The 86,165-nt window shown below is 71.6% G+C and carries 71 protein-coding genes, 1 tRNA gene and 1 rRNA gene; 35 read left to right on the top strand and 38 right to left on the bottom strand.

The window, feature by feature from the left end; genetic code table 11:
* The 4 genes from rrf to EDF50_RS14195 form a co-directional block, all read left to right on the top strand.
* Positions 1 to 86 (top strand): 5S ribosomal RNA (gene rrf / locus EDF50_RS14210); the annotation flags it as partial.
* Positions 87 to 184: 98 nt separating this feature from the next.
* Positions 185 to 1,675, top strand: a complete 1,491-nt coding sequence (gene gltX / locus EDF50_RS14205) for a glutamate--tRNA ligase (protein WP_123520157.1) — start codon at positions 185 to 187, stop codon at positions 1,673 to 1,675.
* The gene (locus EDF50_RS14200) at positions 1,672 to 2,607 is read left to right on the top strand and encodes an NAD(P)/FAD-dependent oxidoreductase (RefSeq protein WP_123520156.1); all 936 of its coding nucleotides are present in this window, start codon (positions 1,672 to 1,674) and stop codon (positions 2,605 to 2,607) included. The genes gltX and EDF50_RS14200 overlap by 4 nt, the downstream gene beginning before the upstream one ends.
* 54 nt (positions 2,608 to 2,661) lie before the next feature.
* A tRNA-Gln gene (locus EDF50_RS14195) sits at positions 2,662 to 2,733 on the top strand.
* A 444-nt stretch (positions 2,734 to 3,177) separates the two neighbouring features.
* On the opposite strand, the gene purL is transcribed toward EDF50_RS14195, so the two are convergent.
* The 4 genes from purL to EDF50_RS14175 all read right to left on the bottom strand — a co-directional run bounded on the left by purL (position 3,178) and on the right by EDF50_RS14175 (position 8,119).
* Complete coding sequence (purL, locus tag EDF50_RS14190; RefSeq protein WP_123520181.1) at positions 3,178 to 5,493, bottom strand: phosphoribosylformylglycinamidine synthase subunit PurL; 2,316 nt, start codon at positions 5,491 to 5,493, stop codon at positions 3,178 to 3,180.
* Between the two features lie 35 nt (positions 5,494 to 5,528).
* Positions 5,529 to 6,224 (bottom strand): phosphoribosylformylglycinamidine synthase subunit PurQ, encoded by a 696-nt coding sequence (purQ, locus tag EDF50_RS14185; protein WP_123520155.1) that lies wholly within the window; start codon positions 6,222 to 6,224, stop codon positions 5,529 to 5,531.
* On the bottom strand, positions 6,224 to 6,487 hold the full coding sequence (purS, locus tag EDF50_RS14180) for a phosphoribosylformylglycinamidine synthase subunit PurS (RefSeq protein WP_123520154.1): 264 nt from the start codon (positions 6,485 to 6,487) through the stop codon (positions 6,224 to 6,226). The genes purQ and purS overlap by 1 nt, the downstream gene beginning before the upstream one ends.
* Before the next feature lie 282 nt (positions 6,488 to 6,769).
* Positions 6,770 to 8,119, bottom strand: a complete 1,350-nt coding sequence (locus tag EDF50_RS14175; RefSeq protein ID WP_123520153.1) for an acyltransferase — start codon at positions 8,117 to 8,119, stop codon at positions 6,770 to 6,772.
* 129 nt (positions 8,120 to 8,248) lie between these two features.
* Here EDF50_RS14175 and EDF50_RS14170 point away from each other — a divergent pair, with 129 nt between their 5' ends.
* Both EDF50_RS14170 and EDF50_RS14165 read left to right on the top strand, forming a co-directional pair.
* The gene (locus tag EDF50_RS14170; RefSeq protein ID WP_123520152.1) at positions 8,249 to 8,749 is read left to right on the top strand and encodes a Fur family transcriptional regulator; all 501 of its coding nucleotides are present in this window, start codon (positions 8,249 to 8,251) and stop codon (positions 8,747 to 8,749) included.
* A 55-nt stretch (positions 8,750 to 8,804) separates the two neighbouring features.
* A complete protein-coding gene (locus tag EDF50_RS14165) occupies positions 8,805 to 10,307 on the top strand; it encodes a catalase (protein ID WP_123520151.1) in 1,503 nt (500 codons plus the stop codon).
* 76 nt (positions 10,308 to 10,383) lie between these two features.
* Here the strand turns inward: EDF50_RS14165 and EDF50_RS14160 are convergent, their stop codons facing one another.
* The 4 genes from EDF50_RS14160 to purD all read right to left on the bottom strand — a co-directional run bounded on the left by EDF50_RS14160 (position 10,384) and on the right by purD (position 14,385).
* Positions 10,384 to 10,953: a GNAT family N-acetyltransferase gene (locus EDF50_RS14160; protein WP_123520150.1), complete on the bottom strand. Its 570-nt coding sequence runs from the start codon at positions 10,951 to 10,953 to the stop codon at positions 10,384 to 10,386.
* Positions 10,954 to 10,978: 25 nt separating this feature from the next.
* Positions 10,979 to 11,818 carry a VOC family protein gene (locus EDF50_RS14155; RefSeq protein ID WP_123520180.1) on the bottom strand — a complete coding sequence of 280 codons (840 nt, stop codon included), beginning with the start codon at positions 11,816 to 11,818 and terminating at the stop codon, positions 10,979 to 10,981.
* A 318-nt stretch (positions 11,819 to 12,136) separates the two neighbouring features.
* Complete coding sequence (locus EDF50_RS14150; RefSeq protein WP_123520149.1) at positions 12,137 to 13,120, bottom strand: phosphoribosylaminoimidazolesuccinocarboxamide synthase; 984 nt, start codon at positions 13,118 to 13,120, stop codon at positions 12,137 to 12,139.
* Complete coding sequence (gene purD / locus EDF50_RS14145) at positions 13,117 to 14,385, bottom strand: phosphoribosylamine--glycine ligase (RefSeq protein WP_123520179.1); 1,269 nt, start codon at positions 14,383 to 14,385, stop codon at positions 13,117 to 13,119. The genes EDF50_RS14150 and purD overlap by 4 nt, the downstream gene beginning before the upstream one ends.
* An 81-nt stretch (positions 14,386 to 14,466) precedes the next feature.
* Between purD and EDF50_RS14140 the strand changes: the two genes are divergently transcribed.
* The gene (locus tag EDF50_RS14140; RefSeq protein WP_123520148.1) at positions 14,467 to 14,847 is read left to right on the top strand and encodes a sterol carrier family protein; all 381 of its coding nucleotides are present in this window, start codon (positions 14,467 to 14,469) and stop codon (positions 14,845 to 14,847) included.
* A 197-nt stretch (positions 14,848 to 15,044) separates the two neighbouring features.
* Entirely contained in the window at positions 15,045 to 15,461 is a 417-nt protein-coding gene (locus EDF50_RS14135; protein ID WP_123520147.1) for a hypothetical protein, read from the top strand.
* 30 nt (positions 15,462 to 15,491) lie between these two features.
* Here EDF50_RS14135 and EDF50_RS14130 read toward each other — a convergent pair whose 3' ends face one another.
* The 3 genes from EDF50_RS14130 to purF all read right to left on the bottom strand — a co-directional run bounded on the left by EDF50_RS14130 (position 15,492) and on the right by purF (position 19,400).
* Positions 15,492 to 17,066: a transporter gene (locus tag EDF50_RS14130; protein WP_123520146.1), complete on the bottom strand. Its 1,575-nt coding sequence runs from the start codon at positions 17,064 to 17,066 to the stop codon at positions 15,492 to 15,494.
* Entirely contained in the window at positions 17,048 to 17,833 is a 786-nt protein-coding gene (locus tag EDF50_RS14125) for an ATP-binding cassette domain-containing protein (RefSeq protein WP_123520178.1), read from the bottom strand. The genes EDF50_RS14130 and EDF50_RS14125 overlap by 19 nt, the downstream gene beginning before the upstream one ends.
* Positions 17,834 to 17,939: 106 nt before the next feature.
* A complete protein-coding gene (gene purF / locus EDF50_RS14120) occupies positions 17,940 to 19,400 on the bottom strand; it encodes an amidophosphoribosyltransferase (protein ID WP_123520145.1) in 1,461 nt (486 codons plus the stop codon).
* A gap of 71 nt (positions 19,401 to 19,471) precedes the next feature.
* On the opposite strand from purF, the gene purM reads away from it, so the two are divergent.
* Positions 19,472 to 20,596 carry a phosphoribosylformylglycinamidine cyclo-ligase gene (gene purM, locus EDF50_RS14115; RefSeq protein ID WP_123520144.1) on the top strand — a complete coding sequence of 375 codons (1,125 nt, stop codon included), beginning with the start codon at positions 19,472 to 19,474 and terminating at the stop codon, positions 20,594 to 20,596.
* Positions 20,597 to 20,707: 111 nt separating this feature from the next.
* Entirely contained in the window at positions 20,708 to 20,929 is a 222-nt protein-coding gene (locus EDF50_RS14110; RefSeq protein WP_148076846.1) for a hypothetical protein, read from the top strand.
* A 117-nt stretch (positions 20,930 to 21,046) separates the two neighbouring features.
* Here the strand turns inward: EDF50_RS14110 and EDF50_RS14105 are convergent, their stop codons facing one another.
* Positions 21,047 to 21,433 carry a VOC family protein gene (locus EDF50_RS14105; protein ID WP_123520142.1) on the bottom strand — a complete coding sequence of 129 codons (387 nt, stop codon included), beginning with the start codon at positions 21,431 to 21,433 and terminating at the stop codon, positions 21,047 to 21,049.
* A gap of 13 nt (positions 21,434 to 21,446) precedes the next feature.
* A complete protein-coding gene (locus EDF50_RS14100) occupies positions 21,447 to 21,644 on the bottom strand; it encodes a DUF3073 domain-containing protein (RefSeq protein WP_056227242.1) in 198 nt (65 codons plus the stop codon).
* Positions 21,645 to 21,784: 140 nt separating this feature from the next.
* Between EDF50_RS14100 and EDF50_RS14095 the strand changes: the two genes are divergently transcribed.
* On the top strand, positions 21,785 to 22,987 hold the full coding sequence (locus EDF50_RS14095) for an NAD(P)-binding domain-containing protein (RefSeq protein ID WP_123520141.1): 1,203 nt from the start codon (positions 21,785 to 21,787) through the stop codon (positions 22,985 to 22,987).
* 106 nt (positions 22,988 to 23,093) lie between these two features.
* On the opposite strand, the gene EDF50_RS14090 is transcribed toward EDF50_RS14095, so the two are convergent.
* Entirely contained in the window at positions 23,094 to 25,370 is a 2,277-nt protein-coding gene (locus EDF50_RS14090) for an APC family permease (protein WP_233570651.1), read from the bottom strand.
* A gap of 135 nt (positions 25,371 to 25,505) precedes the next feature.
* Complete coding sequence (locus EDF50_RS14085; protein WP_123520140.1) at positions 25,506 to 26,132, bottom strand: YitT family protein; 627 nt, start codon at positions 26,130 to 26,132, stop codon at positions 25,506 to 25,508.
* 62 nt (positions 26,133 to 26,194) lie between these two features.
* Between EDF50_RS14085 and EDF50_RS14080 the strand changes: the two genes are divergently transcribed.
* The 3 genes from EDF50_RS14080 to EDF50_RS14070 all read left to right on the top strand — a co-directional run bounded on the left by EDF50_RS14080 (position 26,195) and on the right by EDF50_RS14070 (position 33,481).
* Complete coding sequence (locus tag EDF50_RS14080; protein WP_123520139.1) at positions 26,195 to 27,634, top strand: PLP-dependent aminotransferase family protein; 1,440 nt, start codon at positions 26,195 to 26,197, stop codon at positions 27,632 to 27,634.
* Positions 27,635 to 27,817: 183 nt separating this feature from the next.
* Positions 27,818 to 30,976, top strand: coding sequence for an efflux RND transporter permease subunit (locus EDF50_RS14075; protein WP_123520138.1), 3,159 nt, complete (start codon positions 27,818 to 27,820; stop codon positions 30,974 to 30,976).
* 417 nt (positions 30,977 to 31,393) lie between these two features.
* Positions 31,394 to 33,481, top strand: a complete 2,088-nt coding sequence (locus EDF50_RS14070; protein WP_123520137.1) for a DEAD/DEAH box helicase — start codon at positions 31,394 to 31,396, stop codon at positions 33,479 to 33,481.
* A gap of 159 nt (positions 33,482 to 33,640) precedes the next feature.
* Here the strand turns inward: EDF50_RS14070 and EDF50_RS14065 are convergent, their stop codons facing one another.
* The 5 genes from EDF50_RS14065 to EDF50_RS14045 form a co-directional block, all read right to left on the bottom strand.
* Complete coding sequence (locus EDF50_RS14065; RefSeq protein ID WP_123520136.1) at positions 33,641 to 34,147, bottom strand: DinB family protein; 507 nt, start codon at positions 34,145 to 34,147, stop codon at positions 33,641 to 33,643.
* A 77-nt stretch (positions 34,148 to 34,224) separates the two neighbouring features.
* The gene (locus EDF50_RS14060) at positions 34,225 to 34,725 is read right to left on the bottom strand and encodes a MarR family winged helix-turn-helix transcriptional regulator (protein WP_123520135.1); all 501 of its coding nucleotides are present in this window, start codon (positions 34,723 to 34,725) and stop codon (positions 34,225 to 34,227) included.
* A 376-nt stretch (positions 34,726 to 35,101) separates the two neighbouring features.
* Positions 35,102 to 37,465, bottom strand: coding sequence for a GNAT family N-acetyltransferase (locus tag EDF50_RS14055; RefSeq protein ID WP_123520134.1), 2,364 nt, complete (start codon positions 37,463 to 37,465; stop codon positions 35,102 to 35,104).
* Positions 37,462 to 38,898 carry a lysine N(6)-hydroxylase/L-ornithine N(5)-oxygenase family protein gene (locus EDF50_RS14050; RefSeq protein WP_123520133.1) on the bottom strand — a complete coding sequence of 479 codons (1,437 nt, stop codon included), beginning with the start codon at positions 38,896 to 38,898 and terminating at the stop codon, positions 37,462 to 37,464. Before EDF50_RS14050 ends, EDF50_RS14055 begins: the two co-directional genes overlap by 4 nt.
* Positions 38,895 to 40,457: a pyridoxal-dependent decarboxylase gene (locus EDF50_RS14045; protein WP_233570650.1), complete on the bottom strand. Its 1,563-nt coding sequence runs from the start codon at positions 40,455 to 40,457 to the stop codon at positions 38,895 to 38,897. Before EDF50_RS14045 ends, EDF50_RS14050 begins: the two co-directional genes overlap by 4 nt.
* Positions 40,458 to 40,618: 161 nt before the next feature.
* Here EDF50_RS14045 and EDF50_RS14040 point away from each other — a divergent pair, with 161 nt between their 5' ends.
* A complete protein-coding gene (locus tag EDF50_RS14040; protein ID WP_199738805.1) occupies positions 40,619 to 41,563 on the top strand; it encodes a siderophore-interacting protein in 945 nt (314 codons plus the stop codon).
* Between the two features lie 135 nt (positions 41,564 to 41,698).
* Here the strand turns inward: EDF50_RS14040 and EDF50_RS14035 are convergent, their stop codons facing one another.
* The 3 genes from EDF50_RS14035 to EDF50_RS14025 form a co-directional block, all read right to left on the bottom strand.
* On the bottom strand, positions 41,699 to 42,367 hold the full coding sequence (locus EDF50_RS14035) for a hypothetical protein (RefSeq protein WP_123520131.1): 669 nt from the start codon (positions 42,365 to 42,367) through the stop codon (positions 41,699 to 41,701).
* Positions 42,368 to 42,526: 159 nt separating this feature from the next.
* Entirely contained in the window at positions 42,527 to 44,248 is a 1,722-nt protein-coding gene (locus tag EDF50_RS14030; protein WP_123520130.1) for an alpha-glucosidase, read from the bottom strand.
* Entirely contained in the window at positions 44,245 to 45,081 is an 837-nt protein-coding gene (locus EDF50_RS14025; RefSeq protein WP_123520129.1) for a FadR/GntR family transcriptional regulator, read from the bottom strand. Before EDF50_RS14025 ends, EDF50_RS14030 begins: the two co-directional genes overlap by 4 nt.
* 127 nt (positions 45,082 to 45,208) lie before the next feature.
* Between EDF50_RS14025 and EDF50_RS14020 the strand changes: the two genes are divergently transcribed.
* The 6 genes from EDF50_RS14020 to EDF50_RS13995 all read left to right on the top strand — a co-directional run bounded on the left by EDF50_RS14020 (position 45,209) and on the right by EDF50_RS13995 (position 52,507).
* On the top strand, positions 45,209 to 46,135 hold the full coding sequence (locus tag EDF50_RS14020; protein WP_233570649.1) for a proline iminopeptidase-family hydrolase: 927 nt from the start codon (positions 45,209 to 45,211) through the stop codon (positions 46,133 to 46,135).
* Between the two features lie 45 nt (positions 46,136 to 46,180).
* The gene (locus tag EDF50_RS14015; protein WP_123520127.1) at positions 46,181 to 47,635 is read left to right on the top strand and encodes an APC family permease; all 1,455 of its coding nucleotides are present in this window, start codon (positions 46,181 to 46,183) and stop codon (positions 47,633 to 47,635) included.
* Positions 47,632 to 48,570 (top strand): acetamidase/formamidase family protein, encoded by a 939-nt coding sequence (locus tag EDF50_RS14010; protein WP_233570648.1) that lies wholly within the window; start codon positions 47,632 to 47,634, stop codon positions 48,568 to 48,570. The genes EDF50_RS14015 and EDF50_RS14010 overlap by 4 nt, the downstream gene beginning before the upstream one ends.
* A 171-nt stretch (positions 48,571 to 48,741) precedes the next feature.
* On the top strand, positions 48,742 to 50,409 hold the full coding sequence (locus tag EDF50_RS14005; RefSeq protein WP_123520126.1) for an MmgE/PrpD family protein: 1,668 nt from the start codon (positions 48,742 to 48,744) through the stop codon (positions 50,407 to 50,409).
* Positions 50,409 to 51,308, top strand: a complete 900-nt coding sequence (prpB, locus tag EDF50_RS14000; protein WP_123520125.1) for a methylisocitrate lyase — start codon at positions 50,409 to 50,411, stop codon at positions 51,306 to 51,308. The genes EDF50_RS14005 and prpB overlap by 1 nt, the downstream gene beginning before the upstream one ends.
* A gap of 179 nt (positions 51,309 to 51,487) precedes the next feature.
* Positions 51,488 to 52,507 (top strand): hypothetical protein, encoded by a 1,020-nt coding sequence (locus EDF50_RS13995; protein WP_123520124.1) that lies wholly within the window; start codon positions 51,488 to 51,490, stop codon positions 52,505 to 52,507.
* A 140-nt stretch (positions 52,508 to 52,647) separates the two neighbouring features.
* On the opposite strand, the gene EDF50_RS13990 is transcribed toward EDF50_RS13995, so the two are convergent.
* Positions 52,648 to 53,859 carry a M20/M25/M40 family metallo-hydrolase gene (locus EDF50_RS13990; RefSeq protein WP_199738804.1) on the bottom strand — a complete coding sequence of 404 codons (1,212 nt, stop codon included), beginning with the start codon at positions 53,857 to 53,859 and terminating at the stop codon, positions 52,648 to 52,650.
* A 195-nt stretch (positions 53,860 to 54,054) separates the two neighbouring features.
* Here EDF50_RS13990 and EDF50_RS13985 point away from each other — a divergent pair, with 195 nt between their 5' ends.
* The 3 genes from EDF50_RS13985 to phoA all read left to right on the top strand — a co-directional run bounded on the left by EDF50_RS13985 (position 54,055) and on the right by phoA (position 60,398).
* Positions 54,055 to 55,242 carry an exonuclease SbcCD subunit D gene (locus EDF50_RS13985; protein ID WP_123520123.1) on the top strand — a complete coding sequence of 396 codons (1,188 nt, stop codon included), beginning with the start codon at positions 54,055 to 54,057 and terminating at the stop codon, positions 55,240 to 55,242.
* The gene (locus EDF50_RS13980; RefSeq protein ID WP_123520122.1) at positions 55,239 to 58,241 is read left to right on the top strand and encodes an AAA family ATPase; all 3,003 of its coding nucleotides are present in this window, start codon (positions 55,239 to 55,241) and stop codon (positions 58,239 to 58,241) included. The genes EDF50_RS13985 and EDF50_RS13980 overlap by 4 nt, the downstream gene beginning before the upstream one ends.
* Positions 58,242 to 58,463: 222 nt before the next feature.
* Positions 58,464 to 60,398, top strand: coding sequence for an alkaline phosphatase (gene phoA / locus EDF50_RS13975; protein WP_233570647.1), 1,935 nt, complete (start codon positions 58,464 to 58,466; stop codon positions 60,396 to 60,398).
* 84 nt (positions 60,399 to 60,482) lie between these two features.
* On the opposite strand, the gene EDF50_RS13970 is transcribed toward phoA, so the two are convergent.
* Positions 60,483 to 60,737: a DUF6458 family protein gene (locus EDF50_RS13970; RefSeq protein ID WP_123520121.1), complete on the bottom strand. Its 255-nt coding sequence runs from the start codon at positions 60,735 to 60,737 to the stop codon at positions 60,483 to 60,485.
* Positions 60,738 to 60,894: 157 nt separating this feature from the next.
* On the opposite strand from EDF50_RS13970, the gene EDF50_RS13965 reads away from it, so the two are divergent.
* On the top strand, positions 60,895 to 61,365 hold the full coding sequence (locus EDF50_RS13965; RefSeq protein ID WP_158612734.1) for a DUF805 domain-containing protein: 471 nt from the start codon (positions 60,895 to 60,897) through the stop codon (positions 61,363 to 61,365).
* 66 nt (positions 61,366 to 61,431) lie between these two features.
* On the opposite strand, the gene EDF50_RS13960 is transcribed toward EDF50_RS13965, so the two are convergent.
* From EDF50_RS13960 to EDF50_RS13950, 3 genes are all read right to left on the bottom strand, one after another.
* The gene (locus tag EDF50_RS13960) at positions 61,432 to 61,659 is read right to left on the bottom strand and encodes a PLD nuclease N-terminal domain-containing protein (protein ID WP_123520119.1); all 228 of its coding nucleotides are present in this window, start codon (positions 61,657 to 61,659) and stop codon (positions 61,432 to 61,434) included.
* A gap of 198 nt (positions 61,660 to 61,857) precedes the next feature.
* On the bottom strand, positions 61,858 to 62,697 hold the full coding sequence (aroD, locus tag EDF50_RS13955) for a type I 3-dehydroquinate dehydratase (protein ID WP_123520118.1): 840 nt from the start codon (positions 62,695 to 62,697) through the stop codon (positions 61,858 to 61,860).
* Between the two features lie 2 nt (positions 62,698 to 62,699).
* Entirely contained in the window at positions 62,700 to 63,575 is an 876-nt protein-coding gene (locus EDF50_RS13950; RefSeq protein WP_123520117.1) for a shikimate dehydrogenase, read from the bottom strand.
* Positions 63,576 to 63,702: 127 nt separating this feature from the next.
* Here EDF50_RS13950 and EDF50_RS13945 point away from each other — a divergent pair, with 127 nt between their 5' ends.
* From EDF50_RS13945 to recQ, 4 genes are all read left to right on the top strand, one after another.
* A complete protein-coding gene (locus tag EDF50_RS13945) occupies positions 63,703 to 64,122 on the top strand; it encodes a GNAT family acetyltransferase (protein WP_123520172.1) in 420 nt (139 codons plus the stop codon).
* 164 nt (positions 64,123 to 64,286) lie between these two features.
* On the top strand, positions 64,287 to 66,590 hold the full coding sequence (locus tag EDF50_RS13940; protein WP_158612733.1) for a bifunctional UDP-sugar hydrolase/5'-nucleotidase: 2,304 nt from the start codon (positions 64,287 to 64,289) through the stop codon (positions 66,588 to 66,590).
* Positions 66,591 to 66,719: 129 nt separating this feature from the next.
* Positions 66,720 to 67,682: a CPBP family intramembrane glutamic endopeptidase gene (locus tag EDF50_RS13935; protein ID WP_123520115.1), complete on the top strand. Its 963-nt coding sequence runs from the start codon at positions 66,720 to 66,722 to the stop codon at positions 67,680 to 67,682.
* Between the two features lie 31 nt (positions 67,683 to 67,713).
* Positions 67,714 to 69,858 carry a DNA helicase RecQ gene (gene recQ / locus EDF50_RS13930; RefSeq protein ID WP_123520114.1) on the top strand — a complete coding sequence of 715 codons (2,145 nt, stop codon included), beginning with the start codon at positions 67,714 to 67,716 and terminating at the stop codon, positions 69,856 to 69,858.
* Here recQ and EDF50_RS13925 read toward each other — a convergent pair.
* Positions 69,819 to 70,292, bottom strand: coding sequence for a hypothetical protein (locus EDF50_RS13925; protein ID WP_123520113.1), 474 nt, complete (start codon positions 70,290 to 70,292; stop codon positions 69,819 to 69,821). The two genes, recQ and EDF50_RS13925, sit on opposite strands and share 40 nt — an antisense overlap.
* 284 nt (positions 70,293 to 70,576) lie before the next feature.
* Between EDF50_RS13925 and EDF50_RS13920 the strand changes: the two genes are divergently transcribed.
* Both EDF50_RS13920 and EDF50_RS13915 read left to right on the top strand, forming a co-directional pair.
* Positions 70,577 to 71,326 carry a 1-acyl-sn-glycerol-3-phosphate acyltransferase gene (locus EDF50_RS13920; protein ID WP_123520112.1) on the top strand — a complete coding sequence of 250 codons (750 nt, stop codon included), beginning with the start codon at positions 70,577 to 70,579 and terminating at the stop codon, positions 71,324 to 71,326.
* Between the two features lie 47 nt (positions 71,327 to 71,373).
* Positions 71,374 to 71,934: an NAD(P)-dependent oxidoreductase gene (locus EDF50_RS13915; protein WP_255410095.1), complete on the top strand. Its 561-nt coding sequence runs from the start codon at positions 71,374 to 71,376 to the stop codon at positions 71,932 to 71,934.
* Between the two features lie 337 nt (positions 71,935 to 72,271).
* Here the strand turns inward: EDF50_RS13915 and EDF50_RS13910 are convergent, their stop codons facing one another.
* Positions 72,272 to 72,538 carry a hypothetical protein gene (locus EDF50_RS13910; RefSeq protein ID WP_123520110.1) on the bottom strand — a complete coding sequence of 89 codons (267 nt, stop codon included), beginning with the start codon at positions 72,536 to 72,538 and terminating at the stop codon, positions 72,272 to 72,274.
* An 8-nt stretch (positions 72,539 to 72,546) separates the two neighbouring features.
* Positions 72,547 to 73,566, bottom strand: coding sequence for a DUF2599 domain-containing protein (locus tag EDF50_RS13905; protein WP_123520109.1), 1,020 nt, complete (start codon positions 73,564 to 73,566; stop codon positions 72,547 to 72,549).
* Between the two features lie 410 nt (positions 73,567 to 73,976).
* Here EDF50_RS13905 and EDF50_RS13900 point away from each other — a divergent pair, with 410 nt between their 5' ends.
* The 4 genes from EDF50_RS13900 to EDF50_RS13885 all read left to right on the top strand — a co-directional run bounded on the left by EDF50_RS13900 (position 73,977) and on the right by EDF50_RS13885 (position 77,723).
* Positions 73,977 to 75,062: an alkene reductase gene (locus tag EDF50_RS13900; RefSeq protein WP_123520108.1), complete on the top strand. Its 1,086-nt coding sequence runs from the start codon at positions 73,977 to 73,979 to the stop codon at positions 75,060 to 75,062.
* A gap of 178 nt (positions 75,063 to 75,240) precedes the next feature.
* Positions 75,241 to 75,675 carry a DNA methylase gene (locus tag EDF50_RS13895; protein ID WP_123520107.1) on the top strand — a complete coding sequence of 145 codons (435 nt, stop codon included), beginning with the start codon at positions 75,241 to 75,243 and terminating at the stop codon, positions 75,673 to 75,675.
* A 131-nt stretch (positions 75,676 to 75,806) separates the two neighbouring features.
* A complete protein-coding gene (locus EDF50_RS13890) occupies positions 75,807 to 76,433 on the top strand; it encodes a CDP-alcohol phosphatidyltransferase family protein (RefSeq protein ID WP_158612731.1) in 627 nt (208 codons plus the stop codon).
* A 291-nt stretch (positions 76,434 to 76,724) separates the two neighbouring features.
* Complete coding sequence (locus tag EDF50_RS13885; RefSeq protein WP_123520105.1) at positions 76,725 to 77,723, top strand: SDR family NAD(P)-dependent oxidoreductase; 999 nt, start codon at positions 76,725 to 76,727, stop codon at positions 77,721 to 77,723.
* Between the two features lie 153 nt (positions 77,724 to 77,876).
* Here EDF50_RS13885 and EDF50_RS13880 read toward each other — a convergent pair whose 3' ends face one another.
* From EDF50_RS13880 to EDF50_RS13850, 7 genes are all read right to left on the bottom strand, one after another.
* Complete coding sequence (locus EDF50_RS13880) at positions 77,877 to 78,908, bottom strand: LacI family DNA-binding transcriptional regulator (RefSeq protein WP_123520104.1); 1,032 nt, start codon at positions 78,906 to 78,908, stop codon at positions 77,877 to 77,879.
* 52 nt (positions 78,909 to 78,960) lie between these two features.
* A complete protein-coding gene (locus EDF50_RS13875) occupies positions 78,961 to 80,211 on the bottom strand; it encodes a Gfo/Idh/MocA family protein (RefSeq protein ID WP_123520103.1) in 1,251 nt (416 codons plus the stop codon).
* 265 nt (positions 80,212 to 80,476) lie between these two features.
* The gene (locus tag EDF50_RS13870; RefSeq protein ID WP_233570645.1) at positions 80,477 to 83,191 is read right to left on the bottom strand and encodes a phosphoenolpyruvate carboxylase; all 2,715 of its coding nucleotides are present in this window, start codon (positions 83,189 to 83,191) and stop codon (positions 80,477 to 80,479) included.
* 100 nt (positions 83,192 to 83,291) lie between these two features.
* Positions 83,292 to 84,341 carry a pentapeptide repeat-containing protein gene (locus EDF50_RS13865; protein WP_123520101.1) on the bottom strand — a complete coding sequence of 350 codons (1,050 nt, stop codon included), beginning with the start codon at positions 84,339 to 84,341 and terminating at the stop codon, positions 83,292 to 83,294.
* Positions 84,342 to 84,388: 47 nt separating this feature from the next.
* Entirely contained in the window at positions 84,389 to 84,988 is a 600-nt protein-coding gene (locus EDF50_RS13860; RefSeq protein ID WP_199738803.1) for a Fic family protein, read from the bottom strand.
* A complete protein-coding gene (locus EDF50_RS13855; RefSeq protein WP_123520099.1) occupies positions 84,981 to 85,175 on the bottom strand; it encodes an antitoxin VbhA family protein in 195 nt (64 codons plus the stop codon). Before EDF50_RS13855 ends, EDF50_RS13860 begins: the two co-directional genes overlap by 8 nt.
* Positions 85,176 to 85,234: 59 nt before the next feature.
* Positions 85,235 to 85,975, bottom strand: coding sequence for an aminoglycoside 3'-phosphotransferase (locus EDF50_RS13850; RefSeq protein WP_123520098.1), 741 nt, complete (start codon positions 85,973 to 85,975; stop codon positions 85,235 to 85,237).
* Positions 85,976 to 86,165 lie beyond the last annotated feature (190 nt).

The raw sequence follows: 86,165 nt of genomic DNA, 5'->3' as shown, positions 1-86,165 counted from the left end.
GTCACATTCCGAACCCGGAAGCTAAGACTCTCAGCGCCGATGGTACTGCAAGGGGGACCTTGTGGGAGAGTAGGACACCGCCGGACTCCTTTTAGGTAACACCAGAAAGGCCCCTTCTTCGGAAGGGGCCTTTCTGCGTTTAACGCTGATCACGCGGGGTCGCCCCCCGGTAAGATCGACATCGATGTCAGCTCCCTTCTCGACCGCCACCGGCACTGATGTGCGCGTGCGGTTCTGCCCCTCGCCCACCGGAACGCCGCACGTCGGCCTCATCCGCACCGCCCTGTTCAACTGGGCTTATGCCCGGCACACGGGCGGCAAACTCGTGTTCCGCATCGAAGACACCGATGCGGCCCGAGACAGCGAAGAAAGCTACGAGCAGATCCTCGACGGACTGCGGTGGCTCAAGATCGACTGGGACGAGGGCGTCGATGCCGGGGGGCCTCACGGGCCCTATCGGCAGTCGCAGCGCCACGACATCTACCGCGAGGTCATCGACCGGCTCCTCGAGCGTGGTCTGCTCTACGAGAGCTTCGCCACGGGTGACGAGATCGAGGCTCGCAACATCGCTAACGGTCGAGACCCGAAGCAGGGCTACGACAACTTCGAGCGTGACCTCAGCGACGAGCAGCGTGCCGCGTTCCGGGCCGAGGGTCGCCAGCCGGCTCTCCGGTTGCGCGTGCCCGACCGTGACCTCAGCTTCGACGATCTCGTACGGGGTGAAATCACCTTCCCCGCCGGTTCGTTCAGCGACTTCGTCGTCGTCCGGCCCAACGGCGTCCCGCTCTACACGTTCGTCAACCCGCTCGACGACGCCCTGATGGGCATCACACACGTGCTGCGCGGTGAAGACCTGCTGTCGTCGACGCCCCGGCAGATCGCGCTGTACGAAGCACTCGTCGAGCTCGGGGTCACGACGTTCGTCCCGCGGTTCGGCCACCTCCCGTACGTCATGGGGGACGGCAACAAGAAGCTGTCGAAGCGCGACCCCGAATCGAACCTGTTCCACCACCGTGACCGCGGGTTCATCCCCGAGGGTCTCGTCAACTACCTCGCCCTCCTCGGCTGGTCCCTGACGCACGATCGGGACGTGTTCTCCATCGACGAGATGGTCGCCGCCTTCGACGTCGTCGACGTGAACCCGAACCCGGCTCGCTTCGACGTGAAGAAGGCCGAGTCGATCAACGGCGACCACATCCGCCTGCTCCCGGTCGACGATTTCACCCAGCGTCTGCTGCCCTACCTCGAGGGCGTGGTCAGTGCGCCGCCGACCGAGGCAGAACAGACGGTGCTGGCCCAGGCCGCCCCTCTGGTCCAAGAGCGCATGACGCTCCTGGCCGAGGCTCGGGGCATGCTCGCGTTCCTGTTCGTCGCCGACGACGAGCTGGTCTACGAGGACGACGCGCTGGCGTCACTGGGTGAGCGGTCCGGTGAGGTGCTGCGCGCCTCCTCGGCTGCCCTCGAGGGCGTGACCGAGTGGACGCACGAGCCGATCCAGGCCGCCCTGAAGACGGCTCTGGTGGACGAGCTCGGGCTCAAGCCCCGCGTGGCCTACGGGCCCTTGCGGGTCGCGCTCTCGGGTCGCCGAGTGAGTCCGCCGCTGTTCGAGTCGATGGAGATCCTCGGTCGCGAGTCGACCCTCGCCCGGCTCGCCTCCCTCGCCGATCGCTCATGACCGAGTTCTACGACGTCGCCGTCATCGGAGGTGGTCCGGCGGGGCTGAGCGCCGCGCTGAACCTGGTCCGCGCGCGCCGACGCGTGCTGCTCATCGACAGCAACAGGCCGCGCAACTCCGCCACGCTCCTCTCGCACGGGTACCTCACGCGCGACGGCATCTCGCCGCTCGAGCTGCGCAGGCTCGGACGCGACGAGTTCTTGGCCTATGAGGGGGCAGAACATCGCCAGACACTGGCCACGAAGGTGGCCGAGGTCGACGGTGGTTTCGAGATCTCGTGCGAGTTCCGCGGGCAGCAGTCGTCCGCCGTCGCGGGAGTCGTCCTGGTGACGACGGGGCTGACCGAGACCCTGCCCGAGATCGCCCAGTTGAGGGCGTTCTACGGCACCTTCATCCACAGCTGCATCGAATGCGACGGGTACGACAAGCGCGATCAGCCGCTCGCCTTGATCGGAGAGCACCCCGACCTCACCGAACGTGCCCTGCTCCTCTCGCAGTGGTCGGACGACCTCATCGTGTTCACGCACGGTTCGGACGCCGTGAGCCCCGCGGACGAGGCGATGCTGTCGGGCCGTGGCATCGCGGTAGAACGTCGCCGGGTCGCGAGCATCGACGGAGATCGAGACGGCATGCGCGGCATCGTCCTCGAGGACGGCTCCGTCGTACGCCGCGCCGGCGGCTTCGTGAGGCCCGAGTGGTCAGGTGCGTTGGACTACGTCGCGCCCACAGGAGCCGATCTCGACGGCGACGGACTGCTCGTCGTCGACGCGCACGGTCGCACCTCCGTGCCCGGGCTCTACGCCGCCGGCGAGAGCACTGCCCCCGGTCCCCAGCAACTCATCGTCGCCGCCGGTGACGGTGCCCGTGTTGCGGCCGTCATCAACCGCGACCTCATCGGTGGCCTCGAACACCTGGCGGATGCTGTACAGTAGACGTCGGTCCAGGTGATGGGCCGACAGTGATGTAAACCTCACGGTTGTCATCATTGGGGTATGGTGTAATTGGCAACACGACTGATTCTGGTTCAGTTGTTCTTGGTTCGAGTCCAGGTACCCCAGCAATGCATGCCCCTTGACCTGACGGTCCGGGGGCATTGCCGTTCGTGCTGGTGGGGCCCCCTCCGGCGCTCTGTTCGGCTTCGCCGAACGCGGGCGGACGGCCGGGGTTCAGGGGCCAGCGACGTGCCCGTCCGTCGGCGCCGCGTTCGTGTGCAATTCGCGACCATGCAGAGGCGACACGCCGCCTTCAGGTCGCGGCTGGCGCCTCCTGCGATGTGTTCTGTCGCGATTTGCACGGGCAGGGTTGTTCGGCAGGTCGGGTTCGGCGCAGCTTGGGTGTGCGGCAGGTCGGGTTTGGCCGTGCGGGTTCGTTGAGGCCGGAGGTGACATCGGGCGGCAGCACGGGGCGTGTCGGAACAGCGAAGCGGGCGAGTGCGCCGGAACGGGTCGACTGGTGTCGACCGGTTCCGACGGACTCGCCCGGTTCGGGGGAGGGCGGGGCTGCTACTCGCCGATCGTGGCTCCGAAGCGGGCCGGGAGCGTGCCGCGGTGGGTGCTGCGCAGCTCGTCGATCGACACCGTGAAGACGTCCTGCACCTCGAGCGAACCCGACTCGGCGTCGGTCACACCGATGCGGGCCACGGGGTAGCCACGGCCCTCGCACAGGCCGCGGAATCGGACGTCGTCCTCGCGGGGCACCGAGACGATGACGCGACCGGTGGACTCGCTGAAGAGCGCCGTGGCGACGTCGATGCCGTCACGCTCGAGCACCTCGCCCAGCCACACGCGTGCGCCGACGCCGAAACGCAGCACGGCCTCGGCGAGCGCCTGCGCCAGGCCGCCGTCACTCAGGTCGTGGGCCGCGGCGATCAGCGACTGGTCGCCCCCGGCGTGCAGCAGGTGCGCGAGTCGTGCCTCGGCCGCGAGATCGACGGCCGGCGGACGGCCACCGAGGTGGTCGTGCACGACACCGGCCCAGGCCGACCCGTCGAGCTCGAGCGCCGTGGTGCCGAGCAGGTAGATGTTGTCGCCCTCGTCCTGCCAGCCCGACGGGATGCGCTTGGCGACGTCGTCGATGACTCCGAGGACGCCGACCACGGGCGTGGGGTGGATCGGGCGCGTGCCGGTCTGGTTGTAGAACGACACGTTGCCCCCGGTGACCGGGATCTCGAGCTCGAGGCACCCGTCGGCAAGCCCCTCGACGGCCTGCGAGAACTGCCACATGACCTCGGGGTCTTCCGGGCTGCCGAAGTTCAGGCAGTCGGTGACCGCGGCCGGCACGGCTCCGGTCACGGCGACGTTGCGGTACGCCTCGGCCAGCGCCAGACGTGCACCCTGCTTGGGGTCGAGCTGGCAGTAGCGCCCGTTCGCGTCGGTCGCGATGGCGAAGCCGAGACCGGTCTCTTCGTCGACGCGGATCATGCCGCCGTCGTCGGGGAAGCTCAGCGCCGTGTTGCCCAGCACGTAGGTGTCGTACTGGTTGGTGACCCAGCTCTTGTCGGCCAGGTTGGGTGAGCCGAGCAGCTCGATGAACTGCTCTCGGAGCACCGCGTTGCCCGTGGGGCGGGGCAGCGACGACGCGCTGTCGGCCTGCAGGGCGTCGATCCAGCTCGGGTAGGCGACGGGGCGCTCGTAGACCGGACCGTCGACGGCGACCGTGCGGGGCTCGACGTTGACGATCTCTTCGCCGTGCCAGTTGATGACGAGGCGGCCGGTGTCGGTGACCTCGCCGAGGACGCTGGTCTCGACGTCCCACTTCGCCACGACGGCGAGGAACGCGTCCAGTTTCTCGGGACGCACGACGGCCATCATGCGCTCCTGGCTCTCGCTCATCAGGATCTCTTCGGCCGTCAGCGACGGGTCGCGCAGCAGGACGTTGTCGAGCTCGATGAACATGCCGCCGTCGCCGTTCGAGGCGAGCTCGGACGTGGCGCAACTGATGCCGGCCGCACCGAGGTCTTGGATGCCCTCGACCAGTTCGTCGCGGAACAGCTCGAGGCAGCACTCGATGAGCACCTTCTCGGCGAACGGGTCGCCGACCTGCACGGCGGGACGCTTGGTGGGCCCGCCGGAGGAGAACGTGTCGGAGGCGAGGATCGACGCCCCGCCGATGCCGTCGCCGCCGGTGCGGGCACCGAAGAGGACCACCTTGTTGCCGACGCCTCGAGCGTTGGCGAGGTGGAGGTCTTCGTGGCGCAGGACGCCCACGGCCAACGCGTTGACCAAGGGGTTGCCCTGGTAGACCGCGTCGAAGTAGGTCTCGCCACCGATGTTGGGCAGGCCGAGGCAGTTCGCGTAGAAGCTGATGCCGCCGACGACGCCGTCGACCACGCGGGCCGTGTCGGCGGCGTCGATGTCGCCGAAGCGCAACTGGTCCATGACGGCGACCGGACGGGCGCCCATCGAGATGATGTCGCGGACGATGCCGCCGACGCCGGTGGCGGCACCCTGGAACGGTTCGATGTAGCTGGGGTGGTTGTGCGACTCGACCTTGAAGGTGACGGCCCAGCCGCCCCCGACGTCGACCACCCCGGCGTTCTCACCCATGCCGACCATGAGGTTCTTCTTCATGGCGGGTGAGACCTTCTGGCCGAACTGGCGGAGGTAGATCTTGCTCGACTTGTACGAGCAGTGCTCGCTCCACATGACCGAGTACATGGCGAGCTCGCCGCTGGTGGGTCGACGGCCGAGGATCTCGCGGATCGAGGCGTACTCGTCGGCCTTGAGGCCGAGGGCGCCGTAGGGCTGCTCTTTGTCGGGCGTCGCCGCGGCGTTCGCCACGGTGTCGGGCACGTGGCCCTCGGGGCGGACGTCGATCATCTCGGCGTCGTGCGTGGCGCGGTCGGTCTGGTCGGTCACTTGGCGAGGGCCCTCTCGAGAGCGGACGTGAAGAAGGTCAGGCCGTCGATGCCGCTGGACATCGCGGCGGGGGTGTCGGGGCCGAAGCCCTCTTCGACGGCGTGCTCGGGGTGCGGCATGAGGCCGACGACGTTGCCCCGGGCGTTGGTGACGCCGGCGATGTCGTCCATCGACCCGTTCGGGTTCACGCCGACGTAACGGAAGGCGACCTGCCCCTCGCCCTCGATGCGTTTGATCGTGTCGGCGTCGGCGATGAAGCGACCGTCGGCGTTCTTGAGGGGGATGGTGATCTCTTGCCCCTCGGTGAAGCCGTTCGTCCAGTCGGTGCGAGCGTTCTCGACGACGAGGCGCTGGTCTCGCCGGATGAACTGCTGGTGCGCGTTGCGGGTGTGCGCACCCGGGATCAGGCGGGCCTCGGCGAGCATCTGGAATCCGTTGCAGATGCCGAGCACGGGCATGCCCGCGTTCGCGGCGTCGACCACGTCGGCCATGATCGGCGAGAAGGAGGCGATCGCACCGGCGCGCAGGTAGTCGCCGTAGCTGAACCCGCCGGGCAGGATGATCGCCTCGACGCCCTTCAGATCGTGGTCGCCGTGCCAGAGGGCGACGGGCTCGCCGCCCGCGAGCCGGACCGCACGCTGCGCGTCACGGTCGTCGAGGGAGCCGGGGAAGGTGACGACGCCGACGCGCATCAGAGCGTGACGGGAGCGTCGGCGACGGTGATCGAGACGACGTCCTCGATGACCGAGTTCGAGAACATGTCGTCGGCGAGCTCGCGGACGTCGGCGAGGACCGCGTCGGTCACCTCGCCCTCGACCGTGACCTCGAAACGTTTGCCGATGCGGACGTCGGTGAACGCGCCCTTGCCGAGACGGGAGAGGGCGCCGGCGACGGCCTTGCCCTGGGGGTCGAGCAGTTCAGCCTTGGGCATGACCTCGACGACGATTGTGGGCACTGGTTTACTCCTGCAGAGGCGTCAACGGGTGGACGCGACGAGTCTACGGCAGCCACGCGCGCCTCCTGGTGGTGGTGTCACGTGCTCGCGACGGGCCGACGGCGATGGTCAGCAGAATGCGAGGCTCTTGTCAGCCGGATCATGGACTCGAGCCGCAGAGTGTTCTCAGCGGACAGAGCGCAGGCCTCGTGATCGGGCCTTCTGTCCGGCTTCCGGTCGACGGGTTCCTGATCCGCCCCGAGACCGCCGGACGCCCGGCCGAACCCCCCGTCGGTCGGGCGTCTACCCCTCTCGCGCCTCGTCGGCCGTCGCGAGGCCGCCCGCCGGGGCCGTCTCGGCCGGCTGAGAGCTCGCGTGCACCGGTCGCGATCGGCCGAGCAGCCAGACGGCCAGGGGCAGGCAGATCGCCCCCGCGACCGCGTTGCGCAGGTCGAGGCCCTCGTGCATCACGTCGAACGGCGGGCCGATCGCGAGCACGGCTGCCGCACCGATCAGCCACCAGGAGGCGCGGCGCCGGCCCTCGGGCAGCGCTCGCGGTGGCAGTTCGAACCGTGCCGTCGCGAGCGACACGAGACAGGTCAGCCCGATGACGAGGGCCCAGATCGGCAGGCGAGTCCACCACCAGACGGCCGTCGAGGGCTGGGGGAGCGGTCCGCCCACGATCAGCAGAACCCCGAACAGGGCGATCAGCAGCGGCAGGTGCCACAGGTAGATGGTCATGCCCCTGCTGCCGATCGCGAACACGACAGCGCGGGCGGCGGGCGTGGTCATGAGGCGGGACAGGGCGGGGTGCAGGAGCGAGAGCAGGCAGATCTGGGCCACCCCGAGCACCATGAGCGGCACGGTCGGCGGGTTGAGATTGCTCAGCATGTCGTCGGACCACGGCCCGACCGTCGTCAGCGGGACCAGGGCCGCGTAGGCCACGACGGCGACGACGAGCAGCACGACCCGCGGGGTCCGACGGAACAGCCCGTCGGCGTACGCGAAGCCGAGCTGTTGCACGAACAACCACACGAAGGCCAGGTTGAGGAGGCCGACCGCCGTGACGCCGGTGCCGTACCGCACCGCGTCGACCAGGACGGCCGCGACGACCAGGACCACGAGGGTCGCCCAGGGACGGGTCGCGTGCAGCCGGGCCATGACCGGCACGAGCACCTGCGTGATGCCGTACGCGGCGAGGAACCAGAACGGCGAGCCCACGCCGGTCGCCACGACGTCGCGCAGCTCGGGATCGACGCCGAGCAGGGTCGCCACGGCGAGGGCGATCGCGAGGACGGCGAAGACCGCGCTCGCCGGGCGTGCGAGCCTCAGCAGTCGGCCGCGGACGAAGTCGCCGGCGTCGGCGCCGCGGCGGCGCGCGCCGGCCCAGGCCGTGGCGCTGGCGAACCCGCCGACCACGAAGAAGAGCGGCATGATCTGGCCGGCCCACGTCGAGAGGGCGAACCAGGGCTGCTCTTGGAGGGGACGGTTCACCACGACGGCGCCCGTCGCGTCGACGGCGACGCCGACCATCATCACGTGGATCGCCACGACCAGCAGGACGCAGAAGACGCGGGCGAGGTCGACCACGAGGTCTCGCCCCGGGGGGACGACGGGGGTGGCTGACGACGGTGTCGTGGCGGTGGTGCTCATGTCGACGACGCTAGCGATCCCCTGGCGTCCCGGGGTGGTTGTCCACAGGCCGGGTGGCCGAAGCCGAGAAGAGCCTCCGAGCAGCCCTCAATTGTTTTGATCCGATCAAAAGAGTGGTTCACTGGTCACATGACCGATCCGATCGACGATCCCCGTGAAGCCCTGCGCTCCGCCGGGCTGCGCGTGACCGAGCCCCGGCTCGCCGTGTTGCGCGCCCTCGAGCCGGCACCGCACGCGGCCGCCGAGCAGGTCTTCGCGCGGGTGGCCCTCGAGCTGCCCGGGACGTCGGTCCAGGCGGTGTACGGCGTGCTGAACGCGCTGACCGGAGCGGGACTGGTGCGCCGCATCGAGCCCGCGGGCTCGGCCGCCCTGTACGAGCTGCGGACGGGCGACAACCACCACCACGTGGTCTGCGGGGTGTGCGGCTCGGTCGCCGACGTCGACTGCGTCGTCGGTCACGCCCCCTGCCTCACCCCGTCGCACGACTCGGGGTACCTCGTGCAGACCGCCGAGGTGACCTTCTGGGGCCTCTGCCCGGCCTGTCGGGCGGCCGAGGCCCTGGCGGCGGCGGGCGACGAGCCGGTCCGCGCCTCCTCGTCCGACGCCCCCGCGGCGGTGGCCGCTCCCTGAGCGGGCCTCGCACCCTGATCTCACACGACGACGAACCACGAACGAAAGAGGACACATGACCGACGCGAAGAAGATCACCACCACCGACAACGGCGCCCCCGCCGCCAGCGACGAGCACTCGCAGTCGGTCGGCGCCGACGGCCCGATCGTCCTGCACGACCACAAGCTGGTCGAGAAGCTCGCCAACTTCAACCGCGAGAAGGTGCCCGAGCGCATCGTCCACGCCAAGGGCGGCGGCGCCTTCGGCACGTTCGTCACGACGGGTGACGTCTCGCAGTACACCCGCGCGGCGCTCTTCCAGCCCGGCGTCGAGACCGAGATGCTCGCCCGCTTCTCGACCGTCGCCGGTGAGCAGGGCAGCCCCGACACCTGGCGCGACCCCCGCGGGTTCTCGCTGAAGTTCTACACGACCGAGGGCAACTACGACCTCGTCGGCAACAACACCCCCGTCTTCTTCATCCGCGACGGCATCAAGTTCCCCGACTTCATCCACTCGCAGAAGCGCCTGCCCGGTTCGCACCTGCGTGACCACGACATGCAGTGGGACTTCTGGACGCTGTCGCCCGAGTCGGCCCACCAGGTCACCTGGCTGATGGGCGACCGTGGCCTGCCCGCCTCGTGGCGCACGATGGACGGCTTCGGCTCGCACACCTACCAGTGGATCAACGCCGAGGGTCAGCGCTCCTGGGTGAAGTACCACTTCAAGAGCGACCAGGGCAACGAGATCCTGACCCAGGAGGACGCCGACCGCATCGCGGGCGAGGACGCCGACTTCCACATCCGCGACCTGTCCGAGGCGATCGAACGCGAAGACTTCCCGACCTGGACCCTGTCGGTCCAGGTGATGCCGTACGAGGACGCCGCCGGCTACCGGTTCAACCCGTTCGACCTCACCAAGGTGTGGCCGCACAGCGACTACCCGCTCATCGAGGTCGGCACCATGACGCTGAACCGCAACCCCGAGAACTACTTCGCCCAGATCGAGCAGGCCGCGTTCGCCCCGTCGAACTTCGTGCCCGGCATCGCCGCGAGCCCCGACAAGATGCTGCTCGCCCGCATCTTCAGCTACGCCGACGCGCATCGCTACCGCGTGGGCGTCAACCACCAGCAGCTGCCGGTCAACATGCCCAAGACCGAGGTGCACTCGTACTCGAAGGACGGCGCCGCTCGGTACCACTTCAGCGAGGCCACGGCGCCGGTCTACGCGCCGAACTCGGTGGGCGGCCCTGCTGCCGACCCGCAGGCCGCGGGTGACACCGGTGGGTGGGAGTCCGACGGCGAACTCGTGCGCTCGGCGGCGACCCTGCACGCCGAGGACGACGACTTCGGCCAGGCCGGGACGCTCGTCCGCGAGGTCATGGACGACGGTCAGCGTGACCGTCTCGTGCAGAACATCGTCGGCCACGTCTCGAAGGTGACCCAGCCGGCGCTGCGCGAACGGGTCTATCAGTACTGGACGAACGTCGACGCGACCCTCGGCCAGCGCGTCCGCGCGGGCGTCGAGCCGTCGGCTCCCGGGTCGAACGAGGACCCGGCCGAGGTCGGCGTCCCGGCGTAGCCGACAGCCGCGTCAGACCGCAGGAGGCGCGGTGACCGTTCGTCGGTCACCGCGCCTCCTCGGCGTCCAGGGGGTCTCAGACCATCTGGCCGTTCCAGTGCAACTCGCCCGCGGGCCAGTCCGCCAGGGTGAGCGTCCCCTCGTGGAGCAGCCAGCCGTGGTCCTGCGTCACGAGGACACCGGCGCCGTCGGCGCTGAACGCGGTGTAGTGCGCGGTGAGGTCGTCGAGCGGCAGCCAGCCGGCGTGGCGGTAGAACCCCTGCACGTCGTCGCCGGTCTCGAGTAGTCCGAAGCCGCTGTCGAGCGAGCTCAGCGCCGCATCGACCTGGCGCAGCAGCTCACCGCCGACGCCGGTGCCCTGGGACGACGGCGAGACGGCGACCATGCCGACCGCGGTGACGAGCAGATCGGTGTCGCCGACGGTCACGAACTGGCGACGCAGGCCGGCGTGCGCGACCACGACGTCGCCCTGACGCGCGACGACCCTCAGCTCGGGTTGCATGCCCGCCCAGCTCCGGGCCCCCGCGTACCAGTGGTCATAGCTCGGGAACGCCCGGGCGAGCATGGCTGCGATCGCCTCGTGGTCGTCGAGCGTCAGGTCGCCCTCGCGGGTCGTGCTGAACAGGGGGGAGTCGGCTGCAGACATGCCTCGACGTTAGCGGTGCCGGTGGTCAGCTCGGGCGGACGGTCACCTGGATCCGGTTGTTCCAGGGATCGTCGAACCCGAGCACACGTCCGTCGTCGCGGATGGCGACACCGTGGTGGCCGAGGCGCTCGCCGAGGGCACCCAGGTCGTCGGTGGTCGGCACCTCGATGCGCACCAGGCCGAGGCCCAGGGCGAGCCCGCGTCGCACGGCCCCGGCGCTGGTCCAGGTGTTCATGGCCATGTGGTGGTGGTAGCCGCCGGCGCTGACGAACAGCGCCTGGGGCCCGAACCGGGTCGTCGTCTCGAATCCCAGCTGCTCGACGTAGAACCGGTGGGCCGACTCGACGTCGCCCACGCTCAGGTGCACGTGGCCGACCGAGGCGGGACGGGATGCCGCACCGGCCAGCGCCTCCTCGCTGACGTTCTGCTGCACGAACGCGTTCGGGTCGAGGGCGAGGGTCGCCATGTCCACCTGCCCGTGGGTCCACGACCACTCGCTGCGGCGGCGGTCCCAGTAGAGCTCGATGCCGTTGCCCTCGGGGTCGGTGAAGTAGAAGGCCTTGCTGACGAGGTGGTCGGCGCTGCCGGTGAAGGTGCCGGCGTGACGGGTGGCGACGCTGTAGACGGCGGCGGCGAGGTCGGCCTCGGTCTCGAACAGGATCGCGGTGTGGAAGAGGCCGGCCTCGCGCGGCCCGGCGTGCCTCAGCTCGGGCGCGTGCTCGAGGATGACGATCGGGGTGGCGCCACGTCCGAGCACGACGCGACCCGCCGCGGGCTCGGCGGTCAGCACCGTCAGGGTGACGGCGTCGCGGTAGTACGCGGTCATCGCGTCGAGGTCGGCGACCCGCAGCGTGACGGCTCCCATGCCGGTGTCGGCGGCGAGCAGGTCGGTGGTGCCGACGCCCTGCGCCCGCGGGCCGCGTTCGGGGGACGAGGAGGCGCGGGTGTCGTCGGTCGCGGAGGTGTCGGTCATGGCTGCCCTCGGTCTGGTCTGGTCGGGTCGGGTCGGGTCGGGTCGTCAACCGATCGGTGACGTGTCATCGACGTGAACCGGGCGAGGTCGGCGGGCATTCCCGATCGGCACGGGCGCCGCACCCCCGACCGCGAAGAACCCCGTTTCGGACGATGAACCCCGGAGAAACGGGGTGCATCGTCCGAAACGGGGTTCGAGGTGAGGTGCGGTTCAGCGGGCGGTGAGGCGCTCGATCAGGTCGCGGTACCGCTGCGCCGTGCGGGCGACGATGTCGTCGGGCAGGGCCGGCGCCTCGTCCATGCCGTCCCAGTGCGCCGAGAGCCAGTCGCGGACGATCTGCTTGTCGAAGCTCTGGGTGCGGTTGCCCGAGGCATGGGCCGCGGCGTCCCAGAAGCGGCTGCTGTCGCTCGTGAGCACCTCGTCGCCCAAGGTGATCTCACCCGTGACCCGGTCGGCGCCGAACTCGAACTTCGTGTCGGCGAGGATGACCCCCCGGGCCTCGGCGACGTCCGACGCGAGCCGGTAGATCTCGAGGGACCGGTCGCGCAACGCCGTCGCCGTCTCGGCGCCGACCAACTCGACCGTGCGCTCGAACGAGATGTTCTCGTCGTGCTCGCCGAGCGGCGCCTTGTACGCCGGGGTGTAGATCGGCTCGGGCAGACGATCGCCGTTCGAGAGCCCGGCCGGCAGAGCGATGCCGCAGACGGTACCGTGCTCGCGGTACTCGGCCCACCCGCTGCCGACCAGGTAACCGCGGACGACGCACTCGACCGGGAACATGTCGAGCGGCTTCACGAGCATCGCGCGGTCGCGCACCTGCCCGGGCAGCGACACGGAGGCGGTGGTCGGGTCGACGAGGTGGTTGGGTACGCCGACCAACTGGGCGAACCACCAGAGGCTGAGCTGCGTCAGCAGGGCGCCCTTGCCGGGGATGCCGGGCTCGAGGACCTGGTCGAAGGCGCTGACCCGATCGCTCGCGACGACCAGCACGTACTCGGTGTCGGCGAGGGTCGCCGCGTCGCCCACCGAGCCGGCCACCGGCGCGGGGACGTAGAGGTCGCGGACCTTGCCCGAGTAGACGGGCGTCCAGCCCTCGAGGTGGCGGGGGGTGCCCGGCGTGACGCGCGCGGCCTGGCGAGTCGCGCCTCCTGCGGTGACGTCGGACGGAGCCGTCGTGCCGTCGGGGGCGGTCATCGGGCGACCCGTTCGGCGATGTCGTGACGGTACTGCCCGCCCTCGAGCTCGATGCGGGAGAGGGCTTCGTAGACGCGACCCCGGGCCTCGGCGAAGTCCGAGCCCTGGGCCACGACGCTGAGCACCCGACCACCGGTGGCGATGAGTCGGTCGTCGAGACGTGCCGTGGCGGCGTGGGCGAGGTGGACCCCGGCGACGGCGGTCGCGTCGTCGAGCCCGCGGACCGGGCGACCGCTGACGGCCCCCTCGGGGTACCCCTCGCTCGCGAGGACCACCGTCACGGCGACGTCGGACGAGAAGCGCGGCGACTCGTGATTGCCGAGGGACCCGGTCGCCGCGGCGAGGAGCAGCCCGCTGAGCGGGGTGACCAGACGGGGCAGCACCACCTGCGTCTCGGGATCGCCGAAGCGGGCGTTGAACTCGATGACGCGGACCCCCTGCTCGGTGAGGATCAGACCGGCGTACAGGAGACCGATGAACGGCGTGCCCTCGGACTCGAGCTGCCGCACCGTCGGGGTGGCGATGGTGTCGAGCACCTCGTCGACGAAGTCCTTCTCGCTGCCGAAGCGGTCGGCGAGCCAGGGCAGCGGCGAATAGGCGCCCATGCCGCCGGTGTTGGGGCCGGCGTCGCCGTCGAGCAGACGCTTGTAGTCCTGCGCGGGACTGAGCGGCACGACCGTGTGACCGTCGCTGAGGAAGAACAGGGAGACCTCGGGGCCCTCGAGGAACTCCTCGACGAGGACCGGCCCGTGCTGCAGCCAGTAGGTGGAGTGCTCGACCGCGGCGTCGCGGTCGTCGGTGACGAGCACCCCCTTGCCCGCCGCGAGTCCGTCGGCCTTGACGACGTAGGGCGAGCCGAAGTCGTCGAGCACGGCGACGGCCTCGTCGAGGGTGCCCACTCGCGTGGCCCGCCCGGTCGGCACGCCGGCTTCGTCCATGACGCGCTTCGCGAAGGTCTTGCTGCCCTCGAGCGACGCGGCCTTCTTGCCGGGGCCGAAGACCGGGATGCCCCGGGTGCGCAGAGCGTCGGCGACACCCGCGACCAGCGGGGCCTCGGGACCGACGACGACCAGCTGGACGTCGTTCTCGAGGGCGTACTCGGTGACGACGGCGCCGTTCGACGGGTCGAGGTGCACGATGTCGACCTGCTGGGCGATGCCCGCGTTGCCGGGCGCCGCCACGATCTCGTGGCCCGCGTCTTCGCGCAGCAGGGCGGTGATGATGGCGTGCTCGCGAGCACCGGAACCGAGGACGAGGATTCGCACGCGCACAGCCTACCGAGGGTCCGCCGCGCTGCCGAGTCCGTCGCGCGGTGCGGGACGCGGAGGCACGGGTAGCGTGGACGAATGGCCAGGGCACGGATCGACGACACGGCGGGATCGGCCGCCGTGGGCGAGGTGCGGGCGGCGCTCGCCGCCGACGAGACCGCGCCGCGGCCGGTGACCGCCATGGCCGTCCGTTGGCTGCTGCAGGTGCTCGCCGACGGCGAACCCGGGGCCACGGTCGAGGTCCGCGTGCCACCGTTCGGCGCCGTGCAGTTCCGCGAGGGGCTCAGCCACACCCGCGGCACGCCGCCCAACGTCGTCGAGACCGACGCCGCCACCTTCGTGCGACTCGCCACCGGCGACCTCAGCTGGCAGGAGGCGCGGGCCGGGGCGCTCGTGTCGGCCTCCGGCAGCAGGGCGGACCTGACCGGCTACGTGCCGATCGCCTGGCAGCGGGGCTGACCCGCGCCTCCTCGGTGTCCGGGCTGGAGCGCGGCTGCGCCGCCGACGAGTGGGCAGAAGGTGCGCCTCGGCGCGACGCCACGAGCACCTTCTGCCCATTCGACGGTTTTCGATGCGGACGACAGGGGGCGGCGGGGCCATGCTCGACGTCGAGACGGGCGTCGGCGGTGGGCGGTCGCCTCTGGGATGATGGGCGGGTGACGAACGCACCCGACGACCAGCAGCGACCCGAGCCCGTCGTCGAGCCCGCGGCCGCGCCCGCGCCCGTCGCCGAGTCGATCGTCGAACGCGACGAGGTCACGGTGCGTCGGGCGCCCAAGGTGCCCGTCTTCTTGATCATGGGCGCGGCGCTCGGTGTGGTCGTGTCGCTCGTCGTCACCTCGCTCTTCCCGTTCGACTCGGGCGAGGGCGTCGCGCAGACCTACGGGTACATCTCTCTCTGGGGGCTCACCATCGGCGGGGCCGTCGGCTGCGTCGCGGCGATCGTCGCCGAACGGGTCACCAGCCGGGGCGCGAAGCGCGTCCAGGTCGAACGCGAACGGCTCGAGGTGCCCGTCGACGAGGCCGAGCCCGCGCCTCGTCAGGTGACCGACGGCGACTCCGACCGCGGCTGACACCAGCGCCGGGCGGCGTCAAGGGCCGGATCAGGCTCCGCGCGCCCGCCGCAGTCGCGTGAGCAGTTCGGGCCCCCGGGCGTCGAGCAGACGCCCGCCCCGCCGGATGCCGACGATCATCAGCACGACCCCGAGGGCCACGCCGACGACGAGTGTCAGCGACCCCAGCAGCACCGACCCCTGCACCAGTGCCACGACGCCGAGCACCAGTTCGGGCAGCGACAGCACGAACACGATCGCCCACGAGGCGTAGAGGCCGAGGGTCGAGGTGACGTTGGCCCCGGGCGGCGACTTGAACGGGCTCTCGCCGGCGGCCGGGACGGGCATGAGGTAGAGCGCGGAGGCCACGCTCGACACGCCGAACCCGGTGAGCAGCAGCCCCAGGCCGACACCGAGCAGCGCGGGGGCCGTGTCGAATCGGCCCACCACCGCGAGGGGCACGAGCGTGGCGAGCACGACCGAGGGGACCGCGAACAGGGCGAGCGTGAGGACGCGTCCGGCGCGGTCGGCCGAACCCGCCAACCCGGTGGACAGGTGTGCGGCGAAGGCCGTGCCGTCGTAGGAGACGTCGGCGGCCAGGGTGACGGCGAGCAACGCCGCCACGGCCGGGCCGATGGCGTACAGCGGCCAGGTCGTGTCGAGGGAGAACGACAGGAAGATCGCCAGGACGGGCATCAGGGGGACGACGATCAGCGAACCGCCGTAGCGCGGGTCGCGCAGCCAGTACACGGCCGTTCGGGCGGCGACGGCGCCCGTCGGCGTCGCGGGGAATCGTGCGAACAGACCGAGGCCCTTCGACGCCGCAGTGGCGGTGACGGCCGGGGGAGCCACGAGGGCGGTCACCAGCCCTCGTCGCCAGAGCAGCGACAGCACGCCCAGGGTGGCCAGGGCGATGAGGGCCTTGAGGGCCGCCTCGCCGGGGCGCCCCAGGGCGACGTCGCCGGGGATCGACCAGGCGGCGCCGAGGGGGCTCCACGACAGGGCGTGGGCCACGCGGGGCAGGTCGTCGCCGATCGAGCTGAGCCCCTGGCCGACCAGGCCGATCAGAGGCCCGGCCAGGATGAGGGGCACGAAGATCGCGACGCTCATCAGCTCGCGGTAACGACGCTTGGCCCCGAGGGCGCTGGTCGCGGTCTCGACGGCCCGCGACGCCGCCACGCAGACGAACACGCCGAGCAGCCCGCAGAAGGGAGCGAGCGCGGCCGAGAGGGGGTGCTGCACCCAGCTGAAGGTCGTCGCGAGGGCGGCCACCAGCGTGACGATGCCCGGGATGCCCAACAGCCCGGTGACGAACAGGGCGACGAGGAGCCGGTCGGCCGGCAAGGGGAACTGGCGCAGCTTGGAGACGCTGAGGGTCTGGTCGTAACCCCGGGCGATGAACGGCACGACGACCCAGCCGACGACGGCGAGCGAGCCCCCGAGGACCGCGGCCGTCCAGGCCCAGCGTTCGGGGGCGAACGAGAGGGCGACGAGACCGGCGACGACCGCGGCGAGCACGCCGAGCCCGTAGAGCCCGCCGAGGACCGCCGCGACGAGCTGCCAGGTGCTGCGTCTGAAGCCGTTCAGCAGCACCCGCCAGCGCAGGCTCAGGAGGTGCGCAACCACGACGGCCCCTCGTTGTGCTGCCGACCGCCGACGAGTTCGACGAACCGGTCTTCGAGGGTGGAGCCGGCGCGCACGTCGTCGGTCGTGCCGGCGGCGAGCACCCGACCGGAGGCGATGACGGCGACGTGGTCGCACATGCGCTGCACGAGGTCCATCGAGTGGCTCGACACGATGACCGTGCCGCCGTTCTGCGTGTAGCCGTGCAGGATGTCGCGGATGTTCGCGGCCGAGATCGGGTCGACCGACTCGAACGGTTCGTCGAGGACGAGGAGGCGCGGTGCGTGGACCAGCGCGCAGGCGAGCGCGACCTTCTTGGTCATGCCCGCGGAGTAATCGACGACGAGCGTGCCGCCGGCCGATCGCAGGTCGAGCAGGTCGAGCAGGTCGCCGACCCGCTGCGCCGTCGTCTCGCGGCTCATGCCGTTGAGGAGGCCGTGGTAGGTGACGAGCTGCTCGCCGGTGAGGCGGTCGAAGAGCGAGATGCCGTCGCTGAGGACGCCGACGAGCGACTTGGCGTGCGTCGGGTCGGACCAGACGTCGACGCCGAGCACCGCGATGCTGCCCGCGTCGGGACGGAGCAGCCCGGTCGCCATCGAGAGCGTGGTCGTCTTGCCGGCGCCGTTCGGGCCGACGAGGCCGAAGAAGGAGCCCGTCGGCACGGTCAGGTCGATGCCGTCGACGGCGACCTTGTCGCCGAACGCCTTGCGCAGACCGGCGATCTGCACGGCGGACGCCGGGGGCGTCGCGGTCGGTTCAGGGCGGGGCATGCCGACGTCGCTCATGGCCCCCAGCCTAGGGACGCACACCGACACCGCGCCTCCCCCGACGGGTGGAAGCGGGGGCGAGGCGCGGGTGGTGGCCCGGCCCGTCGGCTCAGCTGAGCTGGTTGGCCTCGACCCAGGCGAGGTACTCGGGGCTGACCGTCCCGGTGACGTAGTCGCCCGTGAAGCAGCTCATCTCGAGTTCGGTGACGTCACTGCCCTCGGTGATGGCGGACTGCATGTCGGCGACCTCTTGGTAGATGAGGTGGTCGGCACCCAGCTCGCGGGCGATCTCGGGGATCTTGCGGTCGTGGGCGATCAGCTCGTGCCGGGACGGCATGTTGATGCCGTACACGTGGGGGAAGCGCACCGGGGGAGCGGCCGAGGTGAACGTCACCTTGTTCGCGCCGGCGGCCCGGGCCATCTCGACGATCTCGCGCGAGGTCGTGCCGCGGACGATCGAGTCGTCGACGATCAGGATGTTCTTGCCCTTGAACTCGCTCGACATGGCGTTGAGCTTCTGGCGCACCGACCGCTTGCGCTCGGCCTGGCCCGGCATGATGAAGGTGCGGCCGACGTAGCGGTTCTTGTAGAAGCCCTCGCGGTACTCGATGCCGAGCTTCTGGGCGACCTGCATGGCCGCGGGACGCGAGGAGTCGGGGATCGGCATGACCACGTCGATGTCGCCGATCGGCGAGTGCGCGGCGATCGTGTCGGCCAGCCGGTTGCCGAGGCGCAGGCGGGCGTCGTAGACCGAGATGCCGTTCATGATCGAGTCGGGACGGGCCAGGTAGACGTACTCGAACGAGCAGGGGATGAGGCGCGGGCTGGCGTGGCACTGCTTCGACACCATGCGGCCGTCGAGCGAGATGAAGACGGCCTCGCCCGGGGCGACGTCGCGGACGATCTCGTAGCCGCCGGACTCGAGAACGAGGGACTCGGAGGCGGTGATCCACTCTTCGCGGACGCCGTCGGCGGCCAGGCGGCGACCGAGCACCAGCGGGCGGATGCCGAACGGGTCGCGGAACGCCAGAAGGCCGTGGCCGGCGATCATCGCGATCGCCGCGTACGAGCCCTGCACGCGGTCGTGCACGCGGGTGACCGCGGCGAAGATCTGCTCGGGATCGAGCTCGCTGCCGTTCACCTGCTCTTGCAGTTCGTGCGCGAGCACGTTGACCAGCAGCTCGGTGTCACTGTTCGTGTTGAGGTGCCGACGGTCGACGTGGAACAGCTCGCTCGTGAGCTCTCGCGTGTTCGTCAGGTTGCCGTTGTGGATCAGCACGATGCCGTAGGGAGCGTTCACGTAGAACGGCTGCGCCTCTTGCTCGTTGCTGGCCGCGCCCTTGGTGGCGTACCGCACGTGGCCGAGGCCCATGTTGCCGAGCAGGGCACGCATGTCGCGGGTGCGGAAGCCCTCGCGCACCTGCCCCTTGGTCTTGTGGACGTGGAAGATGCCGCCCTCGGCGGTGGCGATGCCGGTGCTGTCCTGCCCCCGGTGCTGCAACAGGAGGAGCGAGTCGTAGACGAGTTGATTTGCTGGCTCGTGCGCGACGAGACCGACGATGCCGCACATGCGGATCTGGCTCCAGACCGTAGAGTTGGGGTTACCGCGACAGTCTAGAGCGACACCGAACGGATGAACGAATGGCGACCTCCTCTGCCCACTCGACCAGCGCCTCCTACGCCGCAGCGGGGGTCGACACGGCCGCCGGCGACCGGGCGGTCGAGCTGATGAAGACGGCCGTCAGTGCCACGCACGGCCCCGGCGTGGTCGGCGGCGTCGGCGGGTTCGCCGGACTGTTCGACGTGTCGTTCCTCAAGGACTTCGACCGGCCGCTGCTCGCCACCTCGACCGACGGCGTCGGCACGAAGGTCGCCATCGCGCAGGCTCTCGACAAGCACGACACCATCGGGCAAGACCTGGTCGGCATGGTCGTCGACGACATCGTCGTCGTCGGTGCCCGGCCGCTGATCATGACCGACTACATCGCCTGCGGACGCGTGGTGCCGTCCCGCATCGCGTCGATCGTCGAGGGCATCGCCCGGGCCTGCAGCGAGACGGGCACCGCCCTCGTCGGCGGCGAGACGGCGGAGCACCCCGGTCTGCTCGGGCCCGACGACTACGACGTGGCGGGGGCCGCGGTCGGTGCGGTCGAGTCGGGACGCCAACTCGGCCCGCACCTCGTCGGCGACGGCGACGTCGTGCTCGCCCTGGCCTCGTCGGGCGTGCACTCCAACGGCTTCTCGCTCGTGCGACACATCCTGGCGTCCCGCGACCTGGGCTACGACGACACCCTGCCCGAGTTCTCGGGCACCGTCGGCGAGGCGCTGCTCGAACCGACGCGGCTCTACACGTCGCCCCTGCTGCGCGTGCTCGACGACCCCGCTCTCGACGGCGCGATCCACTCGCTCAGCCACGTCACCGGGGGTGGCATCGCGGCCAACCTCGCCCGCGTGCTGCCCCACGGGTCGTGGACCGAGGTCGACCGGTCGACCTGGTCCCCGCTGCCCGTCTTCCGCGTACTGAGCGACCTGGCCGGCTCGACCCTCGAGTCGAGCGAGGGCACCTGGAACCTCGGCATCGGCATGATCGCCGTCGTCGCCGCATCGCGGGCCGGCGCGGTCGCCTCGGCCCTCGAGGCCGACGGCATCGCGACCTGGCCGGTCGGCATCGTCTCGACCGGGCGCCGCGAGCTGGCCGGTTTCGAGCAGGGTGCCAAGGGGGTCGACGGGGGCGCCGTGCGACTCGTCGGGGCCTACGCGGGCTGACGGCCCGCCACGCCGCGTGGCGTTCCGTCGGCGGTGGACGTACGATGGTCGGACGCCCGTGACGGGCGTGCTGACGACGACGTCAGACCGGACGACGAAGGAGTCGACCCCATGAGCACCACCCGCATCCCCCTCCCTTCTGTCTCCCGCAGCGCGGTCGCCGCCCCGCGCAGTGCCCGGGTCAGCCGCGTTCCCGCCGATCCGGCGCCGCTGCGTTCGTCCGCGTCACCCGTCACCGGCGGGCGCAAGGTCGCCGCTCTCACCGCCGGCGGCATGATCCTGCTGCTGGTCGTGGGGCTGCTGCCCGCGGTCGCGACCCTCGTGGGCGGCTGACCCGCGCCTCCGGACGGGCGGTCACCCCGGCCGAACCCGACACACGACGACGGCCCCTCGAGATCGAGGGGCCGTCGTCGTGTGATGCGCGTGGGACCGGTCGCGTACGCCGTCGCGTCAGAGGACGCAGAACTCGTTGCCCTCGGGGTCGGTGAGGACCACCCACGACACCGCGGCGTCGTCTTGACCCACCTGTGCGCGGACGGCCCCCATTGACTCGAGACGGGCGACCTCGTCGGCTTGCGTCGCCTCGCGGCTCTGGCCGTCGACCGGCGTCGGGCGGAAGTCGAGGTGCAGGCGATTCTTGATCGTCTTGGCCTCGGGGACGTCCACGAAGAGCAACCCGGGCAGCGTGTCGGCCGCGAGACGGATCTCGGGTTCGTCGTCGTCGGACGAGACGACCACCCACCCGAGTGCGTCGGCCCACCAGCGGGCGAGTCGAGCGGGATCGCTCGCGTCGACGACGACTTGTTCCCAGACGAGGGCCGAGGACGAAGAGGGCATCAGGCGACCGGCCTCAGGCGCTCTTGTTCTGGTCGTGCTCGGTGTCGTACTCGTCGTCGAAATCGTCGGCCCACTTGTCGACGTATTCGTCGCCGGAGTCGTTCTTCGTCGCCAACTCTTTTTCGAGTGCACCGTAGTTGGTGTCAGGGCTGAAGTACTTCAGCTCTCTGGCGACCTTGGTGTGCTTGGCTTTTTGACGGCCGCGCCCCATGCGTGACCCCCTCTGAACTCGGCCCGGAAACGGTGTCGGACGACCCGGGAACTGCCGACAGGATGCTGTTGAAAAACTGGACCGATCTTATCATGTACCCCTAGCCCCGGCTGCCGCCTCGGACGGGCATGATGGTCGGGATGGCTGCAGGGGGCGAACGAGAGCGGACGCGAGTCGTCGTCGTCGGTGCGGGACAGGCCGGGTTGTCGGTCTCGTGGTACCTGCGACGACTCGGACTCGAGGTGGGTCGCGACCTCGTCGTGCTGGACAGAGGCCCCGGCACCGGAGGCGCGTGGCAGCACCGCTGGGAGAGCCTGCGATTGGGTGCCGCCCACCGCGTGCACGACCTGCCGGGCATGGCCGGGCTCGGGCTGGGCTTCGATGCGGCCGACCGATCGGCCCCCGCGCGCGACGTCGTCGCCGAGCAGTACGCCCGCTACGAGGCCGCGCTCGGGCTCGACGTGCGGCGCCCCGTCGAGGTGACCGGGGTGACCGGGCTGGGGGACGGGTTCTCGGTGCGGTGGGCGGGGCGCGCCTCCTCGGGTGCCGGTTCGGCGGCGGCCGCGGCGACGGGGACGGGGTCGCAGGCGGGTTCGGGGCCGGCTTCGGGCTCGGGGCCGGCTTCGGGGACGCTGCGGGCCGAGGTCGTGGTGAACGCGACCGGCACCTGGGGTGCCCCGTTCGTGCCGTGGTACCCCGGGCGCGACACGTTCCTCGGTCGGCAGCTCCACACCTCGGACTACCGGACGGCTGACGATCTCGAGGGGCTCGACGTCGTCGTGGTCGGCGGCGGCACGAGCGCGATCGGCTTCGTGCTCGAGCTCGACGGCGTCGCGGCCTCGACGACGTGGGTGACGCGCCGGCCGGTGGACTGGCTCGACCAGGGCGAGCTCGACGTCGAGTCGGCCGTCGCGGCGGTCGCCGCCCAGGACCGCGCGGCCCGGGCGGGGCAGGCGTTGCCGAGCATCGTCAGCGGCACCGGCGTCCCGCGCACCCGGCGTTTCGTGTCGGGCATCGAGCGCGGCGTACTGGTCGAACGGCCCATGTTCGCGTCGATCGAACCGCACGGCGTGCGCTGGGCGGACGGCACGTTCGCCCCGGCCGGCGCCATCGTCTGGGCGACCGGGTTCCGCCCCGAGCTGCGGCACCTCGCCCCGCTCGGGCTCCGGTCGGCGGACGGAGGCGTGAGCGTCGAGGGTGGGGCGTCCAGCCTCGACCCGCGGGTGTTCTTCGCGGGGTACGGGCCGCAGGCGTCGACCATCGGGGCGAACCGCGCCGGTCGCGCGATCGCTCGGCAGGTCGTGGCCCGGCTCTCGGAGTGCGACGCCGCGCGCCGCAGGTGAGTCCTCGCGCCGTGCGCTGCGGGTGACCGACCCACGAGACCCCAGGAATCCGCCCGGAGCCTCGCGCGCGAGTGGGGGTTCGGGCGCTTCTGCGGGGTCTCGGCGACTACTTCTTCTTGCGGGGGGCGGTGCCGGTGGAGTTGCGGGCGGCCGAGCGGGCCTTGCGGGCCGCGGCGCCGCCTCCGCGGTTGCCCTTCGCCGAACCGGGCGCACGCGGGGTCTGCTTCGGCCCGGGTTTCGTGCCGTCCTGGGCCGGCTGGACGTCCAGGCCCCGCTGCACCGCGCCTCCTTCGACCGCCGCGCCGGCACGGCCGTCGGGGCCCGCGTCGGCACCGAGGGCGCCTCCGGCGGCACCCGACCGGCGACCGGCCGGCTCGAGCACGCGGCGCGGCACCGGGCGGGGGCGGATCGGCTCGCCGCGACGGTCCTGGCCCGGGATCGGCCGCGAACGACGCCCGTAGAGCACCTCGGACGAGTCGAGCAGCCACGGCACGAGCGAGATCGTGACACCGTGCACGAGCATCAGCTTCTGGCGGATGCGGCGGCTCTTGTGGTTGTGCAGCGCGGCCTCCCACCAGTGGCCGACGATGTAGATGGGGGTGTACACCGTCACGACCTCGCTGCCGTGCTCTTCGCGGTGGGCCTTGATGTACTTGATCAGCGGCATGCTGATGTCGCGGTACGGCGAGGCGACGATACGCAGCGGCACCTCGATGTCCTGCTCGGCCCACTGGCGCTGCAGCAGCGCCGTGGCCTCGTCGTCGATGCCGACGTGGATCGCCTCGAGCGACTCGTGGCGCGCCGCGATGGCGTAGTCGAGCGCCTTCAGCACGGGCTTCTGCATGGTGCCGACCAACACGATCGCGTGGTCGCCGTGCGAGCCGAACTGCGTCGTGGCGTCGGGCTCGATCTCGACCAGCACGTCGCGGTAGTAGCGGTTCACGCCGAGCATCAGCACGAACAGGATCGGCATGATGACGAAGACCAACCAGGCGCCGTGCGTGAACTTCGTCACCGTGACGACGATCAACACCGACGCCGTCAGGAGGGCGCCGAACGCGTTGATGCCCCGGGCGCGGTAGACAGCCCCCCGGTCGGCGCAGCCCTCGCGGAGCATGCGGGTCCAGTGCACGACCATGCCCGTCTGGCCGAGCGTGAACGACACGAAGACGCCGATGATGTACAGCTGGATCAGGCCCGTGACGCTGGCCTGGTAGACGAGCAGGATGGCGCAGGCCACCAGCGCCAGCACGATGACGCCGTTCGAGTAGATCAGTCGGTCGCCGCGCGTGTTGAGCGCCTTGGGGGCGTACTGGTCGCGCGCCAGGATCGAGCCGAGCAGCGGGAACCCGTTGAAGGCCGTGTTGGCCGCCAGCAGCAGCACCGCGGCCGTGCAGGCCTGGATCACGTAGAACGGGATGCCGAACAGCGCGCCGCCGAAGACCGCGCTGGCGATCTGGGCGATCAGGCTGCGCTGGGGCGTCGTGGCGCACTCGACGAAGCCCTGCAGGTCGCAGGCGTCCTCGGCGTAGTGCACCTTCGCGATGAGCGCGACGGCGACCAGGCCGGCGAACAGGACGATGGCGATGCTGCCCATCAGCACGAGCGTCTTCTGGGCGTTCTGCACCTTCGGACGGCGGAAGGCGGGCACGCCGTTCGCGATGGCCTCGACGCCGGTCAGTGCCGAGCAGCCGCTGGAGAACGCGCGCAGCAGCAGCAGGACGAACGCGGCCTGCGTCAGCTGGTCGGCCTGCACCGTGTAGTCCGCGCTCTCGGCGACGGGCGGGTCGCCGAGGGCCGTGCGCACCAGGGCGATGACGATCATGACGAACACGCTCGACACGAAGAGGTAGGTGGGGACGGCGAACGCCTTGCTCGACTCGCGCACCCCCCGCAGGTTGACGGCCGCCAGCACGACGACGAAGAAGATCGCGAGCTCGACGCGCACCGGCGCCAGTTCGGGAACGGCCGAGATGATGTTGTCGACGCCCGACGCGACCGACACGGCCACCGTCATCACGTAGTCGACGAGCAGCGCCGAGGCGACCACGAGGCCGGCCTTCTCGCCGAGGTTCTTGTGGGCGACCTCGTAGTCGCCGCCTCCCGACGGGTACGCCTTGATCAGCTGCCGGTACGAGGCGACGACGACCAGCAGCAGGACGACCACCGCGACCGCGACCCACGGCGCGAGGGTGAGGAACCCGAGACCGCCGATCAGCAGGATCATCAGCAGCTCTTGCGGGGCGTAGGCCACCGAGCTGAGCGGGTCGCTGGCGAAGATCGGCAGGGCCAGGTGCTTCGGCAGCAGTTGTCCCTCGAGCTTCTCGGAGGGCAGGGGTTCACCGATCAGCCAACGCTTCGGCGACCGGGTGTCGTTGGTCACGAGCGGCGACTCTACTCCCGTGCGAGGGCCTGTCAACTTCACTCGTGAGCGGTTTATTCCCGGTCAGGCCGGGTTCGTCCGAACTGTTTCGTACCGGCCGGTGTGACGACCTCGCAGGCGGCCTGCGGCCCACGCTCAGACGGACGAGGAGGCGGGGGCCGGCACGACAGCGGACGTCGCCACCCGGCGCCGTGCGAACAACGGCAACATGATCGCCACGAGCGGGCCGATCAACAGGGCCTCGGCCGCCGTGCCGATGCCGATCTGGCCGCCGAGCAGCCAGCCCGCGGCGAGCACCGTGACCTCGATGGCCGTGCGGGCGACGCCCACGCGCCACCCGAGTCGGGCGTGCAGCCCGAGCATGAGTCCGTCGCGCGGACCCGGTCCGAAGTCGGCGCCGATGTAGAGGCCGCTCGCGACGGCCAGCAGCAGCAGGCCGCCCGCGAACGTCAGCCCCTGCGCCCACCACGCCGTCTGTTGGGGCAGCACGTGGAGCCCCAGGTCGGCGACCGGGCCGATCATCAGCGTGTTGGCGATCGTGCCGAAACGGGGTCGCTGACGCAGGGGGATCCAGAGCAGCAGCACGACGAGGCTCGTGACGAACGTGACGGTGCCGAACGTCAGCCCCGTGTGCCGGACGAGCCCCTGCGACAGCACGTCCCAGGGTGCGACGCCGATGCCGGCGCGGACCATGAGGGCGATGGCGAACCCGTAGGCGGTGAGGCCGACGAACAACTGCAGCAGGCGACGCGAGAAGAGCATGGGGTCGATCCAACCGAGCGACTGGCCTGGTGGCAAGGGTCCAATCGGCTTAGGGTGGCCGCGTGACCAACTTCGACCACGGGGCCACCACCGTCTCGTCGCGAGCGCTCGGGGTCCTGCTCGACTCGTGGCGCGCCTCCTCGGCTCCCGGCTACCTGGCGCTCGCCGACCGCATCCGCCTGCTCGTGCTCGACGGCCGGCTGCCCGTGGGCACGCGGCTGCCGTCCGAGCGCGACCTCTGCGCGCACCTCGGCGTCAGCCGCACGACCGTCACCGCGGCCTACGCCGCTTTGCGCGACTCGGGGCACGTCGACAGCGTGCGAGGCAGCGGCAGCCTCGTCCGCCTGCCGGCCCGCTCCTCGGTGCCGCGTCCGACGACGACCGAAGGGCTGCTCGACCTGACCAAGGCGGCGCTGCCGGCGGTCGACGGCATCGCCGAGGCGGCCCAGCGCGCGGCGGGGCGGCTCGGTGCGTACCTCGACGACCCGGGCTACGACCCGGTGGGGCGGCCCGTGTTGCGCGAGGCGATCGCCGAACGGTACCGACTTCGAGGGCTCGAGACGAGCGCCGAGCAGATCGTCGTCACCCTCGGGGCGCAGCACGCCATCGCACTGCTCGCCCGCGTGCTGGTCTCGCGCGGCGACCGGGCCGTCGTCGAGGCGCCCGGCTACCCGCACGCCTTCGAGGCCCTTCGCGGCGCCGGCGCCCGTCTCGTGCCGGTCAGCGTCACCGTCGACGACGGCTGGGACGAGGCGGCCCTGATGCAGACCCTGCGCCGCACCAGCCCGCCGGTCGCCTACCTGATGCCCGACTTCCACAACCCCACGGGCGCGACGATGCCCGTCGACCAGCGGGTGCGGGTGCTCGAGGCCGCAGCGCACGAGGGCACCGTGGTGATCGCCGACGAGACCATGGCCGAGATGGCGATCGACGGGCGTCGGGACGCCCCCCTGCCGATGGCGGCGTACGGCCGGGCCGTCTCGATCGGTTCGGTGGGCAAGTCGCTCTGGGGTGGACTGCGCATCGGCTGGATCCGCGCCGAGCGCCCCCTCGTCGACCGGCTCGTGCGGGCCCGCTCGGCGGGCGACCTGGGCACGCCCGTGCTCGAGCAGCTGGTGGTCGCCGAGCTCCTCGGCGACTTCGACCGTGTGCTGGAGGCGCGGGCCGGCCACCTGAGACGAGGTCGCGATCGCGTCGTCCGCGGACTGCGCGACGCGTTCCCGTCGTGGCAGGTGCCGTCGCCGGCGGGTGGGCTCACCACCTGGGTCGGACTCGGGGCGCCGGTCAGCTCGCAGCTCACCCTCGCCGCCCGGCGGGAGGGGCTGTTGCTCGCCGCCGGGCCGGTGTTCGGCGTCGACGGGGCCTTCGAGCGGTTCCTCCGCGTGCCCTTCTCGTACGCCGAGAGCGACACCGACCGGGCGCTCGCGGCCCTGCGCGCGGCCTGGGACGGCGTCGACGGGGTGCAGGCTCCGGTCTCGCCGCTGTTGGCCGAGGTGGTCTGAGGATAGCGACCCGCGCCTCCTCGGTTCGTGTCGCGTCGGGTCGCCCCCACTCGGCCGCCTCGCGACGTTCTGCACAGCGCAGGAGAAGCCCCCGCCAGTTCCCAGAGAGGCTGGTGACAATGGAGGCGCGGTGGACGTCGTCCGCCCAGCCTCCCTCGCTCTCCCTCTCACCACCGGAGCACCGTGCACCTGCTGTCCGTCTTCAGCCTGCGCAACCGCGCGCTGATCGCCCTCGTCACCATCGTCGTCGCCGTCTTCGGCGGCATCGCCCTCACCTCGCTCAAGCAAGAGCTCGCGCCCAACGTGCAGTTCCCGCAGATCGCGATCGTCAGCTCGTACCCGGGCGCCACGCCCGAGGTCGTCAACGAGGACGTGTCGACGCCGATCGAGCAGGCCGTCCAGATCATCCCCGGGCTCGAAGGCACCTCGGCGACCTCGAGCACATCGCAGAGCACGGTCTCGGCCGAGTTCACCTACGGCACCGACCTCGACTCCGCCGAGCAGAAGATCCAGTCGGCGATCAACCGGCTCACACTGCCCGACTCCGTCGACACGCAGGTGGTCACGGGCAGCCTCGCCGACCTGCCGGTCATCCAGATCGCCGTCACCGGCTACGACTCCGCCGACTCGCAAGCCCTCGTCGACCGGTTGACGAACATCACCGTGCCCGACCTGCAGAAACTCGACGGAGTCCGCGAGGCCTCGATCTACGGCGACGCCGGTCAGCGCGTCACCATCTCGCCCGACAGGACGGCGCTCGCCGCGGCCGGGCTGACGACCGCCGCCTTCCAGGACGCCCTCGACGCCAACGGCACGCTGATCCCCGGCGGCACCATCACGCAAGACGGCACGACCCTCTCGATCCAGGCGGGCCAACGGCTCACCAGCGTCGACGAGATCCGTGCCCTTCCGCTGCTCGGCGGCACCGCGTCCACCACGATCGGCGACGTCGCCGACGTGCAGCTGACCGGTGCCCCCGTCACCTCGATCAGCCGGGTCGACGGGCAGGACGCCCTGACGGTCGCCATCACCAAGACCCTCGACGCCAACACCGTCGACGTGTCGCAGACCGTCCGCGACGCCATCCCGAGCCTCGCGTCCGACCTGGGCGACGGCGTGGAGCTGACGGTCGTGTTCGACCAGGCGCCGTTCATCCAGCAGTCGATCGACGCCCTCGCCGAAGAGGGGCTGCTCGGCCTCGTCTTCGCGGTGATCGTCATCCTGGTCTTCCTGCTGTCGATCCGGTCGACCGTCGTCACCGCCATCAGCATCCCGACGAGCGTGCTCATCACGTTCATCGGGCTCCAGGCCGCGGACTACACGCTGAACGTCCTGACCCTCGGCGCCCTGACGATCGCCATCGGTCGCGTGGTCGACGACTCGATCGTCGTCATCGAGAACATCAAGCGGCACCTCACCGCGGGCGTCGACCGACTCGAGGCGATCAAGGTCGCCGTGCGCGAGGTGGCGGGCGCCATCACCGCGTCGACGGTCACGACGGTCGTGGTGTTCCTGCCCCTGGCGTTCGTGGGCAACATCACCGGCGAGCTGTTCCGGCCGTTCGCCCTGACGGTCACCATCGCCCTCGTGGCGTCGCTCTTCGTCGCGCTGACGATCGTCCCCGTGCTGGCGTACTGGTTCCTGCGGGCGCCCAGGCCCCACAAGCACGCACCGGGTGGCGAGGCCGCCGCCGTCGAGGGCGCGACGCTCGAGTCGCTGACGACCCGCGCCTCCGACCCGTCCGACGCCCGCCCGCTCGACCGCCTGCGTCGCGCCTACGTCCCCGTGCTGCGGGGAACCCTGAGACGGCCGGTCGTGACGATCCTCGTGGCGTTGCTCGTCCTGGTGGGCACGGGTGCCGTCATCCCGTTCATGAAGACGAACTTCCTCGGGGCGAGCGGGCAGAACACCTTCACCGTCACGCAGACCCTGCCGCCCGCCTCGAGCCTGCAGACGCAGTCCGACGCGGCCGACCAGGTCGAGCAGGTGCTCGACGGCGTCGACGGCATCGAGACGGTGCAGCTGACCATCGGGTCCAGCGGCACGTCGATCGCGAGCTTCCTCGGCGGGACGGGCGACAGCACGGTCACCTACTCGATCACCACCGACGAGAGTGTCGACCAGGACGCCCTGCAGGCCGACGTCCGATCCCGGTTGGACGACGTCACCGACGCGGGCGAGATCGAGGTGTCCGCCTCGAGCGGATTCGGCACGAGCAACGACATCACCGTCGACGTCACGGCCCCCGACCCCGACAGCCTGCAGACCGCCACGGACGCCGTGCTGAAGAAGGTTCAGGGGCTGCCCGGCACCGCCGAGGCCAGCTCGAACCTGCAGGCGGCCCAGCCGATCATCGGCGTGCGGGTCGACCGCGCCGCCGCCGCGGCCCTCGGGTACAGCGAGGTCGCCGTGGGTGGCATCGTGTCGCAGGCGATCCAGCCGTTCCGGGTGGGGTCGCTCGAGATCGACGACAGCTCGGTGGACGTCTACACGGTCGACCCGACCCCGCCGGCGACCATCGACGAGCTGAAGGCCCTCGAGCTGCCGAGCCCGACCGGGCCCGTGCGACTCGACTCGATCGCGACGGTCGAGCAGACGACCGGGCCGACCTCTGTCACGACGACCGACGCGGTGCGCTCGGCGACGGTCACGATCACACCGTCGACCGACGATCTGTCGGCCGCCGGCACCGAGGTCTCGGACGCCGTGGCGTCCGTGACGCTGCCCGAGGGCACCGACGCCACCATCGGCGGGGCGACGGCCGATCAGGCCAACGCGTTCTCGCAGCTCGGGCTCGCGGTGCTGATCGCCATCTTGATCGTCTACATCGTGATGGTGGCGACGTTCCGCAGCCTGATCCAGCCCATCCTGCTGCTCGTGTCGATCCCGTTCGCCGCGACCGGCGCGATCCTGTTGCAGTTGGCCTCGGGCGTACCCCTCGGCGTCGCGTCGTTGATCGGCGTGCTCATGCTGGTCGGCATCGTGGTGACCAACGCGATCGTGCTGATCGACCTGGTGAACCAGTACCGCGAGAAGGGCCTGCGGGTGCGCGAGGCCCTGCTCGAGGGGGCGTCGCGGCGGTTGCGCCCGATCCTCATGACAGCGGCGGCCACGATCTTCGCGTTGACTCCCATGGCGCTCGGGGTCACCGGGCACGGCGGCTTCATCTCGCAGCCGCTCGCCATCGTCGTGATCGGCGGGCTCGTGTCGTCGACGCTGTTGACCCTCGTCGTGCTCCCGGTCATCTACTACCTGTACGAGCGCATCGGCGAACGCCGGGCCGACCGCCGGGCGGCGGAGGCTGAGGAGGCTGAAGCGGGGGAGGCTGCCACCCGGGTGTGACCTCGGCCGGCGTGCCGGGGCGGCCCTCGCCGGGCAGGTCGAGAACCGGCATCGCCTCGACGGGCGAGTTCGTGGTCGACGGGCGGGTGTGGCGGCCCGTCCGATACGAACCCGCCCGTTCGGCCGGAGGTGACGCCCGTCGACGCCGGCCGCCGAGGAGGCGGGGCTTCCGGTTCCGGGGAGGCTCGGGTATCGTGGGTGGGTCGGCTCAAGACACCGCGCCTGTGGCGCGAGCACATCGGCACCTGCGGGTGCCGATCATGCACAGCTTTGAACAGCACGAGGGTTTGTAAGTCTTGTGGGCCGGATTCCCGTCGAATCACGACGGGATGAATTCACGATTGTGAACGGTCCTGGTCAATGGCTGCCCGGGTATTTCTTCGCGTCATCTCTGACAAGCCCGGAAAGAACTCCTCCATGTCTCCTTACGACAACTCACGCCCACGCACCGACCGCACCGGTGGCGCGCCCAAGGCCGGCTCGAAGAGCCCCAAGCACCGCGGTCACCGCGCCGACGAGGCCGGAGCCCCGGCCCCCAAGAAGCGCTGGGACGCGAGTGAGCGCGCCGACCGTGGGCGCCGCGAGTTCGGCACCCGCGACGGTGGCGGCAACCGTGCCCCCGGCGCCGCCCGCTCCGACGACCGCCGCCCCAACTGGGAGCCCCGCGAGAAGTCGACCGGCGGCAACCGCTTCGGCAACCGGGACTTCGACAGCCGCAACGGCGAGCGTGGCCGCGACGCCGCCCCTCGCTTCGGCCGTGACGGTGGCCGCGAGGCCGCCCGCGGCTACGGTCGCGACGGTGGTCGTGACGCCGCCCGCGGCTCCGACCGCGGACCGCGTTCGTGGGACCGCTCGGACCGCCCTGCCCGCGACGACCGCCCGGCCCGCAGCTACGACCGCGACGCCCGCCCGGCCCGTGACGACCGCGCCCCCCGCAGCTACGACCGAAGCGACCGCCCGGCTCGTGACGACCGCGCCCCCCGCAGCTACGACCGAAGCGACCGCCCGGCTCGTGACGACCGCTCGCGTGACGACCGGCCTCAGCGTTCGTACGGTGACCGTCCCGAGCGTGGTGGCCGCGCCTCCGGTGGTTTCGACCGCGACGCCCGCCCGGCGCGCAGCTACGACCGCGACGCCCGCCCGGCTCGTGACGACCGCGCCCCCCGCAGCTTCGACCGCGCCGACCGCCCGGCGCGCGACGCCGGCCGCGGCAGCGACTTCTACCCGAAGCGCGACGCGGCCACGCACTACTCGCCCGAGGACGACGTCAAGCTCGAGAAGCTCAAGGCCGAGGTCGTCACCGCGGCCGACGTCGAGGGCGTGAGCTTCGGCGACCTGGGCCTCGGCGACAACATCGAGCGTCAGCTGGCCTCGATGGGTGCCGCGGCTCCGTTCGCGATCCAGGCCGCGACGATCCCCGACGTGCTCGCCGGTCGTGACGTGCTCGGCCGTGGCCGCACGGGCTCGGGCAAGACGATCGCCTTCGGCGCTCCGCTGGTCGAGAAGCTGATGGAGAACAACGGCGCGAAGAACCGCAAGATGGGCCGCAAGCCCCGTGCGCTGATCCTCGCCCCGACCCGCGAGCTCGCGATGCAGATCGACCGCACCGTGCAGCCCATCGCCCGCTCGGTCGGCCTGTTCACCACGCAGGTCTACGGCGGCGTGCCCCAGCAGCGTCAGGTCGGTGCGCTCAACCGCGGCGTCGACATCGTCATCGGCACCCCCGGACGCATCGAGGACCTCATCGACCAGGGCCGCCTCGACCTGAGCGAGGTCGTCGTGACCGTGCTCGACGAGGCCGACCACATGTGCGACCTCGGGTTCCTCGAGCCGGTGCAGCGCATCATCCGCGAGACCGCGACGGTCCGGCCCGACGGCGCACGCGCCCAGAAGCTGCTCTTCAGCGCCACCCTCGACAAGGGTGTGGCGAAGCTCGTCGACGAGTTCCTGGTCGACCCGGCCGTGCACGAGGTCGCCGGCGAGGACCAGGCCAGCGCCACGATCGACCACCGCGTCCTGCTGATCGAGCAGCGCGACAAGACGGCCGTCATCGAGCAGCTCGCGTCGGGCGGCGGCAAGACCCTGGTCTTCGCCCGCACCCGCGCCTTCGCCGAGCAGCTCGCCGACCAGCTCGAGGACGCCGGCATCCGCTCGACGAGCCTGCACGGCGACCTGAACCAGGCCCGCCGGACGCGCAACCTGCAGCTGCTCACCAGCGGCAAGGTCAACGTGCTCGTCGCGACCGACGTCGCCGCCCGCGGCATCCACGTCGACGACATCGAGCTCGTGGTCCAGGCCGACATGCCCGACGAGTACAAGACCTACATGCACCGTTCCGGCCGCACCGGTCGCGCCGGCAAGGAGGGCACCGTCGTCACGCTCATCACGCGCCAGCGCCGCCGTCGCATGGAAGAGCTGCTCGACCGTGCCGAGATCGACGCCGAGATGATCGAGGCCCGCTCGGGCGACCGTCTGATCGACGAGCTCGCGGGCGTACAGGCGTAGCGAGCGCTCCCCGGGGGCGCGGTGCCGGCCTGCAGGACCACACGACACCGCCGAGTGGACATCACACCGCGTCATGCGCGGGTGTCGTGTCCACTCGGTGGTGCCGCGGTGTCGCCGCTCGGGGTGTCGCGACGCGGCGGCGGGCGGCAGCCGGCGCGGCTAGCGGCGGTCGAGCAGGCCGCGCACGTACGAGGCCTGGCCGAGGTGCTGCACGCAGTCGTTCAGGATGCTGACGAGGCGGGCGCCGGCGGTGACCGGAGGGTCCCACGCCTCGTCCACCACGTCGTCGTAGGAGGCGCCGTCGAGGTCGTCCAGGTAGCCGCGCGTCCTCAGCGTGACGGCCTCGAGGTAGCCCACCAGCAGCTCGGCGTCGACGCGCACCGCGGCCACGTCCGACGGCGACATGCCGTAGCCCATCTCGGCCGACGAGAACGGGAGCCCGAACGACTCGGCCCAGCCGTCGGCCGTCCAGACCTGGTCGGACGCCGCCAGGTCGGCGATCTGGACGTCCTGCCCTCGGGCGGTGTGCCAGACGAGCCAGGCGATCGTGTTCGCCTCGTCATCCGGGCGCCAGGCGAGGTCGTCGACCGAGAGGTCGGCGACCGCCCGCACGGCGATGGCGGGGAGGCGCGAGAAGGCTTCGACGAGGACGTCCGAGGGGGTCATCGGCCCACCCTACGACCGGCTGCCCGCGCCGGTGCCGGTCGGGCGACCACCGATGTGGCGTCTGGTCCGGCGGCTGGTCAGGCGACGGCGTCGTCGCCGGCCGCGGCGCGCGTGAGCGAGTCGCCGATCGCGCGCATCGCCGCCGCGAGGAAGTCGAGGTGGTTGGGGTCGACCGCGTCGCGGAACGCCCGGCGGTAGAAGTCGTGGATCTGGTCGATCGCCTCGTGGCCGGCCGGGGCCAGCTCGAGCAGCACGCTGCGTCGGTCGGAGGGGTGCGGCTGGCGTGTGATGTAGCCGCCGCTCTCGAGTCGGTCGACCAGGCTCGTGGTCGCCCCGGTCGACAGTTCGAGGAACTCGGCGGCGCGCTTGGGGGTCGTGTCGTGGTCCGTCGCGATGAACGTCAGGCAGCGGAGGTCGGTCGTACCCATGCCGAAGTGGTCGGCGACGACCTTCTGCACGCGCTCGCCCTGTCGTTGCAAGGTCGCGTAGGCCTGGAGCACGAGCGTCACGTCGAGTTGGCCCTCGGCGTCGAGGGGCGGGGCGGAACCGGCGGGCGGCTGGGGCGAGACGTCGGACATGGTGGGCTCTCTGCTGGCGGGACGGCGACGCGAGGACGGAGCGAAGACGAGGAGGCGCGGCGACGGACGCCACGGACCCCCACGATACCTCGTCGAGTGAGTTGTACGAGCTTCGAATCACCCGTCACCCGGTGCGACCGCCACCGCCCCCTTGCAGTCTCCTCTTTCGAAGAGTATCTTGAAACGCGAGCAACTCGACGGCGGTACCGTCCTCGGAACTGCTCGACCCGCTGCCGGTGGTTCTCCCCCTGTGACCGGCGGCGTCCCCGCGCGGCCCGTGGCCACACGCGGACCCGGTGGTGGCCGACCGTGAATCGGCCACCACCTCCCCGGAGCGGAGGCGGCCCGACCGCCTCCGCCTCGAGGCCCGACGGGGTCACCGCGCGATCGGGTTGGCCAGCGTTCCGGCGTAGATCAGCGACGACGACTGCGCCGCCAGGTCGACCATCTGTCGGGTGTCGCGCAGCTGTAGCCGGTTCAGGCACGAGTGGTCGAAGCGTGCCGCCCGCAGGTCGACCGACCCCGGCAGGCCCGGGTGCTCGTCGGCGTGCCGGTCGACGCATTCGGCCACGAGCGCCCAGAACCGGGCCGCGGGCAGCACGCCGTCGCCGTCGAGGATCGCGGCCAGGTGCCGGAACACCCCGTCGAAGACGTCGGTGAACACCGCCAGCGCCTTCTCGCGATCGTCGACCGGGTGCACGGTCCGCCGCACGGCCTCGGGGACCTCACGCGGGGCGACGACGACGATCTCCTCGCCGATGTCCTTCATGAACGCCGCGGTCGGCACGCAGCCCTCGAGCACGAGGATGACGTTCTCGCCGTGCGGCATGAACGCCAGGTCGTGCGCCCGCAGGCAGTGCACGACCGGCCGCAGGTACGCGTGCAGGTACGACCGCAGCCAGTCCTCGGCCGACACCCCGGAGGCCTTCACGAGCGCCGAGGCGAGCGCGTCGCCGGCGCCGTCCCGGTGCAGCAACGCCGCCATCGTGGCCAGCCGCTCGCCCGGCCCGACCAACGGCACCGGGCTCTCGCGCCAGAGGGCCGCGATCATCTTGCGGTGCGGCGACGAGGTCGTGGTCCGGTGGTGGACGTCACCGGTGTAGCCGACGGAGGCGCGCTCCCTGAGGACCCGGAACCGCGCCTCCTGCAGGGTCGCGTCGGTGAGCACGAGGTCGTGCACCCAGTCGTTGATGGCGGGCGTCGGCCTCATGTAGGCCGGCGAGAGACCGCGGACGAAGCCCATGTTCTGGATCGCCAGCGCCGTCTTGACGTAGTGCCGGTCGGGCCGGCTGCGGTTCGCGAACGTACGGATCGACTGCTGCGCCTGGTACGTGTCGTCGCCCTCGCCGAGCAGCACGAGGTCGCGTCGGGCGACGTCCGGCGCGAACGAGATCGCGACGCGGTGCTGCCACTGCCACGGGTGGACCGGCAGGAAGTGGAACGCCGCCGGGTCGAGTCCCTTCGCGGCGAGGGTCGCGTCGAACCGGGCGACGGTCGCGGAGCCCAGCTCGGCCTGCCACAGCGACCCTTCGTCGAGCCCGGCGCCGAGCGCGAGGTGCGTGACCGACCGGCGGGCCGCCAGCCAGACCAGTCGCACGGGCGCCGCGGCCTCGGGCGCGAAGGCGTGGAACTCGTCGAGTCCGAGACCGATGCGTCCGTTGTTCGCGACGAAGCCCGGGTGCCCCTCGGTCATGGCGGACTCGACGGTCTGGAAGTCCGCGGTGGCCAACTGTCGGGCGGTCGGACCGCCTCGGTGACGCTTGTAGGCGGCGCTCGCCAGGGTCGACGAGACCTCCTCGAGGTAGGTGGTGAGCAACGACTCGGGGATGCCGAGCAGGTCGTCCAGCTCGACGATCAACGCGAGGGCGTCCAGCGGTTCGGGGCGGCCGTCGACCGTGCGCGTGACCGTCGTCTCGTCGACCGCCCAGTGCTCGAGGGCCTGCCGGCGGGCGGCGAAGCGGTAGTCGACGTGGTGGCCGTCGTGGTCGAGCGAGACCAGCCAGGAGTCGTCGGTCGCGGTGGTGTCGTCACTCACCGGGGCGATCAGCCGCTCGTGGGCGAACTCGCTCAGCGCCTTGGCCACGAGGTGCCGGTGCGCCCACTCCATCGGCCCGGGTGCGAGGTGCGCCGCCGCCCGGTCGTGCCGCGTCAGCACCGAGAGCCGCGCCGTCTTGTCGGGCAGCTCGACCTCGCCGAGCGCCCGGAACCCCACCTCGTCGTTCTTCGCCGCGATGCGGTCGTTGGCCACGTCGGGCTCGACGACGATCCGCCGCGCCTGCTCGATCGCGAAGACGAAGTCGACGACGCTCGCCATCACCGCACTGGTCAGCCCGTGCACGCGCTGCCCCCGGGGCGGGGCGACGAGCAGGTGCATGCCCACGTCGCCCGGCTCGGCGTCGTGCACCTCGGTCAGCAGCACCTCGGCCGGGTCGTAGGTCTCGACGAAGAACGTCGGCTCGCCGTCGACCCGGCCGAGCCAGGCCTGCTGGTGCGGGTCGGCGTCGATCGCCCTGAGGTACTCGCGCACCTCGTCGGTGCTCAGGCCCGCCATCTGCCAGGCGGCCGATGCCGGGTGCGCCAGCCAGCGGCGCAGACAGACGGCGTAGGGGTCGGCGGCGAACGGCTCGATCGTGACGAGACCGCAGGAGGCGCGGCGCGAGAACGCCACGCCCGTCGCCCGGTCGTCGGTGCGGGACGGGGCTGCGGGCGCGAGCGCCTCGATGTCGTGGGTGGTGCTCATCGGGTGACCCGCGCCTCCTCGGTCGGTGTCGCTGTCGCTGTCGCTGTCGACCCGGCGGGCCGGCCGAAGGTCTGGAAGGCGATGCGGCGTTCGAGGGGGTAGGGCTCGCGGCCGGTGATCGAGGCGATGATGCTCGAGTTCCGCCAGGCGCCGAAGCCGAGGTCGGGGGCGGTGAGGCCGTGGGTGTGCTCCTCGGCGTTCTGCACGAAGAGCCGGCCCCGGCCGCCGTCGATCGAGTAGTCGCGCGCCACGGCCAGGCGGCCGAGGTCGTCGCGGTCCACCCGGTCGCCGAGCGGGTCGAGGAAGCTCGGCACCCGGGCGGCGTAGCCCGTCGCCACGACGAGCGCCTCGGTGCGGCGGCTGGCCGTGGTGCCGAGCTGCGTGTGCCGCAGCGTGAGCTCGATCTGCTCGTCGTCGTCGACCCACCGGGCGTCGACCAGCTCGGTCTCGGTCAGCAGGGTCGAGTCGACGGGCCCGTCGACGCTCAGCCGGTAGAGCGTGTCGTACACGTCGTCGACGAGGTCGCCGCTGATGCCCTTGTAGAGGCTGCGCTGCTCGCGGCCCAACCGGTCGCGGGTCTCGCGCGGCAGCGAGTGGAAGTGGTCGGTGTACTCGGGGCTGGTCAGTTCGAGGGTGAGCTTCGTGTACTCCATCGGGAAGAACCGCGGCGACCGGGTGATCCAGTCGAGCCGGTGCCCCGGGCGGTCGCCGACGCGGGTCGTGTCGAGCAGGTCGCGGTAGATCTCGGCGGCCGACTGCCCGCTGCCGACGATCGTCACCGAGTCGGCGGCACGGAGGCGATCGCGGGCCGCCAGGTAGTCGGCGCCGTGCACGACGGGACCGCCTGGGCCGTGCCGGTCGGCGAGGCGCCGGAGCGGTTCGGGGAGGCGCGGCTCGGTGCCCACCCCCAGCACGACGTGACGGGCGTGCCAGGTCTCTGCGGCCCCGTCGGCGCCGCGTCGCGAGGTCACGACGAACGTGCCGTCGGGCTGCTCCTCGACGCTCGTGACGCGACGACCCCAGCGCAGGGTGTCGAGCTGGTCGGCGACCCACCGGCAGTAGGCGTCGTACTCGGCCCGCAGGGGGAAGAAGTCCTCACGGATGTAGAACGGGTAGAGCCGCCCGGTCGTCTTCAGCCAGTTCAGGAAGCCGAAGCGCGAGGTCGGGTCGGCCATCGTCACGAGGTCGGCCAGGAACGGCACCTGGATCGTCGCGCCCTCGATCATCATGCCGGGGTGCCAGGCGAAGCCGTCGGCCTGGTCGAGGAACACCGCGTCGACGTCGTCGAGCGGGTCGGTGAGGGCGGCCAGGCCGAGGTTGAACGGGCCGAGGCCGATGCCGACCAGGTCGTGGAGGCGCGGGCTGGCGTCGGGCGCGGCTGCGGCTGCGGCTGCGGTGGCGGCTGCGGGCGCCGCGGTCGTGGCGGCGGTCATCGGGCGGCCTCCGTCCCGGCGGCGACCAGGGTGGTGGCGTCGTCCTCGAGCAGAGCCCACGAGGAGGCGCGGACCAGCTCGAGCACGTCGCTCACGTCGTCGGGACCCGCGTCGGGGTTGAGCAGCGTCAGCTTCAGGCAGGGCCGTCCGTCGACGACGGTCTTCGCGACGATCGCCCTCCCCGACTCGAAGAGCACGCGTCGCACGAGCGGCACGAGCCGGTCGGCGGTCGCGTCGTCGACCTCCGCCGGTTGCCAGCGGAACAGCGCCGTGCTGAGCTGGGTCTCGGCGAGCAGGACGAACTCGTCGTCGCCGCGCAACAGGTCGTGGGCCTGCACCGCGAGGTCGATCACCCGGTCGACCAGCTCGCCGACGCCGTCGGCGCCGAGGGCACGCAGCGTCGCCCAGAGCTTGAGCGCGTCGAACCGTCGGGTGGTCTGCAGCGACTTCGACACCTGGTTCGGCTCGGGGTCGGCGAGCGGGTTGAGGTAGTCGGCGTGCCAGGCGACCGGGTCGAGGTCATGGCCGTCGCGCACGACCAGCGCGCTCGACGACACCGGCTGGAAGAACGTCTTGTGGAAGTCGACGGTGACGGACCGCGCACGCTCGATGCCGTCGAGCAGGTGTCGACGCGTGGGCGAGACGAGCAACCCGCCACCGTAGGCGGCGTCGACGTGCAGCCAGACGCCCGTGCGGTCGCAGACCTCGGCGATCGCGGTGAGCGGGTCGAGGCACCCGCGGTCGGTCGTACCGGCGGTCGCCACCACCGCGACCGGCAGGTGTCCGGCCTGACCGAGGGCGTCCAGCGTGACGGCGAGGGCCTCGGGCCGCATCCGGCCGGCGTCGTCGGTGGGCACGGTCACGACGGCGTCCTCGCCGAGCCCGAGCAGTCGGGCCGACTTCTGCACGCTGAAGTGGCTCTCGGCGGTGGCGAGCACGACCATGCGGCCGAGCAGGTCGTGCAGCGCCGTGACGCGCGGGACGGGACGGTGACCGGCGGCGGCCGCGTTCCGCAGCCGCGCCTCCTCGGCCGTCGCCTCGTCGCGGGCGCGCGCCGTGGCGTGCTCGCGGGCGAGCAGCAGGGCGTGCAGGTTCGACTGCGTGCCGCCCGAGGTGAAGACGCCGTCGCGGGTGACCGGATCGAAGCCGATGCGCCCGGCGGTCCAGTCGACGAGCCGACGTTCGATCAGGGTGCCGACGGCCGACTGATCGTAGGTGTCGACGGACGGGTTCACCGCGGCGAGCACGGCCTCGGCGGCGACGGCGGGCAGGGCGACCGGGCAGTTGAGGTGCGACTGGTAGGCGGGGTCGTGGAACCAGACGGCGTTCGCCGTGAAGAGCTCGTCGACCTCGCGCAGGGCGTCGTCGGTGCCCGTGCCCGGGGCGTCGAGGTCGACGGCGTCGACGAGGCGCTGCAGGTGCGCACGGTTCTCGCCCGAGAAGGGTTGGCGCGTCGTGCGGAAGCGGTCGGCGATCCGGGCGACGGCGGCGCCGGTGAGGCGCTCGTACTCGTCGGCGGTCGCGGTGGTGAGCAGTGCGGACGCGTGTTGTTCGGACACGGGTCTCCTTCGGATCGTGGTGGAGCAGTGGGGCACGGCGCGTTGTCGCGGGTCGTGCAGGTCGGGCGGGTCGGGCGGGTGGCTCGACGTCGGCGTGCCCGTCGGGGGCGTGGTCGTCGATACCGGATGCGGCCCGCGGTTCGTTAGGTTAGCCTTACCTTATGTCGACCCGCCGCCCGCCCGTCAAGCCCGCCGAACCCCGAATGCACCGCCTCGAGGTGCTGCGCTCGGAGCGTGTCTCGCCGAGCTTCCAGCGCGTCACCGTCGTCGGCGACGACCTGCACGAGTTCGGCGACATGGGCTTCGACCAGTGGTTCCGGCTGTTCCTGCCGGTACCCGGCGGCGACACGCTGCGGCTGCCGCGCGCCACGACCTCGCTCTGGTACGCGCAGTACCTGGCGATCCCCGAGGCCGAGCGGCCGCACTGCGCGAACTACACGGTGCGCGAGTTCCGGCCGGCGGGTTCGGTGGGTGCGGGTGCGGGTGCGGACACCGGCGCGGGCGCGGGTGCGGGTGCGGCCGGGGCGTCGCGCGCCGAACTCGACATCGACTTCGTGCTGCACCGCGGCGAGTCGGGCGAGCTCGAAGGAGGCGCGGCGATCTGGGCCTGCGCCGCCCGCCCCGGCGACGCCCTCGGCCTGCTCGACCAGGGCGTGCTGTTCAATGCACCCGACGACGCGACCGAGATCCACCTGGTCGCCGACGAGACCGGGCTGCCGGGGACGGAGGGGATCGTGCGGTCACTGCACCGCGCCTCCGTGGGGTCCGTGATCCAGGAGGTGCCGACCCGGGCGGACGTGCGCCCGCTCGACGCGCCGGACGGCGTCGAGGTGACGTGGGTGGTGCGGGACGAGCTCGACGCGCGCGGGCTCGGCGGCGGCGAGGCCGGTGCCGGTGCCGGTGCCGGTGCTGGTCCCGGTGCCGGTGCCGGTGTCTTGCCGGGGGAGGGGGCGCTCGCCGCGCTGCTGTCGCGGTCGGCGGCCGACCCGCGGGCCTACGCCTACGTCGTGGGTGAGTCCGCGTTGGCGACCGGCGGGCGGCGGCACCTGCACGCGGCGGGGCTGCCGAAGAACCGCATCACGTTCTCGGGGTACTGGAAGCGCTGAGGGCCCGGCCCGCTGGTGAGGTCGAACCACCGTCGCGTCGTGGAGCCACCTTCCCGCGTGGTTCGACGACACGACGGTGGTGCGACGTGCTCGCGGACGAGGGCGCTCGAGGGTGAACCGGTCACCAGGCCACCATCACCAGGCCGCGGGCAGCGGGTCCCCGGCGGCGGGCGGGTGCTCGACGAGGGCGACGGCGTCGTCGCGGCCGACGTGCCCGGGGAAGTTGTAGCGGGCGAACCGGCCGCTCGGGTCGTGGATCGAGGTCGGCATGGCGACGGATGTGCGGCGCAGCGCCTCCGCCAACACGGCGGTCGAGATCGGGTCGAGGGTCGCGTCCTGCCGGTCGCGCAGGATGAACTCGACCCGCGCCTCCTCGGCCGTCAGCCGGAGGACGAGCACCCGACCGCCGGTCCCGACGGGAGCCGTCGTCAGGACGGCCCGATCGACCTGGACCAAGGGGATAGGTCGGCGGGTGCCGGCGCGCAACTGCCCCGAGTCGAGGTCGATCCACGGCTGCGGGGCCCGGGCGTTCCGGATCACCGTGATCAGCGCGAAGATCCCGACCGTCACCCCGACGGCCACCAACAGGGCGAGATCCCACCGGAAGCCGATCTCGGCGATGCGGAAGAAGAACTGGACGGCCTGGATCGCCGCGAGGAACGCGAACGCCGTCGTCGCCCCGACCCACGTCGACCACCAGCGGCGCTCGCCGATGCGCACCCAGCCGTGCGGGAGCTCGGTCGGTGCGGGGTCGGCGGGTGCCGGGTCGTCGGGAGGCGCGGGCGCGTCGTCGGGATCGCTCACCTCGCCGACGCTAGCGCCTCCCGGGGGCCCGAGTCGCACCGTCGACCGAACGTCGCACCGCGAACGGAGGCGGTGCGACGTTCGGCCGACGGTGCGATGCGAGCCCGCGGGGAGGCGCGGGGCGGGCGTGAGGGACCTGCGCCTCCGGGGAGGCGCGGGTCAGGCCTGCAGGACGCGGACCTCCCAGGGGGCGAGCGTCAGCCCGGCCCCGCCGGGCACGTTGCCGATCACGACCTGCGGCACCGACCGGCGGCGCAGCGCCGGGTGCAGGGCGGGGTCGAGCTCGTACGGCTCGCCCGACCAGTTCGCCAGCACGAGCAGCTGCTCGTCCCCGAGGGTGCGGGTGAACGCGTACAGCCGCTCGTCGTCCGGGGCGAGCAGCTCGAACGACCCGAGCGCCACGACCGGCGACTCGTGCCGCAGCGCGATCAGGCGACGGTAGTGCTCGAACACCGAGCGGTCGCCGGCCGCACGGTCGGCGTCGACGTTCACGGTGTCGTGGTTCGGAACCACCTCGATCCACGGGGTGCCGGTGCTGAATCCCGCCGCCGCGCCTCCTGACCACGGGAGCGGGGTACGCGCGTTGTCACGGCTGCGGAAGCGCAGCGCCTCGAGCAGGACCTCGGGGTCGGCACCCGCGGCGACCGACTCGTCGTACCAGTTGATCGACTCGATGTCGCGGTACTGCTCGATCGAGGTGAAGCCGGCGTTCGTCATGCCGATCTCGTCGCCCTGGTAGACGTACGGCGTGCCGCGGTGCAGGTGCAGCACGGTGGCCAGCAACGTCGCCGACTCGGTCCGGTACCGACCGTCGTCGCCGAAGCGCGACACCGAACGGGGCTGGTCGTGGTTGCCGAGGTAGAGGCTGTTCCACCCCTGGTCGGCGAGTCCGTCCTGCCAGCGCGACAGCGAGCGTTTCAGCGCCACGAGGTCGAAGGGACGGTTGTCGAACTTCGAGTCCGGGCCGTGGTCGAGGCCGACGTGCTCGAACTGGAACACCATGTCGAGCTCGTGCCGGTCGGCCGCCGTGAACAGCCTCGCGTCGTCGACGGTCACGCCCGGCATCTCGCCGACCGTGATCAGCTCGCGGTCGGTGCGGTGCGCGAAGACCTCGCGGTGCATTTCGCGCAGGTGGTCGTGGATGCGCCCGCCCATCACGAAGTGCGACGCGCCCGGCGCCAGCGACGAGGGCTCCTTCGCGATGTGGTTGATCACGTCCATGCGGAAACCGTCGACGCCCCGGTCGAGCCAGCGGTTCATCATGTCGAAGACGGCGCGGCGCAGGTCGGGGTTCTCCCAGTTGAGGTCGGGCTGCTTCGACGCGAACATGTGCAGGTAGTACTGGCCGGTGCGCTCGTCGAGGGTCCAGGCCGGGCCGCTGAAGGCGCTCCGCCACGCGGTCGGGTACGTGCCGGCCCCGGGCGTTCCCGGAGCGTCCGTCCCCTCGCCCTCGGGCAGCGGGTCGCGCCAGAGGTACCAGTCGCGCTTCGGGTCGTCGCGCGAGGACCGGGCCTGCTCGAACCACGAGTGCTCGTCGCTGGTGTGGTTGACGACGAGGTCCATGACCAGCTTCATGCCGAGCGCGTGGACCTCGTCCAGCAGCGCGTCGAACTCGCCGAGCGTGCCGAACGAGGGGTCGACGTCGTCGTAGTCGCTGATGTCGTAGCCGTTGTCGGCCTGGGGCGAGCGGTAGATCGGCGACAGCCAGATCACGTCGACCCCGAGGTCGTGCAGATGTCCGAGCCGCTGCCGGATACCGCCGAGATCGCCGACACCGTCGCCGTTCGAGTCCGCGAAGCTGCGCGGGTAGATCTGGTAGACCGTCGCGGTCGTCCACCAGGCGGGTGGCTCGGTGGTGTCGTTCGTCGTCGATTCGCTCACCCGCCCAGCCTGTCATGGCCGAGGCGTCGGTCGGCAGCGTCGGCGCGGCCGAGCTCGCGCTCGAGCAGTTCGAGGTCGATCTTGACGTGCTCGCGGGCGATGCCCGCGGCGTCCGCCGCCCGCCCGTCGCAGATCGCGACGACGAGTGCCTCGTGGTCGGCGAGGGCGCGCAGCTCCATCTCGCGCATGCCGTCCGGTCCGCCCCAGAGGTGCGCCGGTGCCGAGATGCTCACCCTGGCCTCGAGGTCGAACAGCACGCCGCGCAACGTGGCGTTGCCCGCCGCCTCGGCGATCGCGACGTGCAGGGCCTCGTCGGCCTTCTGCGACGCGAGCCCCGACGGCGCCTCGCGGTAGCCCTCGAGACGGTCGTGCAGCCGCTCGACGTCGGCCGGCGTGCGGTTCTCGGCGGCTGCTTCGGCGACGACGCCGTGCAGGCGGCTGATCGCCTCGCTGGTGTCGCGGAGGTCGGACCAGCGCGCCGAGAGCGTGCGGCGGACGACGTCGGTGCCCACCCCCGGAGGCGGCGCCTGGACGAACGAGCCGCCCCCGCGTCCGCGTTGCGTCACGATCAGCCCCTGGTCGACCAGTCGGGCGAGGGCGGCGCGGACGGTCATGCGCCCGACCCGCAGCGAGGCGGCGAGGTCTCGCTCCGCGGGCAGGCGCGAGCCGGGCAGGTACTCGCCGATGGTGATGGCCGTGACGAGGCGGTCGGTGATGTCGTCGACCCGCGTCGTGGGGGCGAGGGGAGCGCCGAGAGCGCCACCGAGGGCGCCGTCGGTCGCGACGTCCGAGCGTGCGCCGCCCGCGCCTCCCCGGCTGTCGTCCTGGCCCATCGCGTCCCCGTCCCGGCGTCCCGACCCGCCGCCCGCCGCGCGGACGAGGTCTCGTCGTGTTACAGGCAGATTAAGGCATCGCTAAAGGTCTTGTCGCGAGACCTTAGCCGGGTGCATGCTCACCGGCATGTCCACGATCACCACCGGCACCGCCCCCTTCCACGACGCCGAGACCTGGTACCGCGTCACCACGCCCGACGAGCCGCGCGAGGGTGCGCTGCCCCTCGTCGTGCTGCACGGCGGCCCGGGGATGGCCCACGACTACCTGCGCAACCTCGAGGCCCTCGCCGACGAGACCGGTCGCACCGTCGTGCACTACGACCAGCTCGGCTGCGGCCGGAGCACCCACCTGCCCGACGCCCCCGTCGGCTTCTGGCGACCCGAGCTGTTCGTCGCCGAGTTCGAGAACCTCGTCGCGCACCTCGGCCTCGAGCGGTACCACCTGCTCGGGCAGTCGTGGGGCGGCATGCTCGGCGCCGAGATCGCCGTGACGGCACCGGCCGGGCTGGCGAGCCTGGCGATCTGCAACTCGCCCGCCTCCATGCGGCTCTGGGTCGAGGGTGCCGGCGAGCTGCGCGCGCAGCTGCCGACCGACACCCAGGAGGCGCTGGCCCGGCACGAGACGGACGGCACGACCACCGACCCCGAGTACCTCGCCGCCACCCAGGTGTTCTACGAGCGTCACGTCTGCCGCGTGGTGCCCATGCCGCAGGACTTCGTCGACAGCGAGGAGCAGATGGAGGCCGAGCCGACCGTCTACCACACGATGAACGGGCCGAACGAGTTCCACGTGATCGGCACGATGCGTGACTGGACCATCGTCGACCGTCTGCCGTCCGTCACCGCGCCGACCCTCGTCGTCGCGGGCGAGTTCGACGAGGCCACCCCCGCGACCTGGCAGCCGTTCGTCGACGGCATCGCCGACGTCCGGTCGCACGTGTTCCCGGGCGCCAGCCACTGCTCGCACCTCGAGCAGCCCGAGGAGTTCCGCGCGGTCGTCGCGCCCTTCCTCGCGACGCACGACGGCCTGCGTGACGCGACCCGCGCCTCCTGACCCCACCGCACCGCCCCGATCCCCACCCGAGCGAGAGAGCACACCATGTCCCTGCCCACGAAGGCCGCCTCCGGCGGTGAGCTGAGCAACCAGCAGCAGCTCGAGCAGTACGGCTACAAGCAAGAACTCAAGCGGTCGGTCTCGACCGTCGACCTGCTGATCTACGGCCTGATCTTCATGGTGCCGATCGCGCCCTGGGCGATCTTCGGCACCGTCTACAACGCCTCGTCCGGCATGGTGCCGCTGGTCTACCTGGTCGGTCTCGTCGCGATGATCTTCACGGCGCTCGCCTACGCGCAGATGGCGAAGTCGATCCCGCTGGCCGGGTCGGTCTTCTCGTACGTGGGGCGCGGCATCCACCCCGTGGCCGGGTTCTTCGCCGGCTGGGCGATCCTGCTCGACTACCTGCTGGTGCCGACGCTGCTCTACGTCTTCGCGGCCGAGTCGATGATCGGCATCTTCCCCGGCACCGCCCGCTGGATGTGGGCCCTGATCTTCGTGGCGATCAACACCGCGGTGAACCTGCTCGGCATCAGCTCGATCAAGCTCATGAACCGGGTGTTCCTCGCCATCGAGGTCGTCTTCATCGTGATCTTCGTCATCATCGCCGTGACCGCACTGAACGGCGGCACGATCCCGGGCGCCGAGTTCACCACCGATCCGGTCTGGGACTCGAGCAAGGTCACCGCGCCGCTGATCGCCTCGGCGCTCTCGATCGCCGTGTTGAGCTTCTTGGGCTTCGACGGCATCTCGACCCTCGCCGAGGAGAGCACGGGCAAGCGCGGCGGAGCCGGCAAGGCCATGATCATCGCCCTCTTCATCGTGGCGTTCTGCTTCGTGCTGCAGACCTGGCTGGCGAGCGCGCTCGCCGCGGGCCGTGACTCGTTCCCCGAGGGGGAGGCCGGCAACGCCTTCTTCGACCTGGTGCGCGAGGCCTCGACCAGCGGCTGGGCGACGGCGTTCTTCGTCGTCAACGTGCTGGCCGTCGGCATCGCCAACGCCATGGCCGCGCAGGCCGCGACCTCACGCCTGCTGTTCTCGATGAGCCGTGACGGGCAGCTGCCGGCCTTCCTGTCGAAGATCAACACGCGTCAGGTCCCGCAGGCCGCGATCCTCGTCGTGTCGGCGCTCTCGGCCGTGCTCGTGCTCTTCTTCGTCGGTCAGATCGACGTCATCGCGTCGCTCGTCAACTTCGGGGCGCTCTTCGGCTTCATGCTGCTGCACGTGTCCGTCGTCGTGCACTACGTCGTCAAGAAGAAGTCCCGCAACTGGTTGCTGCACCTGGTCGTGCCCGTGGTCGGGTTCCTGATCATCGGCTACGTGCTCGTCAACGCGGCCCCCGAGGCCAAGATCGGCGGCGTGGTCTGGCTCGTGCTCGGCGCGGGCGTGTTCCTCTACTACCGCAGCCGAGGAGGCGCGGCGCCGACCCTCGGGCAGGGCGCGGACGAGCCGGCGGTCACATCGGTGCCCGCGGCCGACTCCGAACGGCGCGACGCGTGAGCGCCGTCGACGGCATCGACCACTTCCTCGGCAAGGAGCACGGTCGCCCCGGCTTCACCGCCACGGTCCCGCCGGTCCTGCGCATCGAACCCGGCACGGGCGAGCGCATCGGGTTCGAGACGAGCGACGCCGTCTACGCCGAGCTGCACGAGCACCACGACCTCGCGAAGCTGTCGGTGCCGATCAACCCGGTCACCGGGCCGGTCTACGTCGAGGGCGCGAAGCCGGGCGACGCGCTCGCGGTGACGGTGCACGAGATCCGGCTGATCGAGCACGGCTGGTCGGTCAGCCTGCCCGGGTCCGGAGCCCTGCAGCACGTGATGGGCGACGAGATGTTCACCCGTCGCGTGCCGATCGACTCCGACGGGGTGCACGTGACCGACCGGCACGTGTTCGAGGCCCGGCCCATGATCGGCTGCATGGGCACCGCACCGGCCGAGGGCGAGAACTCGACGATCATGCCCGCGTACGCCCAGGGCGGCAACATGGACGTCACCGAGAACACGGTCGGCTCGACGGTCTACCTGCCCGTCATGGTCGAGGGCGCGTACCTGTCGATCGGCGACGTCCACGCGATCATGGCCGAGGGCGAGTCGTCGTTCGTGGCGATCGAGGCCGAGGGCACGGCGGTGGTCTCGATCGACCTCGTGCCGGGGATCGGACTGCGGGCGCCACGCATCGAGACCGCGGACGACTGGATCTTCATCGGCCTCGGCGACCCGGTCCAGGAGAGCATCCGCCGCGGCTACGAGGACGCCTTCGCGTTCCTGGTCGACGACCACGGCTGGTCGCGCGGCGACGCGTACGCGGTGCTCAGCGCCGTCGGGCACTCGCGCCTCGGCGGCCCCACCGGCTCGGTCGCCCCCGATCCGCTGCACCCGTTCGACGCCGTCGGCGCCGTCACGCTGCACCGTGTCCCCAAGAGCGTGCTCTGAGCTCGAGACCCCAGGAACTCGCCGAGACCCCCGTGCGCGCGCGGGGGTCTCGGCGACTTCCGGGGGTCTGACGTGGGCGGGATGCGAGACTGGTCGGCAACGACACGGCCGTCACCGACGACGGCGCACGGCGGGCCGCGACGACGCCCGCCCCACCAGAGAGGGTGGCCGATGGGCACGCAGCACGAGCAGGGGTCCGAGCACGCACACGACGCCGGGGCGACGACCGAGGCGAGCGGCGGGGGCGACGCGACCCGCGCCTCCTCGTCCGGGGCCCCGGGCGGGCCGGACGGGCCCGGCACCCCGGCCGCCGACCTCGTCGTGCACACGGTGCGGGTGCACCGCAGCGACGAGCTGCTGGCCCGCGAGGACGAACTCGCCTGGCGCCTCGCCGCGCTCGCCACCGACGACGCACCCGTCGACGACGACGTGACCGAGATGGTGATCAACCGCCTGATCGACAACGCCGCGGTCTCGGCCGCGTCGCTGCTGCGCGCACCGGTCGCCGTCGCGCGAGACCAGGCGCTCGCGCACCCGCCGACCTCCGGAGGCGCGGGCTCGCAGGTCACGGGCGTCGCGCCCGAGCACCCCGTCTCGCCCGAGTGGGCCGCCTGGTCGAACGGGGTCGCCGTGCGCGAGCTCGACTTCCACGACACGTTCCTCGCGGCGGAGTACTCGCACCCCGGCGACAACATCCCGGCCCTCGTGGCCGTGGCGCAGCACCGTGGACTCGACGGGGCGGCCCTGCTGCGCGGGATCGTCACCGGCTACGAGGTGCAGGTCGACCTCGTCCGCGCGATCAGCCTGCACGCCCACAAGATCGACCACGTCGCCCACCTCGGCCCGTCGGTCGCGGCCGGCCTCGGCACGATGCTCGGGCTCCCGACCGACGTGGTGCACCAGGCGATCGGCCAGGCATTGCACACGACGACCGCCACGCGGCAGTCGCGCAAGGGCGCGATCTCGTCGTGGAAGGCCTACGCCCCCGCCCACGCCGGCAAGGCCGCGGTCGAGGCCGTCGACCGGGCGATGCGCGGGCAGGGCAGTCCCGCCCCGATCTACGAGGGAGAGGACGGCGTGATCGCCTGGTTGCTCGACGGGCCCGGGGCGTCCTACGACGTGCCCCTGCCGACACCGGGCGCGCCGAAGCGGGGCATCCTCGACACCTACACGAAAGAGCACTCGGCCGAGTACCAGGCCCAGGCGTGGATCGACCTGGCCCGCCGGCTCGGTCGTTCGCACCCGGCGCTGCGTGACCCGTCGCAGGTGCGCGGCATCGTGCTGCACACCAGTCACCACACGCACGTCGTGATCGGTTCGGGCGCCGGCGACCCGCAGAAGTACGACCCCACGGCCAGCCGTGAGACGCTCGACCACTCGATCCCGTACATCGTGGCCGTCGCCCTGCAGGACGGCGAATGGCACCACGAGCGCAGCTACGCCCCGGCCCGGGCGCAGCGGCCCGACACGGTCGAGCTGTGGCAGCTCATCACCACGGCCGAGGACCCCGCCTGGACGGCCCGCTACCATTCGACCGATCCTGCCGAGAAGGCCTTCGGCGGTCGCATCGAGGTCGAGTTCGTCGACGGCACGACCCTCGTCGACGAGATCGCCGTCGCCGACGCCCACCCGCTGGGGGCGCGGCCCTTCGGACGCGAGGACTACGTGCGCAAGTTCCGCACGCTGGCCGAGGGAGTGCTGCCGGACGCCGAGGTCGAGCGGTTCGTCGACCTGGCCACGCGCCTCCCCTCGTTGACGCCGGACGAGGTGCGCCAGTTGGGCATCGTCGCGCCCGACGCCCTGGCGGGTGCGGCCGCCCAGCCGGGCGGGCTGTTCTGATGCTGTACTCGACGGTGTCGCCGGCCGACAAGCGTGCGGCGTTCCGGGCGGGGCTGGCCGACGAACGCACGCTGACGTTCCCGGGGGCGTTCACCCCGCTGACCGCCCGGCTGATCGAGCAGAAGGGCTTCGACGGCGTCTACGTGTCGGGTGCCGTGATGGCCAACGAACTCGGGCTGCCCGACATCGGCCTCACCACGCTGACCGAGGTCGCCACCCGGGCCGGTCAGATCGCGTCGATGACCGACCTGCCCGTGCTCGTCGACGCCGACACCGGGTTCGGCGAGCCCATGAACATCGCCCGCACCGTGCAGACGCTCGAGGCCGCCGGCGTGGCCGGGCTGCACGTCGAGGACCAGGTCAACCCCAAGCGCTGCGGCCACCTCGACGGCAAGCAGGTCGTCGACGCGGCGACGGCGACCGGTCGCATCCGGGCCGCGGTCGACGCCCGACGGGACCCCGCGCTGGTGATCATGGCGCGCACCGACGTCCGGGCGCTCGACGGGCTCGCGGCGACGATCGACCGTGCTCGCGCCCTGGTGGACGCGGGCGCCGACGCGATCTTCGCCGAGGCGATGGCCGACCTCGGCGAGTTCGAGGCGATCTGCTCGGCGCTCGACGTGCCCGTGCTCGCCAACATGACCGAGTTCGGCAAGAGCCCGCTCTTCACGCACCGGCAGCTGCACGACGTCGGGGTGAGCATGGTGATCCATCCGGTGTCGCTGATGCGGGCCGCGATGGGTGCCGCGTCGCGGGCGCTCGACGCACTGGTCGCCGACGGCACGCTCGAGTCGCAGGTGCCGTCGATGCAGACCCGGGCCGAGCTGTACGAGCTGATCGACTATCCCGGCTACGCCCGCTTCGACGCCGGCGTCTACGACTTCACGCTCGACGCCTGACGCCGGTGCCGAACACCGCCGAGTGGACAGTGCGCCGCGTCATGCGGCGGTGTGCTGTCCACTCGGCGGTTCTCGGCGCACACAGGTCGTCTCGTCCACATGATGCGGTAGGCGGGCGGTCGTCCACAGGAAGGCTCTGGAGGCGCGGCCGGGTCCGATCGACGGCCGAGCATCGACGGATGGACGACGACCTCCCCGATCTGATCTTCTCCGCCACGCCGGGTGCGCAGTCACGTGAGGCGCGCGCCCTGCGACACGAGGCCGCCGCGGGGCGTCTCGTCCGCGTCCAACGAGGCGTCTACGTGCCGACGGAGGACTGGGGCCGGCTGAGGCCCTGGCGTCGCCACGTCGTCCGGGTGCGGGCCGCCGTGTCCGCACTCCCCGCCGACTGCGTCGTGTCCCACGGGTCGGCCGTCGCCGTACACGGGCTGCCCAGCGTCCAGGGCGACCCGCGCCGGGTGCACGTGATCGACCGGCGCCGGGCCTCTACCCAGAGCACGCCGGTCCTCGTCAAACACGCGGTCCGTCTCCAGGACGATGAGGTCGAGTCGGTGGGCGACCTGCTGGTCACGAGCGAGCTGCGCACCGCCTTCGACGTCGCGAAGTCATCCGGGTTCGACGACGGCGTCCTCTGTCTCGACGGTGTGATGCGTCGTCGGCTCATGGTCGCGGGGCGGCTTCCGAGGGCCATCGAGATGCGCACCCGAGTCGACGATCTGCGTGACGAGTTCCGGCTCCGGTTCGGGGCGATGGGCGACCGCACGGTCGGACGACGGGGTGAGCTGGCACTCGAGCGAGCGGTGTCGTTCGCCACGCCCCTGTCCGAGAATGGCGGGGAGTCGCTCGTGCGGGTCGTGTTGCATCGGCTCGGCGCGCCTCAGCCGATCCTGCAGGAGGAGTTCTCCGACGCCCGGGGATTCGTCGGACGATGCGACTTCTTCTTCGCAGAATTCGGGTTCGTGCTCGAGTTCGACGGTTTCGGCAAGTACTCGGACCCTCGCCTGCTCGCGGGCTCGTCCCCGGCCGAGGTCGTTCGACGTGAGAAGAAGCGCGAGGCTCGCTTGCTGGGGACGGGCCGGGTCCGACGCATCGAGAGATGCGACATCGACGACGTGCTCGATCCGCGGCGACTGGCGGCGATCGTGCGCCGTGGCGGGGTGCCGCTGCGGCCGGGTCGCGCCTCGGCGTCGTGGTCGTGAGGGTGCCCTGTTCGCACAGGGTCGCCGGCGGCGCCGCCGCAACGAACCGCCGAGTGGACAAGGCGCCGTGTCGTGCGGCGGCGTGGTGTCCATTCGGCGGTGCGGTGCGGGGCGGTGCGCTGCGGTGGGGGTGCGGGTGGTCAGGCGAGGTCGGCGAGCAGGGCGCTGACGAACTCGGTGCGCTCGACCATTCCGCGCACGCTGATCCACTCGTGGCGGGCGTGCGCTCCGCCGCCGACGCCGCCGACCCCGTCGAGCACGGCCAGCCCGAGCGCGGCGGCGAAGTTGCCGTCGCTGGCGCCGCCGACCGACACCTCGCGCAGCTCGAAGCCGAGCGACGCGGCGACCCGGGCCGCGCGTTCGTACAGCGCACCGGTCGCGGCCGAGCGTTCCATCGGTGGACGGTTCCAGCCTCCCGTGACCTTCAGAGACGCCGCCGGGTCGTGGGGCGTGAGGGCCGCGAAGACCCGCTCGATGCGTTCGGCCTCGGCGGACGAGGTGACGCGCACGTCGACCATCGCCCGCGCGTAGCCGGCCTTGACGTTGGTGCGGGTGCCGCCCTGCAGCACTCCCACGTTGAGCGAGGTGCCCGCCTCGAAGTCGGCGGCGGCGTGCAGCGTCATGACGGCGCGGGCGATCTCGTCGACGGCGCTCGCACCCGATCGCGGGTGGAGCCCGGCGTGCACCTCGACCCCGAAGGCCTCCACCTCGTAGATGCCGACGCCCTTGCGGGCGGTCTTGACGGCGCCGTCGGCGGCGGACTCGAAGACGAACACCGCGCCTCCTCGTCCGACCTCTCGCTCGATCGCCTCGCGCGACGCGATGCTCCCGACCTCCTCGTCGCCGTTGAGCAGCAGGCGGACGTTCGGGCGGGGCAGCCCCAGGCGGTCGCCGATCGCCAGCGCGTTGCCGAGCTGGATCAGCCCGGACTTCATGTCGAAGACGCCGGGGCCGGTCATGCGGTCGCCCTCGATGGTCACGGGCCAGTCGGCGAGCGTGCCCTCGGACCACACGGTGTCGTAATGGCACAGGGCCGACACCCACTCGGTCGACCCCGACGGCGACGGGTAGTCGAGGGTGACCGTGTCGCCGAAGCCCTCGACGACGTGCACCCGGCGGTCGGCCGGTGGACCGACCGTGTCGCCGAGCCACTCCTCGATCCAGCGGAGCCCCGCCTCGAGCAGGTCGACGTCGTCGGACGGCGTCTCGAGGCTCGCGTAGGTCGTCAGGTCGGCCACCATCGCGTCGAGGCGCGCCTCGACCTCACGGCGCACGGCGGTGACCTGGTCGGGCTGCAGGGGGTCGTGGCTCACGGTCTCGCTCTCGTCGGGCCCGCCGTGGTGTGCGGGCATCTGACCATCTCACTCCCGCGGGCGGGCCGGCGACCGGCCGCGAGGCGCGGCGCGGACCCGAGGAGGCGCGGTGCCGGACCCGAGGAGGCGCGGCCGGCTCTGTCGGAGGGCCCCGATACAGTCGGGGGCACCGACTCCGGGACCGGGTGCCGCACCGATCGCGACACCCACCGCGACACCGACGAGAGGGGCGCCGTGCGCATCCTGCACACCAGCGACTGGCACCTGGGGCGCACGCTGCACGGGGTCGACCTGCACGAGCACCAGCAGGCGTTCGTCGACCACCTGGTGGGGCTCGTGTCCGAACGCGCGATCGACGTCGTCGTGGTCGCCGGCGACGTGTACGACCGGGCCGTCCCCGCGGTGCCCAGCGTGCGCCTCCTCGGCCGTGCCCTCGCGGGGCTGACCGAGCACGCCACGGTGATCGTCACGCCGGGCAACCACGACTCCGCCGTGCGACTGGGGTTCGCGGCCGAGCTGATGCGCCCGGGCCTGCACCTGCGAGCGTCGGTCGACCTGCTCGACGAGCCCGTCGTCGTCGACGACCCCGACGGGCCGGTCGCCTTCTACGGTCTGCCCTATCTCGACCCCGACAGCGTCCGGCGCTCGCTGGCGCCCGGGGGCACCGACGAGCCGCTGGCGCGGTCGCACGCGGCCGTCGTCGGGGCGGCGATGCAGCGGGTGCGCGACGACCTCGCCGGGCGGCCCGGCACCCGGTCGGTCGTGGTGGCTCACGCGTTCGTCGTGGCCGGGCCCGCGTCCGACCGCGAGGCCGACCACGCCGAGCGCAGCGAGAGCGAGCGCGACATCCGGGTGGGTGGGGTGGACTCCGTGCCCTCGACCGCGTTCGACGGCGTCGACTACGTCGCCCTCGGGCACCTCCACGGCGCCCAACGCGTCGGCCCGTCCGGTCGCCTGCGCTACTCGGGCTCGCCGCTGGCCTTCTCGTTCGGCGAGCGGAACCAGGTCAAGTCGTCCACCATCGTCGAGCTGGCCGCCGACGGTTCGGTCTCGGTCGACCTCGTCCCGGCCCCCGTGCCGCGTCGACTCGCCGAGGTGACCGACACCCTCGACGCCCTGCTCGACGGGCGGTACGACGCCCTGCGCGACGCCTGGCTGCGGGTCTTCGTCACCGACCCCGTGCACCCCGAGCGGTTGTACACGCGCGTGGCCGAGCACTTCCCGCATGCCCTCGCGATCCACCACACGCCCGTGGGGGCGCTCGACGCGCCGACGCTCGCCCCCGTCACGGCAGAATCCGACCCGATCGAGGTCGCGGCCGACTTCGTCGCCTTCGCCTCGGGCGGGGCGCCCAGCGAGGCCGAGCTCGCGGTGGTGCGCGGCGCCTACGAGGCCGCCCGGGCGAGCGAGACGAGCGAATGAACCTGCACCGGCTGACCCTGAGAGCCATCGGGCCCTACGCGGGCGAGCACAGCATCGACTTCGCGGCGCTCGGGGCCTCGGGCACCTTCCTGCTCGAGGGCCCGACCGGCTCGGGCAAGTCGACGATCATCGACGCGATCGTGTTCGCCCTGTACGGCGGGCTCGCCGGCTCGGCGTCGACGCCCGACCGGCTGCGGAGCCACCACGCCGCGCCCGAGGTCGAACCCTTCGTCGAGCTCGTCTTCGAGAACGGCGCGGGGGTCCACCGCATCCGGCGAACCCCCGCGTACCGGCGACCCAAGGCGCGCGGTACGGGCACGACTCCGGCGAACGCGACCGCCAAGCTGTGGCGCCTCTCGTCACCCGACGCCGTCGACGGCGACATCGTCTCGATCAGCACCCAAGAAGCCGGTGCCGAGGTCTCGCGCATCCTCGGGCTCACACGCCAGCAGTTCGTGCAGACTGTCGTCCTGCCCCAGGGCGAGTTCGCCGCCTTCCTCCGCTCGACCGGCGAGAAGCGAAAAGAAGTCCTGCAATCGTTGTTCGGCACCGAGATCTACGAGCGCACCACGGCCGAACTCGTCGAGCGGCGCAAGGTCGCCAACGCGGCAGTCGACGCGGCCGACCGCGACATCGAGCTGGCCCGGGCGAGACTCCTCGAGGCCAGTGCGCTCGAGTCCGAGACCCTCGACCAGGCCCTGTCGACGGATCGCGCGGCCACCGTGCTCAGGGCCCTCGAGGCAGAGGCCGCCGACGCGTCGGCTCGACGCTCGCGCGCGGCCGAGGCCCGAGACACCGCGCGACGGTCACTCGACCGGGCGCGGGCGCTCCGGGTCGCGCTCGACCGGCGGGCCGACCTGATCGCGCGGCAGGCACTCGTCCACGAGAACGACGCCGAGATCGCCGCGGTCGGCAGGCGCGTCGACGCTGCGACGCGGGCTGCGACGGTGACCGACGCCCTCACCGCGGTCGCGCGAGCGGCCGAGGTCGAGCGCGACGCGGTGCAACGCCTGGACGAGGCCGGCCGGGTCGTCTCGGACGGCGAGGCCGCCGCGGCGGTCGGAGCGAACGAGGCTCTGAGGCGGGCGGACGTCGTCGCGCGCCGCGATGCCCGGCTCTCCGAAGTCGCCCTGCTGACCGAGGCGGCCCGGACCGAACGAGCCCTGCCCGGTCGTCGGGCAGCCCTCGAGGCGGCCGAACGGTCCCTCGTCGACGCCGACGAGCGGCGCCGTGAGCTCGACGACCGCCTCGTCGCGGCTCCCGCCGTCCGGGCGTCGCTCGTCGTCGAGCGCCAGGCCCTGGCCGACGCGTCGACCGACCTCGCGGCCGCCGAGCAGGCGACGGCCGAGGCGCGGGCACGGCTGCGTGACCTCGACGACCTCGACGCCCTCGGCCGTGCCGTCGACGCGGCGTCCGCGCGACTGAGCGACGACTCGGCGGCGGCCCTCCGGGCCCTCGACGACGAGGCGGGCCTGCGTCGACGACAGATCGAGGGCATGGCGGGTCAGCTCGCCGCCGGCCTGGTCCTCGGCGACCCGTGTCCCGTGTGCGGCTCGCGAGAGCACCCGGCGCCGGCGTCGCCCGGTGTCGAACACCCCACCGACGACCAGGTCGAGGCCGCGTCGTCGGCGGCACGGGCGGCCGAGACACGTCAGCGTGAGTCCGCCGCCCGCCACGCGACCGCCGAGGGACGCGTCGCCGAGGCCCGGCGCGCGCTGGGAGACCTGACCCGCGACGACGTCGAGACCGAGCGGGCGCGGTCGGCCGCGCGCGTCGCCGAGGCCGGCCGGGCCCGCGTCGCCCTCGCGGCGGCCGACGCGGGCCTCGTGGCGCACGACCTCGAGGTCGACCGGCTGCGCGCCGAGCTCGACGACCTCCGCGAACGGGCCGCCACCACCCGAGAGCGCATCGCCGCCGACCGGCGCGCGCTGCTCGACGACGAGGCCGAGATCGCGCGACTGCTCGACGGCCGCGCCCCGACGATCGGCGAGCTCGCCGCGACGGTGGGCGAGGGCGTCGACCGCGACACGCGCCTCCTGACCCTTCTCGACGCCGCCACGGTGGCGGCCGACGCGGCGGTCGGACGCCGCGCCGAGCTCGCCGCCGCCCTCGAGCGCAGCGGCTTCGACGACGTCGACCAGGTCGCGGACGCCGCCCTCGAGGCAGCTGACCTGGCAGCCCTCGAATCGCGGGTCTCGGCCCACGAACGCGAACGGGCGATCGTCGCGGCCGGGCTCGCCGAGGCCGAGGTGGCCGTGCTGACCGGCGACGAGGCGGCGGACGTCGAGTCGGCCGTCGAGGCCCTCGACCTGGTCGAGGCCGAGCTGGACGAGGTCACCGACCAGGCGACGCGCGCCGGCGACCGGGCCGAGCGGTCGCGCCAGGCCTTGACCGCCCTCGAGGCCGTGACGGCCGTGGCCGACGCCGCCGTCGAGCACGCCCGGGCGGTGGTGCGCATGGCGAACCTCGCCAGCGCCTCGACCGGGGAGAACGTCAAGGGCGTGACGCTCGGCACCTACGTTCTGCTGCGGCGGTTCGACGAGGTCGTGGCGGCGGCGAACGTGCGGTTGTCGGTCATGTCGAGCGGGCGGTACGAACTCGCCGCGTCCGACGAACGCGAGGTCGGATCGCGCTCGCGCAAGACCGGGCTCTCGCTCGTCATCCGCGACGCGACCACCGACACCACCCGCGACCCCGGCAGCTTCTCGGGTGGCGAGACCTTCTACGCCTCGCTCAGCCTCGCCCTCGGACTCGCCGACGTCGTGCAGGCCGAGGCCGGTGGGCTCGAGCTCGGCACCCTGTTCGTCGACGAGGGGTTCGGCTCGCTCGATCCCGACACCCTCGACGCCGTCATGAGCGAGCTCGGTCGGCTGAGCGCCTCGGGCCGCGTGATCGGCATCGTCAGCCACGTCGACGAGCTCAAGCAGCGCATCGCCGACCGCGTCGAGGTGCGACGCCGTCCCGACGGGTCGTCCGTGCTGCGCTCGACGGTCGGCTGAACGCGGGGGGCTCGGCTCTCGACTCGGCTCGGGCCCGGTCGCGCCTCGGTCGCGCCTCGCTCGCGACTCCGCTCACGGTCCACCACCCCCGCCCGAGGGTGTTCACGTGATCGGGCGTCCTCGTTCACGCGATGGCCACCGCGCAGGAGTCTGCTGATCCCCGCGCCGCGACGACTCCGTCGCTGGGCGACGGATCACGATCACGATCACAGGAGCAGAACCGTGTCGAAGAACACCCCGAACCGCCGGCGTGCGGCCCTGACGACGGGGGTCGTCGCGACGGCCGCCGCCGCAGCCCTCGCCCTCAGCCCCGTCGCCGCCTTCGCGGCCACCCCCGCGGACGTCGCCCAGAACGGCGGCGCGGCACGCAGCATCGACGACAGCACGCAGCTGCTGCTCGACTCGGTGGAGGCCGGACCCGCCAAGAACGTCATCCTGCTGATCGGTGACGGCATGGGCGACAGTGAGATCACCTCGGCGCGCAACTACGCCTACGGTGCCGGCGGAACGCTGCCCGGCATCGACGCCCTGCCCCTGACCGGCCAGTACACGACGTACTCGGTCTACAAGGACGGCGCGAACAAGGGCAAGCCCGACTACGTGCCCGACTCCGCCGCGACCGGCTCGGCCTGGGCCACCGGCACGAAGACCTACGACAACGCCATCTCGGTCGACGTCGACGGCGTCCCGCAGGACACCCTGCTCGAGATCGCCAAGGCCAACGGCAAGAAGACCGGCAACGTGTCGACCGCCGAACTGCAGGACGCCACCCCGGCCGTGCAGGCCGCGCACGTCGCCGCCCGCAGCTGCTACGGCCCGGACAGCGTCACGCAGTGCGGCGCCGACGCGCTCGACCAGGGCGGCCTCGGCTCGATCAGCGAGCAGATCATCGGCACCCGCGCCGACCTGACCCTCGGGGGAGGCGCGGCCTCGTTCGGCCAGTCGGCCCGCGCCGGCCAGTGGCAGGGCGACACCCTGTTCTCACAGGCGAAGGACCGCGGCTACCAGGTCGTGCGTGACGCCGCCGGCCTCGACGCCCTGACGGCCGCCGACCAGGCACAGCCCGTGCTCGGCACCTTCACCGACGGCAACTTCCCGACCCGCTACGCGGCGACGACGGCGACCGTGGGTGGAGCCGACCTGGCCCCGCAGACCTGCCAGCCGAACCCGGCCCGCCTGGGCGCCGACCTCTCGCTGCGATCGCTGACCGAGACGTCGATCGACCTGCTCGACACGGGTGACCAGGGCTTCTTCCTGCAGGTCGAGGGTGCCTCGATCGACAAGCGCGACCACAGCGCCGATGCCTGCGGTCAGATCGGTGAGGTGCTCGACCTCGACGAGGCCGTCCAGTCCGCCCTCGCCTTCGCGAAGGCCGACGGGAACACGATGGTCATCGTCACGGCGGACCACGCCCACACCAGCCAGATCGTCGACTCGACGCCGCCCGCCACGCTCAGCACCGCGCTGACGACGGTCGACGGCACCACGATGAAGATCGCCTACGGTACGGCCGCGGCCGGTGGCTCGCAGCAGCACACCGGCACGCAGCTGCGCGTCGCGGGCTACGGCCCCGGCGCCGCGAACGTCGTCGGACTGATCGACCAGACCGACAACTTCTTCACCATCGTGTACGCGTTGCAGCTCGACCGCGACCTCGACGGCCTCAGCACCGACGCGACGATCTCGGCTCCGACCGAGGTCGCCCCCGGCGCCGACTTCCCGGTCAGCACCGCCGGTCTCGCGGGCGACCGCCAGGTCACGGGCACGCTCGACGTCGACGGCACGGTGACCGACCTCGGCATCGCCGACGTGATCGACGGCGTCGCGACCTACACGGTGACCGCCCCCACCGCGCCCGGCAGCTACACGATCACGCTGACCGGCACGCAGAGCGGCGCGACGCTGGCCGCCACGGTCACCGTCGTCGAGGGTGCGGTCACCCCGGCACCGACGACGCCGCCCGCCGCGGTGCCCGGTGACGGCACGAGCGCAGGAGGCGCGGGTACGGCGGGTTCCGGACGCGGCCCTCTCGCGTTCACCGGTTCCGACGCGCTGCCCGCCCTGCTGCTCGCGCTGCTGCTCGCGGGCACCGGTGCCGCCCTCGTGCTGCGTCGTCGCCACCGTGCGACGTCCGCACAGGACGGCGTCCAGCTCTAGTCGCCCGACCCCGGACGCACGGGAGGCGCGGTGCCAGCCGGCACCGCGCCTCCTGCGTCCACGGGTCGCATGCGACCCCGCGGGTCAGACCAGCGGGTCGCTGTCGGTCGAGCGACGCTCGACGCGCTCGCCCGTGGCCGGGTCGACGGCGCTGCGGGTCGTGGAGACCGTCGAGCGTCGACGCGACGCGAAGGCGATGCCGATGATGGTCACGACCACTCCGGCCGCGATGAGGATGTAGCCGATCAGCTGGATGTTGATGCCTGCGACCTGGAAGTCGAGAGCGAACGCGAGGACCGCGCCGATCACGATCAAGGCGATTCCGCCGCCGATGCTCATGGGGTCTCCTTCGTCCTGCGTCGCCCCGGGTGGGCGACGGTGCCGACGCGAGGGTCGGCGGGCCCCACAGTACCGACGGGCCGCACCGAGCGGCCACGACGGGCCGGACGCGCTGAGAGGATGGTGCTGCCCGTCACCCCACACCGCAGGAGACCCCATGACCGGAGCCGCAGGCCCCGTGCCCCTCGACCAGCCGTACCACCGCGCCTCGCCGAAGGTCGCGGTCGTGCGGTTCTGGCGGAAGTACGCCACCTTCCACGGGCGGGCGAGCCGCAGCGAATACTGGTGGTGGTTCGTCATCGCGCTCGTGTTCCAGGGAGCGCTGCAGGCCTGGGCCACGGGCAGCGGCGGGACGTCGACCTGGGCCGGGGGCGACGACCGCGATTGGACCTACATCGACCACCAGGGCGTCGTCGTCGTGCTGTGGTCGGTCGTGAGCTTCCTGCCGACCCTCGCGCTGCAGTCGCGGCGCCTGCACGACGGAGGCTTCACGGCCTGGTACGTGCTCTTCTACCTGGTGCCGGTGCTCGGCTGGCTGACCCTGCTCGTCATGTCGTTGCTGCCCTCGCGCGCCTCGGGCGAGCGGTTCGACACGGGCGGCGAGCGGCAGTACCCCGGGCCCGCCTGACCACGAGCGGCGGTCGGCTCGCGCGGCCAGGGGCACCCGCACGCCTCGGCGGTCGACGACGTGACGTCAGGTGCGCGGTCCGGTCCAATCGGCCGCTGATCGATCGGCCGCCGCCTTGCCGTACAGCAACCAGGCGAGCGGCCCGATCACGGGCAGGACGAACGAGAACAGGGCCCAGGCGGTCTTGCCACCCGTGGTGAGCCCCCGCGACGAGAAGATGGTCGTCGCCGCGTAGATCCACAGCGCGAGCAGCAGCACGGTGACCCCGATGATGACGACGATATGAGATTCCATCCTCCGAGACTGTCACCCGGTCGTCCGCGACGTCCAATCGGCGTTCACCGCACCAGGGGGTTCCGGGCCGACGTGACGGCCCGCTAGCCTGTTCGGACTCCGGTGGACCCGACCGCCGTGGTGGTCCTGCAGAGCGACGTCCGTCGCTCGTCTCCCGGTGGTGGACGCTGCGAGGGTCGGGCTGCCGGAGCCCTGCGCTCAACCCAGCTGTGCCTCGTGGACCAGGTCGAGCGCCGCCCGCAGTCCGGCCGCGGGCACCTGGCCGGGTGCGCTGGACGCCCCCACCGACCCGAAGGTCAGGCACGAGCCGAAGGTTTCGCCCGCGAGTCGGGACACGACACCGAGCGGCCCCATCGACATGGTGACGGCGGGCACGATCCCGGCTCCGGCGCGGAACTCGGCCGTCGCCCGCATCAGGGTCAGCACGTCGTCCGTGCCGACCGGCATCGCGGCGAACTTGACCACGTCGGCGCCGTTCTCCTGCTGCTCGAGCAGCCGCGACACGATCTCGCCCTGCGCGGGGGTGCCGCTGACGTCGTGCGACGACATCACCACGACGAGGCCGGCCTCGTGCGCCGTGTCGACGAGCCCGCCGAGCAGGTCGGGGTCGGTGTACATCTCGACGTCGACGGCGTCGAGCAGCCCGGTGGCCATCGCCGCGCGCAGCACGGCGTCGTAGGTGGCCGGGGCGACGTCGCGCTCGCCCCCTTCGGGTTGGGTGCGCAGGGTGAAGAGCAGCGGCAGGTCGGCGTCGAGCGCGCCGCGCACCCGCCGGACGACGTCGGCCACCAGGTCGAGGTCGGCCGTCCCCGTCGCCTCGGCGCCGGTGCGCGCGGGCTCGTCGGGGTCGGGTGCCGCGGCGAAGGCGGCGTCGACGAAGTCGATGCGCAGTTCGACCAGTTCGGCCGTGTCGGTGCGCAGAGCCGAGGCGGCCTCGAGCAGCGCGTCGGCGGTCCGGGCCACGAGCGGCACGCAGACCGCGGGTCGTCCGCCGCCGAGCACGACGCGGCCGACCGAGACCGGCAGAGGCGTTGCCATCGTCAGCCCGCCACGCTCTCGGTCGTCGACCGCCCGCGGGCCGTCAAACCCACGGAGGCGCGCATCGCGTCGCGCAGGACGCCCTCGTCCGTCACCGGCTCGTCCTGCGCCCCGCCGGCGAAGAGCCGCACCTGGCCGAGCGCCTGCTCGACGAGCATGTCGAGCCCGTTGACGGCGAGGCCGCCGTCCTCCGACCAGCGAGACGCGACACGGGTCGGCCAGGGCTCGTACGCGACGTCGAGCAGCACCGACGAGGCGCTGACCGGACGCAGGTGCAGGTCGTCGGCGGCACCGCCGGGCAGCGTGCTGATGACGAAGTCCAGCGGACCGAGGGACGGCAGTTCGGTGAGCGGGGCGACCATGACGTCGGCGCCCAGGTCGGCCGCCAGGGAGGTCAGTTCGCCGGCCCGCATCGGGTTGCGCAGGTGGATCGAGAACGACCGGGCGCCGAGGTCCCATGCGGCGGCCATGGCGGACAGGGCCGTCGCGCCCCCGCCGAGGATGGTCGCCGCGGCAGGACGGGCCTCGTGGAAGCCCTCGACGGCGCGCACGATGCCGTCGACGTCGGTGTTGTGCCCGTGGCGTCGACCGTCGTCGTCCACGACGACGGTGTTCGCGACGCCGAGGCGCCGGGCGAGCGGCGAGACCGTGTCGAGCAGGGGCAGCACCTCGCGCTTGAGCGGCATCGTCAGGCTCAACCCGCGCCAGCCGGCGTCGAGGCCCTCGACGAAGTCGGCGAGCCCGCCCGAGGCCACCTCGACGCGGTCGTAGTCGAAGGGCAGCCCGAGGTGCTCGTACGCCGTGCGGTGCAGCACGGGTGACAGGGAATGCTCGATCGGCGACCCGAGGACGGCGAGACGTCGGCGAGCATCGGTCACGGGTGGGCCCCTCCCTGTCGACCGCGGCTCGGACGACGACCCACCCTAACGCGAGGCCCCTGAGGGGTGCGGGGCGGTGGCGACCGGCGCCGCGCCTCCTCGGCTCGGGGTCTGGCAGGCTCGGCGGATGCAGATCCGACCCTTCGACGAGGCCGACACCGAGACCGTCGTGGCGCTCTGGGAGCGCTGCGGGCTGACCCGCCCGTGGAACGACCCGCGACGCGACATCGAACGCAAGCTGACGGTGCAGCGCGAGCTGTTCCTGGTCGGTGTCGACGACGAGGAGGCGCTGGTCGCCACCGCCATGGCGGGTTACGACGGCCACCGGGGCTGGGTCTACTACGTCGCGGTCGACCCCGGTCGACAGGGCGAGGGCTTCGGGCGGCAGCTCATGGCCGAGGTGGAGCGCCTGCTCGTCGAGCGGGGCTGCCCCAAGGCCAACGTCCAGGTGCGCACCGGGAACGAGCGGGTACGGGCGTTCTACGAGCACCTGGGGTACTCGGTCGACGACGCGTTCGGCATGGGCAAACGGCTGATCGCCGACTGAGGAGGCTCGGTCGTCGACGCCGCGACGACGGGCCCGGTAAACAACGTGTGACGATCTTCGGCGGACTCTTGTCGAGTGCCCAGCGAGAACTTATGGTCGTGTGCAGGTGCCCCTCTCGGGGGGTGCCGTCACGCCCGAACCGCCTTCTCAGGAGCACGACGCCCATGCGCACCAGCCCCCCGTCATCCGAGTCCGTCCCGACGGGAGGCCGGCGGCGAGTCCGCGGCGCGGCCCTCGCGTCCGTCGCAGCCGGCACCCTGTTGCTCGGTCTCGTCGCCGCCGCACCGGCCCAGGCCGTGCCGATCACGATCGACCTCGTCGGCATCAACGACTTCCACGGTCGTCTCGAGGCCGACCCTCCGGGGTCTCGTGCGTCCATCGCCGGTGCCGCCGTCCTCGCGGGCGCCGTCAAGTCCGTCGAGGCCGAGAACGCGAACACGCTCTTCGTGTCGGCCGGCGACAACATCGGCGCCTCGACCTTCACCTCGTTCATCCAGGACGACGAGCCCACCCTCGACGCCCTCAACGCCATGGGCCTCGACGTCAGCACCCCGGGCAACCACGAGTTCGACAAGGGCCAGGCCGACTTCACCGGTCGCGTCCAGGCGAACAGCGAGTTCCCGTACGTGAACGCGAACATCCTGAAGAGCGACGGCACGCCCGCCTACCGGCCGTACGTGGTCGAAGAGGTCGGCGGCGTCCGCGTCGCGTTCATCGGAGCCCTCACCGAGACCATGCCGACGCTCGTCAGCCCGGCCGGCATCGAGGGGCTCACCTTCGCCCCCGTCGTCGACTCGGTCAACGCGGTCGCCGACGACATCGTCGCGACCGACGCCGCCGACGCCATCGTCCTGTTGCTGCACGAGGGCGCCGAGACCGGCAGCGTGGACTCCGTCACCGGTGACAACGCGTTCGGCGAGATCGCCCGCGGCGTCTCGGGCGACGTGTCCGCGATCTTCTCCGGGCACACGCACCAGGGCTACGACTACCTCGTCTCGCCGTCCGACGGCGGGCCGCAACGGGCCGTCGTGCAGACGGGCAGCTACGGGACGAACCTCGCCCGGGTGACGATGACCGTCGACCCCGCCGCCACCGTTTTCCGCGACCGGGTGACGATCGCCTCGCACCGTCTGGTGCCGCTCTACAACGCTTTCACCCCCGACCCCACGGTCCAGGCCATCGTCGCCGAGGCCGTCGACGTCGCGGCCGACCGAGGGGCCGAGGTCATCGGTTCGATCAGCGACTCGTTCAACCGCGCCTACAACGCCAACCCGGACGCCAACGGGCTGCCCGTGTCGAACCGGGCCGGCGAGTCGACGCTCGGCAACTTCGTCGCGGACATCCAGCTGGCGTCGACGACGGCGAACGGTGCCCAGCTCGCCTTGATGAACCCCGGCGGACTGCGGGACGACCTGCCCTTCGTCGCACCGGACGGCGACGTGACCTACAAGGCCGCCGCGGCCGTGCAGCCCTTCGCCAACACGCTGGTCGTGGTCGACATGACCGGCGCCGAGATCCGTCAGGTGCTCGAGCAGCAGTGGCCGACCGCCGCGCGCAACAGCACCCTGAAGCTCGGCACGTCCGCGGGGCTGACCTACACCTACGACCCCGCCGCGTCGGCCGGCTCGCGCATCGCGACCGTCTCGCTGGGCGGTGCGGCGCTCGACGACGCGACCGTCTACAAGGTGACCGTCAACTCGTTCCTCGCCTCGGGCGGCGACGGCTTCGCCGCGTTCGCCAACGGTCGTGCCCACGCCGACAGCGGCAAGGTCGACCTGCAGAGCCAGCTCGAGTACTTCGACACGCAGGCCGACGATCCCTCCGACCCCGACTTCGCGTCGCGTTCGGTCGGCGTCTCGGGGCTGACGGCTTCGCCCGTCGGTGGATTCGTCGCCGGTGACACCGTGTCGATGACCTTGTCGTCGCTCGTCCTGCAGCAGGCCGCCGCGGACGCGTCGGGCACCGTGACCGCGACTCTCGACGGTGTCGAGCTCGTCTCGGCACCCATCGACGAGACGATCATCGACAACTCGGACGAACAGGGTCGCGCCACCGTGAGCTTCGTCGTCCCCGAGGGCATCACCGCCCCCGTCGCCGGGCCCGTCACCCGATCGGTCCTGCTCACGGTCGACGGCACGGGCACCACGGCATCCGTCCCGGTCGTCTTCGCCGCCGCGGCCGCTCCCGTGGTCGTCACGCCGACCGACCCGGGCACCACGCCCCCGGTCACCGCCCCGGGCGGCACGGTGCCCGGTGGAACGGTGCCCGGCACCACCCCCGCGTCGGGTTCGGGCAGCACGCCCGTCGGCACGGTCCGCAACGCCGACGGCTCGTTGGCCTTCACCGGCCAGGACGGCCTGGGCCTCGCCGCCCTCGCCGCGCTCGCCCTGATGCTGGCCGGAGGCTCGGCGCTCGTCGTCGCCCGCCGTCGCCGGCTCCGCGCGACCGCGACCTCCCCCGAGGCCTGATCCTCGGAGGGCACCCTCGCACCACCGTCTGGACGTCGCACCACGGAACCTCGTGGTGCGACGTCCAGTTCGTGGTGCGACCCCGGGCCGGGAGGCCGAGCCCGGCCGGGGCTCCCGTACGCTCGTCGCGTGACGACGTTCGCCTACCACCGCCTGTTCCGCTCACTTCCCTCGTACCGGTGGTGGAAACCGCTGCTCGCGGCCGTCGTGGCGGTGGTCACGTACCTGCTCGCGTCGATCGTGGTCTACGTGGGCATCCTCGGGGCGACCACGGCCGTCGGCGGCACCGCAGCCGCCCAACGACTGCAGCGCGGCATCGAGGGCGACGCGCTGGCGGCCGCCGACCCGCTCGTGCTCCTCACGACCCTCGCCTCGATCGCGGTCATGCTGCCGGCGATCATGCTGGGCGCCCTGATCGTCGGCCCCGGTGCGGTCGGCGGCCTCTCGAGCGTCGCGGGGCGGCTGCGGTGGCGGTGGCTCGTGCGGTGCGTCGTGCCGGGGCTCGCCTTCATGGCCCTGACGGTCGGGCTCAGCTACGTCGTGGTGCCCCCGCTCACGGGTGAACCGATCGGCAGCGGGCCGGTCACCACGCCGGCGGACACCCTCGTCTGGGCGGTCGTCGTCATCCTCGTGGTCACGCCGTTCCAGGCGACGGCCGAGGAGTACGCGTTCCGTGGCCTGGCCATGCAGACGATCGGTTCGTGGCTGCGCTACCCGATCGCGGCCATCGTGCTTCCCACGGTGGGGTTCGCGTTCGGGCACGACTACAACGCGTGGGGCATGCTCGACGTCGCCGTGTTCGGGGTGGCGGCCGCCTACCTGACCTGGCGTACGGGCGGGCTCGAGGCGGCCATCGTCGCGCACGTGCTCAACAACACCGTGCTCTTCCTGCTGTCGGCGCCCTTCGCGGGTGTCGAGTCGAGCGACGGCAGCCCCCTCGCCCTCGCGGTGACGGTGGTCTCGACGCCGCTCTACGTGTGGCTCGTGCTGCGGGCGGCCCGGCGCTCCGGTCTCGTCACGACGCGGGGCGTTCCGCTCGTCCCCAGCGCGCCTCCGGCCGACGGCCGTCCCCAGGAGGCGCGGGTCGGCTGACCGCGTCGTCGGCCGCTCGTAGACTCGTCGCGTGACCCCCACCGCCTCGCCCGCCCTGGCCCCCGACGCCCCCACCGCCGCCCTCGACGTGCTGCACCGGGTGTTCGGCTACGACCGGTTCCGCGGCCAGCAGGCGCAGATCATCGACCAGGTGGTGCACGGCGGTGACGCCCTCGTGCTCATGCCCACGGGCGGCGGCAAGTCGCTCTGCTACCAGGTGCCCGCCCTCGTGCGCGACGGCACGGGCATCGTCGTCTCGCCGCTGATCGCTCTGATGCAAGACCAGGTCGACGCCCTCGAGGCCGTCGGCGTGCGCGCGGCGTTCCTGAACTCGACACAAGACGCCGACCGTCGTCGTGCGGTCGAGCAGGCGTTCGTGGCGGGCGAACTCGACATGCTCTACCTCGCGCCCGAGCGGCTCAAGCTCGAGTCCACCAAGTCGTTGCTCGACCGGGGTCACGTCTCGTTGTTCGCCATCGACGAGGCGCACTGCGTGGCCCAGTGGGGTCACGACTTCCGCCCTGACTACCTCGAGCTGTCGGTCCTGCACGAGCGCTGGCCCGACGTGCCGCGCATCGCGCTCACGGCGACGGCCACCGAGACCACTCATCGCGAGATCTCGCGGCGCCTCGAGCTCGACGACGCGAAGCACTTCGTCGCCGACTTCGACCGGCCGAACATCCAGTACCGCATCGAGGCGAAAGACGGCCCGCAGCAGCAGCTGCTGCGGTTCATCCGCACCGAGCACGACGGGGACGCGGGCATCGTCTACTGCCTGTCGCGCAAGTCGGTCGAGAGCACGGCCGAGTTCCTGGTCAAGCAGGGCATCCCGGCCCTGCCGTACCACGCGGGTCTCGACGCGCAGACCCGCGCGCGCAACCAGGCGCGGTTCCTCCGTGACGAGGGCATCGTCATGGTGGCCACCATCGCGTTCGGCATGGGTATCGACAAGCCCGACGTCCGTTTCGTCGCCCACCTCGACCTGCCCAAGTCGGTCGAGGGCTACTACCAAGAGACCGGGCGTGCCGGGCGTGACGGTCTGCCCTCGACGGCGTGGCTGGCCTACGGGCTGCAAGACGTCGTGCAGCAGCGGCGCATGATCGACCAGTCCGAGGGTGACGCCGAACACCGCCGCAAGCTCGGTGCCCACCTCGACGCGATGCTCGCGCTCTGCGAGACCGTCGAATGCCGTCGCGTGCAGCTGCTCGGCTACTTCGGGCAGGCGAGCACCGCCTGCGGCAACTGCGACACCTGCCTCACTCCGCCCGAATCGATCGACGGCACGGTGGCGGCGCAGAAGCTGCTGTCGACCGTCGTCCGGCTCAAGCGCGAGCGCAACCAGCAGTTCGGCGCGGGGCAGATCGTCGACATCCTGACCGGCAAGTCCACCCCCAAGATCGTCCAGAACCGCCACGAACAGTTGTCGACCTTCGGCATCGGCACCGAGTTCGGCGACGTCGAGTGGCGGGGCGTCGTGCGGCAGCTGCTCGCCCAGGGGCTGTTGGCGGTCTCACCCGACGGGTACGGCACGCTGCTGCTCACCGACGCGGCGGGCGAGGTGCTCTCGGGCAGCCGCACCGTCCGGCTGCGGCGCGAGCCCGAACGTCCGGTGCGCTCCGCCCGCCTGCGGGGCGGGCCGGGTTCGTCGGGCCGCGGCTCGTCGCGAGGTGCCGCCGAGCTGACGGGCGACGACGCCGCCTTGTTCGAGACCCTGCGCGAGTGGCGTGCGGGTGTCGCCCGAGCGCAGGGCGTCCCGGCCTACGTCGTCTTCGGCGACGTCACCCTGCGCGGCATCGCGTCCACGCGTCCCACCTCGCTCGACGACCTCGCGGGCATCAGCGGCATCGGTCAGAAGAAGCTCGACACGTACGGTCAGCAGGTGCTCGCCGTCGTGGGCGGCACGGCTCCGGCCGACGCGGCGGCCGCCGGTCCGGACGCGGCGAAGTCACCGGCCGACGGGGGCGACACCGCGGCCCGCCCGGCCAGCCCGACGGCGGCACGCGCGGCCCGGACGGCCGGTGTCGCCCCGGCAGCGGCTCGTCGTGCTCGATCCGCCGCTCCGCCCGCGGTCGACGAGATCCCCGAGGTGCCCTCCGACGATCTCTACGACCTGCCGTCCGACGCCCCGTTCGACCCTTACGACGACGCGCCGCCGCCTCCCGAGGACTGGCGCTGACCCGGGGCTGCCGGGCCGAAGCCGAGCGCCGGGAAGGCCTGCGACAGGACGACCAGCGCGATCGTCGTGATCACCATGGCCTCGAACCCACCGAGGAACGGCTGCCCGTTCATGCGGGCGACGTAGGCCGCGGCGAGCAAGACGGCACCGCCCGCCGGAGGGGCCAGACCGATGACGCGCATGCTCGTCTGGTCGAGGGCAGCGCCTCGTCGCGTCCGGCGGACCGACGAGACGGCCACGACGACGAGCGCGAGCCAGACGATCGCCGACAGCACGTACAGGCCGGTCGCCACGACGGTCGCGGTGAGACCGACGCCGACCGAGGTGCCGGCGCCGACGATGCTGGCGACGGTGAAGTAGGTGTAGATCAACGCGGCTCCGCTGAAGACGATCGGTAGGCGCGACGCGCGGCCGGTCACGGTCTCGTCCTCCACGGCGTTCCTCTCCTGTCGTCGGGGTCGCCGTCATGGGTGGGCTGGGCCGACGTGGCCTCGCGACGTCCGTTCCGCGTGTCGGGCCGTACCCTCGACGAGGTCTCGGTCGGGGGATCGTGAACCGGACGGGCGTCCTGTTTCTGTCGGACTCCGACGATAGGGCTCGCGACGGTCCGCGGCAATCCGCCACGAGGGGGACATCCGCTGTTCCCCGAATCGGGTGGTGCGGGTGGGTGTCGACGAGACCCGGGTGAGGTCGCCGGGCGAGCCATGCCCCCCGGGGAATGTGCCGTCGGGCACAGTGGAACGTGCTCACAACCCTCAGCCGTTCGGTCCTGTCACCCCTCGTGCGCGTGGTCTGGCGTCCCCGGGTGATCGGTCGACGCAACGTCCCGCGGCGCGGTGCGGTCATCCTGGCCAGCAACCACCTCTCGTTCATGGACAGCGTCGTGATCACCCTGATGGCACCCCGTCGGGTCTCGTTCCTGGCGAAGAACGCGTACTTCACCGGGACGGGCGTCACGGGCAGGGCGTCGCGCGCGTTCTTCACCGGCATCGGTGCGATCGGCGTCGAGCGCGGCGCCGGGTCCGCCGCCCAGCACGCCCTCGACCTCGGGCTCGGCAAGCTCACCGCCGGGGACGCGTTCGCGATCTACCCCGAGGGGACGCGCTCGCTCGACGGTCGGCTGTACCGGGGGCGGACCGGAGTCGCCTGGCTCGCTCTGACGAGCGGAGCGCCGGTCGTGCCGGTGGCCCTGACGGGGACCCAGGAGCTGCAGCCGGTGGGCTCGCGCCTCCCGCGCCTCCGGAGGTTCACCGTCGAGTTCGGCGAGCCGATCGACCTCTCCCGCCACGGCGAGGCGAAGTCGGGTCGCGCTCGCCGTCACGCGACCGACGAGGTCATGGCCGCGATCCAGCGGCTCAGCGGGCAGGTCGAGGCAGGCTCGTACAACGATCCGCCCGCCCCCTCGGTCGTCGCGCGGATGCGTCGGGCGATGCGACCCGACCCCCTGGGGCCCGACCCGCTCGACTGAGTCGAGTCGTCGGCTGAGCGACCTGCCGGGCTGGTCCACGGGCCGGGCTGCTCGACCGCCCCGGGCGTAGCGTCGGGACCATGAAGGTCGCAGTGCTCGGGACGGGCATCATGGGTCAGGGTGTGGCGGGGACACTGCTGCGTGAGGGGTTCGACGTCACGGTCTGGAACCGCACGAGGTCGAAGGCCGAACCGCTCGCCGGCGCCGGCGCCGTGGTGGTCGACACCGCGCGGCAAGCGGTCGCGGGCGCCGACGTCGTCGTGACCGTGCTGTTCGACGGCGACGCCGTGCTCGAGGTCTTGGACTACGCGGCCGACGCCACGGGCCCCGACGCCGTCTGGGTGCAGGCCAGCACCATCGGTGAGGCCGACACGGCCCGAGTCGTCCGGACGGCCGACGAGCACGGGCTCCGGCTCGTCGAGGCGATGATGCTCGGCACGAAGAAACCGGCCGCGACCGGGAAGCTCGTCATGCTGGCCGCCGGCGACGGCGCCCTGCTCGACGCCGTGCGTCCGGAGAGGACGAGGCATCAGGCTCCTTGGGCTACAGGTCGGAGTGGTGCGTGTGTCGTCTGTTGTAGGAACGGAGTCCGAGAACGGTCGCGGTGATGGCACCGATGACGAGCACGGGTGCTCCGATCCCGACGACGTTCCACCAGAACATGTCCATGATGTGTCTTTCTCTTAGCCCCAGCTCTTCGTGGCCACGCCGCGCTCGAGCGTCACTGCTAAGAAGAACGTGGAGCAGTGGGGGGCGTCGTGATTCGAGGTGCGTCGCCGTCAGTGAACCAGAAGTGACCTGACGCATCCGTGCCCGCCTGCCCTAGTCCGCCGCGGCGCAGAATGGCGCCCTGGGGGCCGGTCTGTGTCGAACGGGCTGGTCCCCTCTATCAGGGTGCCCATGGGCGTGCTGCCTCCCTGCCGCTACATAATCGTCGATTGCGACCTATGCACTGCCGGTGGGTGGCTGGACGCGATGCTGCTGAGTGCGGCGTGAATGGCGGATGGTGTCGATGACGAACAGCGCGATAGCGGTGATCGTCCCAATTGTTCCGACCCAGCCGATGGCTTGTTCGACGGGGTAGAGGTGCCCGACACCGCCGGTTTCATCCGCGATGATGCCGCCCTGGTAAAGGAGGGCAGCGAAGCTGACCAACAACGCCAGTGATGATGTGAGGATGGCGATGGCTGCAGTCTTGCAAGGCGTGATCATCGTGGCTTCTACCAGTTGCACTTATGGGTCAGGGGGTTGCGTCCCCAGCCGCTGTTGTTGGGGCGGAACTTCTCAAGGTTCCAGGAGTCGGGCTTGGCGAAAGCGTAGAAAACGTGACAATCGTACTGCTGGTGCAGTGACGCCTTGCTCTTAAGCCCACTGTTCCGGGAGGTCGCTTCTGCCCATCCGGCACCCAGCATGATCTGCTGTCCAGCGGCAGTGCCAGCGATCCCGCCGCCCTGGGCCAAGCCAGTGCTGACGGCGACCCCCCACGCGCTTCTCGTAAGAAGATACCGGGGCTGGCCTCGCTCGCTGCTGGTGCGGATGCTGCTGAACAGGTTCGTCCCGATCCACGGATCTGCGGTGACGGGGAACGCGGTGGCGGGGGTGTGCTCGATGACTTGGCTGAGGGTGGTGCCGTGGAGCTCGTAGTGGGTGGGCACGGGAGCTCCGGTGGCGTCTTTGGCCCAGGCGGGTGCGATCCCAGCGATGAAATCCTGGGTTGCAACGTCGGTGATGATGACGGCTCCGTCGGCATGTTCCGCGGATGCGCCAGTGGGCACCGTGAGGGAGTAGTCGTACCGGGTGGGGGCGTCGGCGGTGTCGATGACTGTGAGGATCTGCACGGAGCCGTCGTCGTGGGTGATGGGGACGGTCGCGGAGTCGTTGTTATTGTCGTACACCTGCACGCCGGGCGCGGCCGTGTCGGCGGTGTCCGCGTCGTCGGCGAAGGGGACCCCGATCTGGACGGCCCCTGCTAGGGAGGCGGGGGTGTCGACGGGAACGCTGATCAGGCTGGTTGGGTCGTCCGGCACCTGGACCTCACTGCTGGAGACGGGTTCGATGTTCTGGAGCGCGTCGGGTGCGACGGCAGCGATGGTCTGCAGGATGCTGTCATCGTCGGTTGTTGGTGTGTCGGCGTGTGCGGGGCCTGCAATGAGCAGTGTGCCGACGGCGCAGAGCGCCGCGGTGAGGGCAACAACGCCCGCCCGCGCCGATCGCTTCTGTCGAATGAAGGTTGACATCATCGTGATCTCCTCATTGTTTTGCCCTGGCGCGAATGCGCAGTCCGAGGATGACAGTTGGTATGGGTGCGGCTCAATCGGCCGAGAGGTTCTTGCTCCGGTCAGGTGCTATCTGATATGCAGAGTTCAATCGAGTTAGGCCTGTCGGGCTCTTACTTCCTGTGGCGACGGCGATATCTGAATCTTGGTTCCAGGACGCTCCCTCAGCGCCGTGCCGACGGCGACGAGCGCGAGACCGGTGTCGATCCGGGGCGCCGGCAGGATACGGTGCGGCTCTGACCGTGGCCGCGCTCGCCGCCCTGCTCGCGGCGAGCCTCGGCCGCGCGAGACCCCGGGGAATGCAGCGTGCAACCGCCGGGTTGCCTCACGAGTGCCCCCGCCCGAGGGCGCCCCACCGTTCGGAAGGACCACCCTTGGACCTCTTCTCTCCCGCCACCTTCGGCCAGCTCGAGCTGCGCAACCGCGTCGTCATGGCACCCCTCACCCGTCTCCGCTCCGGCGACGACGGCGTTCCGGGCGACGTCGTGGTGGAGCACTACCGTCAGCGCGCCTCCTTCGGTCTGATCACGACCGAGGGCACCTGGCCCTCGCAGGAGTCCAAGGCCTACGACGGCCAGCCCGGCATCGTCACCGACGAGCAGGTGGCCGGCTGGAAGCGCGTCGCCGACGCCGTCCACGCCGAGGGCGGTACCATCGTCATGCAGGTCATGCACGGCGGTCGCGTCTCGCACACCGACATCACCCGCACCGACCGCATCGTCGCCCCCAGCGCCGTCGCCATCGACGGCCAGGTGCACACCGCCGCCGGCAAGGTCGACTTCCCCGTGCCGCACGCCCTCACCACCGACGAGGTGCACCAGGTCACGGCCGACATCGTCGCCGCGTCGAAGCGTGCCGTGCTCGAGGCCGGGCTCGACGGCGTCGAGATCCACAGCGCCAACGGCTACCTGCTGCACGAGTTCCTCTCGCCCGTGTCGAACGTCCGCACCGACGAGTACGGCGGAACCCCCGAGAACCGCGCCCGTCTCGCGATCGAGACCGCGACCGCCGTGGCCGAGGCCATCGGTGCCGGCCGCGTCGGCATCCGTCTGTCGCCCATGCACAACATCCAGGACGTCGTCGAGACCGACGTCGCCGACGTGACCGCCGTCTACCGTGCGCTCGTCGAGGGCCTCGCCCCGCTCGGCCTCGCCTACCTCAGCGTGCTGCAGGCCGACCTGCGCGGCGAGCTCGTGCAGGACCTCCGCACGCGCTTCGGCGGCGCCTTCATCGCCAACAGCGGCTTCGGTCAGATCACGACGCGCGACGAGGCGATCGCCGAGGTCGCGGACAGCCAGGCCGACGCCGTCGCCGTCGGTCGGTTCGCCATCGCCAACCCCGACCTCGTCGAGCGCTGGCAGGGCGACCACGAGGTCAACGAGCCGAACCCCGCCACGTTCTACGCGGCCGGCGCCGAGGGCTACACCGACTACCCGACGCTGCAGCACGCCGACCGCTAGTCGGTCGCCCGCGCCGCGGACCCCGTTCCGTGCGACGAACCACGTTCCATCGTGGTTCCTCGCACGGAACGGGGTTCGTCGTCGTGGGGCCGGTCCGGGCGGTATCCGGCGCCCGGGGCGAGCCGAGGAGGCGCGGGTCGCGTCACCCGCGCCGCGCACCGGGCGTAGACAGGACGGCATGAGCGACGTGAAGCACCCGTCCGACCTCGGGATCGACGTGAGCGAGGGGGCGCCGCAGCAGCTGTACCGCTGGTTGCTCGCGAGCGTGCTGTTCGGCCGGCCCGTGCAGCAGGGCGTCGCCGCCGACACCTACCAGGTGCTGATCGACCACGGGCTGACCAGCCCCGCCCGCTTCGCCGAGCGTGACCACGAGGGGCTGCGGCGGCTGCTCGACGAGGCCGGCTACGCCCGCATCGACCACGTGATGAGCGACGAACTGCACGAGGTCATGGGCCGCGTCGACGCCGACTGGGGGTCGGTGAACCACCTCGTGCGGTCGTCGGCCGACCGGACCGAGCTGACCCGCCGCCTCACCGACCTCAAGGGCGTCGGCCCGAAGACCGCCGAGATCTTCACGCGCGAGCTGCCCGACGCGGTCTACGGCACCGCCTGACCACGGTGTTCTCGGGCCGGGATCAGGGCACCCGTAGACTCGAGACGATCTCGGGGGCTCGAGCCGCGCCTCCTCGGGTGTGATCGGTGCGACCGCACCGACAGTCCGCGCGACCGTGCAGAGGGGGCCTCGTGACGCTCGTCGACAAGCTGTTCCGTCAGGACGAGTGGCGCACCGTGCCGAACGCCATCTCGGCGGCCCGTCTGCTGCTGCTGCCGGTGTTCCTGGTGCTGATCGTGGGGCAGCACTACTGGTCGGCGATGGTCGTCATCGCGGTCGTCTTCGTCACCGACTTCCTCGACGGGTTCATCGCCCGCCGGACGAACACGACCTCCGAGCTCGGCAAGTGGCTCGATCCGGTGGCCGACCGCGTCACCGTGATCGTGGTCGTCATCGCCTTCGTCGCCGGGGGGCTCGTGCCCTGGCCGGTGCTGCCGTTGCTGCTCGTGCCCGACCTGCTGCTCAGCGCCTACGCCCTGTTCGTGCTGGCCGGGGCGTCGTTCCCGGTGACGTGGGTCGGCAAGATCCGGACGGCGCTGATCTTCGTCGGGCTGCTGCTCGTGCTGGTCGCGTCGGCGGTCGTGGACCAGTTCGGCGGGTCGTCGAGCGCGGCGTCCACCCCGCTCGCCGACGCCGGTGCCGTCGGTCGCACGATCGGCCTCGTCGTGCTCTGGGCCGGCCTCGTCGGCCACTGGGTGGCGGCCGTGCTCTACGCCGCGGCGCTCGTCCGGACGCGACGGGCCCGCCGCGCCGCCTGAGTCCGCCCCGCCCCCACCCTGTGTGCGCCCCGCCCGGGTGTGCGCCGGCGCCCCGCCCGGGTGTGCAATTCGCGACGACTGGGGTCGCCGAGGACGCTTTCGCGGTCGATCGAGCGGCGTGTCGTGCGGCGCTGGTCGGGTTCGGCACGCCGGGAGGCGCGGTGCCGGTCGCGATTTGCGCATCCGGGAGGCGCGGTGCCGGTCGCGATTTACGCACCCGGGAGGCGCGGTGCCGGTCGCGATCCGCCCGCCCGGACGGCTGCCACCGGCCTCGGGCGTACCGTCGACCGCATGACTCGCATCACCACCCCCTTCCGTGCCGCCACCACCGCGAACGAGGTCGTCGACGGCCTCGACCTGACCGGCAGGCGCATCGTCGTGACCGGCGCGGCGTCCGGGATCGGCATCGAGACCGCCCGCTCCCTCGTCGCCGCCGGGGCCGACGTGACCCTGGCCGTGCGCCGCCCCGAGCAGGGCGAGCAGGCCGTCGCCGACATCCGCGCCAGCACGGCCACGAGCCAGGCGGCCGGCACCGGCGCCGGCACCGGCGCCGCCCAGGGCACCGTGCGCGCCGCGATCCTCGACCTCGAGAAGCGCGACACCCTGCAGGCCTTCGCCGACGCGTGGCAGGGCCCGCTCGACGTGCTGATCGACAACGCGGGCATCATGGCCACGCCCGAGACCCGCACCCCCGAGGGCTGGGAGCTGCAGTTCAGCAACAACCACCTCGGTCACTTCGCCCTCGCGAACGCGCTCCGCGACGCCCTGGTCGAGGGCGCACAGGTCTCGGGCACCCCGTCGCGAGTCGTGTCGCTCAGCTCGACCGGACACCACTTCTCGCCGGTCGTGTTCGACGACGTGATGTTCGAGCGTCGCGAGTACGACCCGTGGTCGGCGTACGGGCAGTCCAAGACGGCGAACGCGCTCTTCGCCGTCGGCGTCACGCAGCGGTGGGCCGACGATGGCGTGCTGGCGAACGCCGTGCACCCGGGCGGCATCCTGACGCCGCTGCAGCGCCACCTGCCCAAGCAGGAGATGCTCGACCGTGGCTGGATCGACGAGGACGGCACCCCCAACCCGGCCTTCAAGTCCACCCAGCAGGGGGCCGCGACGTCGGTCTTCGTGGCCGTCCACCCGCTCGTCGAGGGGGTCGGGGCCCACTACTTCGAGGACGTCGCCGAGGCCGAGCCGTTCCGCGAGGACGCCCGGGGTCGCGGCGTCAAGGACTACGCCCTCGACCCCGAGCAGTCCGACCGCCTGTGGGCGCTCAGCGAGCAGCTGCTCGCCTGACCGGCCGCCCCGCCCTGCCGACGGACCGGGGACGCAGGAGGCGCGAGCCGGGTCGCGTAGCCGCCCTGCGCCTCCTGCTCGGCACCTCGTGCCCCCCCCCTGCCGCCGCTCGGCCGGTGGTGCGATGCGCAGCCGCGCGGCGGCCGGCGCAGGTCAGGCGTCGAGGGGTCGGGCCGGGCAGCCGCACGATCGGCCGGTGCGCAGCTCGGGGACGAACGAGGAGTGGCGCGGGGGCCCGCCCTCGCGGGGGGTGACCAGGCGGAGGACGGCCTCGTCGGCCATCCGTTCGACCGGTTGACGGACGGTCGAGAGCTGGGGGGTGGCGAAGTCGGCTGCGTCCGTGCCGTCGAAGCAGACGACGGCGACGTCGTCGGGCACTCGGAGGCCGAGTTCGTCGAGGGCGCGGAGCGCGCCGACGGCCTGGAGGTCCGAGCTGGCGAACAGCGCCGACGGGGGCCGAGGGCCGGAGAAGAGCCTCGTGGCCGCGTCGTAACCGCCTCGCCGGGTGAACGACGTACGCACGAGAGGGCCGTCGTCCAGCCCGCCCGCCCGGGTGGCGTCGAGCCAGCCCTGCTCTCGGGCCTCGACGCCTTCGCCGGAGTCGCCGATGATCAGGGCGACGCGGTCGTGGCCGTGCCCGATCAGGTGCTCGACTCCGGCTCTCGCCCCGGCGCGGGCGTCGACGCCCACCGTCTCGACACCCTGCCGGCCCTCGAACGTGTTGAGCAGCACGGCGGGCACCGCGAGGGACGAGAGGTCGACGACGGCCGACCCGTACTGGACGGTGCTGAGCATGATGCCGTCGACCTGCCGCGCCACGAGCGACTGGATCAGATGTCGTTCGAGGCGCGGGTCGCTCTCGCTGTTGACGAGCAGCACCGCATACCCGAGCCGGGCGGCGGTCTGCTCGACGGCGACGGCGAGCTCGGCGAACAACGGGTTGCCGATCTCGGGTACGACCAGACCGAGCATGCGGGTCGAGCCGGTGCGCAGAGCCCGGGCGCTCGCGTTGGGGCGGTACCCCAGGACCCGGATCGCCTCTCGCACCCGCGTCGCCGTGGCCTCGGCGACCGGCCGGGGACCGGCGTTCACGACGTAGCTGACGACGGCCGTCGAGACACCGGCGTACCGGGCGACGTCGGACCGGGTGACCTGGCCGTGCGGAGGGGGTGCCGACGACGTCATGCGTGCCGCCTCCCCGTGCCCGGCCCCGTCAGGACGGCCGACGCCGCGTCGGTCAGTGGGAGCCCGTGGCCATCGTAGCCGTGGGCTCGGACGTCGCCGGCGTCGGCAGCTCGGCCGGGGCGTCCCCGAAGTCGGGGACCGTCAGGCGCTCGCCTCCCTGCAGGGCCGAGCGGTGCGCCACGATGCCGGGCAGCGTGTAGCGGGCCGCGACCCACGCGTTCACCGGGGGGAGGGTGCCGTCGACGACCGCCCGGACGAAGTCGTCCACCAAGAAGTGGTGGCTGCCCTCGTGGCCGCTCGGCATGCCGTGGTAGACCTCGGGCAGGCGGTCGACGTCGTGCACGGGCGCGTGACCCGAGACGAAGGCCTCGCGCAGCTCGGGGGCGACGTGGGCCAACGAGGGGTCGTCGAGCGGCATGCTGGGCAGCGTCGTGAGGTCGGCGGTGACGTCGGTCACGTCCTCTTTGTCTTGCCAGAGGCTGATCGTGGCGAGCTGCTCGAAGCTGGCCTCGGTGCCGAAGTAGCGGAACCGCGACTCCCTGATGTGCGACGGGTACCCGACGCGACGCATCTCGTTGATGCGCATCACGCCGCCGTTGTCGAGCTCGAACAGGGCGCTGGCGTTCGAGAAGTCGTTTCCGAACTGGCTGACCTCGCGATCGAAGACACCGTCGCCGCGGTCGTCGCGCACCCCGATGCAGCTGACGCTGACCGCGTGCCCGGGGATCGCCCCGAGGACCCCGCCGATCGAGTGCGTCGGGTAGTGCATCGGGGGGTAGCTGGCCGTGCGCTTCCAGTCGGCTCCGCCGCTGTACTGGTAGGCGGCGTAGAAGCCCAGGTCCATGTCGTGGACGTAGTCGCCCTCGGCGTAGAAGACGCGGCCGAAGGCGCCCTCGTCGGCCTTCTTGCGGGCGAAGACGGTCGCCGGGTTGTAGTAGCTGGTCTCGCCCATCATGTAGGTGAGGCCGGTCTCGCGGACGGCATCGATGATCGCGGCGATCTCGTCCTCGGCGATCGCCATCGGGACGGCCGAGTAGACATGCTTGCCGGCACGGAGGGCCTGCACCACGAGCGGGCCGTGCGTCCAGCGCTGTGTGAAGAGGGCGACCGCGTCGACGTCGGTCTCGAGCAACGCCTCGAACGAGTCGACGGCACCGTCGAGTCCCTCACGCTCGACGAGCTCGTCGGCCCGTTCGCGCAGCAGGTCGGTGACGACGACCCGGTCGACGTCGGGGTGGACCTTGAAGAGGGTGGCGAACTGGCCGGCGAATTGCCCGGCGCCGACGATCCCGAGGGAAACCATGGCTGACCTTTCGATGTGAGCAACACTGCCCGGTGGGTGCGGATGGCGCGCCGACCCGACCGTGGTGGGCATCGTCGGCGACGCCGTGCACCGGAGTCTGGCACGAGGGATCTACTCGTGACAACAGTGACGGTGCAGCTCCCGGCACACGTTGCGAGTGCCTCGGCCTGCTCGCTGCCGTGAGTTCGCTACACGTGTAGACTACCGCCACGCCCAGGCGCGGGAGGCGGGCCCCGCGCGGCGGGCCGCATCGACCCGCCCGGGCTCAGCCGGTGTTCTGCAGTCCGGCGGCGATGCCGTTGACGCTGAGCAGCAGCAGGCGGTGGTCGGCGTCCGCCGGGTCACCGCCACCCGCGACGCGGATGGCCCGCAGGGCCCGCAGCTGCAGCAGCGAGAGCGCGTCGACGTAGGGGGAGCGCAGTCGCACCGCACGGCTCAGCACGGGGCGCCCGTCGAGCACCTCGCCGTGACCGCTGACCGCCAGCACCCACTTGCGGGTGCGGGCCATCTCGTCGAGCACGCGTCCGGCGAGGTCGTCGCGGTCGGCCAGCGCCAGGTACTCGCGGGCGATGTGCTCGTCGGTCTTGGCGAGCGACATCTCGACGTTCTTGATCATCGCCGAGAAGAGCGGCCAGGTCGCGTACGCCTCGCGCAGCAGGTCGAGGTCGCCGACGGCCTCGAGGGCCGAGCCGAGGCCGTACCAGCCGGCGAGGTTGATGCGGGCCTGCGTCCAGGCGAACACCCACGGGATCGCCCGCAGGTCCTCGAGGGACTCGACCGAGAGGCCACGGCGGGCGGGGCGTGAGCCGAGCGCGAGCAGGCCGACCTCTTCCATCGGGGTGACCGCGGCGAACCACGAGGCGAAGCCGTCGGCTTTCACGAGGCCGAAGAACGCCTCGCGTGAGGCGACGTCCATGGTCGAGGCGACCTCGGCGAAGCGGGCCGCCGCGGTGGCGTTGGCTCGTTCATTCGAGGGGCTCGACGCCAGCAGCGTGGCCGCGGCCATCTGTTCGACGTGCCGGGCAGCGATCGTCTTGTTGCCGTACTGGGCGAAGATGACCTCGCCCTGCTCGGTGATCTTGAAGCGGCCGTCGACCGACGCCGGCGGCTGCGCCAGCACGGCCTCGTTCGCGGGTCCGCCGCCGCGGCCGAGGGCACCGCCGCGACCGTGGAACAGGGTCAGCTCGATGTCGTTCTCGGCGGCCCAGTCGGCGATGCGCGCCTGGGCCGAGTACAGGGCGAAGGTCGCCGAGACGGGGCCGACGTCCTTCGAGGAGTCCGAGTAGCCGAGCATGACCTCGAGGCGACGGCCGGTCGCCGCGAGACGCCTCTGCACGGCCTCGGTCCGCAGGGCCTCGTCGAGGATGCGCGTGCTGGCCTCGAGGTCGGCGAACGTCTCGAACAGGGGGATGACGTCGAGCACGGGAGCGGGTTCGTCGCCCATGGCGCGCTCGGCCAGCTCGTACACGTTGGCCAGGTCGGCCGACGACTGCGTGAACGACACGATGTAGCGCGACGCCGCCCGCACGCCGTAGCGCTTCTGCAGGTCGGCGATCGTGCGGAACACCGCGAGGACCTCGTCGGTCATCTCGCCGCGGGCAGGAGGCGCGGTGTCGGACCCGGCGTCGCCGCCCGCCGGCTGCTCCCCGCCCGCCACCGGGTCGGCCGCGCGGAGTTCGTCGAGGGCCGTACGGTGCACCTGCGAGTGCTGGCGCACCTCGAGCTCGGCGAGGTGGAAGCCGAACGTCTCGACCTGCCAGACCAGGCCCTGCAGGTCGCCGTTGGCGCTGCGGTGGGCACCGGCCGCGCGCAGCGACTGCTGCACGACCCGCAGGTCGGCGAGCAGCTCGTCGGGGTGGCCGTAGGCGAGCGGTGCTCCTTCGCGACGGGTGGCGTCGATGCGGGCCGCGACGAACATGAGCACGCGGCGGTGCAACTCGTGGGGCGAACGCACGCCGATGCGCGACGCGACGTCCGCGTCCATCGCTCGCTGCGCCTCCGCGAGGGCCACCAGCTCGGACGAGGCCGGGGTCTCGGCCTCGTCGAGGGTCAGGGTGCCGCCGATGCGGGTGGTGGCTCGGTGCAGGCCGAGCAGCACGTGCTCGGCGGCGATGTCGGCGGCGGCCCGGGTGACCTCGGCGGTGACGTGCGGGTTGCCGTCGCGGTCGCCGCCGATCCAGGTGCCCAGTCGCATGAAGGCGGGAGCCACGGCGGGCTCGCGGCCGGCGGCGTCGCCCAGCAGTCGGTCGTCGAGCAGGCGGTACACCTGCGGCACGATCTCGAAGAGCGTCTGGTCGAAGATGCTCATCGCGGTGCGGACCTCGTCGAGCGGCGTCGGACGCGTGGTGCGGATGGGCGAGGTGCGCCAGAGCGTGTCGACCTCCTCGAGCAGTCGGCGTTCGGCCTCGGCCACGGCGACGTCGTTCTCGAGCCGGTCGCGGTCGATCATCAGGTCGCTGATGCGTCGGATGCTCGACGCCACCGCGCGGCGGCGGGCCTCGGTCGGGTGCGCGGTGAGCACGGGGTGGAAGCGGAGCGCGTCGAGTCGCTTCGAGGCCTCGTCGGCGCCGACCTCGTCGGTCAGCTGGCGCAGCGTGGCCGAGACCGAGTCGCCCGCGGCGCTCGCTTCGCTGCCGCGGCTGCGCAGCACGCGGACGCGGTGGTGCTCCTCCGCGAGGTTGCTGAGGTGGAAGTAGCAGGTGAAGGCGCGGGCGACCTGTTCGGCGAGCCCTTGGTCGAGGGCGTCGACCAGACGTTGGGCGTCGTCGAGGCTCGCGCCGTCGGCTCCCTCGTAGGCGGCGATGACGGCCGCGCGGACGTCCTCGACGGCGTGGAAGAGTTCGTCGCCGCCGGATTCGCGCAGCACCCGTCCGAGCAGGCTGCCGAGGTAGCTGACGTCCTGACGCAGGCTGCCGTCGACGGCGCCGCTGATGTCGTCACGGCTGCCGTCGTGTCGTCGTGTGGTCTCGATGTCGGTCACCGCACCATCTTGGACGACCCGGGCGATGTATGACGCCACGTTCTGGTCACCACGCCACATTTAATCGTGGCGCGGTGTCCACATCGTGGCGTGGTGGTGACTACTTGTCTCGATCTCGTCGCCTCGAGGGCGTTTCGTGCAGGATCGCCATCGGCATGTCGACATCGTGTGCAGTTGTTCCCGCAAGCTCCTCCAGATGATCAGGCGGACCGGGTTCGTCAATCCACTTGCTGAAACTGAAGTCAGGCCCCGTGTCATCTGAATAGGCAACTTCAGGTGGGTAGAAGGTCAAGAACGAGATTGTGCTGCCTCTAAACGACGCGTTGTCCAATTTGGTCTCCATGATGTGAGCATTAGCTAGGGAGGCGCCATCAAAACGACCACCCGTGAGGTTGGCCTGAGAGAGGCTGGCCCCTGAAAAGAGCGCGCCGGGCATCCAAGCGTTGGACAAATTGGCTCGGTCAAGGACCGAGCCAGAAAAGACGGCTTTGGGCAGCGACTTACCCGAGAAGTCCCTCTCAGCTAAATTCGCGAATGAGATGTCACAGCCCGTGAGGCCCAAGCGGAGTGAGACTTGGAGAATGGCCTCTTCGACTTCCGTCAGCCAAGAGGGCGTGTACTGCCCCTCTTCATTCCGACCCTTGGCTTCACGGCGCTCCGTGGCTCGACGTCTCATAGTTGCCATGAGAACTTGCTCGATGACTGGGAGGTCGTCTCTAGAATCCCGCGCCAGGCGTTCCAGGGCATAGACGCCACCTAGTTGAACGTCCGTCTCGGGATGTGCCAACTGTTCGACGCCGGACGCATATCTAGACGTACGGTTCTCATCGATGCGTAGTTCGTGCTCACGACTTGCCCGCTCGTCGGAACCCACTTCGACGAGCAAACGCTGAATGGTCACCAACACACCCGCAAGACCGACGACGCCACCGAGAGCCAGAAGAAGTGCCTGTCGCGCAGCAGACACAGCAACAGTCATTGCCGCCGCATCGATCTTGGAGGCGGCGGTCTGGTCGAAGTTCTCAACTATCCATCGAGGTCCGAAGAGAAGCGCAAGCGCTCCTAGGACGACGTAAACACCAGCTCCTAGAACCCATAAGCCGACTTTCGAGCCCCTCTTACGAAAGTTGGACTGACCCCTTTGACGCATGAAGGCAACTTAGCCTTGTCTACACCGGCACTAACCCATCGGCCGACTCACGTCGCGTCGACGACCACGTCGTCGAAGAGAGCGATCAAAGGCTCGAAGTCCTGGCGTTCCGACGCCGCACGGCAGGCGGCGACGTTGGTCGCGGAGTCGATCGAGCGCCAGTCGAGGCGCCGACCGGCGGTCTCGGCGACCCGGCCCCAGAGCACCCGCTGCGCCCGACCGTTGCCCTCGCGGAACGGATGGATGTAGTTGACCGCGTCGAAGTGGTGGGCGAGCCTCTCGACGAACCGCGGCCTGTCCATGCCGCGCAGGTGATCGTCGGCCCGCAGCTCGTCGAACGCGAACGCCGATGCCCGCTCGATCATCGCCCAGGGCAGGAAGTGCTCGGCACCTGCGACGTTCTTGCGGATGTCGACGATGCGCGGTGTGCCGGCCCAGTCGTACACGTCCTGGAACAGGTGCCGGTGGATTCCGCACAGCTCGGCCAGGTCGCGTGTGCCCGGGGCCTCGTGGTCCGAGAGCTGCACGAGCCGGGCGAACGCGAGGGCACCCTCGGCGTCGTCCAACGACCGTCGATCGGTCGCGCCCACAAGGTTCCTCAGGACTCCCGTGGTCGGGTCGACGTACGGGTCGACGACGTCAGGCAAGTCCGTAGCGAGCCCGCGCTCGGGCGACGAGTTCGTCGGAGTCGATCCGCCCCGCCACGTAGTCGTCCGCATCCGACGACGTGTCGGGGTCGACGTGCAAGCCTTCCATGACGCCACTGTGCTCGGCTTCGTGGACCGATCGCTGCCGGAAGAGGGTCAACTGGGCGGGGTCGGACGGTGGTGTCATGGTCCCTCCCAGACGATGGCGGCTTGCTCGAGTCGTTCCATTTTACCTGTTCGTGCCGCTCACGTCGCGGCCCAGAGCGCCCGGTAGTACGCCGTGCGGACGGGGTCGTCGGCGACGCCGTACGCGTCGAGGAAGGTCTGCTCGAAGCCGGGCCCGTAGTTCCAGCCGAGGCTCATCGTCGCGACGGCGAGGTCGGCCCAGCGGTCGGCGACGCCGAGGGCGTCGAAGTCGACGTGCCCCGACCAGAGGCCGTCGTCGCCGATCAGCGTGTTGGGCACGCACGGGTCGCCGTGGCAGACGACGAGGCGGTCGATCGGCGGCGGGTCGCCGAGTTCCGGAGGCGCGGTGCGCGCTTTCACGCTGGTCGCGATCCGGTCGTCCACCGACCAGCTGAACGGGCACTCGTCGACCGGCAGCACGTCGTGCAGTCGCCTCAGCCCCCGGCCCGCCTCGCGCACGGCGGTCTCCGGGTCGGTGGCCCAGAGCAGGTCGACGGCACTGCGCCCCGGCACACCCGACGTCACGAGGCACTCGCCCGCGTTGTCGCCGGCGATCTCGAGCACCCGCGGGGCCGGGGTGTACTCGACCACCCACCGCAACCGCATCTCTTCCGCGTGCAGGTCGAGTCCGCTGCCGTGCGGGGCCCACTTGGCGAAGCGTCGGGTCGGGCCGTCGCCGAGGCGGTACGTGGTGCCTCCGGCGTCGTTCCGCCAGACCGCGGTGATGGTGGCGCCGTCCGCGGCCGTGACCACCGCCTCCGGCACCTCGAGGTCGGGGTCGGGCCGGTTCTGCGTCCACATGCCCCGAGTCTCGCACCCGCACCCGCTGCCCCTGCTGCCTGGCCGCGGTGTGCAATTCGCGACAGTGGGCAGGTGATCGGGGCCGTGGGGCGGAGATGAGCGGCGTGGCGCGCGGCGGTTGTCGGGTTCGGCAGGCGGGGCGCGGAGGTGCGGGTCGGGTTCGGTACGCGGGGTGCGGGGCGCGGAGGTG

This window comes from Frigoribacterium sp. PhB24, from assembly GCF_003755185.1.
Lineage (GTDB): Bacteria > Actinomycetota > Actinomycetes > Actinomycetales > Microbacteriaceae > Frigoribacterium.
Note: the sequence above shows the minus strand (reverse complement) of the source record. Positions and strands in the feature narration are given on the sequence as shown.

Coding starts and splice junctions, on each gene's coding strand:
- EDF50_RS14170 (WP_123520152.1), top strand. CDS start 8,249: ATGACCGATCCGATCGACGATCCCCGTGAAGCCCTGCGCTCCGCCGGG.
- purQ (WP_123520155.1), bottom strand. CDS start 6,224: ATGCGCGTCGGCGTCGTCACCTTCCCCGGCTCCCTCGACGACCGTGAC.
- EDF50_RS13965 (WP_158612734.1), top strand. CDS start 60,895: ATGACCGGAGCCGCAGGCCCCGTGCCCCTCGACCAGCCGTACCACCGC.
- EDF50_RS14200 (WP_123520156.1), top strand. CDS start 1,672: ATGACCGAGTTCTACGACGTCGCCGTCATCGGAGGTGGTCCGGCGGGG.
- EDF50_RS13990 (WP_199738804.1), bottom strand. CDS start 53,859: ATGCCCGCACACCACGGCGGGCCCGACGAGAGCGAGACCGTGAGCCAC.
- EDF50_RS13880 (WP_123520104.1), bottom strand. CDS start 78,908: ATGACGTCGTCGGCACCCCCTCCGCACGGCCAGGTCACCCGGTCCGAC.
- purL (WP_123520181.1), bottom strand. CDS start 5,493: ATGATCGACGTCCGCCCCGAGGGCCACGTGCCCGACACCGTGGCGAAC.
- EDF50_RS14140 (WP_123520148.1), top strand. CDS start 14,467: ATGGCCAGGGCACGGATCGACGACACGGCGGGATCGGCCGCCGTGGGC.
- EDF50_RS13970 (WP_123520121.1), bottom strand. CDS start 60,737: ATGAGCATCGGCGGCGGAATCGCCTTGATCGTGATCGGCGCGGTCCTC.
- EDF50_RS13865 (WP_123520101.1), bottom strand. CDS start 84,341: ATGCGTCAAAGGGGTCAGTCCAACTTTCGTAAGAGGGGCTCGAAAGTC.
- EDF50_RS13885 (WP_123520105.1), top strand. CDS start 76,725: ATGACTCGCATCACCACCCCCTTCCGTGCCGCCACCACCGCGAACGAG.
- EDF50_RS14060 (WP_123520135.1), bottom strand. CDS start 34,725: ATGTCCGACGTCTCGCCCCAGCCGCCCGCCGGTTCCGCCCCGCCCCTC.
- EDF50_RS13850 (WP_123520098.1), bottom strand. CDS start 85,975: ATGTGGACGCAGAACCGGCCCGACCCCGACCTCGAGGTGCCGGAGGCG.
- EDF50_RS13895 (WP_123520107.1), top strand. CDS start 75,241: ATGAGCGACGTGAAGCACCCGTCCGACCTCGGGATCGACGTGAGCGAG.
- EDF50_RS13920 (WP_123520112.1), top strand. CDS start 70,577: ATGTGCCGTCGGGCACAGTGGAACGTGCTCACAACCCTCAGCCGTTCG.
- EDF50_RS14175 (WP_123520153.1), bottom strand. CDS start 8,119: ATGAGCACCACCGCCACGACACCGTCGTCAGCCACCCCCGTCGTCCCC.
- EDF50_RS14025 (WP_123520129.1), bottom strand. CDS start 45,081: ATGGGCCAGGACGACAGCCGGGGAGGCGCGGGCGGCGCACGCTCGGAC.
- EDF50_RS14155 (WP_123520180.1), bottom strand. CDS start 11,818: ATGGGAGCCGTCACGCTGCGGGTCGCCGACCTCGACGCGATGACCGCG.
- EDF50_RS14020 (WP_233570649.1), top strand. CDS start 45,209: ATGTCCACGATCACCACCGGCACCGCCCCCTTCCACGACGCCGAGACC.
- EDF50_RS14095 (WP_123520141.1), top strand. CDS start 21,785: ATGGCTGCAGGGGGCGAACGAGAGCGGACGCGAGTCGTCGTCGTCGGT.
- EDF50_RS13855 (WP_123520099.1), bottom strand. CDS start 85,175: ATGACACCACCGTCCGACCCCGCCCAGTTGACCCTCTTCCGGCAGCGA.
- EDF50_RS14165 (WP_123520151.1), top strand. CDS start 8,805: ATGACCGACGCGAAGAAGATCACCACCACCGACAACGGCGCCCCCGCC.
- EDF50_RS14150 (WP_123520149.1), bottom strand. CDS start 13,120: ATGACCGCCCCCGACGGCACGACGGCTCCGTCCGACGTCACCGCAGGA.
- EDF50_RS13960 (WP_123520119.1), bottom strand. CDS start 61,659: ATGGAATCTCATATCGTCGTCATCATCGGGGTCACCGTGCTGCTGCTC.
- EDF50_RS14005 (WP_123520126.1), top strand. CDS start 48,742: ATGGGCACGCAGCACGAGCAGGGGTCCGAGCACGCACACGACGCCGGG.
- purM (WP_123520144.1), top strand. CDS start 19,472: ATGGCGACCTCCTCTGCCCACTCGACCAGCGCCTCCTACGCCGCAGCG.
- EDF50_RS13980 (WP_123520122.1), top strand. CDS start 55,239: ATGAACCTGCACCGGCTGACCCTGAGAGCCATCGGGCCCTACGCGGGC.
- EDF50_RS14085 (WP_123520140.1), bottom strand. CDS start 26,132: ATGCTCTTCTCGCGTCGCCTGCTGCAGTTGTTCGTCGGCCTCACCGCC.
- prpB (WP_123520125.1), top strand. CDS start 50,409: ATGCTGTACTCGACGGTGTCGCCGGCCGACAAGCGTGCGGCGTTCCGG.
- EDF50_RS13945 (WP_123520172.1), top strand. CDS start 63,703: ATGCAGATCCGACCCTTCGACGAGGCCGACACCGAGACCGTCGTGGCG.
- gltX (WP_123520157.1), top strand. CDS start 185: ATGTCAGCTCCCTTCTCGACCGCCACCGGCACTGATGTGCGCGTGCGG.
- EDF50_RS14160 (WP_123520150.1), bottom strand. CDS start 10,953: ATGTCTGCAGCCGACTCCCCCCTGTTCAGCACGACCCGCGAGGGCGAC.
- EDF50_RS14040 (WP_199738805.1), top strand. CDS start 40,619: ATGTCGACCCGCCGCCCGCCCGTCAAGCCCGCCGAACCCCGAATGCAC.
- EDF50_RS14070 (WP_123520137.1), top strand. CDS start 31,394: ATGTCTCCTTACGACAACTCACGCCCACGCACCGACCGCACCGGTGGC.
- EDF50_RS13995 (WP_123520124.1), top strand. CDS start 51,488: ATGGACGACGACCTCCCCGATCTGATCTTCTCCGCCACGCCGGGTGCG.
- EDF50_RS14015 (WP_123520127.1), top strand. CDS start 46,181: ATGTCCCTGCCCACGAAGGCCGCCTCCGGCGGTGAGCTGAGCAACCAG.
- EDF50_RS14065 (WP_123520136.1), bottom strand. CDS start 34,147: ATGACCCCCTCGGACGTCCTCGTCGAAGCCTTCTCGCGCCTCCCCGCC.
- EDF50_RS13905 (WP_123520109.1), bottom strand. CDS start 73,566: ATGATGTCAACCTTCATTCGACAGAAGCGATCGGCGCGGGCGGGCGTT.
- EDF50_RS13940 (WP_158612733.1), top strand. CDS start 64,287: ATGCGCACCAGCCCCCCGTCATCCGAGTCCGTCCCGACGGGAGGCCGG.
- EDF50_RS14125 (WP_123520178.1), bottom strand. CDS start 17,833: ATGCCCCGCCCTGAACCGACCGCGACGCCCCCGGCGTCCGCCGTGCAG.
- purF (WP_123520145.1), bottom strand. CDS start 19,400: ATGTGCGGCATCGTCGGTCTCGTCGCGCACGAGCCAGCAAATCAACTC.
- EDF50_RS13875 (WP_123520103.1), bottom strand. CDS start 80,211: ATGGTTTCCCTCGGGATCGTCGGCGCCGGGCAATTCGCCGGCCAGTTC.
- EDF50_RS14055 (WP_123520134.1), bottom strand. CDS start 37,465: ATGAGCACCACCCACGACATCGAGGCGCTCGCGCCCGCAGCCCCGTCC.
- aroD (WP_123520118.1), bottom strand. CDS start 62,697: ATGGCAACGCCTCTGCCGGTCTCGGTCGGCCGCGTCGTGCTCGGCGGC.
- EDF50_RS14100 (WP_056227242.1), bottom strand. CDS start 21,644: ATGGGGCGCGGCCGTCAAAAAGCCAAGCACACCAAGGTCGCCAGAGAG.
- EDF50_RS13910 (WP_123520110.1), bottom strand. CDS start 72,538: ATGATCACGCCTTGCAAGACTGCAGCCATCGCCATCCTCACATCATCA.
- EDF50_RS14050 (WP_123520133.1), bottom strand. CDS start 38,898: ATGACCGCCGCCACGACCGCGGCGCCCGCAGCCGCCACCGCAGCCGCA.
- EDF50_RS14110 (WP_148076846.1), top strand. CDS start 20,708: ATGAGCACCACCCGCATCCCCCTCCCTTCTGTCTCCCGCAGCGCGGTC.
- EDF50_RS14105 (WP_123520142.1), bottom strand. CDS start 21,433: ATGCCCTCTTCGTCCTCGGCCCTCGTCTGGGAACAAGTCGTCGTCGAC.